The organism is Erythrobacter sp. YT30 (assembly GCF_001542875.1).
GTDB lineage: Bacteria > Pseudomonadota > Alphaproteobacteria > Sphingomonadales > Sphingomonadaceae > Erythrobacter.
The window spans coordinates 458,089-571,193 of record NZ_LMAF01000001.1 but is presented as its reverse complement, the minus strand read 5'-3'; the positions used below and the strand labels follow the sequence as shown (position 1 = coordinate 571,193).

The 113,105-nt window shown below is 56.7% G+C and carries 109 protein-coding genes and 2 tRNA genes (2 of these 111 only partly in view); 57 read left to right on the top strand and 54 right to left on the bottom strand.

Annotation, left to right across the window (positions count from 1 at the left end):
• From AUC45_RS02685 to AUC45_RS02590, 20 genes are all read left to right on the top strand, one after another.
• Nucleotides 1-242: the 3' end of an NADH-quinone oxidoreductase subunit C gene (locus AUC45_RS02685; RefSeq protein WP_067597748.1), read on the top strand. It extends 517 nt beyond the left edge of the window; the window shows 242 of its 759 coding nt (coding positions 518-759); its start codon lies off the left edge, out of view; the stop codon is at nt 240-242.
• Nucleotides 242-1,453 (top strand): NADH-quinone oxidoreductase subunit D, encoded by a 1,212-nt coding sequence (locus AUC45_RS02680; RefSeq protein ID WP_067597745.1) that lies wholly within the window; start codon nt 242-244, stop codon nt 1,451-1,453. Before AUC45_RS02685 ends, AUC45_RS02680 begins: the two co-directional genes overlap by 1 nt.
• Nucleotides 1,450-1,632 carry a hypothetical protein gene (locus AUC45_RS02675; RefSeq protein WP_067597742.1) on the top strand — a complete coding sequence of 61 codons (183 nt, stop codon included), beginning with the start codon at nt 1,450-1,452 and terminating at the stop codon, nt 1,630-1,632. The genes AUC45_RS02680 and AUC45_RS02675 overlap by 4 nt, the downstream gene beginning before the upstream one ends.
• Nucleotides 1,625-2,293 carry an NAD(P)H-dependent oxidoreductase subunit E gene (locus AUC45_RS02670; protein ID WP_067597739.1) on the top strand — a complete coding sequence of 223 codons (669 nt, stop codon included), beginning with the start codon at nt 1,625-1,627 and terminating at the stop codon, nt 2,291-2,293. Before AUC45_RS02675 ends, AUC45_RS02670 begins: the two co-directional genes overlap by 8 nt.
• Nucleotides 2,293-2,493: a hypothetical protein gene (locus tag AUC45_RS02665; protein WP_067597736.1), complete on the top strand. Its 201-nt coding sequence runs from the start codon at nt 2,293-2,295 to the stop codon at nt 2,491-2,493. Before AUC45_RS02670 ends, AUC45_RS02665 begins: the two co-directional genes overlap by 1 nt.
• Complete coding sequence (nuoF, locus tag AUC45_RS02660; RefSeq protein WP_067597733.1) at nt 2,480-3,772, top strand: NADH-quinone oxidoreductase subunit NuoF; 1,293 nt, start codon at nt 2,480-2,482, stop codon at nt 3,770-3,772. The genes AUC45_RS02665 and nuoF overlap by 14 nt, the downstream gene beginning before the upstream one ends.
• The gene (locus AUC45_RS02655; protein WP_067597730.1) at nt 3,772-4,236 is read left to right on the top strand and encodes a DUF3291 domain-containing protein; all 465 of its coding nucleotides are present in this window, start codon (nt 3,772-3,774) and stop codon (nt 4,234-4,236) included. The genes nuoF and AUC45_RS02655 overlap by 1 nt, the downstream gene beginning before the upstream one ends.
• Nucleotides 4,237-6,252 (top strand): NADH-quinone oxidoreductase subunit NuoG, encoded by a 2,016-nt coding sequence (nuoG, locus tag AUC45_RS02650; protein ID WP_067597727.1) that lies wholly within the window; start codon nt 4,237-4,239, stop codon nt 6,250-6,252. It begins immediately after the preceding gene.
• Nucleotides 6,253-6,400: 148 nt separating this feature from the next.
• Entirely contained in the window at nt 6,401-7,447 is a 1,047-nt protein-coding gene (gene nuoH, locus AUC45_RS02645) for an NADH-quinone oxidoreductase subunit NuoH (RefSeq protein ID WP_067597724.1), read from the top strand.
• On the top strand, nt 7,444-7,821 hold the full coding sequence (locus AUC45_RS02640; protein WP_156423718.1) for a hypothetical protein: 378 nt from the start codon (nt 7,444-7,446) through the stop codon (nt 7,819-7,821). The genes nuoH and AUC45_RS02640 overlap by 4 nt, the downstream gene beginning before the upstream one ends.
• Complete coding sequence (gene nuoI, locus AUC45_RS02635) at nt 7,818-8,306, top strand: NADH-quinone oxidoreductase subunit NuoI (protein WP_067597719.1); 489 nt, start codon at nt 7,818-7,820, stop codon at nt 8,304-8,306. The genes AUC45_RS02640 and nuoI overlap by 4 nt, the downstream gene beginning before the upstream one ends.
• A gap of 141 nt (nt 8,307-8,447) precedes the next feature.
• Nucleotides 8,448-9,074, top strand: coding sequence for an NADH-quinone oxidoreductase subunit J (locus tag AUC45_RS02630; RefSeq protein WP_067597716.1), 627 nt, complete (start codon nt 8,448-8,450; stop codon nt 9,072-9,074).
• 46 nt (nt 9,075-9,120) lie between these two features.
• Nucleotides 9,121-9,426 carry an NADH-quinone oxidoreductase subunit NuoK gene (gene nuoK / locus AUC45_RS02625; protein WP_067597713.1) on the top strand — a complete coding sequence of 102 codons (306 nt, stop codon included), beginning with the start codon at nt 9,121-9,123 and terminating at the stop codon, nt 9,424-9,426.
• A gap of 6 nt (nt 9,427-9,432) precedes the next feature.
• Nucleotides 9,433-11,424, top strand: a complete 1,992-nt coding sequence (nuoL, locus tag AUC45_RS02620) for an NADH-quinone oxidoreductase subunit L (protein ID WP_067597710.1) — start codon at nt 9,433-9,435, stop codon at nt 11,422-11,424.
• Between the two features lie 16 nt (nt 11,425-11,440).
• Complete coding sequence (locus AUC45_RS02615; RefSeq protein WP_067597707.1) at nt 11,441-12,988, top strand: NADH-quinone oxidoreductase subunit M; 1,548 nt, start codon at nt 11,441-11,443, stop codon at nt 12,986-12,988.
• Nucleotides 12,988-14,469 (top strand): NADH-quinone oxidoreductase subunit NuoN, encoded by a 1,482-nt coding sequence (gene nuoN / locus AUC45_RS02610; RefSeq protein WP_067597704.1) that lies wholly within the window; start codon nt 12,988-12,990, stop codon nt 14,467-14,469. Before AUC45_RS02615 ends, nuoN begins: the two co-directional genes overlap by 1 nt.
• Nucleotides 14,466-15,212, top strand: coding sequence for a biotin--[acetyl-CoA-carboxylase] ligase (locus AUC45_RS02605; protein ID WP_082700924.1), 747 nt, complete (start codon nt 14,466-14,468; stop codon nt 15,210-15,212). Before nuoN ends, AUC45_RS02605 begins: the two co-directional genes overlap by 4 nt.
• A gap of 5 nt (nt 15,213-15,217) precedes the next feature.
• A complete protein-coding gene (locus AUC45_RS02600) occupies nt 15,218-15,994 on the top strand; it encodes a type III pantothenate kinase (RefSeq protein WP_067597697.1) in 777 nt (258 codons plus the stop codon).
• A gap of 47 nt (nt 15,995-16,041) precedes the next feature.
• Complete coding sequence (locus AUC45_RS02595; RefSeq protein WP_197409491.1) at nt 16,042-17,700, top strand: ribonuclease J; 1,659 nt, start codon at nt 16,042-16,044, stop codon at nt 17,698-17,700.
• 6 nt (nt 17,701-17,706) lie between these two features.
• On the top strand, nt 17,707-17,997 hold the full coding sequence (locus tag AUC45_RS02590) for a DUF1467 family protein (RefSeq protein ID WP_067597694.1): 291 nt from the start codon (nt 17,707-17,709) through the stop codon (nt 17,995-17,997).
• Between the two features lie 2 nt (nt 17,998-17,999).
• On the opposite strand, the gene AUC45_RS02585 is transcribed toward AUC45_RS02590, so the two are convergent.
• On the bottom strand, nt 18,000-20,642 hold the full coding sequence (locus AUC45_RS02585; protein ID WP_233998506.1) for an ATPase: 2,643 nt from the start codon (nt 20,640-20,642) through the stop codon (nt 18,000-18,002).
• A gap of 28 nt (nt 20,643-20,670) precedes the next feature.
• Between AUC45_RS02585 and AUC45_RS02580 the strand changes: the two genes are divergently transcribed.
• The 3 genes from AUC45_RS02580 (at nt 20,671) to AUC45_RS02570 (ending at nt 23,523) form a co-directional block, all read left to right on the top strand.
• Nucleotides 20,671-20,982 (top strand): hypothetical protein, encoded by a 312-nt coding sequence (locus AUC45_RS02580; RefSeq protein ID WP_067597691.1) that lies wholly within the window; start codon nt 20,671-20,673, stop codon nt 20,980-20,982.
• 142 nt (nt 20,983-21,124) lie between these two features.
• A complete protein-coding gene (locus AUC45_RS02575) occupies nt 21,125-22,117 on the top strand; it encodes a hypothetical protein (RefSeq protein ID WP_067597688.1) in 993 nt (330 codons plus the stop codon).
• 8 nt (nt 22,118-22,125) lie between these two features.
• Nucleotides 22,126-23,523 carry a sensor histidine kinase KdpD gene (locus AUC45_RS02570; RefSeq protein WP_067598961.1) on the top strand — a complete coding sequence of 466 codons (1,398 nt, stop codon included), beginning with the start codon at nt 22,126-22,128 and terminating at the stop codon, nt 23,521-23,523.
• A 46-nt stretch (nt 23,524-23,569) separates the two neighbouring features.
• On the opposite strand, the gene AUC45_RS02565 is transcribed toward AUC45_RS02570, so the two are convergent.
• Both AUC45_RS02565 and gltX read right to left on the bottom strand, forming a co-directional pair.
• Nucleotides 23,570-24,856 carry a citrate synthase gene (locus AUC45_RS02565; protein ID WP_197409490.1) on the bottom strand — a complete coding sequence of 429 codons (1,287 nt, stop codon included), beginning with the start codon at nt 24,854-24,856 and terminating at the stop codon, nt 23,570-23,572.
• Nucleotides 24,857-24,898: 42 nt separating this feature from the next.
• Entirely contained in the window at nt 24,899-26,302 is a 1,404-nt protein-coding gene (gene gltX, locus AUC45_RS02560) for a glutamate--tRNA ligase (RefSeq protein WP_067597683.1), read from the bottom strand.
• A 68-nt stretch (nt 26,303-26,370) separates the two neighbouring features.
• Here gltX and AUC45_RS15940 point away from each other — a divergent pair, with 68 nt between their 5' ends.
• Both AUC45_RS15940 and AUC45_RS02555 read left to right on the top strand, forming a co-directional pair.
• A complete protein-coding gene (locus AUC45_RS15940; RefSeq protein ID WP_233998505.1) occupies nt 26,371-27,006 on the top strand; it encodes a DUF4131 domain-containing protein in 636 nt (211 codons plus the stop codon).
• Nucleotides 27,007-27,021: 15 nt separating this feature from the next.
• Nucleotides 27,022-28,635 carry a ComEC/Rec2 family competence protein gene (locus tag AUC45_RS02555; protein WP_233998504.1) on the top strand — a complete coding sequence of 538 codons (1,614 nt, stop codon included), beginning with the start codon at nt 27,022-27,024 and terminating at the stop codon, nt 28,633-28,635.
• Between the two features lie 125 nt (nt 28,636-28,760).
• Here AUC45_RS02555 and lexA read toward each other — a convergent pair whose 3' ends face one another.
• The 10 genes from lexA to AUC45_RS02505 all read right to left on the bottom strand — a co-directional run bounded on the left by lexA (nt 28,761) and on the right by AUC45_RS02505 (nt 39,110).
• Entirely contained in the window at nt 28,761-29,462 is a 702-nt protein-coding gene (gene lexA / locus AUC45_RS02550; RefSeq protein ID WP_067597680.1) for a transcriptional repressor LexA, read from the bottom strand.
• A gap of 208 nt (nt 29,463-29,670) precedes the next feature.
• Nucleotides 29,671-30,861, bottom strand: a complete 1,191-nt coding sequence (locus AUC45_RS02545; protein WP_067597677.1) for a molybdopterin molybdotransferase MoeA — start codon at nt 30,859-30,861, stop codon at nt 29,671-29,673.
• Nucleotides 30,862-30,866: 5 nt separating this feature from the next.
• The gene (gene moaC, locus AUC45_RS02540; protein ID WP_067597674.1) at nt 30,867-31,343 is read right to left on the bottom strand and encodes a cyclic pyranopterin monophosphate synthase MoaC; all 477 of its coding nucleotides are present in this window, start codon (nt 31,341-31,343) and stop codon (nt 30,867-30,869) included.
• The gene (trpC, locus tag AUC45_RS02535; RefSeq protein WP_197409489.1) at nt 31,340-32,140 is read right to left on the bottom strand and encodes an indole-3-glycerol phosphate synthase TrpC; all 801 of its coding nucleotides are present in this window, start codon (nt 32,138-32,140) and stop codon (nt 31,340-31,342) included. The genes moaC and trpC overlap by 4 nt, the downstream gene beginning before the upstream one ends.
• Nucleotides 32,141-32,173: 33 nt before the next feature.
• Nucleotides 32,174-33,166 (bottom strand): anthranilate phosphoribosyltransferase, encoded by a 993-nt coding sequence (gene trpD, locus AUC45_RS02530; RefSeq protein ID WP_067597671.1) that lies wholly within the window; start codon nt 33,164-33,166, stop codon nt 32,174-32,176.
• Nucleotides 33,163-33,789, bottom strand: coding sequence for an aminodeoxychorismate/anthranilate synthase component II (locus AUC45_RS02525; protein WP_067597667.1), 627 nt, complete (start codon nt 33,787-33,789; stop codon nt 33,163-33,165). Before AUC45_RS02525 ends, trpD begins: the two co-directional genes overlap by 4 nt.
• Nucleotides 33,786-34,748 carry a prolyl aminopeptidase gene (gene pip, locus AUC45_RS02520; RefSeq protein WP_067597664.1) on the bottom strand — a complete coding sequence of 321 codons (963 nt, stop codon included), beginning with the start codon at nt 34,746-34,748 and terminating at the stop codon, nt 33,786-33,788. Before pip ends, AUC45_RS02525 begins: the two co-directional genes overlap by 4 nt.
• Nucleotides 34,745-35,602 (bottom strand): phosphodiester glycosidase family protein, encoded by an 858-nt coding sequence (locus AUC45_RS02515; protein ID WP_067597661.1) that lies wholly within the window; start codon nt 35,600-35,602, stop codon nt 34,745-34,747. Before AUC45_RS02515 ends, pip begins: the two co-directional genes overlap by 4 nt.
• Nucleotides 35,599-37,140: an anthranilate synthase component I gene (trpE, locus tag AUC45_RS02510; protein ID WP_082700923.1), complete on the bottom strand. Its 1,542-nt coding sequence runs from the start codon at nt 37,138-37,140 to the stop codon at nt 35,599-35,601. The genes AUC45_RS02515 and trpE overlap by 4 nt, the downstream gene beginning before the upstream one ends.
• A gap of 35 nt (nt 37,141-37,175) precedes the next feature.
• Nucleotides 37,176-39,110 (bottom strand): SurA N-terminal domain-containing protein, encoded by a 1,935-nt coding sequence (locus AUC45_RS02505; RefSeq protein WP_067597658.1) that lies wholly within the window; start codon nt 39,108-39,110, stop codon nt 37,176-37,178.
• A gap of 214 nt (nt 39,111-39,324) precedes the next feature.
• Here AUC45_RS02505 and tpiA point away from each other — a divergent pair, with 214 nt between their 5' ends.
• The 3 genes from tpiA (at nt 39,325) to AUC45_RS02490 (ending at nt 42,311) form a co-directional block, all read left to right on the top strand.
• The gene (gene tpiA, locus AUC45_RS02500; protein ID WP_067597655.1) at nt 39,325-40,098 is read left to right on the top strand and encodes a triose-phosphate isomerase; all 774 of its coding nucleotides are present in this window, start codon (nt 39,325-39,327) and stop codon (nt 40,096-40,098) included.
• An 82-nt stretch (nt 40,099-40,180) separates the two neighbouring features.
• The gene (gene secG, locus AUC45_RS02495) at nt 40,181-40,579 is read left to right on the top strand and encodes a preprotein translocase subunit SecG (RefSeq protein ID WP_067597652.1); all 399 of its coding nucleotides are present in this window, start codon (nt 40,181-40,183) and stop codon (nt 40,577-40,579) included.
• 94 nt (nt 40,580-40,673) lie between these two features.
• On the top strand, nt 40,674-42,311 hold the full coding sequence (locus tag AUC45_RS02490; protein ID WP_067597649.1) for a CTP synthase: 1,638 nt from the start codon (nt 40,674-40,676) through the stop codon (nt 42,309-42,311).
• 380 nt (nt 42,312-42,691) lie between these two features.
• Here AUC45_RS02490 and AUC45_RS02485 read toward each other — a convergent pair whose 3' ends face one another.
• Nucleotides 42,692-43,165: an Hsp20 family protein gene (locus tag AUC45_RS02485; RefSeq protein WP_067597646.1), complete on the bottom strand. Its 474-nt coding sequence runs from the start codon at nt 43,163-43,165 to the stop codon at nt 42,692-42,694.
• A 201-nt stretch (nt 43,166-43,366) separates the two neighbouring features.
• On the opposite strand from AUC45_RS02485, the gene grxC reads away from it, so the two are divergent.
• The 4 genes from grxC (at nt 43,367) to AUC45_RS02465 (ending at nt 45,078) form a co-directional block, all read left to right on the top strand.
• Nucleotides 43,367-43,630, top strand: coding sequence for a glutaredoxin 3 (gene grxC, locus AUC45_RS02480; RefSeq protein ID WP_067597643.1), 264 nt, complete (start codon nt 43,367-43,369; stop codon nt 43,628-43,630).
• A 29-nt stretch (nt 43,631-43,659) separates the two neighbouring features.
• Nucleotides 43,660-44,454: a carbon-nitrogen hydrolase family protein gene (locus AUC45_RS02475; RefSeq protein WP_233998503.1), complete on the top strand. Its 795-nt coding sequence runs from the start codon at nt 43,660-43,662 to the stop codon at nt 44,452-44,454.
• A gap of 9 nt (nt 44,455-44,463) precedes the next feature.
• Nucleotides 44,464-44,967, top strand: a complete 504-nt coding sequence (locus AUC45_RS02470; protein WP_067597637.1) for a DUF1178 family protein — start codon at nt 44,464-44,466, stop codon at nt 44,965-44,967.
• A 34-nt stretch (nt 44,968-45,001) separates the two neighbouring features.
• Nucleotides 45,002-45,078: transfer RNA gene (locus AUC45_RS02465), tRNA-Arg, on the top strand.
• A gap of 351 nt (nt 45,079-45,429) precedes the next feature.
• On the opposite strand, the gene AUC45_RS02460 is transcribed toward AUC45_RS02465, so the two are convergent.
• Nucleotides 45,430-46,344: a haloalkane dehalogenase gene (locus tag AUC45_RS02460; protein WP_067597632.1), complete on the bottom strand. Its 915-nt coding sequence runs from the start codon at nt 46,342-46,344 to the stop codon at nt 45,430-45,432.
• 59 nt (nt 46,345-46,403) lie between these two features.
• A complete protein-coding gene (locus tag AUC45_RS02455; RefSeq protein WP_067598953.1) occupies nt 46,404-47,267 on the bottom strand; it encodes a mechanosensitive ion channel family protein in 864 nt (287 codons plus the stop codon).
• 219 nt (nt 47,268-47,486) lie between these two features.
• Between AUC45_RS02455 and AUC45_RS02450 the strand changes: the two genes are divergently transcribed.
• From AUC45_RS02450 to AUC45_RS02440, 3 genes are all read left to right on the top strand, one after another.
• Nucleotides 47,487-47,783, top strand: a complete 297-nt coding sequence (locus AUC45_RS02450) for a septum formation initiator family protein (RefSeq protein ID WP_067597629.1) — start codon at nt 47,487-47,489, stop codon at nt 47,781-47,783.
• Nucleotides 47,784-47,947: 164 nt separating this feature from the next.
• Nucleotides 47,948-49,039, top strand: coding sequence for a pyruvate dehydrogenase (acetyl-transferring) E1 component subunit alpha (pdhA, locus tag AUC45_RS02445; protein ID WP_067598950.1), 1,092 nt, complete (start codon nt 47,948-47,950; stop codon nt 49,037-49,039).
• Between the two features lie 3 nt (nt 49,040-49,042).
• Nucleotides 49,043-50,413 (top strand): pyruvate dehydrogenase complex E1 component subunit beta, encoded by a 1,371-nt coding sequence (locus AUC45_RS02440; protein ID WP_067597627.1) that lies wholly within the window; start codon nt 49,043-49,045, stop codon nt 50,411-50,413.
• A gap of 75 nt (nt 50,414-50,488) precedes the next feature.
• On the opposite strand, the gene AUC45_RS02435 is transcribed toward AUC45_RS02440, so the two are convergent.
• The 3 genes from AUC45_RS02435 to AUC45_RS02425 are packed head-to-tail and all read right to left on the bottom strand — an operon-like array spanning nt 50,489 to nt 53,879.
• Nucleotides 50,489-51,211: a TadE/TadG family type IV pilus assembly protein gene (locus AUC45_RS02435; RefSeq protein ID WP_067597624.1), complete on the bottom strand. Its 723-nt coding sequence runs from the start codon at nt 51,209-51,211 to the stop codon at nt 50,489-50,491.
• Nucleotides 51,208-51,801 (bottom strand): TadE/TadG family type IV pilus assembly protein, encoded by a 594-nt coding sequence (locus tag AUC45_RS02430; protein WP_067598947.1) that lies wholly within the window; start codon nt 51,799-51,801, stop codon nt 51,208-51,210. The genes AUC45_RS02435 and AUC45_RS02430 overlap by 4 nt, the downstream gene beginning before the upstream one ends.
• A 17-nt stretch (nt 51,802-51,818) precedes the next feature.
• The gene (locus AUC45_RS02425; protein ID WP_197409488.1) at nt 51,819-53,879 is read right to left on the bottom strand and encodes a TadE/TadG family type IV pilus assembly protein; all 2,061 of its coding nucleotides are present in this window, start codon (nt 53,877-53,879) and stop codon (nt 51,819-51,821) included.
• Nucleotides 53,880-54,094: 215 nt separating this feature from the next.
• Between AUC45_RS02425 and AUC45_RS02420 the strand changes: the two genes are divergently transcribed.
• Nucleotides 54,095-54,757, top strand: a complete 663-nt coding sequence (locus tag AUC45_RS02420) for a hypothetical protein (protein WP_067597618.1) — start codon at nt 54,095-54,097, stop codon at nt 54,755-54,757.
• 58 nt (nt 54,758-54,815) lie between these two features.
• Nucleotides 54,816-55,280 (top strand): EF-hand domain-containing protein, encoded by a 465-nt coding sequence (locus AUC45_RS02415; protein WP_067597615.1) that lies wholly within the window; start codon nt 54,816-54,818, stop codon nt 55,278-55,280.
• Here the strand turns inward: AUC45_RS02415 and trmFO are convergent.
• Both trmFO and gyrA read right to left on the bottom strand, forming a co-directional pair.
• Complete coding sequence (trmFO, locus tag AUC45_RS02410) at nt 55,277-56,647, bottom strand: methylenetetrahydrofolate--tRNA-(uracil(54)-C(5))-methyltransferase (FADH(2)-oxidizing) TrmFO (protein ID WP_067597612.1); 1,371 nt, start codon at nt 56,645-56,647, stop codon at nt 55,277-55,279. The genes AUC45_RS02415 and trmFO overlap by 4 nt on opposite strands.
• Before the next feature lie 45 nt (nt 56,648-56,692).
• Nucleotides 56,693-59,434 carry a DNA gyrase subunit A gene (gene gyrA, locus AUC45_RS02405; RefSeq protein ID WP_067598944.1) on the bottom strand — a complete coding sequence of 914 codons (2,742 nt, stop codon included), beginning with the start codon at nt 59,432-59,434 and terminating at the stop codon, nt 56,693-56,695.
• Nucleotides 59,435-59,766: 332 nt separating this feature from the next.
• On the opposite strand from gyrA, the gene AUC45_RS02400 reads away from it, so the two are divergent.
• On the top strand, nt 59,767-61,122 hold the full coding sequence (locus AUC45_RS02400; protein ID WP_067597610.1) for a hypothetical protein: 1,356 nt from the start codon (nt 59,767-59,769) through the stop codon (nt 61,120-61,122).
• Nucleotides 61,123-61,203: 81 nt separating this feature from the next.
• Here AUC45_RS02400 and AUC45_RS02395 read toward each other — a convergent pair whose 3' ends face one another.
• Entirely contained in the window at nt 61,204-61,932 is a 729-nt protein-coding gene (locus AUC45_RS02395; protein ID WP_067597608.1) for an NYN domain-containing protein, read from the bottom strand.
• 40 nt (nt 61,933-61,972) lie between these two features.
• Entirely contained in the window at nt 61,973-62,614 is a 642-nt protein-coding gene (locus tag AUC45_RS02390; RefSeq protein WP_067597606.1) for a carbonic anhydrase, read from the bottom strand.
• A gap of 143 nt (nt 62,615-62,757) precedes the next feature.
• Here AUC45_RS02390 and lipA point away from each other — a divergent pair, with 143 nt between their 5' ends.
• Nucleotides 62,758-63,720 (top strand): lipoyl synthase, encoded by a 963-nt coding sequence (gene lipA, locus AUC45_RS02385; RefSeq protein ID WP_067598941.1) that lies wholly within the window; start codon nt 62,758-62,760, stop codon nt 63,718-63,720.
• Complete coding sequence (locus AUC45_RS02380) at nt 63,720-64,181, top strand: type II toxin-antitoxin system RatA family toxin (protein ID WP_067597603.1); 462 nt, start codon at nt 63,720-63,722, stop codon at nt 64,179-64,181. The genes lipA and AUC45_RS02380 overlap by 1 nt, the downstream gene beginning before the upstream one ends.
• Here the strand turns inward: AUC45_RS02380 and AUC45_RS02375 are convergent.
• From AUC45_RS02375 to AUC45_RS02365, 3 genes are read right to left on the bottom strand one after another with little or no spacing between them, the layout of a single operon-like run.
• A complete protein-coding gene (locus tag AUC45_RS02375; RefSeq protein ID WP_067597600.1) occupies nt 64,142-64,654 on the bottom strand; it encodes a CinA family protein in 513 nt (170 codons plus the stop codon). The genes AUC45_RS02380 and AUC45_RS02375 overlap by 40 nt on opposite strands.
• An 8-nt stretch (nt 64,655-64,662) precedes the next feature.
• Nucleotides 64,663-65,211: a hypothetical protein gene (locus AUC45_RS02370; protein WP_067597597.1), complete on the bottom strand. Its 549-nt coding sequence runs from the start codon at nt 65,209-65,211 to the stop codon at nt 64,663-64,665.
• 19 nt (nt 65,212-65,230) lie between these two features.
• Nucleotides 65,231-66,397, bottom strand: a complete 1,167-nt coding sequence (locus tag AUC45_RS02365; RefSeq protein ID WP_067597594.1) for a bifunctional 2-C-methyl-D-erythritol 4-phosphate cytidylyltransferase/2-C-methyl-D-erythritol 2,4-cyclodiphosphate synthase — start codon at nt 66,395-66,397, stop codon at nt 65,231-65,233.
• A gap of 78 nt (nt 66,398-66,475) precedes the next feature.
• Between AUC45_RS02365 and dusB the strand changes: the two genes are divergently transcribed.
• The 7 genes from dusB to hflX all read left to right on the top strand — a co-directional run bounded on the left by dusB (nt 66,476) and on the right by hflX (nt 75,904).
• Complete coding sequence (dusB, locus tag AUC45_RS02360) at nt 66,476-67,492, top strand: tRNA dihydrouridine synthase DusB (protein WP_067597591.1); 1,017 nt, start codon at nt 66,476-66,478, stop codon at nt 67,490-67,492.
• Nucleotides 67,492-68,622, top strand: coding sequence for a nitrogen regulation protein NR(II) (locus AUC45_RS02355; protein ID WP_082700921.1), 1,131 nt, complete (start codon nt 67,492-67,494; stop codon nt 68,620-68,622). Before dusB ends, AUC45_RS02355 begins: the two co-directional genes overlap by 1 nt.
• Nucleotides 68,623-68,628: 6 nt before the next feature.
• Entirely contained in the window at nt 68,629-70,077 is a 1,449-nt protein-coding gene (ntrC, locus tag AUC45_RS02350) for a nitrogen regulation protein NR(I) (RefSeq protein WP_067597588.1), read from the top strand.
• Between the two features lie 70 nt (nt 70,078-70,147).
• Nucleotides 70,148-72,406: an ATP-binding protein gene (locus AUC45_RS02345; RefSeq protein WP_067597585.1), complete on the top strand. Its 2,259-nt coding sequence runs from the start codon at nt 70,148-70,150 to the stop codon at nt 72,404-72,406.
• 25 nt (nt 72,407-72,431) lie between these two features.
• Nucleotides 72,432-73,820, top strand: coding sequence for a sigma-54 dependent transcriptional regulator (locus tag AUC45_RS02340; protein WP_067597582.1), 1,389 nt, complete (start codon nt 72,432-72,434; stop codon nt 73,818-73,820).
• A gap of 174 nt (nt 73,821-73,994) precedes the next feature.
• Complete coding sequence (hfq, locus tag AUC45_RS02335; protein ID WP_067597579.1) at nt 73,995-74,576, top strand: RNA chaperone Hfq; 582 nt, start codon at nt 73,995-73,997, stop codon at nt 74,574-74,576.
• A gap of 29 nt (nt 74,577-74,605) precedes the next feature.
• Entirely contained in the window at nt 74,606-75,904 is a 1,299-nt protein-coding gene (hflX, locus tag AUC45_RS02330) for a GTPase HflX (protein ID WP_067598936.1), read from the top strand.
• On the opposite strand, the gene mazG is transcribed toward hflX, so the two are convergent.
• The 10 genes from mazG to AUC45_RS02280 all read right to left on the bottom strand — a co-directional run bounded on the left by mazG (nt 75,901) and on the right by AUC45_RS02280 (nt 85,669).
• Nucleotides 75,901-76,686 carry a nucleoside triphosphate pyrophosphohydrolase gene (gene mazG / locus AUC45_RS02325; protein WP_082700920.1) on the bottom strand — a complete coding sequence of 262 codons (786 nt, stop codon included), beginning with the start codon at nt 76,684-76,686 and terminating at the stop codon, nt 75,901-75,903. The two genes, hflX and mazG, sit on opposite strands and share 4 nt — an antisense overlap.
• A gap of 258 nt (nt 76,687-76,944) precedes the next feature.
• Nucleotides 76,945-77,727, bottom strand: coding sequence for an MBL fold metallo-hydrolase (locus tag AUC45_RS02320; protein ID WP_067597573.1), 783 nt, complete (start codon nt 77,725-77,727; stop codon nt 76,945-76,947).
• The gene (locus AUC45_RS02315; RefSeq protein ID WP_067597570.1) at nt 77,724-78,500 is read right to left on the bottom strand and encodes a TatD family hydrolase; all 777 of its coding nucleotides are present in this window, start codon (nt 78,498-78,500) and stop codon (nt 77,724-77,726) included. The genes AUC45_RS02320 and AUC45_RS02315 overlap by 4 nt, the downstream gene beginning before the upstream one ends.
• Entirely contained in the window at nt 78,500-80,074 is a 1,575-nt protein-coding gene (metG, locus tag AUC45_RS02310; protein WP_067597567.1) for a methionine--tRNA ligase, read from the bottom strand. Before metG ends, AUC45_RS02315 begins: the two co-directional genes overlap by 1 nt.
• Nucleotides 80,067-81,032: a DNA polymerase III subunit delta' gene (locus AUC45_RS02305; protein ID WP_067597565.1), complete on the bottom strand. Its 966-nt coding sequence runs from the start codon at nt 81,030-81,032 to the stop codon at nt 80,067-80,069. Before AUC45_RS02305 ends, metG begins: the two co-directional genes overlap by 8 nt.
• On the bottom strand, nt 81,029-81,682 hold the full coding sequence (gene tmk / locus AUC45_RS02300) for a dTMP kinase (protein WP_067597562.1): 654 nt from the start codon (nt 81,680-81,682) through the stop codon (nt 81,029-81,031). The genes AUC45_RS02305 and tmk overlap by 4 nt, the downstream gene beginning before the upstream one ends.
• On the bottom strand, nt 81,679-82,842 hold the full coding sequence (locus AUC45_RS02295) for a D-alanyl-D-alanine carboxypeptidase family protein (RefSeq protein ID WP_067597559.1): 1,164 nt from the start codon (nt 82,840-82,842) through the stop codon (nt 81,679-81,681). The genes tmk and AUC45_RS02295 overlap by 4 nt, the downstream gene beginning before the upstream one ends.
• Before the next feature lie 67 nt (nt 82,843-82,909).
• Nucleotides 82,910-83,962 (bottom strand): lytic transglycosylase domain-containing protein, encoded by a 1,053-nt coding sequence (locus AUC45_RS02290; RefSeq protein WP_082700919.1) that lies wholly within the window; start codon nt 83,960-83,962, stop codon nt 82,910-82,912.
• Nucleotides 83,963-84,026: 64 nt separating this feature from the next.
• Nucleotides 84,027-84,755, bottom strand: coding sequence for a sulfotransferase family protein (locus AUC45_RS02285; RefSeq protein ID WP_082700918.1), 729 nt, complete (start codon nt 84,753-84,755; stop codon nt 84,027-84,029).
• Nucleotides 84,752-85,669, bottom strand: coding sequence for an aminotransferase class IV (locus tag AUC45_RS02280; protein WP_067597554.1), 918 nt, complete (start codon nt 85,667-85,669; stop codon nt 84,752-84,754). The genes AUC45_RS02285 and AUC45_RS02280 overlap by 4 nt, the downstream gene beginning before the upstream one ends.
• Nucleotides 85,670-85,738: 69 nt before the next feature.
• Between AUC45_RS02280 and AUC45_RS02275 the strand changes: the two genes are divergently transcribed.
• A tRNA-Ser gene (locus tag AUC45_RS02275) sits at nt 85,739-85,828 on the top strand.
• Nucleotides 85,829-85,845: 17 nt separating this feature from the next.
• On the top strand, nt 85,846-86,214 hold the full coding sequence (locus tag AUC45_RS02270; protein ID WP_067597551.1) for a hypothetical protein: 369 nt from the start codon (nt 85,846-85,848) through the stop codon (nt 86,212-86,214).
• On the opposite strand, the gene lpdA is transcribed toward AUC45_RS02270, so the two are convergent.
• Genes lpdA through AUC45_RS02255 form a run of 3 tightly spaced genes read right to left on the bottom strand, consistent with a single transcriptional unit; the run spans nt 86,211 to nt 89,535 of the window.
• Nucleotides 86,211-87,626, bottom strand: coding sequence for a dihydrolipoyl dehydrogenase (gene lpdA, locus AUC45_RS02265; RefSeq protein ID WP_067597548.1), 1,416 nt, complete (start codon nt 87,624-87,626; stop codon nt 86,211-86,213). The genes AUC45_RS02270 and lpdA overlap by 4 nt on opposite strands.
• Nucleotides 87,627-87,673: 47 nt before the next feature.
• Complete coding sequence (locus AUC45_RS02260) at nt 87,674-88,096, bottom strand: hypothetical protein (RefSeq protein ID WP_067597545.1); 423 nt, start codon at nt 88,094-88,096, stop codon at nt 87,674-87,676.
• The gene (locus AUC45_RS02255; protein WP_067597542.1) at nt 88,093-89,535 is read right to left on the bottom strand and encodes a 2-oxo acid dehydrogenase subunit E2; all 1,443 of its coding nucleotides are present in this window, start codon (nt 89,533-89,535) and stop codon (nt 88,093-88,095) included. The genes AUC45_RS02260 and AUC45_RS02255 overlap by 4 nt, the downstream gene beginning before the upstream one ends.
• Nucleotides 89,536-89,654: 119 nt before the next feature.
• Between AUC45_RS02255 and AUC45_RS02250 the strand changes: the two genes are divergently transcribed.
• Complete coding sequence (locus AUC45_RS02250) at nt 89,655-90,107, top strand: universal stress protein (RefSeq protein ID WP_067597539.1); 453 nt, start codon at nt 89,655-89,657, stop codon at nt 90,105-90,107.
• Between the two features lie 43 nt (nt 90,108-90,150).
• Here the strand turns inward: AUC45_RS02250 and AUC45_RS02245 are convergent, their stop codons facing one another.
• The 9 genes from AUC45_RS02245 to radA form a co-directional block, all read right to left on the bottom strand.
• Nucleotides 90,151-90,666, bottom strand: coding sequence for a peroxiredoxin-like family protein (locus AUC45_RS02245; RefSeq protein WP_067597536.1), 516 nt, complete (start codon nt 90,664-90,666; stop codon nt 90,151-90,153).
• Nucleotides 90,667-90,731: 65 nt separating this feature from the next.
• A complete protein-coding gene (gene rnr / locus AUC45_RS02240; protein WP_067597533.1) occupies nt 90,732-93,044 on the bottom strand; it encodes a ribonuclease R in 2,313 nt (770 codons plus the stop codon).
• 57 nt (nt 93,045-93,101) lie between these two features.
• Complete coding sequence (proS, locus tag AUC45_RS02235) at nt 93,102-94,646, bottom strand: proline--tRNA ligase (protein WP_067597530.1); 1,545 nt, start codon at nt 94,644-94,646, stop codon at nt 93,102-93,104.
• A 49-nt stretch (nt 94,647-94,695) separates the two neighbouring features.
• Nucleotides 94,696-95,265 (bottom strand): polyhydroxyalkanoate synthesis repressor PhaR, encoded by a 570-nt coding sequence (gene phaR, locus AUC45_RS02230; protein ID WP_067597527.1) that lies wholly within the window; start codon nt 95,263-95,265, stop codon nt 94,696-94,698.
• 65 nt (nt 95,266-95,330) lie between these two features.
• Nucleotides 95,331-96,371 carry an alanine racemase gene (gene alr, locus AUC45_RS02225; protein ID WP_067597524.1) on the bottom strand — a complete coding sequence of 347 codons (1,041 nt, stop codon included), beginning with the start codon at nt 96,369-96,371 and terminating at the stop codon, nt 95,331-95,333.
• Nucleotides 96,358-98,025 (bottom strand): MFS transporter, encoded by a 1,668-nt coding sequence (locus AUC45_RS02220; RefSeq protein WP_067597521.1) that lies wholly within the window; start codon nt 98,023-98,025, stop codon nt 96,358-96,360. The genes alr and AUC45_RS02220 overlap by 14 nt, the downstream gene beginning before the upstream one ends.
• Nucleotides 98,026-98,079: 54 nt before the next feature.
• Nucleotides 98,080-98,529, bottom strand: a complete 450-nt coding sequence (locus AUC45_RS02215) for an iron-sulfur cluster assembly scaffold protein (protein WP_067597518.1) — start codon at nt 98,527-98,529, stop codon at nt 98,080-98,082.
• A complete protein-coding gene (locus AUC45_RS02210; RefSeq protein ID WP_067597515.1) occupies nt 98,526-99,056 on the bottom strand; it encodes a CvpA family protein in 531 nt (176 codons plus the stop codon). Before AUC45_RS02210 ends, AUC45_RS02215 begins: the two co-directional genes overlap by 4 nt.
• 31 nt (nt 99,057-99,087) lie before the next feature.
• Nucleotides 99,088-100,455, bottom strand: a complete 1,368-nt coding sequence (gene radA / locus AUC45_RS02205) for a DNA repair protein RadA (RefSeq protein WP_067597512.1) — start codon at nt 100,453-100,455, stop codon at nt 99,088-99,090.
• A 71-nt stretch (nt 100,456-100,526) separates the two neighbouring features.
• Between radA and AUC45_RS02200 the strand changes: the two genes are divergently transcribed.
• Nucleotides 100,527-102,845, top strand: coding sequence for a patatin-like protein (locus AUC45_RS02200; RefSeq protein WP_067597509.1), 2,319 nt, complete (start codon nt 100,527-100,529; stop codon nt 102,843-102,845).
• A 13-nt stretch (nt 102,846-102,858) separates the two neighbouring features.
• Here AUC45_RS02200 and AUC45_RS02195 read toward each other — a convergent pair whose 3' ends face one another.
• From AUC45_RS02195 to dnaK, 3 genes are all read right to left on the bottom strand, one after another.
• Nucleotides 102,859-103,752, bottom strand: coding sequence for an MBL fold metallo-hydrolase (locus AUC45_RS02195; RefSeq protein ID WP_067597506.1), 894 nt, complete (start codon nt 103,750-103,752; stop codon nt 102,859-102,861).
• Between the two features lie 65 nt (nt 103,753-103,817).
• A complete protein-coding gene (gene dnaJ, locus AUC45_RS02190) occupies nt 103,818-104,954 on the bottom strand; it encodes a molecular chaperone DnaJ (protein ID WP_067597503.1) in 1,137 nt (378 codons plus the stop codon).
• An 88-nt stretch (nt 104,955-105,042) separates the two neighbouring features.
• Nucleotides 105,043-106,983, bottom strand: coding sequence for a molecular chaperone DnaK (gene dnaK / locus AUC45_RS02185; protein ID WP_067597500.1), 1,941 nt, complete (start codon nt 106,981-106,983; stop codon nt 105,043-105,045).
• Between the two features lie 188 nt (nt 106,984-107,171).
• Here dnaK and AUC45_RS02180 point away from each other — a divergent pair, with 188 nt between their 5' ends.
• The 3 genes from AUC45_RS02180 to AUC45_RS02170 all read left to right on the top strand — a co-directional run bounded on the left by AUC45_RS02180 (nt 107,172) and on the right by AUC45_RS02170 (nt 108,870).
• On the top strand, nt 107,172-107,672 hold the full coding sequence (locus AUC45_RS02180; protein ID WP_233998502.1) for a copper chaperone PCu(A)C: 501 nt from the start codon (nt 107,172-107,174) through the stop codon (nt 107,670-107,672).
• Between the two features lie 68 nt (nt 107,673-107,740).
• Complete coding sequence (locus tag AUC45_RS02175) at nt 107,741-108,199, top strand: vgr related protein (RefSeq protein WP_233998501.1); 459 nt, start codon at nt 107,741-107,743, stop codon at nt 108,197-108,199.
• 29 nt (nt 108,200-108,228) lie between these two features.
• Nucleotides 108,229-108,870, top strand: a complete 642-nt coding sequence (locus AUC45_RS02170) for a sulfotransferase family 2 domain-containing protein (protein ID WP_067597494.1) — start codon at nt 108,229-108,231, stop codon at nt 108,868-108,870.
• A gap of 12 nt (nt 108,871-108,882) precedes the next feature.
• Here AUC45_RS02170 and grpE read toward each other — a convergent pair whose 3' ends face one another.
• Together grpE and hrcA are read right to left on the bottom strand one after the other, a co-directional pair.
• A complete protein-coding gene (gene grpE / locus AUC45_RS02165) occupies nt 108,883-109,464 on the bottom strand; it encodes a nucleotide exchange factor GrpE (RefSeq protein WP_067597491.1) in 582 nt (193 codons plus the stop codon).
• A gap of 31 nt (nt 109,465-109,495) precedes the next feature.
• Nucleotides 109,496-110,551: a heat-inducible transcriptional repressor HrcA gene (gene hrcA, locus AUC45_RS02160; RefSeq protein ID WP_067597488.1), complete on the bottom strand. Its 1,056-nt coding sequence runs from the start codon at nt 110,549-110,551 to the stop codon at nt 109,496-109,498.
• A 107-nt stretch (nt 110,552-110,658) separates the two neighbouring features.
• Between hrcA and rph the strand changes: the two genes are divergently transcribed.
• Both rph and rdgB read left to right on the top strand, forming a co-directional pair.
• On the top strand, nt 110,659-111,372 hold the full coding sequence (gene rph / locus AUC45_RS02155) for a ribonuclease PH (RefSeq protein WP_067597485.1): 714 nt from the start codon (nt 110,659-110,661) through the stop codon (nt 111,370-111,372).
• Entirely contained in the window at nt 111,369-112,007 is a 639-nt protein-coding gene (rdgB, locus tag AUC45_RS02150; RefSeq protein ID WP_067597481.1) for an RdgB/HAM1 family non-canonical purine NTP pyrophosphatase, read from the top strand. The genes rph and rdgB overlap by 4 nt, the downstream gene beginning before the upstream one ends.
• Before the next feature lie 15 nt (nt 112,008-112,022).
• On the opposite strand, the gene AUC45_RS02145 is transcribed toward rdgB, so the two are convergent.
• Nucleotides 112,023-112,679 (bottom strand): CAP domain-containing protein, encoded by a 657-nt coding sequence (locus AUC45_RS02145; RefSeq protein ID WP_197409486.1) that lies wholly within the window; start codon nt 112,677-112,679, stop codon nt 112,023-112,025.
• A 134-nt stretch (nt 112,680-112,813) separates the two neighbouring features.
• Here AUC45_RS02145 and hemW point away from each other — a divergent pair, with 134 nt between their 5' ends.
• Nucleotides 112,814-113,105, top strand: partial view of a radical SAM family heme chaperone HemW gene (gene hemW, locus AUC45_RS02135; RefSeq protein ID WP_067598928.1) — the 5' portion only. It continues 860 nt past the right edge of the window; only the first 292 of its 1,152 coding nucleotides appear in the window; it begins with the start codon at nt 112,814-112,816; the stop codon falls past the right edge of the window.

Sequence of the window (113,105 nt, the reverse complement as noted above, 5' to 3'; positions counted from 1 at the left end):
ACGAGCCGGTTGAACTGGCGCAGGACATGCGGACATTTGATTTTCTCTCGCCGTGGGAAGGCTCTGATTACGTGCTTCCAGGCGATGAAAAAGCGGATGGCCCGCCGCAGGTGGACAAACCCAAGGTCACCGAAAAGCCTGCCGATACCGGCGCTGGCCCGAAGGCTGAGGAAAACGCAGCCGAAGGCACCGATGCCGTGCCGCCAGACATGATCGAAGTTGATATTGAGGAGGACGAATAATGGGCGTCCAAATCGAAGAATCGCCAACCACCGAAGGCGATGTCATCCAGAATTATACGATCAATTTCGGGCCTCAGCACCCCGCCGCGCACGGCGTTTTGCGCATGGTGATGGAGCTTGATGGCGAAGTGATCGAACGCGTCGATCCGCATGTCGGCCTGCTCCACCGTGGCACCGAAAAACTGATCGAAACAAAGACTTACTTGCAGGCTCTGCCATATTTTGATCGCCTGGACTATTGTTCTCCGTTGGCGCAGGAATACTCCTATGTGCTCGCGATTGAGAAGCTGCTGAACATTGAAGTGCCAGAGCGCGCGCAATACCTGCGCGTTCTGTTCGCTGAGCTGACACGCATCTGCAATCACATGCTGAATATCGGCGCGCATGTCATGGATGTTGGCGCGATGACGCCAAACCTTTGGGTGTTCGAAATCCGTGAGGATTGCCTCAATTTCTTCGAACGCGCATCTGGTGCGCGCATGCACTCTGCCTGGTACCGCCCCGGCGGCGTCCACCAGGATGTGCCGGAAAAGCTGCTGGTTGATATCGGTAACTGGATCGATACGCGTCTGCCCGAGCTTTTCGGCGATGCCATGAGTCTTGTGACCGACAACCGCATTTTTAAACAGCGCAATGTCGATATCGCTGTGGTGAGCCGCGATGATGCCGTTGCTTGGGGCTTTTCAGGACCTATGATCCGCGCCGCCGGTATTCCATGGGATCTGCGCAAGTCGCAGCCTTATGACGTCTATGATCGGATGGAGTTCGATATCCCTGTCGGCACCAATTCCGATTGCTATGACCGTTTCATGGTGCGCGTGAACGAAGTTTGCGAGAGCGCCAAGATCATCAAGCAGTGCCTGCGCGATATGCCATCCGGTCCTGTGGCCAGCACAGACGGCAAAGTTTCCCCGCCCAAGCGCGGCGAGATGAAGCAATCGATGGAAAGCCTGATCCACCACTTCAAGCTTTACACCGAAGGCTTCCACGTGCCCGAGGGCGAAGTTTATGTCGCTACCGAAAGCCCCAAAGGCGAATTCGGGGTGTACCTGGTGAGCGATGGCACGAACAAACCATACCGCTGCAAAATCCGCCCAACCGCATTCAGCCACCTTCAAGCGATGGATATGATGAGCAAAGGCCACATGTTGCCTGATGCGACTGCTATCCTCGGTGCGATTGACGTGGTTTTCGGAGAGTGTGACCGGTGAATCGCAAGCCCATCATCCATCTCGGCATGGCCATGTGCGCCATTGCGATTGCTTCACATGTGGCGGGCATTATGGACCTTGGCAGTCTTGTCTGGGGTTTTGTTGCCGTCCTCATTATGCTTAGCGCCGCTCTCACTTTGACTTTGGCGGCAGAAAAAAGGGATCAGTCCAATGGCTGACCGGACACCCGCACCTGACACGCCTGAACTCCGCGCTCGTTGGGGCGATTTTGAGTGGACGCCTGAGAACAAGAAAAAGGCGGATTACCACATCGCCAAATATCCTGACGGCCGGGCGAAGTCGGCGACTATGCCGCTGCTTGATCTTGCACAGCGTCAGGTGGGCGAGGAAACGGACACGCAAGGGTGGCTGCCGCTTCCCGTCATTGAATATGTTGCGAAATACATCGACGTGCCGGTGATCCGCGTTCTCGAAGTCGCGACTTTCTATTTCATGTACAACATGAAGCCTGTCGGCAAATACCACGTTCAGGTCTGCGGCACGACGCCGTGCATGCTGCGCGGCTCTGACGAGATCATCAGTGCTTGCAAAAAGCGCGGAATGGAATTTGGCAAAGTCTCTGAAGACGGCCTTTGGACTCTCACCGAAGTTGAATGCATGGGCAACTGTGCCACCGCGCCAATGGTCCAGATCAATGACGACAATTACGAAGACCTGACGCCGGAACGTCTAGACACCGTGCTCGACGCGCTGGCAAAGGGTGAACAGCCCAAGACCGGCACGCAAGAGCCGGGCAGGCACACGTCGGAGCCCAAGGATGGGGCGACGACGCTCAAGGAAATGGTTGACGCCAATCACGATTACCGGAGTGACTGGTGATGAATGGCGGAATTCTCGCACTGATGATGGGAGGCTTTATTGCCTTCGGCGTCGGCGCGTATCTTGCGGCGACAGGTGAGCGCCCCACCGGCATTGCCGCGATGGGCATGGGATTGCTGTTCCAGGTGCTGACTTTGCGCCAACTGAGAATTGCGAAAGCCCAGTCAAAAGCAAGGGATCAAAACGATGCTCGCGGATAAGGACCGCATCTTTACCAATGTCTATGGTTTTCAGGACTGGGGCCTGAAAGCAGCGCAGGCGCGCGGCGATTGGGATGACACCAAGGCGCTGATCCAGCGCGGCGAAGAAGCCATTATCGAAGAAATCAAGGCATCGGGCCTTCGCGGGCGGGGCGGGGCAGGTTTCCCAACCGGCCTCAAATGGTCCTTCATGCCGAAATCGTCGGCTGACGGTCGGCCAAGCTTCCTCGTTATCAATGCCGACGAATCCGAGCCCGGCTCGTGCAAGGACCGCGAAATCATTCGCCACGATCCGCACAAACTGGTCGAAGGCGCGCTGGTCGCTGGCTTCGCCATGCGCGCTCGCGCGGCCTACATCTACATTCGCGGCGAGTATATCCGCGAGGCTGAAACGCTGCAGGCGGCTATCGACGAAGCCTATGATGCTGGCCTGATCGGTAAGAATGCGAGCGGATCAGGCTACGATTTCGACGTGTTTATGCACCGCGGCGCGGGTGCTTATATCTGCGGTGAAGAAACCGCGATGATTGAAAGCCTCGAAGGCAAAAAGGGCCAACCGCGTCTCAAGCCGCCATTCCCGGCAGGTGCTGGCCTTTATGGCTGCCCAACGACGGTGAACAACGTTGAAAGTATCGCGGTTGTCCCGACGATCCTCAGGCGCGGCGCTTCGTGGTTCTCCAGCTTTGGACGTGAGAACAATCACGGCACTAAGCTTTTCCAGATCAGCGGCCATGTCGAACAACCCTGCGTTGTCGAAGAGGCGATGAGCATTCCCTTCCGCGAGCTGATTGAGAAGCATTGCGGAGGAATTACAGGGGGTTGGGACAACCTTTTGGCCGTTATTCCTGGTGGTTCCTCGGTGCCTCTGGTGCCAGCCGAGCAGATCATGGATGCCCCGATGGACTTTGACGGGCTGAAAGAGCTTGGCTCAGGCCTCGGTACGGCGGCTGTGATAGTCATGGACAAGTCGACCGATATCGTTCGAGCGATTTCGCGCCTCTCCTACTTCTACAAGCACGAAAGCTGCGGTCAGTGCACGCCATGCCGTGAGGGTACCGGGTGGATGTGGCGCATGATGGAGCGTTTGCGCACCGGTGATGCGGCGATTGAAGAAATCGACATGCTGCACGAAGTCACCAAGCAGGTCGAAGGACACACAATCTGCGCGCTTGGCGATGCTGCGGCTTGGCCGATCCAGGGCCTTATCCGCCATTTCCGCCCCGAACTTGAAAAGCGCATTCACGAGCACAACGCGCAATTCGCGGAGGCTGCTGAGTGATGCACATCGCCGAACTCAATATCGGTCGTTTTAAATACCCGACCGACGACCCGCGCATGGCCGGTTTCATGGACAACCTTGATTTGGTGAATGGCATTGCCGAGCGCAGTCCAGGATTCGTCTGGCGGCTCAAAGACGATAGCAACAACGCGACCAATTTCCGCATTGGCGATGACATGGCAGTCAATCTGTCCGTCTGGGAAGACGCTGCGTCGCTGGAGCACTTTGTGTTCAACACGCTCCATGAGAAGTTCTATCGGGGCAAAGACAAATGGTTCGAGGACGCCAATGAAGCGCACCTCGTCTTTTGGTACGTGCCTGAAGGGCACGAGCCGACGCTCGAAGAGGCATGGGATCGCCTTCAGGATTACCAGCAAAACGGCGCCACCGAGCGCGCGTTTGGTTGGGAGAAAATCATGGATGCCAAGCGCATGAGCGCGGTCCGATGTGCGGTAGGAAGTTAGATGCCTAAAGTCACCGTAGACGGCGAAGAAATCGAAGTCCCGGCGGGGGCGACTGTCCTTCAGGCTTGCGAGCTTGCTGGTAAAGAAATCCCGCGTTTTTGTTACCACGAACGCCTAAGTATCGCTGGTAACTGCCGGATGTGCCTTGTCGAAGTGAAGCCGGGGCCGCCAAAGCCTCAGGCAAGCTGTGCGCTTCCTGCTAGCGATGGTCAGGAAATCCGCACCGATACGCCGATGGTCAAAAAGGCACGCGAAGGGGTGATGGAGTTTCTCCTTATCAACCACCCATTGGATTGCCCGATTTGCGATCAGGGCGGCGAGTGCGATCTGCAAGACCAGTCGATGACCTATGGCAAAGGCGTCTCGCGGACCAAGGAACACCGCCGTGCGGTTACAGAGAAGTACATGGGGCCTCTCATCAAGACGGTGATGACGCGCTGCATTCACTGCACGCGCTGCGTGCGCTTCTCTGAAGAAATTGCCGGCGTTGATGAAATCGGCGCGCTGTATCGCGGCGAAGACATGCAGATCACGACCTATCTCGAACAGGCCGCTGCACACGAGCTTTCTGCCAATGTGATTGATCTGTGCCCAGTCGGCGCTTTGACGTCACGGCCCTACGCTTTCGAAGCGCGTCCGTGGGAATTGAAGCGGACGCTCAGCATTGATGTGTCCGATGCGGTTGGCGCCAATATCTCCCTTCATTCGAAGGGCCGCGAAGTCATGCGCGCGCTTCCACGCATCAATGACGATGTGAATGATGAGTGGCTATCAGACAAAGGCCGCTATCAGGTCGATGGCCTCACAAAGCGCCGCCTGGACAAGGTTTTCGTCCGTCGCGACGGTAAGTTGATGCCTGCGGACTGGAACGAGGCGTTCGAGACGATCAAATCGGCGCTCGGCTCCGACACATCGAGCATCGCGGCTGTCGCTGGCGATATGGTCGATTGCGAGACGATGTTTGCCGCGAAAACCCTCCTGAAAGCGAGCGGTTCAAGCCTGCTCGAAGCGCGTCAGACGGGCATGACCTACGACGTGTCGAACACCGCAGCAGTGAATTTCAATTCGACCTTTGCCGGAATTGAAACCGCTGATTGCATTTTGATTGTCGGCTCGCACATCCGCTGGGAAGCGGCGCTGGTGAATGCTCGCCTGCGCAAGGCTGTGAAACAAGGTGCAAAAGTCTTTGTGGTCGGCCCGGAATGGGAGACGACCTATCCAACGACATTCCTTGGCGAAGATCTGAAAGTCCTGAACCGCGTGCCCAAGGAATTGGGCGATGCGATGAAGGCGGCGGAGCGTCCTGCGGTTATCCTCGGCGGCGCGGCATTGGCCAAAGGTGCACTGGGCGTGGCCTTGAAGCTGGTCGACAAGTTCGGCCTCGTGAAAGACGGTTGGAACGGCTTCAACGTCCTTCACATGAGCGCAGCGCGCATGGGATCGCTGATGCTCGATTTCATTGTGCCGGGCGGCATGGCGGAGATTGCGAGCGCGAAGCCGAAAGTGCTTCTGAGCCTCGGCGCGGATGAAATGGACCACGCGCCATTCGCCGACAGCTTGAAAGTTTATATCGGCCACCATGGCGATAAAGGCGCGCACGCTGCAGACGTGATCCTGCCTGCGGCCTCCTACGCCGAGAAGGACGGGACCTACGTCAACACCGAAGGCCGCGTGCAATTCGCGGAAAAAGCGGTGTTTGCGCCCGGAGATGCCCGCGAGGATTGGACAATCCTGCGCGCACTTGCCGATGTGTTGGGCGTGAATGTGGGCTTTGACAGTTTTGGCGAATTGCAAACCGCGATGATCCGCGAAGTGCCTGCTTTGGGCGAAGAGGGTCTGGCGGATTACGGCGCGCTTCCAAAAGCCGACAGATCTGCGAAGGCAGAAGGCGCAATCACGTCCTATCCTATTGCGGACTTTTACCTCACCAATCCGATCGCCCGTGCGAGTTCGGTAATGCAGCAATGCTCGGCTGAATTGCTCCACGCCGATGAGATCAAGGAGGCTGCGGAGTGAGCTATGTCCGAGCTACTGTCTGCCCTAGCGAGCATAGACTGGCACGAAGTCCGAAAGAAGTTGCCAGGCTGGGCTTGGTTTGGCTGCTCTGTTGTGGTGCTGCTGATTATAGTGGCGGTGACATTCTTGATAATTCACGAGATCTGATGTGACCGATTTCTTCCAATCATTTGGCCTGCCTTATGAGGCCGCATGGACTGTCGCGACAATTGCGGGCATCCTCCTCATCGCTCTGCCGCTGATGCTTGCGGTGGCGATGGTCATTTACGTTGACCGAAAGGTTCTTGGCGCGGTTATGCTTCGGCGTGGTCCCAATGTGGTGGGGCCGTTTGGCCTGCTCCAATCCTTTGCAGATGGCCTGAAGGTCTTTTTGCAAGAAACCATCATTCCGAGCGCGGCCAACAAGGGCATTTTCCTCCTTGCGCCGATCATCACATTCACCGTCGCGCTCGCCGCATGGGCGGTGATCCCGTTTGATGCGGGAGTGGTGCTCGCCGATATCAATGTCGGCCTGCTCTACATCCTCGCGATCAGCTCTCTTGGCGTTTACGGCGTCGTGATGAGCGGGTGGGCATCGAACTCCAAATACCCGTTTTTCTCCGCGATGCGGGCCGCCGCGCAAATGATCTCTTACGAGGTCTCCATCGGCTTTATCCTCGTCTGCGTCGTCCTTTGGGCAGGCACGTTCAATATGAGCGGTATTGTCGAGGCTCAACGCGGGCACGGGCTGGGCATCGTCAACGGATTCTTCTTCAACCCGCTGATGTTCCCGATGTTTGTGGTGTTCTTCATCTCGGCTTTGGCAGAGACCGCGCGCGCGCCGTTCGATTTGACTGAGGCGGAATCGGAGCTGGTTGCGGGCTACCAGACCGAATACTCCTCGATGAGCTTCGCGCTGTTCTGGCTAGGCGAATACGCAAACATTCTCTTGATGTGCTCGCTGTGCACTCTGCTGTTTGTCGGCGGGTGGCTGCCGCCTGTTGAATGGGCGCCGCTTTACTATGTGCCGGGGATCGTATGGTTCCTGCTCAAAACCTTCGGCTTCTTCCTCGTCTTCAGCTGGATTTGGGCGACCGTGCCGCGCTATCGCTATGACCAGCTGATGCGGCTTGGCTGGAAGGTCTTCCTTCCGATGAGCCTGCTGTTTGTCGCAGCGATTAGCGGCTATCTGATGGCGACGGGGCATTTCGGATGATTATTGCACCAATCCTCGCCTCGTACTCGCTAGTTCTGAGTTGCAATGGAATGGAATCCTCTGGCTTGCTCCAGCAAGAGCGAGACGTCTCGTTTACGATCTCTGTGAGTGACAAAGGCTTTGTGGGAGCGGGCGGCCCCTTCGAGGGTGCGATTGAACAGAGCAATCGTATTCAGAATGATGGTAGCAGGCTTCTTCTTGCAAATTATCGCGGTCTCCCCGCCTCCCAACTGCAACTGATTTTCAAATCCGATTCATTGGAAGTTACATGGATGGTGGTTGATTATCGTAGCCGGGAAGGAGAAGGCATTATTGAAGCCCAAGGCGATGCGACTTGTTCGACGCAGGAAATAGAAAAGGTCGATCTGGCATGACAACCGCAACACAGCTTCTCAAATCGTTCACCCTCTACGAATTTGTTAAAGCGCACGCGCTGACCTTGAAGTACTTCTTCAAGCCCAAAGTGACGATCAACTATCCATTTGAAAAATCACCGCTCAGCCCGCGTTTTCGCGGGGAGCATGCGCTGCGTCGTTATCCCAATGGCGAAGAGCGCTGCATTGCGTGCAAACTGTGCGAGGCCGTCTGCCCGGCGCAGGCGATCACCATCGAATCCGAACCGCGCGAGGACGGCAGCCGCCGCACCACTCGTTATGACATCGACATGACGAAGTGCATCTATTGCGGTTTCTGCCAAGAGGCGTGCCCGGTGGATGCCATCGTTGAGGGTCCAAACTTCGAATACGCCACCGAAACGCGGGAAGAATTGCTTTACGACAAGGCAAAACTGCTCGCAAACGGTGACAAATGGGAACGGGCCATCGCGGCCAATCTTGAAGCGGACGCTCCCTACCGCTAGGGGCCTCTCGCGAAACACAACAGGGACAAGCGATTCCGGCCAACCAGCGTTCGCTAAAGGGTCGGTTTCGAGGGATTACAAAGGGATCAGATTGCCGCTCAAGATCACTGCTTTTGCAGGGTCATCCGCGGATAACTCACCATGATACAGGCACTCGCCTTCTACCTTTTTGCAGCCATCGTTGTCGCAAGCGCGGTGATGGTCATCCTTTCCCGCAACCCGGTGCACTCTGTGCTGTGGTTGATCCTCGCGTTTTTCAACGCGGCGGGCCTGATGGTGATCGTCGGCGCTGAGTTTATCGCGATGCTGCTGGTGATCGTTTATGTCGGCGCGGTCGCGGTGTTGTTCCTGTTCGTGGTGATGATGCTCGACATCGATTTTGCCGCAATGCGCGCGGGGCTTGTGAAGAATTTCCCGCTGGGCATCGCGATGGCGCTTATTCTGCTCGCTGAACTCGGCCTTGCGCTGGGTGTCTATGGCGCGGGTGGGCTGGAATTGGGCGATGCGGCGGCCAATGATGCAGCGCAGAACCTTGGCGAAAGCAATATCGAGGCCATCGGGCGCCTGCTTTACGGACGCTATATCCTGCTGTTTGAGATTGCCGGGATCATCCTGCTGGTCGCGATGATTGGTGCGATTGTCTTGACTCACCGCGCGCCGAAACCGGGCGCACGCGGACGTCAGGATATTGGCAAGCAGATCAGCCGTCGCCCGGACGAGGCTACAGTCATGAAGCGGCCGACCATCGGCGAGGGGGTTGAGCTGTGACCCTTCGACAAGCTCAGGATGAGCGGATCAGCGGAGTGCTTCGCACATGATTGGCATCGAACACTATCTTGTCGTGGGCGCGATCCTTTTCGTGCTTGGCGTGCTGGGTATCTTCATCAATCGCAAGAACGTGATCGTGATCCTGATGTCGGTTGAGCTCATTCTGTTGAGCGTGAACATCAACCTCGTCGCTTTCAGTGCATTTATGAACGACCTGACAGGGCAGATCTTCGCGATGATGGTGCTGACTGTGGCGGCTGCAGAGGCTGCGATCGGGCTTGCCATCTTGGTCATCTATTATCGCGGCCGCGGCACCATCGCGGTCGATGATGTGAACCAGATGAAGGGATAAGCGCGCATGTCTCCTATCCTCATCATCGTATTTGCGCCGCTGATTGCAGCGATAATCGCAGGGTTCGGCAATCGTGCGCTTGGAAATACGGGCGCCAAAGTAGTCACGACGGGCGCTTTGTTCCTGTCCGCGATCCTTAGCTGGCCAATATTCATCGCGTTCCTGACAGGGGATGCGATTGCCGAAGTCGTCCCAGTGCTGAAATGGGTGCAATCGGGCGAGATGACATTTGATTGGGAGCTGCGCGTTGATGCTCTCACCGCTGTCATGCTGGTGGTGATCAACACCGTTTCCGCACTCGTGCACCTTTATTCCTGGGGGTACATGGAGGAAGACCCGGATCAGCCGCGCTTCTTCGCTTATCTCTCGCTCTTCACCTTCGCGATGTTGATGCTGGTGACGGCGGACAACCTCGTCCAGATGTTCTTTGGCTGGGAAGGCGTGGGCCTCGCCTCCTATCTCCTCATCGGTTTCTGGTTCAAGAAGCCCAGCGCGGGCGCAGCGGCGATCAAGGCTTTCGTCGTCAACCGTGTGGGCGATCTCGGCTTTATGCTCGGTATCTTCGGCACGTATCTGGTGTTCAAGACCACTTCGATCCCGGAAATCCTTGATGCTGCGCCAGCGATGAGCGGGGCGACCATCGGTTTCCTCGGTATGCGGCTTCAGACGATGGATGTGTTGTGCATTCTCCTCTTCATCGGAGCGATGGGCAAATCCGCGCAGCTTGGTCTCCACACATGGCTGCCTGATGCGATGGAGGGGCCAACACCTGTGTCCGCGCTCATCCACGCCGCGACCATGGTTACCGCTGGCGTGTTCATGCTGTGCCGCCTCTCGCCCATGTTTGAGACAGCGCCAACCGCGCTGATGGTTGTGACAGTGACTGGCGGGGCTACCTGCTTCTTTGCCGCGACCATCGGGACAACGCAGTGGGATATCAAGCGCGTGATCGCGTATTCGACCTGCTCGCAGCTCGGCTATATGTTCTTTGCAGCAGGTGTCGGTGCATATGGCGTCGCGATGTTCCACCTGTTCACACACGCGTTCTTCAAGGCACTGCTTTTCCTTGGCGCAGGTTCAGTGATCCACGCGATGCATCACGAGCAGGACATGCGGTATTATGGCGGCCTTAGGAAGCACATCCCCATAACCTTCTGGGCGATGATGGCGGGCACGCTCGCGATTACAGGGCTGGGCGTTTATCACCTCGGAGTTGGCTTTGCTGGTTTCTGGTCGAAAGATGCCATTCTTGAAGTCGCCTTTGCGCGCGGCACAGGGCTTTCGGTCACTGCATTCTGGCTCGGCGTGACTGCGGCGCTGCTTACAAGCTTCTACAGCTGGCGCCTGATGTTCCTCACCTTCTGGGGCAAGCCACGCTGGATTGAGAGCGAGCATATTCAGCATTCGGTTCACAAAACTCCCGAAGAGGCTGGCGAAGACACGACAGGCGGTTATCACCCACACGAAAGTCCGCTTACGATGCTTGTTCCGCTCGGATTGCTGACGGTTGGAGCTGTGCTCGCCGGGCAAGTCTTTGCGCCGAGCTTCCTCGATGATGCTGCCTTCTGGGATGGATCAGTTTTCTACAATGCGAACCTCATCGCTGCGATGCATGCAGTGCCATACTGGGTGAAGTATTCGGCGCTGATCGTGATGATCCTTGGTTTTGCAGGCGCCTACCTTGCCTACATCGCAAAGCCAGACATCCCTGCAAAGTTCGTTGGCACCTTTGGCTGGCTTCACAATTTCGTGTTCCGCAAATGGTACTTCGACGAGCTTTACGATCGCATCTTTGTAAAGCCTGCTTTCTGGTTTGGCCGCCAGTTCTGGAAGCTGGGCGATATCGGTACGATTGATCGCTTTGGCCCCAATGGTATTGCTGCCGTGGTCCAGCGCGGATCGGTCGCCGCGAAGTCGATCCAATCGGGCTATCTCTACACATACGCGCTGATCATGCTTCTGGGCCTGATCGCCGCTGTCACTTACGTGCTGCTCTAGGGGCGAATTAAGAGCAATGGACTTTCCCATCCTCACTGTGATGATGCTTGTGCCGCTGGCAGGCGCGATTGCGTGCCTGTTTGCGGGCGAGGGCTCTCGCCTGATTGCTTTGCTGTCGACACTAGCCACGTTCGCTCTCGGCGTGTTGCTGTGGATTAATTTCGACAATGACGGTGCGCAATGGCAATTTACGGAGCGATATGAACTCGTTGCCGGGTTCAATTACGCGCTCGGCATAGACGGCATAGCGCTGATGCTGATCATGCTCAGCGTTTTCCTGATGCCGATCTGTATCCTTGCAAGCTGGGAAGCGATCCAGAAACGCGTTGGCGAATACATGGCGGCGTTCCTGTTCATGGAAGTGCTGATGATCGGCACTTTTGCAGCCCAGGATATCTTCCTGTTCTACATCATGTTCGAGGCAGGCCTAATCCCGATGTATCTGATTATCGGGGTGTGGGGTGGCGATAACCGCATCTACGCGAGCTACAAATTCTTTCTCTATACGTTGCTCGGCTCGGTGCTCATGCTTGTCGCTATGTTCTGGATGGTGGCAACCGCTGGCACATCGGACATCCCAACGCTGATGCAGTACAATTTCCCCGTAGGCGCTCAGACGTGGCTGTGGCTGGCATTCTTTGCGAGCTTTGCGGTGAAGGTACCGATGTGGCCATTCCACACCTGGCTACCCGATGCTCACGTTCAGGCACCCACGGCGGGTTCAGTAATCCTTGCCGGCGTTTTGCTGAAGCTTGGCGGATACGGCTTTATCCGTTTCAGCCTACCCATGTTCCCGGTCGCAAGCGCTGAGTTTGCTTGGCTCGTTTTCGCGCTGTCGATGGTGGCGGTGGTCTACACCTCGCTCGTCGCTCTGGTGCAGGCGGACATGAAGAAACTGATCGCCTATTCTAGCGTCGCTCACATGGCGATTGTGACGGTCGGCCTGTTCGCCTTCAACGTGCAGGGTCTTGAAGGTGCAATCATTATCATGCTGAGCCACGGTCTTGTCTCGGGCGCGCTCTTCCTATGCGTTGGCGTGATCTACGATCGTCTCCATACACGTGAGATTGATCGGTATGGCGGGCTCTCAATCAACATGCCGTATTACGCGGTGTTCTTCCTACTGTTCACCATGGCAAGCATCGGCCTTCCGGGCACGAGCGGTTTTGTCGGCGAATTCCTGTCGCTGGCAGGTATCTACCAAGTCTCGACCTGGGTTGCGCTGGTTTGCACGACGGGAATTATCCTTGGCGCGGCCTATATGCTCTATCTCTATCGCCGCGTCGCCTTTGGCGCACAGAAGAACGAAGACGCTGCTGCGATGGGTGACATTACGGCGCGCGAATGGGCGATGATGGCGCCAATTGCTGCCGTGGTGATGTGGATGGGTGTTTACCCCGAAAGCTTCCTTGCTCCCATGCGCGAAGACATCAAAGCGCTGGACGCACGCCTCGTCCTTGCCGCTCCTGAAAGCGATAGCCAACTGGTGGTGGGAGCGCCCAAGGAGAGCGCAGCGAACGCGGTGGCCGCTCCCGAAGGCTATGAAGGGGAGGGCGCACACTGATGCTCGACCTTGCAAACTCTTTCGACCTGATCATTCCGGAGCTTATTCTTACGGGGGCCGGACTGCTGCTCCTGCTCGTGGCCGCATGGGGAGGCGATCAGCTATCGCGCCCCATCGCGATCCTTGCAGCAACGGCATTGTTCGGTGCGGGAATTGCGCTCGTCCCTGATTTGCATTTCGGGACGGACGGGCCGCAGACACTCGCCTTTAACGGCCTGCTGCGCGTGGATAGCTTTGCGCTTTTCGCCAAGGCTATGATCTATCTCGCAGCGATCGGCGCGCTTATCATTGCACCGGCATTCTTCGCCAGCCCCGCTGCCGGTGAAGAGCGCGGAATGCGGGCCGAATACCCAATCCTGATCATCTTCGCCTCGGTCGGCATGAGCATCATGGTGTCCGCCAGCGATTTCATGGCGCTCTATCTCGGCCTCGAATTGAATTCACTCGCAGCGTACGTGCTCGCAGCAATCCTCCGCAAGGATGACCGCTCAGCAGAAGCAGGGCTCAAATACTTTGTGCTGGGTGCGCTCGCATCGGGCATCCTTCTTTACGGCATGAGCCTGCTTTACGGTTTCACAGGGGGCACTGATTTCGCGACCGTTCGTGCTGGGCTCGAAGGTGACTTGGCATACGGCCCGCTCTTCGGTCTCATTTTCGTGATGGCTGGCCTCGCGTTCAAAATCGCAGCTGTTCCCTTCCATATGTGGACACCCGACGTTTACGAGGGCGCGCCGACTCCGGTCACCGCGTTCTTTGCCACCGCACCGAAGGTCGCTGCGGTCGCGCTGACGGCGCGCGTGGTATTCGATGTGTTTGGCGGTCAGGTTCTCGCCTGGCAGCAGATCGTGATGTTTGCAGCGCTCGCTTCCATCGTATTCGGCGCGCTTGGCGCTATTGGGCAGGAAAATCTCAAGCGGCTGCTCGCCTATTCTTCGATCAATAATGTCGGATTTATTCTCCTGGGCCTTGCAGTAGCAGATCAGGCGGGTGCAAGCGCGATGCTCATTTACCTCTTCATCTATGTCGCGATGAGCCTTGGCAGCTTTACCGCGCTGTTGATGCTGCGCGGTGATGATGGCGACTTGTTCGAAACATTCGGCGACATCAAAGGCCTTGCAGTGACCCAGCCAGCGCTGGCCTGGTGCCTGCTTCTCTTCATGTTCAGCCTTGCCGGTATCCCGCCGCTGCTCGGCTTTTACAGCAAGTTCGTGGTGTTTCAGGCAACGGTTGAGGCAGGCTTGGTGGTCTTTGCCGCAATTGCCATCGCTGCGAGCGTCATCGGCGCATTCTACTACATCAAATTCGTCAAAGTGATGTTCTTTGATGAGCCGGCCGAGCTTGTGACGGGCAAGAGCGGCATGGCGCATTGGGTTCTGCTCGCGCTGACCGCGCTTATCATCTCGCCGCTTGGCTACTTGCTCACCCCATCGCTCACAGACCTCGCCGATAAAGCGGCGCGCTCGCTGTTCTTCACGATTTGAGCCATTCGCCGTGCATTGAGGTGGTTGAGGAGACCGGCTCAACCAATGCCGATCTCTTGGAGCGGCTAAATGCGGGCGAAATCATCCCTGATGGCTACTGGCTGCGCGCTGAAAGACAAACCGGAGGGCGAGGGCGACTTGGTCGCAAGTGGGAAAGCCCAAAGGGCAATCTGTTTTGCAGCACTGTCGTTAATCTGCGCGAAGGCGATCCCTCTCCATCGACGCTTTCGTTGGTCACCGGCCTCGCGGTTTTCGATGCGATCAGACCTTGCCTGATGAACGACACCCCCATGCTGCTCAAATGGCCTAATGATGTCATGGTCTTTGGAGACAAGATCGCAGGGATACTGCTTGAACGGGCTGCACACAGTGTGATTGTGGGGATCGGTATCAATGTCAGCTACGCGCCTGAATTGCCCGATCGCAAAACGATCTCAATCGCCTATGCCAACGGCAAATTCGCCAATGGACCGGATTCGGTCCTCGATGGGCTCGCCCAAAAGTTTGCTCAGCGTTTGAGCGATTGGCGCGAGAAGCCCCTTAGCGAAACACTTCTCGAATGGACGGTTCGCAGCCACCGCTTCGATGACAGGCTGCGCATCACTGGGTCCGATGGCGAACAGATCCATGCATGGTATCGCGGTATCGACGAACACGGCGCTTTGCGGATACAACCCTTGGGCGCGCGCGAGACGACCGTACACGCAGGCGATGTCACGCTGAAATGGCATGATGAGGAGTAAAGCCCATGCTGCTGGCTGCTGACGTAGGAAACACCAACGTGGTCTTCGCACTTTTCGAAGGACACGAAGTAAAGGCCCGCTGGCGCATCGCGACCGATCCGCGGCGGACGGGTGATGAATACGCAGTTTGGCTCCTGCAATTGCTCTCAATCGAAGGCGTCGCGCGCGAAGATATTACACAGATCATCTTCGCTTCGGTTGTTCCCAGGGCAGATCATAACCTGACAGTGCTCTCTCAGAAATACTTTGGCATCACCCCGCTAAAGGCGGGCGAGGGCAAAGCGGCATGGCAATTCGAAATTGACGTCGATCAACCGAGTTCGCTGGGCGCGGACCGCGCGCTCAATATCCTCGCTGCCCACAACAAATATGGCGGCGACATCATCGCGATTGATTTCGGCACGGCGACCAAATTCGAAGCGATCGATTTCAACGGTGCCTATAAGGGCGGCTCCATTGCTCCGGGGATCAACCTCTCGCTCGATGCTCTGGTGGGTAAAACTGCCAAACTTCCTCGCATCGCGATCCGCACGCCGGAAAGCAAAAGTGTGATTGGCCGCAACACCGAAGATCAGATGCTTATTGGCGTATTCTGGGGGTATGTCGCCATGATGGAGGGCATCGTCGAGCGCATGAAATCGGAAATTGGACGCCCGGCAAAGGTTGTAGCCACGGGAGGGCTCGCCATATTGTTTGATGAAGCGACCGACATCTTCGATCACGTTGATGCCGATCTCACCATTCAAGGGCTGGCCATTCTTGCAGAGCAGGCAAACTCTTAGAATCAAGCGCCTAAATCCAAACCAAAAATCCGAGCGTACTTTCTCACGTGAAAAAGAATTACAGTCCCGAAAACGAATTGCTGTTTCTCGCCCTTGGCGGATCCGGCGAAATCGGCATGAACGTCAACCTCTACGGCTGCGATGGCAAGTGGTTGATGGTCGACCTGGGCATGACTTTTTCGGGCGGCGAATATCCGGGTGTCGATCTTGTCTTTGCCGATCTGGAATTCATCGAGGAGCGCACCAAAGATCTTCTCGGTATTGTCCTCACCCACGCGCACGAAGATCACATCGGAGCAGTTCCATACTTTGCCGGCGAATTGGGTGTACCGCTTTACGCAACGCCATTCACCGCTGATCTGGTAGCCCGCAAACTCGAAGAAGCCGGTCTTTCCGGACAGGTTGAGCTCAACATCATCCCTGATGATCACGGTGAGATTGCGCTTGGGCCATTCACCGTAACCTATATTCCGCTTGCACACTCGATTGCCGAGGGGAACGCGCTGCTGATTGATACGCCCTATGGCCGGGTCTTCCACACTGGCGATTGGAAGCTCGATGAAGAGCCGATCATCGGTGAGCCAACCACCGAAGAGGAATTGACCGAGCTTGGCGACGAAGGCGTACTGGCGCTCGTGTGCGACAGCACCAACGTCTTCAATCCCAACCCGTCGGGCTCTGAAGGGGCTGTACATCGCGGCCTGATGGAAGAGGTAGCCCAACACGAGGGCAAACGCGTCGTGGTGACCACCTTTGCAAGTAACGTCGCGCGGCTTCAGACCTTGGGCGAAGTTGCGCGCGAAACCGGACGGCAAGTGTGCATTGCCGGGCGCTCGCTCGACCGAATTCTCGAAGTCAGCCAAGACAATGGCTATCTCACCGATTTTCCCGATCCGATTGATTTTGACACCGCCATGCGCCTGCCGCGCGGCGAAGTCTTGATCCTGGCAACGGGCGGTCAGGGGGAGCCACGTGCAGCGCTCGCGCGGATGGCAGAGGACAATCACCCGATTGAGCTTACGCGCGGAGATGTGGTGCTGTTTTCCTCGCGGCAGATCCCCGGCAATGAGATTTCGATTGGCAAGATGCAGAATGAACTTGCCAGGCGCGGCATCACTATGGTGACGGACCGGCAAAGCTATATCCACGTCTCAGGCCATCCCGGGCGCCCGGAACTCGAAGCGCTTTATGGCTGGCTGCGTCCCGATGTCCTTGTTCCTGTCCACGGCGAAATGCGGCACATGCAAGAGCAGGCGCGGGTGGGGAAAGCCAATGGCATTGAGCACAATGTGGTCCAGTCCAATGGCGATGTCGTGAAGCTTGCTCCCGGTAAGCCTTCTGTCATAGCGCAGGTCCGCAATGGTCGCCTGGTACTCGACGGTGACATTATTGCGCCTGCTGATGGTGATGCGGTCACAATGCGCCGCCGGATTGCGCATGAAGGGGTGATGACAGTCGTGCTCGTTCGTGGATCAACCCCGGTGATAGATTGTCTTGGCCTCCCGCTTGATGAGGATATGCCCGATTTCATCGCAGAAGCTCAAAGCGACATTCTGGCAGCCTTGCGCAAGCTAAAGGGCAAGGATGCACAAGATCCGGTCGCAGTGCACGAAGCAGCGCGCTTGGCGGCGCGAAGGGCGGCGCGGCGGTGGTCGGGCAAAAACCCACAAGTCCGCGTGCTTATGCCCGGCCTCGCGCAGGCTTGATACGCGATGCAGTGGACATCAATTCTCGCGATCTATTTCCTTATCTGGGTGATGAGCGCCTTTGTGATGCTGCCATTCGGTGTGCGCACAGCTGACGAGACAGGCGAAGCCAAAGTGCCCGGTCAGGCGGATAGCGCGCCGGTCAATTTTCGGCCCGGAAAGATCGTAATTCGCGCAACAGCAATCGCGACGATCCTGACGACGATATTTGTGCTCAATTTCGAATATGGCTGGGTAACGGCGGACGACCTGAATTTCTTTCCAGAGCCGCCTGTAAACCTCTCAAAACCTGACTGATATCAGGTCCGAAGCCGCTCAATTCCCTGCGCCAGCGCCACATAGAGCTTGCCCATATCCGATCCCAGCACGGTGACGCCTAAGGCGTTGCCATCTCGGGTTGAAAGCATGGACCGCAGCATAGCCTCGAAATCGTGGATGTAGCGGTTCACATTTGCATGGAAATCATCGTCTGACTGGTACAATTCCGCGATTTCCTTTGCCTGAGGGTTGTCGATCAAACGAACAGCGCGGCGTGTGAAGATACCGCGATCACCTTTCAGGTAAGAATTCCACTCGGTGTCGGAGACTTCGCTGGATAGGGCCGACGCAATATCGATGGAGCTCGAATTGAGGCTATCGGTGATAAGCGCCATGCGCCGCGAGAAATCGTTGTTCACTTGCTCTTCGGCAAGTTCGCGTGCGCGGCGGATGCGTTGTTCCAGATTGCCGGTAAGCTCGTTCACTTTGGCCAATTGATCACGCAATTGCGCAGTCGCATCTCGGCCTGCGCCCGATGCGAGCGCAGCGGCGGCCTCCATCTGCGCAATCGCGGCGTTGCTTTCTGCCTGAAGCGATTCCGACAGTTTGCCCGCCGCTTTTGAACTGATCTCTTCGGCAAGCGCCTCGATCTTCTCTTTCGTTTCGGTCTCCAATGTGCCGAAGGTGGATCGTGTTGCAGTTTCGAGCGACAAGATGGCTTCACGCAGCCGCTCTTGCGTGGTGCCGGCGAACTCTTCGCTTTCATCTGCCACTTGGGCGAGCCCACCGCGCAGCCCTTGCAATTTGGCAAGTGCCTCATCTGCATGTTCAGAAAGGCGGTTCTGCAGTGCATCAATCGAAGCGTCAGCCTTCTCGATCTCACCGTGCGTGTTGGTGAGATAGGAGCTTAGCTCCTCACCATGTTCTGAGGTCGAAAGCATGATGCCTTTGACCTCGCCCGCGCGTTTTTCGACATCCGACAGTTCGCTAGAAGCGTTCTTGATCGCTTCTGGCAGTTCCTCACGGGTATGATGGACGCCGAGTTCGATGTTTTCGAGCAGTTTGAGCGCCGATTTGTTGAGTTCGTTGAGCGCCTCAGCCGTTTGGCCGAGCGACAATCGTTTTTCGGACAATTGCTTACCAAGATCACCAAGACCTTCTGCAAGGCTGCGACGCGTCACATCGGTCTGCGAGGCGATCTGTTTGATGAGCGAGCCCATTTCGCCAAACTGATCGCTCAGCGCCGCGCTTTGCTCAGAGAATTTCTGCGTCTCTTCAGCCTGCGCTTCGCGCTGTTTCATCATCGCCGTATCAAGATCGGCAAGTCGCGCTGCCATCATCTCGCTGCCACGGGTTTCGCGCTGCTCAAACTGATCCTGACGGCTTTTCATTTCCGCCATAAAGCGAATGTCGCGCTGCGTGAGGAGATCGTCGAATGCGATGGCCTCCTGCTTGAGGCTGTCGAGGCGTGTTTTTGCCGCTTCGATGGCGTTGCGATCCAGCTCATCGACCTGGTCAAACAATTCCGTCATTGAAGTCTGCAGGTTTTCAATCGCCTCTTCCTGACGTTCGCCTGCAAGCTTCTCAGCATCGCGCAATTTGGTGAGAAGTGTATCAGTTTCGCCCTGAAGGCCGGCAAATCGGCCACTAAGCGACGCGTAGGCCTGCGCCTCGGTCTGATCGACTTCGCTGCGGTATTCAGCCGCCTTGTTCTGCAAAAGATCGAAGCGCTCACTGACCGTTTGTTCGAGGCGCGACATCTCGCTGTCAAATTCGCCCAAAGTCTCGTTCACTCTTGAGCTGAGGTCGGCAATTTTGCTGTCGGTCGATGCGCCTGATTCCTCGAGCTTCTTGAATTCGCCGACCAGAGCTTCGGCCTGCTCTTTGGCGGTGCGGCCTGCATTGCCGATCTGGTTGGACACATCGCGTGCAGACGTCGCAATAACTGGCAAATCGTCGCGCAATTGGGACATGTTGATCAGCGCGGTATCGCTGGCTTTCCCAATAGATTGAACCTGTTTGTCGTTCTTCTTGATAAGATCTTGTAAGGTCGCAGCGTGTTCTGAAATGCGCTCACTTGCGACCCGGCCCAGTGATTCCAGATCGCGCGATTGCGAAGCGAGGAATTCCCGCGCCAGGCTCAATTCGCGATTCACCACCGTGAGCCGGTTTTCGAGCTGGGCGCTTTCCTGGCTCAACAAGGATGCAGTGATCGCAAATCGATCGGCTTCCCGGCGCGAATTGCGCATTGCAAGCAGCCATATCACGCACACCAGCAATACGGGCACTGACCAGTCGATAATCCAGTTGACCCATTGCGCAGGTGCGACACTGGCAGCGTTGAGCAGGTCCGATTGCATCGCCCAGCCATAAAGCCCGGTCCATCCAATGATGGTCAAAATCGCAAGGCTGGGCAAAACCCACCCAAATCCCGCTCGTGGAGGTTCGATCTCTTCAAGGAATTCAAGTTCCTGATCCATTTCGGTCAGATCAAGAACATCACCATCGTCATCGACTTCATCACTGGATGACAATTCCAGCTCATCGGCGGTGTCGTGCTCCCCTGTCTCGTTAGCTGAATCAGTTGAAGCGTTATGCTTTGTGCTGCGGCCCACGGCCCGAATGTGAGAACCTTCTGACATGCCTTTTTGATACCACATCACGTTTGTGGATAAACCCTCCATTAACCCTTATTCTTATAGTGTGGCTTTCATGGCGTTTGAGAACGGAGCCTTGGATGCGACTTTGGCAGCAGCGGCGGGAGATGATCCCGCTCTGATGCATGAATTGCGTCTCGCATTCGTGGAAAGCGCTGAAAAACAATTGGATTTGCTGAAGCGATCACGTTGCGATGGAAATTGGCACGTTGCAGCGATGCGCTTGAAAGGCCTTGCGGCGAGCTTTCATTCTGACGAATTGCTGGATGCGGCTGAAAACGCTCTCACTAGCGCGCCCGGTGAGCCGACCGCAATTCGCGATATTGAATCGGTTCTTCAACAGTTTTCATCGCCATCCGCTGGATAAATCGGTTCTCTTTGTCCCGAATTGAACGACTAGCCAGAAGAGATGCCGCTTCCGAGGCGCTCACCCCTTACCGAATTGCTGCTGCCTCAGGCAGGTAAATAGGCTAACACTGGCTTAACTATACCCCTTTAATGACGAGGGAATGGGCAAGACCATCATGGATCGCGCTGCGACATCCACTGCGACGGCGAATGCTGGAAAGCATGTCGAAACGATGCTGCGCGCTGAATTGGCGCGCGGGGATCGTGCGCTGAGCGGGGTTGCGCCGGTTCTGTCGCACATGTTGGCAAGTTCAGGGCACGCGCTGGTGAATGAGGACGTGATTGCGCGGCTCAGAGGTATGTTGACCGATTGCGGGCGCCAATTGTTTGCTGCCGCCAATGCCGCAGCATCATCCGCAGGCCCAGAAGCCGAGCAGGCAGCGATTGATAACCTTGCCGAGGAACTGGCCGGAAACGGTCCTGTCCTCAGCCACTATTATGCGCTCGCAATGGAGGGTCATCTTGCCCATCGATTGGAGCATCGATCATCGCTAGATCCGGTTCTCAGCCCGCTTCTCCAGGAATTGATTGCGAGCGATCAGGACGATACCGCGGATATTGCGATGAGCGCCATGGCAGCGCAATCGCGCTTTATCCAGTCTCAGCGTCGCATGGCATTGCCGGTTACAGAATTGCCGGCGAGGCTATTCCACATGGTGCTGGAAAGCTGGCAAACGTGGGCTGGGGCAAAAGGCATTGTCGATCAGGGCGGCGTGCAGAGCTCCACGATCAAGTTTCGCACCGAATATGACGAGGCATCGACGCGCCTTGGATTGCTCACTCGATTGACGGGAACCATGCGCAAGGGCGCTATCGCTGCATTGGAGCTTGATCATGCAGGGCTGGCGCTGTTTGCGACCGCTCTTGCAACACTGACGCGGCAACCGCGCGATCTCGCAATTCTCGCGTGTCACGAACGCCAGGCCGCTCGTCTGGCTTTGGGGTTGAGAGCGGCGGGTCTCGATCAACAGACGATTGAGCGGCAATTCCTGCTGCTTGAGCCGGTGGAACGTTTGCCGCGGCAAATGGGGGAGATTGCACCAGAACAGGCAGCCGCTCTTTTGGGCCAATCAGCAGCATGGAAAGGGGGCTGAAGCGCGCAATGGACCAGCGCAGTTCCCTTCTTGCCGCTCGCGGCCTGACCGATGATCGTGATCGTCTCCTCACTGCAGATGAAGCTTTGGCTGACCTGCATGAGAGGTGCGGAGGCTCTTTGCCGGGCACCCTCGCGATCCCCGAATTGCTCGATCTGGTGCAGCAGGGTCGAAGTATGGGACTGCGCATTGCGCGAGAATTTTCGTGCTTCGATGGCGAAGAAGAAGTCAGCGGGTTTGCCCGCGTGCGCCCTCTTGATGAAGAAGATGGCGGTGGATGCGAGTTGCTGATCGACAATTGGCAGAGAAGCAGCGAACCTCAGTTCAGCTCGCGGGAACTGGGCGAAAGGATTGACGCCATTGACCGCGCATCTGCTGAAGTAACAGCGCGCTTGGACAGCAGGCAGTATCTCCAATTGCTGAACGCGAATGCCGAAGACACCCAAGATCTGGCGGAGAAAGTCCGCAATGAGCCCGGACAGCTGTGGACGTATTATCTTTCCTTGAGAGGGGTGGCGCATCAGCAGCCTCTCCATTGGCGTTTGCTTGATGGGGCTGTCTGTACATTTGAGGGTTCGGAGCGAACATGGCGCGCGCGGTTGATCCCGATTGGGCCGGGTACGGCTTCTCCGCGAGGATTTGAGCTGCTCCTGGTGGCTGATGAGCCATTAATCCCGACAGAAGATGACGACCGCGACACGCTGCTCGCCGAAGCCCAAACGCGCATGATTGGCCGCACCTTGGCGCCCGTCCTGCGTCAACCCGTTTCAAGCATCATCGCCAACGCGGAATCAATCCGCGCCAAGCTCGCAGGACCCTTGCGAGCCGAATACAGCGAATACGCTGGCAATATCGCGGCTGCAGGTCAGCACCTTTCGGGAATGCTTGATGATCTTGCCGACCTTGAAGTGGTCGAAGCGGCTAATTTCAGCACACTTGAAGAGCGCGTTGACCTCGGCGATGCAGCCCGCAGAGCTGCGGGCATTCTTGGTGTGCGCGCACAGGCAAAAGCCATCAAGCTCGACTTGCCTCCCGAGGATGAACGCTGTCCGGCAACAGCCGAATTCCGCCGTGTTCTTCAGATCCTGATCAATTTGATTGGCAATGCGATCGCCTATTCGCCTGAGCAGAGCACCGTCACCATTGGTGTGGGGGAAGGGGCGGAACCTGGCACGGTCGCCTTGATCGTTGAGGATCAGGGTCCGGGCATCAGCACCGAACAGGCTGAGCGAATCTTCGATAAATTTGAAAGACTTGGCCGCAGCAGTGATGGCGGCTCAGGCCTTGGCCTCTATATCTCGCAGAGGCTCGCCAATGCGATGAAGGGCAAACTCGACCTCGCCGATCCGAGCGAGGCGGGCGGAAACGGCGCGCGCTTCCGCCTCACATTACCTCGATACGAATGACGGTTTTTGTGAATGTGGCGGCGCTGAAGAGCGCCGCCCAATCGCGTTACCTGCTGGCAACCGGCACGTAATCGCGCTGCGTTGGCCCTGTGTAGAGCTGGCGCGGACGACCGATAACCTGGCCTGGATCTGAAATCATCTCGTTCCACTGCGCAACCCAGCCCACGGTGCGGGCAAGAGCGAAGAGCGCAGTGAACATCGTGGTTGGGAAGCCGACCGAAGACAGGATGATACCGGAATAGAAATCGACGTTCGGGAAGAGCTTCTTCTCCTTGAAGTAATCGTCATTCAGCGCGATTTCTTCGAGTTGTAGGGCCACTTCGAATACCGGATCGGTGGTTTTGAGCGCTTCAAACACTTCGCGAAGCGTCTTCTGCATCACCGTCGCGCGCGGATCGTAGTTTTTGTACACGCGGTGACCAAAGCCCATCAGGCGGAACGGATCGTTCTTGTCCTTCGCGCGCTCGATGTAGTGAGGGATACGATCAGGCGTACCGATCTCTTTCAGCATGTTGAGCGCAGCTTCATTCGCGCCGCCATGGGCAGGGCCCCAGAGGCAGGCGATACCAGCAGCGATGCACGCAAACGGGTTCGCACCCGAAGAGCCGGCGAGACGAACCGTCGATGTCGAAGCGTTCTGCTCGTGATCAGCATGTAGGATGAAGATGCGGTCCATCGCCTTTTCGATGGCCGGGTGGATTTCATATTCTTCTGCCGGAACGCCAAAGGTCATGCGCAGGAAATTGCCCGTGTAGCTCAAGTCATTCTTTGGCTGCATGAAGGGCTGACCAACCGCATATTTGTAGGCCATAGCAGCAATGGTCGGCATTTTTGCGATCAGGCGGTGCGATGAAATCTTGCGGTGTTCAGGATCCGAAATGTCGGTGCTGTCGTGATAGAAAGCAGACAAAGCGCCCACAACACCGCACATAATCGCCATGGGGTGAGCATCGCGGCGAAAACCCTGATAGAATTGGCGCAGTTGATCGTGCAGCATGGTGTGCCGCGTGATGGTATATGTGAAATCGTCAAGCTCGTCCGCGCTCGGCAACTCACCGTTCAGCAAGAGATAGCTGACTTCCATAAAGCTGGAATGCTCAGCAAGCTGCCCGATGGGATAGCCACGGTGCAACAAAATGCCTTCATTGCCGTCAATGTATGTCAGCGCGCTTTCGCAGCTGGCTGTCGATTTGTAGCCTGGATCGAAAGTGAAAGCGCCGGTTGCGCCGTACAGCTTGCGAATGTCGACCACATCGGGCCCAGTGCTGCCTTCGAGTACGGGAAATTCGTGGGACTGTCCGCCCAGTTCGAGTTTCGCCATTTTGTCTGCCACACCGTGTCTCCTGTCCAATATTTTGCCGCCCGGAGGCGCCGCTCAAGACGCCTCAGCGTCAAGCCGTGCCAGCGATTCATCCCGTCCCAAGAGGACCAGAACGTCGAAAATTCCAGGCGAAGTTGTCGTTCCGGTCAAAGCAGCGCGCATGGGTTGCGCAAGCTTGCCGAGACCCAATTCCAATTCATCCGCCAAGGCCTTCGTACTGGCTTCGAGAGCTTCGATTGTCCAGTCATTTTCGCTGCGCAATCTTGCGTAAACTTGGCTGAGACGTGCACGCGCCTCATCATCGAGCATCTTGGCGGCTTTTTCAGTCATGGAAAGGGGGGCTGCGGCAAACAAAAACCCTGCACCATCAGCAATTTCATCGAGGTTCTTCGCACGCATTTTGAGCGCAGGCATGGCACGCTCCAAGAGGGCGGTATCCGACGAATTGCCTATGCGATCAGCGACAAGTTGCGCGAGCCTCGCGTCATCTGCCTCACGGATGTAGTGCCCGTTCAGGTTTTCGAGCTTTTTGATGTCAAAACGCGAAGGGCTCTTACCGACGCCCGCCAGGGTAAAGAGCTTGATTGCCTCTTCGCGCGTGATTTCCTCTTTGTCTCCGTGGCCCCAACCGAGCCGCAGCAGGTAATTGAACAAGGCCTCGGGCAAGATCCCGAATTCGTCGCGATAGGCATCCACGCCCAGCGCTCCGTGCCTTTTCGAAAGCTTCGCCCCATCCGACCCATGGATCAGCGGTATGTGGGCATAGGTCGGCTCGGGCCAGCCACCCTCAATCGCGTCCATTGCCCGGTAGATGGGGAGCTGACGAAACGCATTGTTCAAATGGTCATCGCCGCGAATGACGTGAGTTACACCCATGTCGTGGTCATCAACGACCACTGCGAGCATGTATGTCGGCGTCCCATCAGCGCGCAGAATGATGTAATCGTCAATCTCGGCATTCTTTACAGACACCGAGCCCTGAACTTCGTCCGCAATAGTCGCTTCGCCTTCGATTGGCGTCTTGATCCTTACTGTGAAAGGCGCGCCATTGGGTGCCTCAGCCGGATCGCGATCGCGCCAACGCCCATCATACCGCATTGGCTGCTTGTTCGCGCGCTGCTCTGCTCGCATTTGTTCGAGCTCTTCCGGCGTTGCAAAACACTTGTACGCATGGCCAGCTTCGAGCAGTTTATAAGCGACTTCAGCGTGCCTGTCGGCGCGCTTTGACTGGAAAACCGGCTCTTCGTCATAGTCGAGGCCGAGCCAATCTAGCCCATCAAGGATCGCGTCAATCGCTTCCTGAGTGGAGCGTTTGGCATCTGTGTCCTCAATCCGCAGCAGAGCCTTGCCGCCGTGATGGCGGGCATAAAGCCAGTTGAAAAGCGCCGTCCTCGCCCCGCCGATGTGTAGAAACCCGGTGGGGGAGGGCGCGAACCGAGTGACGATGCCGCTTGCCATAGCTGCGTATTTCCTATTCAGTTGCACGTATCAAAAACTGGCCGAACCCGAGGAGGGGCTTGGGGCCAATGGCCAATACGCCGATTGTTCCTATGGGAGATGATGTTGGCAGCAGCGGTGCTGTTGACAAATCGATCCCGAACGCAGCCGCATACGAAGCTGCCCAAAATGCTCCGCGCCCTTGGCAAAGGGGCGCGGCCTTGTCCAGTATTGCCGGTCTCACCTTTGATCGGATCGAGCAGTTTCTGGCCAATGCCGGCTTTGATCGAGCGCCCTGGATCGCAGTATGCTTTGCCTGCGGCATTTTCGCCTGGTTTGGCCTTTCAAGCCCATGGCAATGGACGAGCGCTATTGGGCTTGGCATTTTGCTCTGTCTGGCGGCCATGGCGGCCTGGCGCGGCGATGACACGCGTGAACACTGCCGAACAGCTGCGATTACGATTGGGTTGGTGTTCGCGGCCGGGATTGTGGTCATCTGGGCGCGCTCTGAAATGGTTGGGGCCGAGCCGATTGAACGACCGGCGGTGGAGCGAGTGCAAGGCTATGTCCTGGAGCGGCAAGATCAGCCTGCCGATGATCGCATCCGGCTCACCATGGCAGTGCGTGATGCTGCAACCGGTGAAAGCCGCAAGATCCGCGTGAATGTGCCGTTTGAAGAGGTTTCTCGGATTGACGGGCAAGAAGGCGAGGAGGCCTTGGGTTAGGGCGCGATATTGCGCATGCGTGTTCGCCTGATGCCTCCGGCAAGCCCCATGCTTCCCGGAGCCTACGATTTCGCCCGTGCGGCCTGGTTCAAAGGACTTACTGCGACAGGGAGCCTTATCGGCGAGATCGAAGTTATCGAGCCTGCGCCTGCGAACAGCGGCCTGTCAGTGCTTCAACGCAGCCTTGCCGGTCACGTGCGCGCCAATGTCGATGGAGGCGCGGGGACTATCGCAGCTGCCTTCGCCAGCGGAGATCGCGGCGCGATATCGCAAGCAGACGAAGAGGCCTTGCGCGATGCGGGCCTAACCCACCTTCTCGCAATCAGCGGCCTCCATGTGAGCGCGGTTATTGCTGGCGCATATCTTGTGGTGCTCAAATTGCTGGCGCTTTTCCCGGCACTCGCCTTGAGAGTTCGCCTGCCCGTTCTGGCGGCCGCCGCCGGGGCTTTTGCGGGCATCAGCTACACTCTGCTCACCGGCGCGCAGGTGCCCACAGTACGCGCTTGCGTCGCGGCAATGCTGGTGCTCGGCGCTTTGGCGCTAGGAAGAGATGCCTTGTCGCTGCGAATGGTGGCAGCTGCTGCAATAGTGGTGATGCTGCTCTGGCCCGAGAGCGTGATTGGGCCCAGCTTTCAGATGAGCTTTTCAGCGGTTCTCGCAATCGTGGCGCTTCATTCATCAAGGCCGGTTAAAGCGTTTTTGGCCCCGCGTGAGGAGAAATGGTGGCATCGCCTTGGCAGGAACACCGCCATGCTATTTCTAACCGGCCTCGTCATTGAAATTGCGCTGATGCCGATTGTGATGTTCCACTTTCACCGGGCAGGGCTTTATGGCGCGCTTGCCAATGTGATCGCGATCCCGCTTGTGACTTTCATCGCGATGCCGCTGATTGCGCTTGGACTTGCTCTGGACCTTTTCGGTCTTGTCGCGCCGGTTTGGTGGCTGGTAGAGCTGTCGCTTGAGGGCTTGCTTGGTCTTGCGCATTTCACATCGGCACAGCCGGGTGCGGTCAAACTGATGCCGCAGATGAGCGGTCTTACCATTGCTCTGTTCGTCGCCGGCGGGTTGTGGCTCGCTTTATGGTCTGGCCGCGCAAGGCTGCTTGCGCTTGCCCCGATTGGTCTTGCTACTTTTCTGCTGATTGCGACACCCATTCCCGACGTTCTTATTGGGCGAGAAGGGCGGCATGTGGGGATCACTGTCACTCAGCCGGATGGATCGCGCAGTCTGCTATCCTTGAGAGACAGCAGATCGTCCTACTCGCGCGACAATCTGCTCGAACTGGCGAGCGTGACGAGTGATCCGATCCCGTTGAGTGAATGGCCAGGAGCCCAGTGCTCGACCGAGTTCTGCCTCATTGATATCAAGCGCGGGGACAGGGATTGGACGCTTCTACTTGCTCGCAATCGAAATCTCATTGAGGAGCGCGCGCTCGCGGCAGCCTGCGACCGGGCTGATATTGTGGTGGCGGATCGTTTCCTCCCGCGCTCCTGCCAGCCAAGATGGCTCAGAGCGGATCGGCGTTTTCTCTCCAAGAGTGGCGGGTTAGCGCTCGATCTGGAGGCCGAGACAATCGCCAGCGTCGCATCGCGGCAAGGCGATCACGGATGGTGGAAGGGCTGGGATTAAACCGGGCGCCTAAACGAAAACGGGGCGGAAATGACCACCATGGTCAAAACCGCCCCGCATCTGTTGGCCAAAGATGAAAGGGGCAATAGCGATCGAGGAAAATCCTCGAGGACCCTGCAGCCCGGTCAGTGATAGCGCCTGAGGAGCCCTGCAAGTTTGCCCTGAACCTGCACTTCACCAGCAGGATAGACCTGCGGATCATAGGCGGAGTTTGCTGGGTCTAACCGGACATTGCCGTGATCTTTGTGAAGGTATTTGAGCGTCGCTTCCTCTCCGTGGACCAGTGCCACAACGATCTCACCGTCTCGCGCCGTGTCCGTGCGGCGGATAAGCGCGAAATCACCATCGAAAATGCCCGCTTCGACCATGGAATCGCCAGAAACCTCGAGTGCGTAATGCTCTCCAGGCCCGAGCAGAGCTGCGGGGACGGGCAGGGCGCTTTGCCCTTCAAGTGCTTCAATCGGTGCGCCAGCTGCGATCCGGCCGTGCAGCGGAATGCTGATAACGTCGTCATTCGCTGGTTCTGCCTGCGTCTTGGGCACTGCAGCCGCGCGCGCCGCCTCCAAATCAACGACGCTGCCGCTATTGGCTGCTCGCGGTGCAGGCGTTGCATCTTCTGGCTGCTTGATCACTTCCAGAGCGCGCGCCCTGTTGGGCAGGCGGCGGATGAAGCCGCGTTCTTCCAGAGCGGAAATCAGGCGGTGGACACCCGATTTACTCTTGAGATCGAGCGCCTCTTTCATCTCTTCGAAACTTGGTGAAATGCCGGTCTCTTCAAGCCGCTCCTGAATGAAGCGGATCAATTCGTGCTGTTTTGCCGTTAGCATCGGCCAAACTCCCTTTAGCGCACCGGGTCTATCGCGATCACGGGGTGCCGCGCGGTGCCAAAACTGTCGCATTCAAAGAGGCACAACGCCGCCAAAGGCGAGTGCGGTTGGAATGCTGTTCATCCACCGAAACAGTGAACGAATGCGGAACAAGTAGGCAACTTTGAAAATGAAGTCAACAGCGTGGGAGGGATGAAAGCTGTGCGATTCAGCCGTTTCGGAGGTTATACACAGGCACCACATCACCAATCGCTGCTTCTGCGCTGTCAGATGGCCGGTTAATCAGGCAATTCGCCTGAGCAAGCGCGAGCAGAGCGCTGGAATCCTGTGAGGATGCAGGAGCAACCTCATTGTCGCTTGAGATACCCCGCAAAAACTCCTGGCGAGGGCCAGTTGCGGGCAAGGTTGCGCTGGCAATTCTGGATTCCGTTTTAGGCAGAGGATCGCGATCGCCCATCGCCGCACGGATCAAGGGCAGCGCGAACAGGAACGCAGTGACGAAGCTTGAGACGGGATTGCCGGGAAGGCCTAAAATGATTTGCGTTCCCCAATCGCGATCTCGCGTTGCGACCATCAGGGGCTTTCCGGGTTTGATCGCGACTTTCCAGAAATCGATCTCAGCGCCCCAATCGCGCAAGGCTTGTTGCACAAGATCATGATCCCCAACCGACGCGCCGCCTGTCGTGATGAGAATCTCGACATCGTTTGCGCGGGCTAAAGCCTTGGCCAAAGCCTCCAAATCATCGGCAACAGGCCCTAGTCTGTGCGGCGTGCATCCCAAGGGGCGCACCATGGCTTCGATCATTGCGCCGTTGCTTGCCGGGATTTGATCGGGCCCGCACGCGGCAGGATCGCTTGCCAGCTCATCTCCGCTGTCGAGAATGGCGATATTTGGCGCTTTGTGGACGGGAAGTGTCCCATGGCCAGCCGAGATCGCGAGTGCCAATGGCGCCGGTCCCAGTCTCGTGCCCGCACTCAGGACCGTGTCGCCTTCCGCAAAGTCAAATCCGCGTTTGCGCACATGCCGGTCTGGTGGTGGCAGCTCTTCACCTTCGGCCGAGGCGATGGTTTCGCCGGAAATTGCCGCGTTCTCCTGGATCAGCACTCTGTCGGAACCCTGAGGCATATGCGCTCCGGTGGAAATCCGAGTGCATTGCCCATGCTCGAGGTATCCATCAAAGGGCTCGCCAGCGCGGCTTTCGCCCACACGCTGCCATGGTCCTTCACCGCAAATCGCATACCCATCCATCGCGGATAGATCTGCCGGAGGCTGTGTCCGGCGCGCCTTTGCATCTTCTGCTAGGTAGAAACCGAGCGCTGCCTCCGTGTCCAGCCATTCAATCGGACCGGGCTTGACCAATGTCAGCAACCGTTCTTGCGCTTCCTCAAGGTTGAGCATGGTGCTCACACGGTATCCGCGTGCCAGGTGCCGCTTTTCCCGCCGCGCTTTTCGATGAGGCGAACCTCGCTAATCACCATGCCTTTATCGATGGCCTTTGCCATGTCGTAAATGGTGAGAAGTGCAGTGGAGACTGCAACCATGGCCTCCATTTCCACACCGGTTTTGCCTGTAACCGACGCGGTAGCGGTTGCGCGGATGGCGCTGTCTTCGAAAGCAAATTCAATCGAAACGGCCTCAAGACCAAGCGGATGACACAGTGGGATAAGATCGCCTGTTCGCTTGGCAGCCATGATCCCCGCAATGCGCGCCGTGCCGAGCACATCGCCCTTGGGAGCATCGCCCGCCTTGATGGCTTCAATCGCCGCTGCTGACATAGTAATAAGGCCCGATGCGATTGCGACGCGCTCAGTTGCAGCTTTACCGCCGACATCGACCATGTGCGCTGCGCCGTCTTCTCCCAGATGCGTGAGCTCGCTCATGCCGGGGCATGCACTCCGAGCAGATCGCGAGTTGCACCAGCCACATCATCAGCGCGCATCAGGCTTTCGCCGACAAGGAATGTGCGTACGCCTGCCTTGCTCAGACGCTGCAAATCAGCGTTAGTGTTGATCCCGCTTTCGCCCACCACCAGCGCATCATCCGGCATCAGTTTGACCAGACGCTCGGTGGTTTCAAGCGAGGTAGTGAAGGTCTTCAAATCGCGATTATTTACACCGATCAGCCGCGATTGAAGCGATGCAAGGGCGCGCTCAACCTCGGTTTCGTCATGCACTTCAACCAGAACGTCCATTTTGTGCTCGCGCGCAGCCGCTTCGATTTCCTGCATCTGGCCATCGTCAAGAGCAGCAACGATGATCAGAACGGCATCAGCGCCCATGGCTCGCGCTTCGAGGCACTGCCACGGATCGACCATAAAGTCCTTGCGCAAGACGGGCAGATCGCAAGCCGCGCGCGCTTCTATCAAATAGTCTTCATGCCCTTGAAAATAGGGCGCGTCTGTCAGCACCGAAAGGCAGGTGGCTCCACCAGCCGCATAATCGCGCGCATGGTCTGCGGGGCGAAAGTCTGCTCGGATCAAACCTTTGGAAGGTGATGCTTTCTTGATTTCTGCAATCAGGCCAAATCCCGAAGTGCTAGCGCTGCGTAACGCGCTCTCAAACCCGCGAGGAGCGCCTTGGGCAGCAGCAGCGCTTTCGAGATCGCTTTTGGTGCGCGATGCCTTGCGGCTTGCAACTTCGTCGTGTTTCGCGGCGCAGATTTCTTCGAGCTTATTCATCACGCCCACCCTTATAGGGCGCGCTTGCAAGGTTCAACGCGCCATTGCAATCCAGTTTTCGAGCAATTGGGCCGCGCGCCCTGAGTCCAGCGCTTCGGCTGCCATGGCAGCGAGGTCGGGCCAGACCTCGCCCTTGCCTGCAACCATCAAGGCCCCCGCAGCGTTGAAAAGCACCGCGTCGCGATAGGGATCGGGCGCGCCTTGGAGGAGCGCTTTCAATGCGGCTGCGTTGTGAGCCGCATCTCCTCCGCGAATGGCTTCAATGGGGGCTTGGGATAGGTTCGCGACAAATGGGTGCAAGCGACGCATCTCAAAGGAATTGCCCTTGACCCATGCAGCTTCGCTTCCACCGGCTAGGCTCAATTCATCGAGGCCTTCATCGCCCGATACAATGAGTGATCGGCCGGTGCCCAGCTTTGCCATGGCGCCTGCGTAAATCGGGACATAGGCGGGGCGCGCTATGCCAATTAGCTGCGAAGTCACGCCCGCAGGATTGGAAAGCGGACCCATCAGATTGAAGATGGTTCGCTTGCCGATCTTGAGCCGAATTGGCTGAATGCGGCCCATCGCGGGATGGTGGTTCTTTGCAAAGAGGAAGCAGATACCGATTTCCGCCAGCGTCTTCTCAGCGGTCTTGCCCGCCGCATCCATATCGAGGCCCAGTGCTTCCAAAGTGTCGGCCGCGCCCGCTTTGGAAGATGCAGCGCGATTGCCGTGCTTGGCAACAGGCACACCGCATGCTGCGACAACCAGGCTTACCGCGGTCGAAACATTCAGCGTATGATGGCCATCGCCGCCCGTGCCACACACATCAATGGCATTATCCGGAGCTTCAATCGGGATCAGCCGCGCTCGCAATGCCCGCGCCGCACCGGCGATTTCGTTTGAGGTCTCACCGCGATCCGATAGCGCAATGAGGAATTTCTCGATCTCATCCTCGCTTGGTGCCCCGTCCAGCAGCGCGCCAAATGCGGTTTCCGCTTCGGTTTCCGTGAGCGGTTTGGTGATATCGGGAAGTGCGCTCATGCTGGTTCACTTTCAGGCAGGCGCGCATCGACACCGCACATTTTCAGGAAATTGGCGAGCAGGGCGTGGCCGTGCTCGGTTGCGATGCTTTCGGGGTGAAATTGCACGCCGTGAATGGGAAGCTCTTCATGCCGAAAACCCATAATGCTGGCGTGATCGCCGCCGGGCGTTTCCGCATGGGCGTTCGCGATCAGGCTATCGGGAAAGTCCACCACTTCGAGGCTGTGATAACGCGTGGCCGTGAAAGGCGAGGGGATATCGGCAAACACTCCGGTCCCATCATGGGTCACGGGCGAGGTTTTGCCGTGCATCAACCCGCCGCGCACGACTTTGCCGCCGAAATGCTGACCGATAGCCTGGTGGCCAAGGCAGACGCCCAGAAGCGGGGCCTTCGCCTCTGCGCAGGCAGCCACCAAATCAAGGCTGATCCCGGCTTCGTTGGGTGTGCAGGGGCCGGGAGAGATCAAATAACCTTTCGCTCCGCGCGCCATCGCTTCTGCTGCGGTGAGTGCGTCATTGCGAACAACTTCAACTTCTGCGCCCAATTCCATCAGGTAGTGGACGAGGTTGAAAGTGAAGCTGTCGTAATTGTCGATCACGAGAATGTCGGGAGAAGTTGTCATGCACTGCCTCCCGCAAAATGATCGGTCGCGCGCAGCAATCCATCGACGATGCCGGGTTCGCTTGCTGCATGGCCCGCATCATCAACGATCCACAAATCGCCTTTGGGCCATGCTTTCTTGAGCGCCCATGCAGCACCGGGCGGGGTGCAGATATCATGACGGCCCTGCACGATGATCCCCGGAATATCGGCAATCGCGCCCGCATCGTTCAGCAATTGGCTTTCCTCGAGGAAGAAATCCTCAAGGAAGTACCGGGCACAGATCCGTGCAAACGGCACCGCTTTTGATGGATCGGCAAAGTCTTCAAGCAGCGATGGGTTGGGCAGCAAGGTCGCAACATGGCCTTCCCACAGGGACCATTCCTTGGCCGCAGCAAGCTTTGTCGCCTCATCATCGCTGGTCAGGCGGGCGTAGTACGCCTTCACTAGATCGCCGCGTTCCTCTTCTGGGATGAGGCCGGTGAACTGGTCCCATTGTTCAGCCATGATCTCGCTCGCGCCATAGCTGTAGAGCCAGGTCTTTTCGCGTTTCCGGGCGAGGAACACACCGCGCAGGATTAATTCGGCCACGCGTTCCGGATGCTTCTGTGCATAGGCGAGAGCCAGCGTTGAACCCCAGCTCCCACCGAACACCTGCCATTTCTCGAAACCGCAATGCATACGAAGCCGTTCCATGTCGGCGACGGTGCGCCAGGTATCGTTGTGCTCGATCTCGGCAAAGGGAAGTGATTTGCCGCAGCCCCGTTGGTCAAACAGCACCACGTCATAACGCGCAGGATCCCATTGACGACGGTGTGATGGCGCCATCCCGCCGCCGGGGCCGCCGTGGAGGAAGACAGCAGGCTTCGCGCCTGGTGTGCCAACGCGCTCGATATAAAGCGAGTGCCCTTCACCGACATCGAGCATGCCGGTCTCATACGGTTCGATCTCGGGATAGAGTGCGCGGCGTTCCTCAGTCATTTCTTCATCACCACCAAGAGAGGACCAGCGCGCTTGCGATCGAGCCTGCCTGTCGCAGGATCCCAAAGAGCCGATACATTGGAATCGAGCAGCAAAGCGTTGGGCGTTCCCAGTCGATCCTTAAAGAAGCGCGCAATTTTGCCGAAGCTTACAGGACCTTCAGAGATAACAAAATGAGCGCTGCCATCCGCGCCAAGGCCAACGCCATTGCGAACGGCTTGAGATGGGCCGTCAGGTTGGATTTCAGGGTGAAGCTGCCCCTCGATTACGAGCATTGGGCCGGATTGCATGCCAAATTTTGGCCGGTCAGAGACATTGCGCAGGAAGCTATCGGCCGTGCGCATCCGCCATTGGCCATCGGTGCCGTAGAACACACCATTGGGCTTCAAAAAGAAGTTTGCATTGCCTTCTTCGCGATTGAGCAGTTTCAAGCGCTCGCCATTCTCGACAAAATACCCAATCGCACGCAGATCATCGCCATAAGCGCCGCCATTCATGGCGAAGGCGACCTTTGTTCTGTCAGCGGTCGCCGCATAGGCAGAGAGCGATCCGTAGGGTTGGCCGCCATTCGGCGATAGGGCCGTGGTGATCCGATGCTTGGCCGGATCGGCGACACAGTGTGTGAACTCTGCGCCCTCAAATTCGGCTTTTTTACAGGCTGAGGCGACGGCTTCAGGCGCTTCGCTTGTTTCGGACCTGTTCGCGTCGTTCGCGGCGACGATTTCAGCTTCGCTCTCCGGCTCGCTACCATCGAGAGAGGTGCGCACGACCGGCTCACCTTTAGGCTTTGCTTCGCAGGCTGTCAGCGCCAAAAATGCAATGCCTGTTATCAAAATCCATGCTGAGCGGATCATTGGCCAAATCCTACATTGTTGGAAACGCGCACTGCCTCGCGCGCTGCTGCAATCAAAGCGCCCGCTTTCGCGCGGCATTCGGCAAGTTCGTAATCGGGATCGCTGTCGGCGACGATGCCTGCGCCAGCCTGAACGTGCATTACGTCATCCTTGATGACAGCCGTGCGCAGGACGATGCACGAATCCACTGAACCATCCGGAGCGAAGTACCCCACTCCGCCCGCATAAGCTCCGCGCGTTTCCGGTTCCAGTTCCGCAATGATCTCGCACGCACGGATTTTCGGAGCGCCTGAGACAGTGCCAGCAGGAAATCCGGCGAACAGCGCGTCGAGCGCATCGCGCCCTTTCGCAAGCTGACCCACCACATTGCTGACGATGTGCATGACATGGCTGTAGCGTTCGATGGTGAAGCTGCCCGTGACTTTGACGCTTCCGCGCTCTGCCACGCGGCCCGTGTCATTACGCCCCAGATCAAGCAGCATCAGGTGCTCAGCCAGCTCCTTGGGATCGGCGAGCAGGCTTTCTTCATTGGCAGCGTCTTCCTGCGGAGTGCTGCCGCGCGGCCGTGTCCCTGCAATCGGGCGGATGGTCACTTCGTTATCGCGCACCCGAACCAGGATTTCAGGGCTGGAGCCGACAATCGCAAATCCGGGCAGATCAAGGAAATATAGGAATGGTGAAGGGTTCACCCGCCGCAAAGCGCGGTAAAGCGCCAGCGGAGGCAGTTCGAACGGGCAGGTGAAGCGCTGGGCGAGCACCACTTGAAAGATATCGCCTGCAAGGATGTAGTCCTTGGCGCGCTTTACCATCGCCTTGTAGTCATCCTCGGCCATAACAGGCGCGAGATCAGGCTCTTCATCGATGGTGGGCACGTTTTCCTGCGAGCGATCTCGCGGTTGGGCAAGCGCTGCAAGTGTCGCATCAATCCGCTCGCCAGCCCGCTCAATGGCGCTGTCGGGATCATTTTGCTGTGTCTCATCCGCCCAGATCGGCGCGATGCAGAAGAGTTCATCGCTCAACCCGTCGAACACCAGTAGGACGGTAGGTCGCACGAATAGCATGTCTGGCAGGTCAAGTTCGCTCGGCTCGGCACGCGGAAGAGTTTCAACCAGACCAATCGTCTCATACCCAAAATACCCGACAAGGCAGGCAAGCGCCTTGGGCAGGGCATCCGGGACGTCGATGCGGCAGGAGGTTGCGAGATCACGCAGTTCATCGAGCGCATTTCGGCCGGTGTCAGGGGGGCATGGCTGAAATGCTCCGCGATCTGTGCGCCAGTGCCGGTTAATCTCGGCCTGTGTTCCTTGCGCTCTAAAAACGAGATCCGGGTTTAGGCCGATCAGGCTGTATCGCCCGCGCACCTCGCCGCCCTCGACAGATTCGAGAAGAAAATCCCCGCGTCCGGGTTCGATAAGGCGCAATGCAGCGCTGACAGGCGTATCGCAATCGGCAATGACACGGCGCCACACGAGCGCAGGCCTGCCTTTGCCCAACGCCGCGCGCGCCATTTCCGCATTGTCAGGAGCCGCGTATCCCATCGCCTCTTCGTTCGTTCAGATCAGAAAGGCGCGCTTCAGTTCTCGCCCGTCAATTGCCTCTTAACCGCATCGATTGCCGTTTCATTGCGTTCAACGCCGATTTCAGCGCGGATCGCCGTCTGCAATTGCGTGGTGTATTCCGAACCCAAGGCCTGCGCGAATTGCTGCTGAGTTTGGGCGAGCAGCGGATCGTCATCCTCTGGAAGCGTGGTCACAATCTCATCGAGATCGACCACAAACCAGCCTGCATCGCGCGCACCTTCAAACAGTTTGGTTGAACCCTCGGCCATGCTGAACATCAAGATCAGCGGTGGCGGGATGTTCTGACCTTGCTGAGAAAGCAATTCCGCGCGTGCCAAATCGATCCTGTCGACTGGCGGCAGGCGATTGCTCTCTGCTGACATAGCTTCGCCCAAAGGCGTGTCGGAGCGCACTTGTTCAAGGATACGGTCAGCTGCAGCGCGCGCTTCCTTGCTGCCTTCAGCAAATCTCCACGCCCGCGCTACTTCATCGCGGATATCGGCGATTGGCGGTGCGGCGCTTTCGGTGATTTCCTGCACTTCGTAGACGATGAACTGCACACCTGGGATCAGCTGATCGAGCGCAGGCTCGCTTTCGTCCATCTGGAATGCGCTGTCGAGCAGAGGCCGCAAGGCTGGGCTGACACCGGGGCCGGGCTGGCCGAAGATGCGCCCGTCGGCAAGGATTGGCGGTGTCGTCTGAAGCTCCAAGTCGTATGCCTCGGCAACCTCAGTCAGAGACGTGCCGCTATCGACTTCCTCTTCGATGTTTGCCGACATATCGGCGAGCGCTGCGGCGGACTTCTCCGTGCGGAGCTGCTCGGCGATTTCGCCGCGCGCTTGTTCAAGCGAACGGGCAGGGATTGTTTCGACGTTATCAACCCGCGCGACATACCAACCCAGCGTGCTCTGCGCAGGTTCGGCCATGCCGCCACGCGGCGCTTCGAAGATCTTCTCAGCCGCAGCAAAGCTCGTGGCAGAAGCCATTTCCTCACGATTGCGCAACTCGCCAGAGGATACGTTGAAACCCGCCTCGCGGGCCGCCGTTTCGAGCGATACTCCGCCGCGGATCCGTTCAACGATGGCATTGGCAGCTTCTTGCGTCGGAACGACGAATGAACTCACCGCGCGGCGTTCGCTTGCTTCGAATTGCGCCTTGTTCGCTTCGTAACGAGCCGCGATTTCGGCGTCGCTCGGAGCGGCCGTTTCTCCGATGGAATCCGCACCAAAGGAGGCATAGCGCAGCACGCGCCGCTCAGGACGGATAAAGCGCGTGCGGTTGTCGCTGTAGAACGCGCTCAGTTGTTCTTGCGTCGGATCGCCTTCAGGCATGAACAGTTCGCTGGGGATAAGCCCAATCTGTCCGCGCCGCCTTTCACGTACGAGAGCAGCATATTGCTTGGCAGCTTTCTTTGGCAGGATGGGAGAGGCGAGGGCAGGCACCAGTAATTGCTGGGCGAGCAGACCATCAGACAGGTCACGCCGCAGGATCGCATCGGTCAAACCTTCGCGTTGAAGCGCGGCCTGATACGTCTCGTTATCGAATTCACCGGTTAAATTCAGGAAAGCGGGAATCTGCAAAATCTCGCTGTTCACAAGGTTTTCCCCGGCGCGAAGGCCGTATTTCTCCGCAAATCCACCCACGGCATAGCGATCGATCAGCTGTTTCAGCACTTCATCGAAGCCGCCTTGATCGACGAAAACCGGCATCGTCAAAGTAGGATCTTGCTGGCGCACCTGATTGAGCGCTGAATTGGCCGTGCTTGCAAGCTCGCTTGTCGAAATCGCATCATCGCCTACCAGTGCAGCGCGCTCTCCCCCTGAGATTCCGCCAAATGTGCTGCCAGTAATGTCACTCGCGGCAAAGGCCAGCGCGACGAGCAACAGAAAGGCGATAAAGATCGGCAGCCCGATTTTGGACTGAAAGAAATTGCGGAAAAAAGAAATCATGGTGTCAGTCTGGTCTCGTCCGGTGGGCGTGGATGCATCTGGCCACCGAGGAACGGCGGCGCTATCAGTAGTGCGCCTTATCCGCCCTGCGACCTGTCGGCAACAGGTGGGAACAGGTTTTGACGCGATCAATTCGCTCGGCTAGCGGACAGGGCAAGTCATCCCTAGATGACAGGCAGATTCGAATACATTCATTGATTGGCAGGTTACTTGAATGACCCAGCGTCCCTACATCGTTGGCAATTGGAAAATGCACGGCACCCGCGCAATGCTTGCAGAGGCACGCGCGATCGACCGGGCAGCGCAGCGGCACATGCGTGTCGAGGTGGCGATTGCGCCCCCTTTCACTCTCATCCACCCGATCCACCGCGAGGCTGAATTGATCGCTGTGGGCGCTCAGAACTGCCACGAAGCCGATGGCGGAGCGCATACTGGCGAGATTTCGGCAGGTATGCTGGCTGATGCCGGGGCCAAGTTTGTGATCCTGGGCCACAGTGAACGGCGTCAGGGCCAGAAAGAAAGCAACGCTCTTGTCCGGGCAAAGGCGGATGCAGCGATCGAAGCTGGCCTGCGCGTGATTATGTGCTGCGGCGAAGACGAAGCCACCCGCGATGCGGGCGGAGCAGTTGATTTCGTCAAGAAGCAACTCACCGCATCGCTTCCCAAATCGGTGGAAGACCTTGAAGATACAGCCGAACGGCTGACTGTTGCTTATGAACCTATTTGGGCGATTGGCACCGGGAAAACGGCAAGCCTTGCCGACATTGCCGAAATGCACGCAGCGATCCGCGCTTTGCTCGTCGAATTGTATGGCGAGGAGAAGGGCAGCGACATCCGCATTCTCTACGGCGGTTCAGTAAAGCCTGAAAACGCTCGCGATATCCTTGGCACGGCCGAAGTTGGCGGCGCGCTGGTCGGCGGGGCAAGCCTTACCGCTGACAGTTTTATGGGCATCGCCCTTGCGGCAGGTGAGACGGTCGATAGCTGACCTCAAACATCGCTAAATCTTGCTTGGCAGCGCCGAGCTCACTATGTGCGCTGTTGAAACACATAATTGGAACACTCCGTAAATGTCCGTCTTTATCTTCCTCACTGTCGTTCAGGCTCTCGTTGCAGCCGCGCTTGTTGGCGTTGTGTTGATGCAGCGCAGCGAGGGCGGCGGCCTTGGCATTGGCGGCAATCCCAATGGCGCACTCGGCGCTCGCGGTGCGGCTGACTTTCTGACGCGCTCGACAAAATGGCTCGCAGTCGCTTTTGTCGCGCTTTCGATTGCCCTTGCCGCTGTCGCCGTGAAAGAGACGAGCAGCAGCACGGTTGAGACCACTCTTGATCGCGGGGCGGCCAGTTCTGCTCCTTCCACGGATGATCTTCTGGGCGGCGCATCCACGGATGAGAACGCTGATCCGCTCGCCGAAGGTGATGATGCTCCGGCTGAGGATGCACCCGAAGCCGATCCTCTCGCCGAATAGTCAGTCAATAATCATGATGCCTGTGGATGGCGGGGAATGCCCCTGCTTAATTCGCTTGCCTCGACTCCTTTTGGACGCTTAAGGCTTGGCTCCCATGGCGCGGTACATTTTCATAACCGGCGGCGTGGTCTCCTCGCTCGGCAAAGGCTTGATGGCAGCTTCTCTCGCGGCGCTTTTGCAGGCGCGCGGGTACAAGGTGCGCATCCGGAAATTCGACCCTTATCTGAATGTCGATCCGGGTACGATGAGCCCGTATCAACACGGCGAAGTCTATGTCACTGATGACGGCGCAGAGACGGATCTCGACCTTGGCCATTACGAGCGCTTTACAGGCGTTTCCGCTCGGCAAAGCGACAACATCACGAGCGGCCGGGTCTACCGCGATATCATCGCAAAAGAGCGCCGCGGCGATTACCTTGGCGCAACGGTGCAAGTCATCCCGCATGTTACCGACGCGATCAAAGCGTTTGCGCTCGATGATCAGGACGATCACGATTTCATTCTGTGCGAGATTGGTGGGACGGTGGGCGACATCGAATCCCTCCCATTCATGGAAGCGATCCGGCAGCTGCGAAACGAGCTGGAGCCGCTCCAAACGCTGAGCGTCCACGTGACGCTGGTGCCGTACATCGCTGCTGCTGGAGAGCTCAAAACCAAACCAACCCAGCACTCTGTTCGGGAACTTGCCAGCCTCGGAATCAAACCTGATGTGCTGCTGTGCCGTGCGGAGCATCCCATTCCCGATGGCGAGCGGCAGAAAATCGCCAATTTCTGCAATGTGCGCAAGGAATCGGTGATCCCGGCGCTTGATGCGCCGTCAATCTATTCTGTGCCTCTGCAATACCACAAAGAAGGCCTTGATGCGGAAGTTTTGCGCGGGTTTGGCATCACCGATGCGCCTGAGCCCGATCTGTCCGCATGGCTCGATGTGACGGACCGCTATTTCAATCCCGAAGGCGAAGTCACTATCGGCGTCGTCGGCAAATATGTCGGGCTTCAGGACGCGTATAAAAGCCTCAACGAAGCGCTCGTCCATGGCGGCCTTGCCAACCGGGTTAAGGTCAAAATCAAATGGATTGATGCCGAAGTCTTCGAAGGGGAAGACGAAAGCGAGATCATCGCGGCGCTTGAACCGATGCACGGCATTCTGGTGCCCGGTGGTTTTGGTGAGCGCGGATCTGAAGGAAAGATCGCGAGCGTCCGATTTGCCCGCAAGCGCAAGGTTCCCTTCTTTGGCATTTGTCTGGGCATGCAGATGGCCTGCATCGAGAGTGCGCGCGCAGCGGGCTTTAAAGCTGCCTCTTCCACCGAATTTGGCGAAACCAAAGAGCCGGTGGTCGGCATTATCTCTGAATGGATGAGCGAGGAAGGCCTGCAGCAGCGCCAGGAAGGCGGCGATTTGGGCGGCACAATGCGCCTTGGCGCGTATGAAGCGAAACTGGCAGGAAACAGCCACACTTCGCAAATCTATGGCGGTGCCGAAGTGATTTCAGAACGCCACCGCCACCGTTACGAGGTGAACAGCGCCTATATTGATCCCCTCGAAAAACAGGGGCTCGTATTTTCGGGGATGTCGCCTGACGGCTTGCTGCCCGAAATCGTTGAGCGGCCTGATCATCCCTGGTTTGTTGGCGTGCAATTCCACCCTGAGCTCAAATCGAAACCTTTTGATCCGCACCCGCTATTTGCAGGCTTCATCACAGCAGCGCTTGAACAGTCTCGCTTGATGTAAGGTGGGGTTCGCCTGAACGGGTTGCCATAAATGCAATCTGGTGTCGCTTCTTTACAAGATACCAGTACTAATCGCGCGCAAAGTTTCTTAAGCGAAAAGCCCAGAGCCACTTGATTACCCCTTGTTAGGGGCGCAGGCTTACCAAAAGGACACCGGTTTCAGGCATGCCGTAGCTGAGTTTTCGGCCTTGGCTTTGCCAACACAAGCTCCAACCGTCTTTGACCATCTTCTGCGACCCGGATGGTCACTGACGCAAAGAGGCGGCTTAAGGTCGCGGGGGCGGATTTCAACGATCCGCCCCTAATCAGATTATTCAATCCGAACGCGATTTTTCGTTTATTTTGAGACGCTTTGGTTCGATCCCGAACTGTTACGACCGCTTATGCGGCGTCTGCGTCTTTCTCTTCAGTCGGAACGGCAGTCAGCGTAGCTGCGCCATTCACAGAGATTTTCTTCGGCTTCATCGCCTCGGGCACCTCACGCACGAGATCGATCACCAGAAGGCCATCGGCAAGGTCGGCGTTTTCCACGCGGACGTAATCCGCAAGCTCAAACCGACGCTCAAAACCGCGATTCGCGATACCGACATGGAGCAATTCAGATCCATCTTCGGCTTCTTCGCGCTTCTTGCCCTGGACGGTCAGCAGGTTTTGCTGCGCAGTGATATCGATATCCTGCGGGCGGAAACCGGCGACGGCCAAAGTTATGCGGTAATTGTCTTCGCCTTGGCGAGCGATGTTGAAAGGAGGATAGTTATCGCCGGAATTGGTGCGAGCCTGGCTTTCGAGGAGATCGAACAGGCGATCAAATCCAACAGTGCTGCGGCGATAGGGGGTAAAATCTAGACGTGACATAGTGTGCAAATCCTCTTGTTTGAGCAATTTGAGTTTTCAATCAGCAAGCCTGCCTCATGCAGCGCCTGCCATTTGCCGGATTTCACATCCCGTAACTGGCGAAGTGTTCCGACACGATCTAGTTAGGGAACGCAAAATGACTTTCAAGGATTGTAAAACTGAGTTTGAAAAGCTCGGTTTGAAAGATGGGGATCTCACGCGATGGCTGCACCGAATATCGATATCTACACCAAGTTTGCCTGCCCGTTTTGCGTGCGGGCAAAACAGTTGTTGAGCGCCAAAGGGGCCTCTTTCAACGAGTACGATATTACGGCCGGTGGCGAAAAGCGTGATGAGATGCTGGCCCGCGCGCCTGATGCACGCACTGTCCCCCAAATCTTCATCGGCGATCGCCATGTTGGCGGATCGGATGATCTTGCAGCGCTTGAACATGCAGGCGAGCTAGACGCTCTGCTGGCAGGGTAGGCCAATTGCCGAAGATTGCTGTTCTCCAAATGACTTCGGGAGTTGATCCTGAAGCCAACTTTGCGATGATTGAGGACGCCGCCGCCCAAGCGGGCGCAGCCGGCGCAGAAATGCTGTTCACACCGGAAATGTCGCTGCTGCTCGACAAAAACCGCAAACGCGCGCGGAATTGGATCGAAAGCGATAAGCCTGAACGCATGCGTGAATGGCTGATGCGATTGGCCCAAGATAGCGGGACAGATCTCGTTATTGGATCAATGCCAGTCACGGCAGCCAGTGGGAAATGGGCGAACCGGGCGTTCTATTTCGACACGATGGGGCGTGAGCGCGCCACCTACGACAAGATTCATATGTTCGATGTGGAATTGTCTACCGGCGAGACGTGGCGAGAGAGCAACGCGTATCAACCTGGCGAAGAGGTGGTTACAATTGATGAAACCCCGCTGGGGCGGCTTGGTCTCACAATTTGCTACGATATCCGCTTTCCGGCTTTGTTCGAGGCTCTTGGGCGCCGAGGCTGCGATGCCATTTCCATCCCCGCAGCTTTTACCAAGCCCACAGGCGAAGCGCATTGGCATATCATGCTGCGCGCAAGAGCGATCGAGGCGAGCGCATTCGTAATCGCCGCCGCGCAGGTTGGCAGCCATGAGGATGGCCGCGAAACCTACGGTCATAGCCTCGTCGTTGATCCATGGGGTGAAGTGCTGCTCGATATGGGCGGGGATGGGCCCGGATTGGCCTTCTGCGACATCGATCTTGGCCGCATTGAAGAAGTCCGCCGGCAGCTGCCGAGCCTTGCCAATAAGCGCGATATCCCCAAATAGGTGGGTGATATGATTGTCTACGATCTTCAATGTGAACACAGCCACCGCTTCGAAGGGTGGTTTGGGTCTTCTTCCGACTTTGAGGCCCAGCTTGAGCGCGGCCTCGTTTCGTGTCCCGAATGCGGCAGCGATACCGTAATAAAAGCACCCATGGCGCCTGCCGTGCCTGCAAAAGGCAACAGCCGAGATGTCACAGCACCCTCAAACCCGGCGCCCGCTGGGCAAGCCATCGCACATCCCGAGCCGGTTCAGGTGGTTTCCAACGAGCCGATCCCGGCGGAAATGGAAAAGGCGCTGAAGGCGCTTGCGAAAGCGCAGGAAAAAGCGCTTAAAAACAGCACTTGGGTGGGCGACAAATTCGCCGAAAAGTCGCGCGAAATGCACTATGGCGAAAGCGAGCAAACGCCTATCCACGGCAAAGCCAGCCTTGAAGAGGCAAAATCGCTGATCGATGAGGGCGTGGCGGTTGCTCCCCTGCCATTCCCGGTCGCACCGCCAGACGAACTTAATTGATTGAATAATCCGTCCTGCTATTGGGGCTGACTGTGTCCCCGTAGCTCAGGTGGATAGAGCGTCGGATTCCTAATCCGAAGGCCACAGGTTCGAATCCTGTCGGGGACACCAAGCGCGAGGCGGTGGATCAATGCCGTCGGGACACCAGCAACAAAAAAAGGCGCTCGGCATATCCGTAGCGATCCCCGGGGGTAGGATCGGTCGGAAAAGCCGGAGCGCCTCTTTGTTTTCACTGCTCTTCTGTCGGATTTAATGTCAGGACCGCGAGAGCTGGTGATACGAAGGAAGACAATCGGAAAAACCGGGAATGACCAAAACCTTGAAGAAGATCATTCGGTTGCACCTTAGCGCCTTCGAGATTTGTTCTAAGCGACTATGCCTAACAAAAGGTTAAGATCGGTAAATCCTTATGCAGGAACGCTTAAGCGCAGGCCCGCAGGTGGCTGGTACCGCGGCCAGCGCTCAACTGAGAAAACCAGCTTTGTGCGCCGTTTCGATCACGCCTTGTGACAAAGCTTCTGGCTGGTCCTCCTGACAGAAATGGCCGCAAGTCGAAAGCATGGCATGCGGCATATCCTTTGCGCCTGCGATCCGTTCGATAAGGGGCTTTGATAGGCCTCCTGTGACGGGATCATCTTCGCCGAACAGGGTTAGGAACGGCTTGTCGAAGGCAGAAAGGCCTTCCCATGCGGCCTTGTTCTGTTCGATGCCGTCCATTCCATCTTCAACCGGCACAAGCTGCGGGAAAGCGCGCGCGCCGGCTTTGCTCGGTTCATCGGTGAAGGGGGCATCATACGCTGCGACCTCGGCAGCGGTCCGCTCTGTCGCGGTGGCTCTTTGCAGCAATTCGCCGATCTTGAACTCAGGCGAGCTCTTCGCGAACTCGCGCCACGCGATGAATGCTGGTGAAGGTGTGCCACCGGTTGGAAGGAAGGTGTTGCTCGCGACAACGAAGGCAAACCGATCGGGCGCTTCGCCCACCAGCCTCAAGCCAAGCAGACCGCCCCAATCCTGACAGAACAATCCGGCCACATCCGGCACAATCGCATCACGCCATTGGCCAAGCCAGCTGATATGCCGATCATAGCTGTAAAAGCCGATATCATCAGGCTTGTCGCTTTTGCCAAAGCCGATGAGGTCGGGCGCAAGGCAACGAAAGCCTGCGTCCACCAAGATCGGGATCATCTTACGGTAGAGAAAGCTCCAGCTGGGCTCGCCATGGAAGAGAAGCAGCGGGGGCGCGTCCTTTGGCCCTTCATCGACATAATGCATGCGGCCCGAATACCCATCGGCAAGATCGATATCGCACCAGTTCTCGGCAAATGGGTAGTCTGGAATATCATTGAACCGCGAAAGGTCCGCTTTAAGAATTTGCATTGTCGTTTCTCCCGTCTCCGCAATCGAGGGGGGGAGAAACGAGAATGCTGAGCCTTCGATCAGGCTGCTTCGCCAACTTTCTCCCCAAGCGGCACGGTCTCTTTGAACGTGTGCGTGATGTAGGGGAAGGGGATTTCGATCTCAGCCTTGTCGAGAGCGCGCTTGATCGCCCGGATCACTTCATCGCGATTGAGCACAGCATCTGCTCCTGAGGAGGCCGCCCACCAGCGCACGTCGAAATCGACAGAGCTTGCGCCAAAACCGTCAGCCAGGACCTGAATAGGCTTTTCCTGGTTCACAAGCTCGCAGCTTTCGACAGCGGCCTGGATCACGCGAGCCGCATGATCGATATCCGTGTCATAGGACACTCCCACGGCCACATTGAAACGGCGCAGCGGTTCGTCGGTCCAGATGTCGACCGAGTTTTTGAAAATCGATGCATTGGGAATGATCGTCAGTTCACCCGAAAATGCACGGACATGCGTTTCACGCAGAGTGATGTGCTCAACCTTGCCGATCGTATCATCGACTTCGATGGTGTCCCCGATCCGCATCTTGTCCCGCAGCATGATGAGCACGCCTGCAAAGAAGTTCTCGAAGATATCCTGAAACGCAAATCCGATTGCGACCGTGCCCACGCCAAGTCCCGCGATCAGGCTGCCTGCGGACATACCCGGGAATACAACAACCGCAGCAATCATCACGCCCGTCAGCCAGACGCCAAGCCGAACCATGGTGTTCATCAAGGTGCTGAGCGATGGGCGAAGATCGGTCTGGTTAATCAGCCGCGAAGTCAGATTGCTGGCAAATTTGGAAATGACCCAGGTGATCAGAAGCACGACCGCCGCAATGCCAATCGATGGCAGCGACTGCACGGCACCTTCGGCCATGGATTGAACTTGGTTCTCGAGCACTTGAATCATAAAAATTTTTATTCCTTTTGTTTTGTTACTCAATGAGAGGAGCGCCCAAATGTTCCGAAAATTGTGCGATGCAGCATGCTCATTGGGCGCGGTTTCGTCGCGCAGATTCAACAATATGAGGGTGACTACGCATTTTTTGGCGACGAACGCTTCTTTACCCTTGCAGTCCAACCGCAAACGTGATTCTGTTGTTTCGACGGGAAGGGTAGAATTCAGCACATGCGACAGCCACCGCTGGAACAGTTGAAGCAAGGCGCCGCTCTGGTGCTTTTGCTGGCGCTTGCCGGCTTTGCGATTGCTGGACCGACCGGTCTTCTCGCCTGGAATGAGAATTCGCAAACTCTGCAGCAGCGCGAGGCGCAAATTGCAGCACTCGAAGAGAAGCGCGATGCTCTTAGAAATCGCGTCGACCTGCTCGATCCCCGTGCGGCTGATCCCGACTTGGCGAGCGAACTTGTCAGGCGTGATCTGGGCGTCATGCACGAAGATGAAGTGGTGATCACTCTGCCAGAGTGACGGCGCAGTCAGCCCACAAAACCTCTATCCAACCCATATGGTTACAGGCGCTCTTGCCTGTGCCAATTTCCGTTGCGTCATTCATCTCATCGCGATTATAGACCGCCCTCGAGATTGAGGCGCGATCTCCTCCCCAAATGCGCGCCAAACGAAAGGGATCTTCCTTGGCCAAAAAGCCTTCCAAATCGACATCGCCCGATCAAGCTGCGCCTGCAATCGCTCCATCTGATGATCCGGGTTTCGTGCTGCATTCGCTGCAGAACGAGTTTGAAGAGAACAAACGATTTGCCGCAAGCGAAGAGCAGATGCTCACATTCTATGAGCAGATGCTGCTGATCCGCCGGTTTGAGGAAAAGGCTGGTCAGCTTTACGGCCTCGGCCTGATTGGCGGCTTTTGCCACCTTTACATCGGGCAAGAAGCGGTCGCGATTGGGCTTCAATCGGCTTTGGATGGCGATAAGGACAGCGTTATCACGGGATACCGCGATCACGGGCATATGCTTGCCTATGGCATTGATCCCAATGTCATCATGGCTGAGCTGACAGGCCGCGAAGCTGGAATTTCGAAAGGCAAAGGCGGCTCGATGCATATGTTCTCGACAGAGGACAAATTCTACGGCGGCCACGGCATTGTCGGCGCACAGGTCGCGCTGGGGGGCGGGCTCGCGCTTGCGCATCAATACAACGAAGATGGCGGGCTGTGTCTAGCATACTTCGGCGATGGCGCCGCGAACCAAGGCCAGGTTTACGAGACATTCAACATGGCTGCGCTGTGGAACCTGCCGATCGTATTCGTGGTCGAAGACAACCAATACGCCATGGGCACATCGACGAAACGTTCATCGGCTGAAACACGCTTCTACCGCCGCGGTACCTCCTTCCGCATTCCGGGTATGGAAGTAAACGGCATGGACGTACTCGAAGTGCGGGCCGCCGCTGAAGTCGCTTTCAAGCATGTGCGCGAGGGCAAGGGCCCTGTCCTCATGGAGCTCAACACGTATCGCTATCGCGGGCACTCCATGTCGGATCCTGCAAAATACCGTACTCGCGATGAAGTGCAGGAACAGCGCGATCATCACGATCCGATCGAGCGGCTCAAAAAAGAGCTGATGGACGCAGGTAAGGACGAAGCGGACTTGAAAGCCATCGACAAGGCGATCCGTGCACGTGTGGCTGAAGCGGCAGACTTTGCCGAAAGCTCGCCTGAACCGGAGCCGTCCGAACTCTACACCGATGTTCTCGTGGAGGAGTACTGATCCATGGGTATCGAACTGAAAATGCCGGCGCTTTCTCCGACAATGGAAGAGGGCACACTTGCCAAATGGCTGAAGTCTGAAGGCGATTCTATCGAGCCTGGCGATATCATCGCCGAGATTGAGACCGACAAGGCCACGATGGAATTTGAAGCCATCGACGAAGGCATTCTGGGCAAGATCATGGTTGAAGAGGGCACGGAGAATGTGGCTGTCGGCACTGTCATCGCAATGCTCGAAGGGGAAGGGCAGGAGGAAGCATCGCCTTCGCCGTCTCCGTCGCCTTCGGCGTCAGAACCTGCGCCTGTGCCATCTCCAAGCCCATCGCCTGCACCATCAGCGGAAAAACCAGCGGCTCAACCTGCGGCAGACCGGACCATTCCCGACGGTACATCGTTCACGTCCACCCCGGTGCGCGAAGCCCTGCGCGACGCCATGGCCGAAGAGATGCGCGCCGATCGCCGAGTGTTCGTCATGGGTGAGGAAGTTGCCGAGTATCAAGGCGCTTACAAAGTGACGCAGGGCCTACTCGACGAGTTCGGTCCCAAACGCGTGATCGATACGCCGATCACCGAATATGGCTTTGCCGGGATTGGTACGGGTGCCGCCATGGGCGGTTTGCGGCCGATCGTCGAATTCATGACGTTCAACTTTGCCATGCAAGCCATCGATCACATCATCAATTCGGCTGCAAAGACGAACTACATGTCGGGCGGTCAGATGCGCTGCCCTGTGGTGTTCCGCGGACCCAACGGCGCGGCGAGCCGTGTGGCGGCGCAGCATTCGCAGAATTATGGCCCGTGGTATGCAAGCGTGCCGGGTCTGGTCGTGATTGCCCCATACGACAGCGCCGATGCCAAAGGTCTATTGAAAGCCGCAATCCGATCTGAAGATCCCGTGGTCTTCCTTGAGAATGAGCTTGTCTATGGCCGCAGCTTCGATGTGCCTGACATTGACGATTACGTGCTTCCAATCGGCAAGGCTCGCACCATGCGTGAAGGCAGCGATGTTACCATCGTGAGCTACTCGATTGGCGTGGGCATGGCATTGGAAGCAGCGGAGACGCTTGCGGGTGAGGGCATTGATGCTGAAGTCATCGATCTGCGTACCCTGCGTCCGCTCGACAAACAGGCGGTGCTCACCAGTCTTGCCAAGACAAACCGATTGGTCGTGGCCGAAGAAGGGTGGCCAACGTGCTCGATCGCCAGCGAGATCATTGCTCTGTGTATGGAGGAAGGTTTCGACGATCTCGACGCGCCGGTCCTGCGTGTGTGCAACGAAGATGTGCCGCTGCCTTATGCAGCCAATCTGGAGAAGCTCGCTCTGATCGATGCCGAGCGCATTGTGAGCGCAGCGAAGAAAGTGTGCTACGCCTAAGCGCAGAGAAAGCCATAGCAAAAGGGCGCGAACAGGTTTCTGTCCGCGCCCTTTTTTTGTGCCGAAATGCCTAGATCAGGTTGCCGAGAACGTCGAGCAATCAGCAACAGGCTCAGGCGGGTTGGAGTTGTAAAGCCCGGTAAGATCGCGGTTGTCACGCACGTTGAATGCGGCGGTGTAATTGATCTCGCGACCGTCAAGAAAATCGAATGGTGTCAAAGACTCGTAGGTGTACGAAATCTCGACGAACATGACGGCAGTGCCGCGCGCAGCGGTCAATTCCGATCCGGTCTCGCCCATGCCGGGGAAAGTATCGTCGGTCGAACCGTCGCCTTCAACGCCGTAGGATGAGGTGAAGTTTTTCGCACCGCGGCAGCGCTGCCACGCGATAAACTGGTTGCTTTCGTCCTCATCGGCATTGTCGGGATCGGGATCGTATTCCTGAAGGCTGGAGAGGATGATGCGTCCCCTGCCCATCAGATCAAATCGGCCGCCCAGTTTTTCAGCGCCGATGAACACGTCATTGATGTCGTCTTCAAACACCTGCCGAGCCTGGAGCACATTCTGCTCACCAACACGCGATGCACTGTCAGCGACCTGCATCGCGACCTGACTGATCTTCATGTGCGTGACGACATAGTTTGCTGTCTCCGTTCCCAGCATGCCAATGCCAAGAACAATAGGCAGCGAGATTGCAAATTCGACCATCGCAAGGCCGGATTGATCCTTGCGCAACTCATTTGCACAGCCCGCACCTGCAGGCAGGCGATGACGCAGTTTTTTCAGCATTGCTGTCATGGACAATTCTCTACAAAGTCGCGTTGCTTTTGTTCGTCGTAAGGCTGGTTCCGCAGCACCGTCGAAGCGGTGAGCGTCACGTCTTCAGGCAGCCCGATCAGGCCTGCCATCGGGAAGAGGCGAGGGTAGGTGACCGTGGCCGTGTAAAGCACAGCGTCGCGTGCGCCGCCGATACCTTCTTCACCGCGGTTTGGATCCCACTGGCCGTTGTCGTTTGCATCAATGAAGGGCTCTCCGTTGTTGCATTCGCCATCGTTGTTGCTGTCGGTGTATTCTTCTGGTTCACCGATGTCTTCAAAGTCGAAGTGCGAAAGCTTGCCGAGCTGCACCGTCGCGCTTGCCGGGACAACCGATTGCACCTGGCTGATCACGCTCGCATCAATGGTGGATTCGCGGCTGCCCGCCGATTCCAAAGTCAGATCGCGACCGGCCTTTTGCATCGCGCCGTTCACCAATGAAGAGGTGTATTGCGTGTGCGCCATGTCAAAGATGCCCATGATGAGGACGCAGAGGATGGGAGCAACAAGACCGAATTCGGTCAGAGTTGCCCCACGCTCATCGCGCAGCATCTTGAACAATGCTTTTGCCATGCTGCTGCCCACCACAATCATGAAGTGAGCCTCAGCGCTGCGATCTTCTGTGCGATTTCCTGGAATGCGTTGTTCAGTGCCGTCGCATTCGAGGCCGAATAGGCACGCCCCGGTGAAGCACAGTCGATCAGGTTTTGCGTCAGCGTCGTGCCGAAAGCGACAACCCAAACCGAGATGTTTTCATTCTTCGCCGCCGTACAAGCCGCCTGGAAGCGGGCTGCGTGGCGAGATGAGGCCCGGCCGCTATTGCCGTTGCCGGTCACACGGCGATCCCACCATTCGATACCGTAGGTGCCGTACACTTCGACGTTTGGCGCAAGCACACCATCGGTCATGAAGACGATGTGGCGGGCAATGGCATCGCCATTGGGCGCGGTTTCGTTGTCGGGTGCAAAGATACCCTGCGGCGAGATGAAGCGAGCGCCCCAGATCATGCCGATATCATGGTATGTGTTGCTGCGACCGCGAAGGCTGTTGACGTAGCTTTCCAGATCGCCGCGACTGATATCAGTCAGGCGGAATGCGGCAGCTGGACAGCTGTAACCCGGGCGGTTTTCCTCGCCGGTCTGATACAGCCAATTCGTGGTGTTGTTGCTGCCATTCTCCCGCTTCCATACGGCGTTATTGAGAACTGGCTTCCACTTCAGAGCATCTGTCGTCGGAATGAGATTGATATCGAGGTCATACGCTCCAGCAGGAACCGGAGAGAATGTCTCATTGCTCACCGTTTGCGATTCCTCGACACAGCCATCCCAGGTGAGCGTCCTCATCGCACCTTTGTCGCCGACAGGCATGTCGATCTGGTTGTCATCGTAAAGAGTAGCAAGATTGACCTGCGACCAGCTTGGTTTTTCAGTCAGGTTCGCATCACCATCACGATTGTTATCTGGCGGAGCGGCCAGGTCGACCGGACGATAAACATAGCGATCAAATTCAACGACTGTTGTGAAAGTCGGATCGCCATTACGCTTTTCGATCAGATCCCAAAGCGCGGCGCCTTTGCCTTCGTAAACGTTGTATCCGATCTCACACCGGCGCTTTTTGCCACCGCCATTCTTTTTGAATTTGTAGTAGCCTTCGTAAATCAGAATGTTTTCGTTGTCGTCGTCATAGCGCGTCGTGCGCGTGTTGCCATCGATCCACTGGTTTACGTAACCAAAGGGCCCTAGTTCATCGATGTACTCTAGCTTCTTCGCCGGCTTGCGCTTCTTGCAGTTGTTGTTGCCGATGTTCTTGATTGTTTCGATAACATCCTTGCGTTCAAAGTCGCCTTTGCTTTCTTGTTCCACACGGATGAATTCAGCGGCATGGAATTCCCAATCACCGCTATCTTCATCTTCCACCTCTTCGACGGTGAATTCGGCGACGCGTGACTGGAAGGTGTGCGTATCAGCCATGAACTGACGCGGAATTGACCCGCCGACATTCACGTTTGATGCATAGGGAACCACGCCATATCGCACCTGAGCGCTGTCTGACGTTGCGCCGTCGACTGTGTCGTAAAAGCCCAAAACCGAGGTGCGCAGTGCTTTGATCTTCGCGTTGCTCTGCTCGGTGTTGTTGCACGAACCGCCATTGGGGTTGTCAGGATTGCAGTTCATCGAACCGGTCACGTCGAGCACGAACATGATGTCCGTGTTCGAAATGTTGATTTCAGCCGTGCAGCTCACAGAAACGTCGAAATCGTTGTAACCGAAAACACCCATGAGGCTGGTCGGAAGATCAGCCGAAGCAGTGCCCGTCACCTTGCCATCGTTGTCCGCGGTGTAGGTGCGCGTCAGGCCCGTCACACCAAACGTTCCATCAGGATAGTTCTGGTCGAAGAAATTCTCACCAACTGCCTTGTGCTCGTCAGTGAAGGTGTCGTTCTCCATCGCGCGCCGCGTCGCAAGGGCGCCCGCATCGCAGGCGGCCTGCATCCGCGAAGCCGTCATGTAGTAGCGCGAGGAATCAACCGCGCCGCCAACCATGCCGATAAGCGGGATCAGTGAGGCCGCTGATATAACAATTGTGTTCGCTGACGTGTCATTGAGCAATGACCGCAAAAACGTGCTGCGCTGTGTTGGTTGCGTGCCCATAGGGAACGATTCCTTCTGCATTGGCCCAAACCCGAGCCGGGACGGAAAAATACTTATATCCGTTTGGCATAACGCTACCGGGTAACTGGATTGCGAACGGCAATGGTTAAGAAAGCGTAAATCCTCCGCAAAGCCGAAGACGCCGCCTCTCAAGCTCGCGAGTAATGCACAAAGCTTGACAAACCCTTGCCAGGCTGAGCACCGCGCAAGGCCGCATGACCGATCAGATTTCAGAAACTCTGCCTGACGAAGCGTTGCTCGCCTTGGCGCACACCAAGGCGGAATTGCGCGACGCGTTAAGGATGTTTTTCGAACTCGATCAGCGACTTTCCCGGCTAGTGAGCGCGACTACTGAACCAATGTTGGGCCAGATGCGCCTTGCCTGGTGGCGCGAAATGCTGGGAAAGGAAATGGAGCAATGGCCGCAAGGCGATCAGGTTCTAGACGGTGTGCGTCGTTTTTGGGGGGAGAGGGCTTCGCTATTGCTGCCGCTGTTGGATGCGTGGGAACACTTGCTGGCCGAACCTCCCTTGGGCGCATCTGACGCTCTTTCCTTCGTTGAGGGACGGCGCGATGCGCTTCTCGCAGTTTTTAAGGTCGAACCCGAAAACGCTCATTTCAATGCATTTTCTGACGCGGCCTGGCACTGGGCGCTGGCTGACCTTGCTTCCAAGGTCTCCGAAGAGGAAGAGCGCACGCTGTTGGTCGGGCTTTCGAATGAAAGCGGGCGGAAAGGCGCGCGGCTCACGGCTGATGCGCGCGGGCTTGCGGTCTTGGGCGCTCTTGGTCGTAGGGCGCTGAAGCGGGGAGGTCGGCCATTGATGGAGGGGCGCGGCGCTTCTCTCGTTGCGATGCGGGCCGCAATAACAAGACTGTAATTCGTCGCGATCCAGCCGGAGCGCTAGTTTCCCTGTTGGTATTTGAGGGGAATGCGCCATTCGTCAGGCTGTCTTGGGATTATTTGCAGGCCTGGTCCTTGCCGGAGTGGGTACTTTCTGGTGGCAGGGCCGCGCGCAGGTCGAACAGAATGCGCCGCCTCCGCCGGAACCTGAGGAAGCGGCACCTCTGCCCGAAGAACTGCCAGAAGGCGATCCAGGAGATATGATTGGGCCTGCTCCACCGGAAGCGAGCGAATTGACCCGCGAAGAGCGCCGCTTCTTCCGCTATGATCGCAACCGCGATCGCGAAATCACCCGAAACGAGATGCTCTCGACACGCTCCGATGCGTTTCGAAAGCTGGATGTCGATGGCAATAATCTGCTGACATTTGAGGAATGGGTGGTCACCACCTCAGACCGATTTGCGGAAGCTGATACCAATGGAAACGGCAAGCTGACACCCGCCGAGTTCGCAACCACCGCGCCCAAGCGAAAGCCGAAAAAGCCTTCCTGCAAATGCTAGGCTGGCACTGCCTCGCGTGATTGCGCGATCCATTCGGCCAAATCTGCTTTTGCCCTGTCTGTATAGGCTTGTTTGCGCTGCTTTTTCTTCACTTCATGCAGAGGTGGGAAAAGACCGAAATTGACATTCATGGGTTGGAATGTCTCTGCCTCGGCATCGCCTGTGATATGGCTGAGCAATGCACCCATGGCAGTCGTGGGGGGAAGGGAGCGCCATTCGCGGCCCGCAAGTTCTTCCGCTGCCATCATGCCCGCAACAAGCCCAATGGCTGCGCTTTCGACATAGCCCTCGCATCCGGTCACCTGACCCGCAAAGCGGATATGCGGCGCGGCCTGCAATCGCAGTTGGCGATCAAGGACTTGGGGCGAGTTTAGGAATGTGTTGCGATGGAGTCCGCCAAGCCGGGCAAACTCGGCATTTTCTAAGCCCGGAATTGTGCGGAACAGCTCGATCTGAGCGCCATATTTGAGCTTCGTCTGGAAGCCGACCATGTTCCACAGCGTGCCATGCTTATTATCCTGGCGCAGCTGCACCACGGCATAGGGCCAGCGCCCCTGAGGATGCTCTTCGGTTGTGTCGTACGGATTGTCGAGGCCAACGCCCTTCATCGGACCATAGCGCAGCGTTTCCACTCCGCGTGACGCCATGACTTCAATGGGCATGCAACCATCGAAATAGGGCGTGTCTTTCTCCCACTCCTTGAATTCGGTCTTCTCGCCATCGATAAGGCCTTGATGAAAAGCGAGATATTGCTCCTTTGTCATCGGGCAATTGATGTAATCGCCGTCTTCGTTTGAAGCTTCGGTTGTCTTGTTCCAGCGTGACTGGATCCAGCATTTGGACATGTCAATGCTGTCGCGGTGAACGATGGGGGCGATGGCATCGAAGAAAGCCAAGCGCTCCTCGCCCGTCGCGCTGACAATGCTCTGGGCAAGGCTGGCCGCGGTGAGTGGGCCGGTCGCGACAATGGTAAGCCCTTCGGTCGGCAGGGCATCGACGCGCTCGCGCACGATTTCGATGTTGGGATGGCTTTCAAGCGCCTTTTGCACCTCGGCGGAGAACACGTCCCGGTCTACTGCCATTGCGCTACCAGCGGGTACGCGGGCGATTTCGCCAGCGCGCATCACAATGCTGTCGAGCGCGCGCATTTCGTGGTGGAGGAGGCCCACCGCATTGCTCTCATCATTGTCCGAGCGGAATGAGTTGGAGCACACGAGCTCTGCCAAGCCATAGGTCTGGTGTGCGGGTGTCATTTCTCCACTCCCGCGCATTTCGGACAGGCGCACGCGAACGCCGCGCTGCGCCAATTGCCATGCAGCCTCGGACCCGGCGAGCCCGCCACCGATTATGTGAACATCATGTGCCATAGGGCGAGCTATCTAGGGCGGCAGGCCTGCGCCTGCAATCACTGGTTATTCCGGTGTAGGTTCGTCCGGTGTGTCGTCGGGAGCAGCGGCGCCATCAGCAGCCTCGGCAGTTCCTTCGCCTTGCGCGCCTTCACCTTTTGGTTCAGCAGCTTCCTCATCCTCAGGCTCTTCGATCTTCACCGCGCTCACGATCTGCTCGTCCTTGCCGACTGTGAACAAGCGCACACCAGCGGTCGCTCGGCCCATCACGCGCAGGCTCTCAAGCCCGATGCGGATAAGCTTTGCCTGATCGGTGACGAGCATCAATTGCTCACCCGATTCCACAGGGAAGCTAGCGACAACCGGGCCGTTGCGGGCGATGTTGTCGATATTGGTGATCCCCATACCGCCACGTCCAGCGCGGCGGTATTCGTAGGCGCTGGAAACCTTGCCATAGCCATTGGCGCATACGGTGAGAATGAATTGCTCCTCTTCGGCCATGCGAGCGTGGTCTTCGGAAAGGGCAGGCGCATCATCGTCCGCTTTCCATGGCGCAACCCGCAAGTAAGCATCGCGTTCATCGGGTGTGGCAGAGCCGCCTGCAAGGATAGAAAGCGAGACAACTTCGTCGCCTTTCTCCTTGAATTTCATACCCCTTACACCGGTTGAGGTGCGCGAGGTGAATTCGCGGACGTCTTCGCCGTTAAAGCGGATGGCTTTGCCCATCTTGGTAGCGAGCAACACATCGTCGCCTTCGCCAAGCAGCGCGACGCCGATGAGCTTGTCCTTGCTGTCCTCGTCGAACTTCATGGCGAATTTGCCGTTGGACGGGATATTGGTGAACGCGTCCATCGAGTTGCGCCTGACATTGCCCTGCGCCGTTGCAAACACGACGGAGAGATCGCCCCATTCGGCTTCGTCCTCAGGCAGAGGCAGCACGGTGCGGATTGTTTCGCCATCATCAAGCGATGGCAGCATATTCACAATCGGCCGCCCACGTGTTGCCGGGCCACCTTCTGGCAGTTTCCAGACCTTGAGACGGTAAACCTTGCCAGCCGTAGAGAAGAACAGCACCGGCGTGTGCGTCGATGTGACGAACATTTCGGAGATTGCGTCTTCATCTTTGGTGGACATGCCCGCGCGGCCTTTTCCGCCGCGATGCTGCGCGCGGAAGGTCGAAAGCGGGGTGCGCTTGATGTAGCCATCGAGCGTAACCGTCACGACCATCTCGTCGCGCTCAATCAGGTCCTCATCTTCAAGACCATCCCAGGCAGGCGCGATTTCAGAAACGCGGGGCGTTGCGTAAGTGGCTTTGATCTCTTCAAGCTCTTCGCGCATCACGGCATAGAGCTTCACCCGGTCAGCAAGGATCGAGAGCAATTCCTCAATCTTGGCTGCAAGCTCTTTCAATTCATCGCCAATTTCGTCGCGGCCGAGCGCGGTCAGGCGGTGCAGACGCAGTTCGAGGATGGCTTTCACCTGGCGCTCTGAAAGCTTGTAAGTGCCGCCCGCTTCATCGGCGGAAGGCTCAATCGCTTCAACCAGCCGGATGTATTGCGCGATATCGCCAATCGGCCATTCTTTGGCGAGCAAGGTTGCGCGCGCTTCTGCGGGGTTGGCGGCTCCCCGGATCATAGCCACGACTTCATCGAGGTTCGAGACCGCCACGACGAGGCCGAGCAACAAGTGGGCCCGCTCACGCGCTTTGTTCAGTTCAAACTTCGTTCGGCGAGTGATGACTTCTTCACGGAACTGGATGAAGCTTTGAATGATGTCGCGAAGGGTGAGCGTTTCAGGTCGCCCGCCGCGAATGGCCAGCATGTTGGCCGGGAAGCTCGATTGTGCGGGCGTGTAGCGCCACATCTGGTTGAGCACGACTTCGGGAGAGGCATCACGCTTCAGATCGACGACGACGCGAACGCCCTCGCGAGAGCTCTCATCGCGAATATCGGAAATGCCCTCAATCCGCTTGTCTTTCGCGGCTTCGGCAATCTTCTCGACCAGACCTGATTTGCCGACCTGGAAAGGAATGGAGGTGAGAACGATCGACTGACGATCGCCGCGCTTTTCCTCGATCTCATGTCGGCATCGCATCAGGATTGATCCGCGGCCTGTTGTGTAGGCCGCCTTCGCACCGCTCGCACCAAGGATCAGAGGAGCAGTAGGAAAATCAGGCCCCGGAATATATTCGATCAATTCCTCAGAAGAGATCGCCGGGTTATCCATGAATGCAAAGCACCCATCGATCACTTCGCCAAGGTTATGCGGCGGCACGTTGGTCGCCATGCCGACAGCAATACCGCCAGCGCCGTTGACCAGCAGATTGGGGAAGCGTGCCGGGAGAACTGTCGGCTCTTGCAGTGAGCCGTCATAGTTATCCGCAAAATCAACCGTATCCTTATCGAGATCATCAAGCAGGCTGTTCGCAACCCGCGCCAGACGCGCTTCGGTATAACGCATGGAGGCCGGCGGATCGGGGTCCATCGAGCCGAAGTTCCCCTGGCCATCGACCAGAGGCACTCGCAAAGACCAATCCTGCGTCATCCGCGCCAGAGCATCGTAAATCGCGCTGTCGCCGTGCGGGTGATAGTTGCCCATCACATCGCCGACGATCTTCGCACTTTTGCGATAAGGACGCCCGGCGACAAAGCCGCCTTCCTGGCTGGCGTAAAGAATGCGCCGGTGCACCGGCTTTAACCCATCGCGCACATCGGGAAGAGCGCGGCTCACGATCACGCTCATCGCGTAATCGAGGTAGCTCGTTTTCATTTCATCGACGATGTCGACGCGTTCAAAATCTCCCGGCATTGCGGGGATGGGTGGATCGATTGTGTCGCTGTCGCTCAAAAGGAATCTACTCTAGTCAAAGGACAAATTTCGTGAGCTTCTTTCTTAGTCCTTCGAGGCCGATTTTACCACCAAAGCGGGGTGTTTTTGGGCGGCGTTTTCCACATTTGCCCTGCGCCAAGTTTTACAAGGTGTAACAAGCTTCATCGCCCACCATTCAAAGGCCGTTCAGCCCGGTTTACCTAGGAAGAATTGCAAATATCGAAATGCGCGTCCAAAGACGATAGCAGCACATTGAAAGCCCCGCCGCGAAACGAGCGGGCATAACTAACCATTTAAGGAGGACACCCCGAATGACCATCTCGACTGTGCGCAAGCCGTTTTCAGGTCTGGCACTGGCAATTGCCCTTGCTTCAGGCTCGGCAATTGTTGCGACCGCGCTGATGCCCGCAGAGGCGCATGCGCAGCGCAAGAAGGACAAAAAGAAGAAAGACAGCAAGCCTGAGTATACGAAGGAATTCGTTGAAGCTTACGGCCCCGTTGACGAAGCTCTCAAGGCTGAAGGCGCTGATCCTGTTGCTCTCAAGCCGCAGATCATGGCTCTCGTTCCGCTCGCTGCAACTCCTGATGACAAGAATGCGCTTGGCGGCATGATGTTCAACGCTGCTGTTGGTGCGCAAGATCAGGCAATGCAATTGCAGGGCATGGAATTGATGCTCGAAAGCGGAAAAGTTGAAGCTGAGCGTCTGGGACGTTTCAACTTCATCGCTTATCAGCTCGCCAACGCGCAGAATGATTTCACAAAAGCGCGCACTTACCTGCAGCGCGCGATTGATCTGAACTACACATCTGAAAGCGTGACCGCCGCTGATCTTCAGATCCTGCAGGCTGAAAACTTCTTCTCGGCCGATCAGCATACCGAAGGTCTTGCTTTCCTTGATGACGCGATCAAGGCACGCAAAAGCTCAGGCGCCGAAGTTCCTGACCGTTGGTATCGCCGCGGCATTCAGATCGCTTACAACAACGAGATCAAGCCGCAGGTTTACGACTTTGTGCTCGGCTGGATCGAAGATTATCCGAGCCCAGAAAACTGGAAGGACGCGGTCAACCTCACGCGCAACCTCAATCAGTTTGAGAACCCAGAATTGCTCGACATCTTCCGTTTGAGCCGGAAGGTTGGTGCGCTGACGGATGCGCCCGATTACGACTATTACGTCGAAGCGGCTGATGCTCGCCGTCTGCCCAAAGAGGTGAAGGACGTGATCGAAGCTGGCTTTGCGGCTGGCGATGTCTCGCGTGACAATTCCTACCTCAGCGAGTCGCTCGAAGTCGCCAATGGACGCATCGCGAGCGACCGGGCTGATCTGCCTGCTCTCGAATCCGATGCACGCAGTGCCAGTGCGCAATTGCGGACCGTGACCGCGGCTGCAAGCGCGTTCCTGAGCTATGGCGAATATGGCAAGGCGATTGAGTTCTACACCAAAGCGCTCGGCATGCCGGGTGTTGAAACGGGTGAAGCTCTGACACGGCTTGGCATTGCGCAGGCTGGTGCCGGTGATTTCGCCGCTGCCCGCGAGACCTTCGCAAAGGTTGATGGGAAGCGCGCACCGATTGCAAAGCTCTGGATGGCCTACACCGAAGCACAAAGCCCTGCCGCCGCCGCAGAAGCGCCAAGCGAGGCAGCAACGGATGAAATGACAGGCGGCTGAACTCATATCCGCTGAGAAAAAGGAAAGGCGCTGCGGGTATAGGCTCGCAGCGCCTTTTTCATTGAGCGATCCGTCGTTCGCTTAGCGGAGGCGTCTGACGTAGATCTGGTTGCCCGCGCGACGGTCGAGTGAGAAATTGTCCAGCGTTTCAAACAGTTCGCTCAGTGACTTGAAGCCATAATTGCGCACGTCGAAGCTGGAACGGTTGCCCGCGATCTGGCCAACTTGCTGGAGCCGGGCATAGCCTTTCTCATCGCGTTTCGCTTCGGAATAGGCACCCGTGATCAATTCCATCAGATCATCGTCAACCGCACCCTTGGGCGATGATTTTGCATCTTTCGGCTTCGTGCCGCGATCCTCGGCGTAATTGCTGATGAGCTTCTTGATATCGATAAAGCGCGTGCACACCGCCTGATACGCCTGCGGTGTCTTCTTCTCGCCGAAGCCATAGACCAGCAGCCCATCCTGCCTCAGCCGCGTCACAAGCGGGGTAAAATCGCTGTCCGATGTCATCAAGCCGAAGCCATCGACCTTGCCCTGATAGAGGAGATCCATCGCATCAATTGTCATCGCCATATCTGTGGCGTTCTTGCCCTTTGATACGTCGAATTGTTGCTGGGGGCGGATGCCGAACTTGTTAGTGATCGTATCCCAGCGCGACAGGTTGTTCTTTGCGAAATTGCCATAGGCGCGCCGGATATTGACTTGCCCCAGCTCCGCCATGACGGTGAGCACAGGGTCAATCCCGTCGGGCGTCGTGTTGTCTGCATCGATGAGCAGGGCGATATTTTTAAGGTGGGTTTCTGACATGGCCCGTCACATGGGAGCAAAGGCGGGAGAGGGCAAGCTGCTAATCCTCCGGAAGGAACTCGCCGGTTTCCTCGTCGAGTGAGTAAAGCACGCCTTCCTTGATCGAGAAATGCGCCCCTCGCAGCTTGATTGTGCCAGCATCTTCCTTGGCCTTGATCCACGGGAAAGTGCGAAGGTTTGCAAGGCTTTGCCGGATCGCGGCAAATTCCATAGCCAGTTCAGCTTTGCGCCCCTCTGTCCCATGCTTTCGCGCAACGGGTTCGCGGGCATCGTCGAGCAGCTTGATCCATCCGGCGACAAACCCTCCATCGCCCGGCTCATGATCGGCAAGGCTTTGATCGAGAGCCGCCTTGCACCCGCCGCACCGACCGTGCCCCATGACAAGGATCTGCGCGACTTCCAAAACCTGCACCGCGTATTCGACGGCTGCTGACACCCCGTGTTTGCCCGGCGTCGTCTCATAAGGCGGGACGAGCGCCGCGACATTGCGCACGACGAATATCTCGCCCGGATCGACATCGAAGATCTGAGCGGGATCAACGCGGCTGTCCGAGCATCCGATCACCAGCAGTTTGGGATGCTGACCTTCAGCGATCGATTCATCGAATCGCTCTTTCTGGCGCGGATAGGTTTCCTCGCGAAACCGACGATAACCTTTCAGCAATTCCGCAAATTCTGGCATTCGATTGATCCCTCCCGCATTTCGCTAAGCATAGGCTGGGGCAGGGGGGCAAGACCGGTAATGCGCTTCTCGCACTGAAACTTGCCGATTTTGCGAGTTTGACAGCGCTTGCGACCTGCGCGCGCACTGCCTAAATGGTCGCCATGAACGATCTCGCAAACACGCCCAAACCCGGCAATGAAACTGGCGAAGAACGGCCCAAGCGTCAGCGCAAGCCGGATTGGATCCGTGTTCGCGCTCCGGTGAGCGAGGGATATAACGAGACGCGCCGGTTAATGCGCGAGCTCAATCTCAACACGGTGTGCGAAGAAGCAGCATGCCCCAATATCGGTGAATGCTGGACGCAAAAGCATGCGACCGTGATGATCCTGGGCGATGTCTGCACGCGTGCCTGCGCGTTCTGCAATGTGAAAACCGGAATGCCGCGCGCGGTTGATCCGATGGAGCCTGAGAATACGGCGATTGCAGCCGCCAAAATGGGCCTCAAACACATCGTCATCACCAGCGTTGACCGCGATGATCTGCCCGATGGCGGTGCCTCTCAATTTGTCAAAGTGATCGAAGCGCTGCGCCGCAACACGCCCGACACGACGATCGAAATTCTCACTCCCGATTTCCGCGGCAAGATGCGCCCCGCTGTCGAAGCGATCTGCGAGGCAGGACCCGACGTCTACAATCACAACCTTGAAACAGTACCCCGGCTTTACCCCACCATCCGCCCCGGCGCGCGTTATTACGCGTCGCTGCGTCTGCTGGAGGAAGTGAAGTCACACAATCCTCTGATTTTCACCAAATCAGGAATAATGCTTGGCCTTGGGGAAGAGCGTTTGGAAGTTCATCAGGTAATGGACGATATGCGCAGCGCCGAAGTCGATTTCATCACCTTGGGCCAATATCTCCAACCGACGCCGAAACATGCAAAGGTTGAAGAGTTCGTGACGCCTAAGGCCTTTGACGCTTTTGGTTCGATTGCCCGCGCCAAAGGGTTCCTGCAGGTCGCGTCCAGCCCGCTCACCCGTTCAAGCTATCACGCTGGTGATGATTTTGCCGTGATGCGCGCCGCTCGCGAAGAAAAGCTGCGCAAAAAGGACCGGCTGAGCGTCTGATGCCATCAATCCACGAAACTCGCGCTCTACCTTACAGCGCTGAACAGATGTTCGATCTGGTCGCCGATGTGGGGCGTTACGGGCAGTTTCTGCCCTGGGTTGTGGCAACGCGGGTTCGGTCGAATTCCGAAACCGAAATGGTTGCGGACATGGTTGTCGGCTTTAAAGGCATCCGTGAGAGCTTTTCCTCGCGCGTTTCCAAAACCCGACCCAACGAAATTGCGGTTCATTATGTCGATGGGCCTTTGAGCGATCTCGACAATGTGTGGAAGTTTCGCGAGCTTGGCCCCAACGATTGCGAAATCGATTTCTGCGTCGACTTCACGTTCAAAAGCCGGATTTTTGAACGTCTAGCGGGCCAGTATATCGACCGCGCTTTCCGCAAAATGGTCGCGGCATTCGAACAGCGCGCGTTTGAGCTTTACGGCAACAACAATTCGAGCGCGCAAATCGTCGCCTGATGCCGAATGCGGGCACGGCCATCTGGGCCATCGCCGCCGTCAAAATGCTTCAGTTCACCTTCGGGTTCGCCATCCTGATTGCGAAAGGCGCGTGCGAACACGACCGTCCCCACTGGCTTTAGCTGGGTCCCGCCACCGGGACCGGCCACTCCGCTGATTGCAACGGCTACATCGGCCTTGGATCGCTCCAAAGCACCTGTTGCCATGGCCCAGACGCACGCGATGGAAACTGCGCCGAATGTTTCGATAATGTCCTGACTGACACCGAGCGATTCCATCTTGGCTTCGTTCGAATAAGTCACGAAACCGCGATCAAGCACGGCGGATGATCCCGCGATTTCAGTGATTGCGCCAGCGACGAGGCCGCCCGTGCAGCTTTCCGCGGTGGCGACCATCCGGCCTGCCTCACGGTTTTCAGCAACGACGCGAGCAGCCAGTTCTGCAATATCAGCGGGCAGGATAGAATTGGACATTGTGCGTTTCAGTTGCTGCAAATCTGTGGGTCTTTGACGCCCGACATTTCCAGAATGAAGGTTACGAGCATGGAGGTGTTTTCAACCGGCAGAGGGGCCAGCAAGCCCAAACCGCGCTCAATATCACCACAGGTATCCGTTTTGATTTCGGAAGCGATCATCTGCTGGATAATTCCGTCAAAGAACGGGCGCACTTGTTCTTCTGGCATTTGATCAATGAGACCGACAATGTCGGCTTCGTTGCCATTGCCTTCCTCGCCCTCTTTCTCTGCTCTCTTGGCCATAAATTGTTTGCCGAGCTTGTAAGCGCCGGGCCAGGCGGCATCCTGTTTTGCGCGAAAGCGATCAGCGAACGCGTCGCCATCTGATTTCATAAAGCCGTCCGCTTGATACTGCGCATCACACGTTTGCATCGCGGCATCGAACGCAAGCGGAACGACATAGGTCACCATGTCGGTCACATCTGCGGGTGCCACACAGCTTTGTTGGGCTTGTGCTGCTTGCGCGGTGCCCAGTGCTGCGAGCGCAAGAGCTGGAGCGATGAGGGTTCGTTTCATGTTCGTGTCTCCTTAAGGCTCAGCCGCGTTGAAGCGATACAATCGCTTGCGCTGCGATACCTTCGCCGCGGCCGGTAAAGCCGAGCTTTTCAGTGGTGGTTGCTTTTATACTGATAGCGTCTTCTTGAAGGCCCGTAATCCGAGCTACCTCGGCGCGCATGGCAGGCCGGTGAGGGCCGATCTTGGGCGCTTCGCAGATAATGGTGAGGTCGATATTTCCGATTACGTACCCGGCCTCTCGCGCGAGTTTCACTGCGTGTTCAAGGAATTGGGCAGAACGCGCGCCTTTCCATTGCGGATCGCTTGGCGGGAAATGCGTGCCGATATCGCCATCGCCAATTCCGCCCAACACGGCATCGGTGATCGAGTGGAGCGCCACGTCGGCATCGGAATGTCCAGCCAGCCCGTGTGTGTGATCGAGCTTGATCCCGCACAGCCACAACTCTTCACCCTCGGCGAGCTTGTGCACGTCGTAGCCCTGGCCAACGCGGAAGGCGGGAAGGGCGGGGAGAGTGGTTTGATCCATCAAATCTTCTGCAAAAGTGATCTTCTTCAGTCGCTCATCACCCTGGACAAGCGCAACTGAACCATTGCTTGCCATCAACACCTGCGCATCATCGCCAGCATTGGGCGCTCCCTGCCAATCGCGGTGCGCGGCGAGAATTTCGGCAAATCGGAAGGCTTGTGGGGTCTGAACACGGCGCAATGCCTCTCGCTCAGCCTTGCCTGCCATTGTGTCATTATCGCTTGCAACAGCGAGACTATCGACCACGGGCAAGGTTGGAATGGCTCCGGGATGGTTCTCCAGTGCCTCGACCAATCGCCTTACGACTTCGATAGGCAGATCAGGCCGAGCGGCATCGTGAATGAGAACCCGCTCTGGTGATGAAGAGGCCAACGCTTCAAGTCCGCCAAGCACCGATCCCTGTCTGGTGATATCGCCCTGAGTATACGTGATGTTGGGAAGACCGGCTAAGGCATGTTCAGCAAAACTCTGTGCGTCTTCAGCGACAACGACAACCAGAGGGCTGGCCCCAGCTTCGAGCAAGGTTTCAACCGAGTGCCTGATCAATGGCTTGCCGCGAAATTCGCGGAATTGCTTGGGGGTTTCGCCTCCAACCCGCAACCCTTTGCCGGCGGCCACGACAATTGCAGCGAATGAAGGGAGGGGCGTGTCAGCAGGCATGTGGGTAGCGCGCTTAGGGTCTGGACGGGATTTGCGCAATCCACTAAGGCGCTGCTTAATATTTAGGCAATTCCTCTCATGACCACTATTCCTACACCGCCGGCGCTAAAGCCGATCCAGGTTGGCCCTGTGACCATCAACGATCCCGTCATCCTCGCCCCGATGACAGGCGTTACTGACATGCCTTTCCGCACGCTCGTTCGCCGGTTCGGATCTGGTCTTAACGTCACAGAAATGATCGCCAGCGAAGCCGCGATCCGCGAAACGCGCCAATCTGTTCAGAAGGCAGAGTGGGACAAAACCGAAGAGCCCGTCTCCATGCAACTCGTCGGCTGCGACCCGGAAAGCATGGCCGAGGCAGCCAAGCTGCAAGAGGGCAATGGCGCGGCGATCATCGACATCAACTTCGGCTGCCCGGTGCGCAAGGTGGTTGGCCAGTTTGCAGGCTCGGCTCTGATGCGCGAAGTGCCGCTTGCAACCAAGCTTATCGAGGCGACAGTCAATGCCGTGAATGTGCCGGTCACTGTCAAAATGCGCATGGGCTGGGACCACCAAAGCCTAAACGCGCCCGAAATGGCCCGTATTGCCGAAGATCTTGGCGTCAAGATGATTACCGTCCACGGCCGCACGCGAAACCAGATGTATAAAGGCAGCGCGGATTGGAGCTTTGTCCGCAAGGTCAAAGAGGCAGTATCGATCCCGGTGATTGTGAATGGCGATATCTGCACGATTGACGACGCAGCAGAAGCGCTTGAGCAATCCGGCGCAGACGGCCTGATGATCGGACGCGGCGCCTACGGTAAACCCTGGCTGCTTGGTCAGGTAATGCATTGGTGGCGCACGGGTGAGAGCATCGCGACACCGAGTTTCGATGCGCAATACGCGACGCTGATAGAGCATTACGAACGCATGCTCGACCATTACGGCCGCAATGTCGGGACCAAGATCGCGCGCAAGCATTTGGGCTGGTACACCAAGGGAATGCATGGTTCGGCGGAATTTCGCAACAAAGCCAATTTCATCGATGATCCCGATGTGGTTCTGGGCGAAATCGCGCGCTTTTATGAGCCTTTCCTCAAGCGCCGGGCGGCGTGATGGGCGCAGCAGGATCGGGTGCAGTGGAGGACGAAACGTCCTCGAAAGCCGAAATTGCGGCGAGTAATCCGGATCCGGGCGATCAAATTGCCGGGCTGATATTCGCGGTTATTCTAGTCGACGCCGAAGGGCGCATTGCTGAGGCCAACCAATCCGCAGAAAACATGCTCGGCAAAAGCGAACGGCGTTTGATTGGCGAGCCGATAGTGAAAGTACTCGGTATTTCTGATGCCCGGGTTCTTAATCGCCTCGAAGACACCGAAGCGGCACTTGTCGCGCGCGATTTAGCAATCGTCGTTTATGGGAAAGAGGTCAGCGTAAATCTCACTGTATCACCGCTTCCAAACCACAAGGGTTGGCGCGTCGTGGCAATGTCCGAATTGGGACATGAGGATACGGCGTATGAGGACAACACTGACACGTCCATTGCTGCTCCCTCCATCCTTGCGCATGAGATCAAAAACCCTCTTGCGGCAATCAGAGGAGCTGGGCAGCTGGTTGCTCGCAAACTTGCGCACAAAGACAAACCCCTCGCCCGGATGATCACGGATGAAGTGGATCGGATTGCTCGCCTCATTGACCGGATGCAGCAATTGGGTAGTTCGCAATCAGACCCGCCGGCACCCTGCAACCTCCACGAAGCGGTGCGCTCTGCTCTTGCCATTACGAAGGCATCGGGAAGTGTCCCTGTCGAAATCTCGGAAGAGTTCGATCCATCATTGCCGCCCGTATTCGCGAACCGCGATGCATTGGAGCAGGTGCTTATCAATCTGATTTCGAACGCGCGTGATGCTGCCATTGCCAATCACCACGATGGCGATCCCGCGCGTGTGATTGTGCAAACAAGATTTGTAAGTGGGCTTGCTTTTAGTGCGATGCGATTAGGCAGGGCTGTGCGGCTGCCGATAGAAATTACGGTAAGCGACAACGGCGCCGGAATTGATCCTTCAATGCGTGATCACGTATTTGAGCCATTCGTTTCGTCAAAACAATCGGGGCAGGGGCTGGGACTTGCTCTCGTGCGCAAACTGGTGCGCGATATGAATGGGAGCATAAGCCATGAACGCGACGCGCGTGCAGGTCTAACCCATTTCCGGCTTCACCTGCCGCAAGCACCGCGCAAAGGGTAAAGCGCAATGATTGATCCTAAGGCAAAACCTTCAAGCGTGCTTCTTGTCGAGGACGATAACGCGATTGCGACTGTAATCATCGCGGCACTTGAGGATGAAGGGTTTGGTATCCAGCATTGCACGCGCATTTCAGAGCGTGATGCAGCTTTGTCATCAGTGCGCTTTGACGTGATGCTTACCGATGTGATGCTGGACGACGGGGATGGGCTTGCAAGCCTTGATACCGTTCACCGGGCTGCGCCTGATATGCCAGTGATAGTGCTATCGGCGCAAAACACTCTCGATACCGCGGTGCGTGCGAGTGAGCGCGAGGCGTACGAGTATTTCCCCAAGCCTTTCGATCTCGATCAGCTGGTGCAGACGGTTTGTCAGGCAGTCGGAAAACGCGGCGCAGCTCCCACTGTTCCGACAGAGCTTGGCGCGGAGGGAGACGGCTTGCCCCTCGTCGGGCGCAGTCAGGCGATGCAGACTGTCTACCGCATGATCACGCGGGTTTTGCGCAATGATCTCACCGTCCTCATCACTGGGGAAAGCGGTACGGGAAAAGAGCTGGTCGCAGAAGCGATTCATCAATTGGGCGACAGGCGCACTGGACCCTTCGTCGCGGTAAATACGGCTGCGATCCCTGCTGATCTCGTCGAGAGCGAGCTCTTCGGGCATGAGAAAGGCGCTTTTACCGGCGCCATCGCGCAGGCGATAGGAAAGTTTGAGCAGGCCAATGGTGGAACTCTGTTCCTCGACGAAATTGGCGATATGCCCGCTGATGCTCAAACGCGGCTTCTGCGTGCTCTGCAATCGGGCCGGATCAGGCGAGTGGGCGGACGTCAGGAGATCGCGGTTGATGTGCGCATCATTGCAGCCACCAATCGCGATCTAGCGCCAATGATAGCGTCCGGCGATTTTCGCGAAGACCTTTTCTACCGGCTCAATGTCGTCCCGATTGAGTTACCTCCGCTTCGCGACCGGCGCGAGGACATCCCGGAGCTCGCCCAACATTTCTTGCAAAAAGCGGCTGAAGAAGGATTGCCGAGAAGACTGCTCTCAGCAGAGGCGTTGCAGCAATTGGAAAACCGCAATTGGCGCGGAAACGTTCGCGAGCTTCGCAATGTCATCTTTCGGCTTGCCCTGATGGCGCGCGAGGAAACGATCGACGTTGCAAGTGTTGACGAAATCATCGGCGATGAAGCAGCGATTGGAGCTGGGGTAGCTCAAAAAGGCGAGAACGGTTTTGCGAGCGTGCTGGCGGATTGGCTTGAGAGTGAAACACCATCGCACGGGACGGTTTATCACAGCGCCTTGGCAGCATTTGAAAGACCACTGATCGAGTACGCGCTGGGCCAGACAAGCGGCAATCAGCTTCGTGCCGCTCAGTTGCTTGGCATCAATCGAAATACGTTGCGCAAACGCATCGTTGAACTTGATATTGTGCCTGATCGCTTCGCAAGACCGCTTTAGCGTGGTTTTTTGGCCTCAATTGCGTTTTCCACTTGCATGAAAGACACACCGGCGTTGTAACTGCGCCACGATGGATGCCGCGCCTGTGAACGCTGACAGTCTACCTATTCGCCGAACACCGCGTTGGTGGCGGCGTTTCGTCATTGCTTCGCGCAAGGCCAATTTCTTTGTCTGGCTTGAGATCGCATCCTTGATCGCATTGGTGGTGGCTGTCACCGCGACGTATCTCACATATTCGCGTGAACCTGATGCAGGGGAGTTGCTGCCAACACTGCAGGCCTCCTTGCTTTTAATCGCCACTCTTGTTCCGGCGATGGCAATCTTGGTCTTTGCCGGAAGACGGCTCGCAATGAGGCGGGCCGCAGGCAGCACGGCGCGCTTGCATGTGCGGCTAGTGTTCTTCTTTTCCATAGTTGCTGCGGTGCCGACTTTGCTTGTCGCCGGTTTTGCTGCGTTCCTGTTCCAGTCGGGTGTGGATTTCTGGTTCTCGGATGATTCCCGCGGATTGATGGAAAACGCAAACGAGCTTGCGCAAAGCTATTACGATGCGAACCAAGCTGATGTGCAAGATGAAACGATCGCTATGGCCAGCGATTTGCGGTTCTTCTTTTTCGAGCGCGGAGGACAATTGTCTGACGACAATTTCCCGGATTTCTACGCCTATCAGGCACAGCCACGGGAAATCACGGAAAGCGCAATTCTACAGAGGCTTCCCGACGGTAGCCTACGCACTGCAGCGATCATGAACCTGATGGATGACAATCGTTGGCTCGAGTTTAGCCAGAAAGCTCTGCCCAAGCTGGATGAAGGCCAATTCGTTGCTGTCGAGGGCAGTCCTGAAAGGATAGCTGCTCTCGCGCCGATTGATGCTGAGAGCGGCATATATCTTTATAATGCGCGCACGACCGAGGCGAGCCTGTTCAATTCCTGGGAACGGGCGCAAGCAATTTCATCATCTTATGAGTCGCTCACGGCTGACGCGCGAACTCTGCAGTTGCGGTTCAATATTGCGCTTTTCGCGGTCAGTCTGTTGCTTGTCGGATTAGCGGTTTGGTTTGCGCTTCGCTTTGCTGATCGACAAGTCGAGCCGCTTACTGATCTTGTCGGAGCGGCACGGAAAGTGGGGCAGGGTAATTTCGCTCTACGGGTTGAGGGGCGAACGGGAGCTGATGAAATTGGCCTGCTCAATCGCGCATTCAATCGGATGACAGCGCAGCTTGAAAAACAGACTGACGCGCTAGTCAGCGCTAATCGTCAGATCGATGATCGCCGCGCTTTCATGGAGGCTGTGCTCGAATCCGTTTCTGCCGGCGTGATCTCGGTTGATGGGGAAAGCCGTGTCATGCTGATGAATTCATCGGCGCAATCGCTGCTTTCAGATGAGAGCCTTTGCGAAGCGCAGCCCGATGAATTGGTCGGTCGACCTCTCAGCGAGCTTTCGCCTGAAATCTGCCAGATGCTCAACGAGGGCAAAGAGCGGCAAATCGTCAGCCACGCCCGCGGGAATGAGCTTTTGACTTTGGCTGTAAAAGCAGCACCAAGTTCAAGCGGTTATGTGATTACCTTTGAAGACATCACCCGCCAGCTTCTCGATCAAAGGCAGGCTGCGTGGTCTGACGTCGCCAGGCGTATCGCGCACGAAATCAAGAACCCGCTCACACCGATCCAGCTCGCCACCGAAAGGCTCAAACGCCGCTACCGCAAGCAGATCGAGCAGGACGAAGAGCTGTTTGATGAGCTCACCAGCACAATTGTTCGGCAAGTGGGTGACTTGCGCAAGATGGTCGATGAATTCTCATCCTTCGCGCGACTACCCAAGCCGGTTTTCCGACCAGAAGATCCCGTCGATCTCGTGAGACAAGCGGTGTTCCTACAGGAAGTCGCGCATTCAGACATCTCATTCGAAGTGGCCGTCAATCTAGCTGATCGCTCGAACATTCGCTGTGACCGACATCAGCTTGGCCAGGCGATGACAAATGTTCTGAAAAATGCGGTCGAGGCCGTGGAAGCCAAACGGCTTGAAGCAGGTGAGGGATTTGAGGGCACAATCAGCGTGGCCATCGCCAATTCCGGCGAAACGGATAGCGAGTTTTTGACCGTGTCGGTCTCAGACAACGGGATCGGCCTGCCCACGGATCGTGACCGGATTACCGAACCTTATGTCACGACTCGCGAGAAAGGCACCGGGCTTGGCCTCGCGATTGTGAACAAGATCGTCGACGAACATGGCGGCGATATGAGCTTTGCCACCGGCACGAGTGGCGGAACCATCGTGACACTGCGCTTTGCGCGCGACCCCGAACTTGCGCAGGCAGAGGCAGTCCTTTGAACAATAGTGAAACACGGAGCCATTGATGGCACTTGATATTCTGATTGTAGATGATGAACGTGACATTCGCGAGCTCGTCTCCGGCGTGCTCGGAGATGAAGGCTATGAATGCCGGACCGCTGCAGAAAGCAATGGCGCATTGGCTGCAATTGACGAGCGTCGGCCAAGTCTGGTCCTGCTAGATGTGTGGCTGCACGGCAGCGAGATGGATGGGCTGGAATTGCTCGATGCTATCAAGGTGCGCGAGCCCGATCTGCCAGTCATCATCTTTTCTGGTCACGGCAATATAGACACGGCTGTTTCCGCGATTGGACGCGGTGCGATGGATTTCATCGAAAAGCCATTTGAGGCGGAACACCTGCTGCTTCTCGTCGAACGCGCGACAGAAACTGAACGATTGCGTCGTGAAAACTCACGCCTCCGCGAAGGCGTGATTGATGGTGCTGAATTTACTGGGAATTCCTCAGCTATTAACGCTGTGCGCGCGACTCTGAAACGCGTTGCGAACACAGGCAGCCGGGTGATGATTTCAGGGCCCGCGGGCGCAGGAAAGGAAGTTGCTGCGAGGCTGCTCCATGCGTGGAGTGCGCGAGCTGACAAGGCTTTTGTTACGGTCAATTCGGCACGCATTACGCCTGAACGCTTCGAGCATGAGCTATTCGGCGAGGAAGCTGACGGCAAGCAGGTGCGTCCCGGTCTTTTGGAAATGGCTGACGGCGGTACGCTATATCTTGATGAAGTAGCTGACATGCCGCTTTCCACGCAGGCGCGCATCCTGCGTGTGCTGACTGAACAGAGTTTTGTGAGGGTAGGGGGCACCCGCCAGATCGGCGTGGATGTACGCGTCGTCTCCTCCACATCGCGTGATCTCACGCACGAAATGGAAGAAAAACGCTTTCGCGAAGATCTCTTCTATCGTCTAAATGTCGTTCCGGTCGCCATTCCCAGCCTCAGCCAACGACGCGATGACATTCCGTCGCTGGCTGAGCACTTCTTTACCCGGTATTCGACCAATCAGGGCATCTCACCGCCGGAAATTTCTGAAGAAGCCATGGCCGCGCTTCAGGCCTACGACTGGCCCGGCAATGTGCGCCAGCTGCGCAATGTCGTGGAGCGGACCATTATCATGACTCCTCGTGAACGTTTGACAGTGGTCGAAACCGATATGCTTCCAGCGGAAATAACCGGGGGACGCCTCGCGGCATCCGGGCAAGGCCTTTCAGCGATGATGGGCGTGCCTTTGCGCGAGGCGCGCGAGAGTTTTGAGCGCGAATACCTAACCATCCAGATCCGGCGGTTCTCTGGCAATATCTCAAAAACCGCGACTTTTATCGGAATGGAGCGCTCTGCCTTGCATCGCAAATTGAAGTTGCTGGGTATGGCGGACAGGCGCGAAAGCGCTCGCAAAGAGTAATTTGCCCGCTAATAAGCTGTAAAAACGCGCCAATCATGCTCGAATTCAATTCAAGGATTGCCCCGAGCAATTGTAAACGCCATTATAAGAGAGGGAGCTAGAAGCACTTGGACGCTTCAATCACCTGATTTGCGGACCGTAACGGCGGCCGCCAATAATATAGGAGCACAAATCATGTCGAGTGGGCGAACTCTCTCTCCGCGCCCGAGACCAGCAAGCGAGATTGCCGATCCGAGCCGGAACACAAGCGGTTCAGGACGCGGCAAAGTTGCTGGAAACTTGCAGGACGCTTTTTTGAACCTGCTGCGCAAGAACAAGATTCCAGTGACGATGTTCCTCGTCAAAGGTGTAAAGTTGCAGGGGATTGTCACTTGGTTTGACAATTTCTCTATCTTGCTGCGCCGCGATGGCCAATCGCAGCTTGTTTACAAGCACGCGATATCGACGATTATGCCGGGTAGCCCGGTCGATGCCGAACAATTCGAAAATCGAGGCGGAAATTCAAAACAGCGCCTGCTGCAGGATGTATTCCTGAGCCGGGTGAGCGAATCTGACGTGCAAGTCACGATGTTCCTTGTGAACGGAGTGATGTTGCAGGGCCGCATTGCTGCTTACGACCTTTTCTGCATGCTGCTTGAACGCGATGGCGCTGTGCAATTGGCGTACAAACACGCTGTGTCGACCATTCAGCCAGCAAGCCCTGTTGATCTCACCGATGACGAAAATCCTGAGATTGGCGAGTTGGACGAAGGCTAAAGCCGCTTTTGAGTTTCGATGATGACCTGATGGATGAGGTGACCCGCGGTGCGCGGGCCCTTGTCCTGTGCCCGGATATCCGAAGCGTTTCGTATGACCTCACTGCAAACGAGCGGCTTGAGGAGGCCAAGGGGCTTGCGCTTGCGATCGGCGTGGTGATTGCTCATTCGGAAATCTTCACTATTCGCCAAATGCAGCCCAACACGCTCTTTGGATCGGGTCAGGTTGAGCGCATCAAGACGGATTGCGAACTGCACGACGCCGAACTGGTAATTGTGGACGGCGCATTGACACCAATCCAGCAGCGCAATCTAGAAGAAAAGTTCAAGCGCAAAGTCATTGATCGAACAGGATTAATTCTAGAGATTTTCGGCGAGCGTGCAGCCACAGCTGAAGGCCGGCTGCAGGTTGAGCTAGCACATCTCGATTATCAGCAAAGCCGGCTTGTGCGCAGCTGGACACACTTGGAACGTCAGCGCGGTGGCTTTGGCTTCCTAGGTGGTCCAGGTGAAACCCAAATTGAGGCTGACCGGCGAATGATCCGTCAGCGGATGGGCCGTTTGCGGCGTGAATTGGAACAGGTGCGAAAGACGCGCGCACTCCACAGGGAGCGACGGGGAAGGGCGCCCTGGCCGGTGATAGCGCTGGTCGGTTATACCAATGCTGGCAAATCTACGCTTTTCAATCGTTTGACCGGCTCTAACGTCATGGCCGAGGACATGTTGTTCGCCACGCTCGACCCAACGATGCGCGCGATCAGCTTGCTAGGCGTGGAAAAGGCAATCCTTTCAGACACGGTTGGTTTTATCTCCGACCTGCCGACACAATTGGTCGCCGCATTCCGCGCGACACTGGAAGAAGTCACTGGCGCAGACATCATTTGCCACGTGCGCGACATGGCCGGAGAGGCCCATGCGGCTCAAAAAAAACAGGTGCTGGAAGTCTTGAGTGATCTCGATGTCGTCGACAGCGAGACGGGGCAAAGCGACATCCCTATTCTGGAAGTCTGGAACAAGGCCGATTTGCTTGATAAAGATCGCCTCGCCGAATTGCAGGATGCAGCCGATAGCACCGACGCTGTTTTGATTTCCGCATCCACAGGCGCAGGAATAGATGCTTTTGCTGACCGGGTCGCTGAGATGCTCACGGCAGCAGCGCGAGAGATTACTGTTACCATCCCCGTGAGCGATGGCAGGAGGATTGCTTGGCTACATGCACACGGTGATGTGCGCAGCGAGCGCGATGCAGGGGAAGGGGAGAAAGGGCCGGAACGTGAGTTGACCGTGCGGCTCAACCCAAAAGAATTGGGGCAGTTTGAGGCGCTCTAAGAGGTTTTTGGGCCCTTCTCGGCAACCTTTACAGCCTGCCAAAGCTCTTCCTGCTCATCCAGATCTAAGTCAGCAAAACGGCCATTGCCAAGTTCTTCCATATGCCGAAATCGGCGTTCGAACTTTGAATTTGCGGCGCGCAGGGCTTCCTCTGCCTCAATCCCATGCGCACGGATGAAATTGACGACAGCAAACAGCAAATCGCCAGCCTCTTCCGTTTTGTCGGATTGTGAGGTCGCAGCCTTAAGCTCTTCTACCTCTTCGCTGATCTTTGCCTCCGAGCCGGTCGGGTCAGGCCAATCAAATCCGGTTCGGGCCGCGCGTTTTTGCAACTTTTGCGCGCGCATCAGCGCAGGCAAAGCAATGGCCACACCGTCCAACGCACTTTCCAATCCTTTTTGCGTGCGTTCAGCCGCTTTAAGAGCTTCCCACCTGGTTTGCTCCATCGTCCCGGTTTCAGAACCAAAGATATGTGGGTGACGCGCTTCCATCTTCTCTGAAATGCTTGTCGCAACATCATCAAAGGTAAAGGCAGACTGTTCCTCCGCCATGCGCGCGTGGAAGACAACTTGGAGCAGGAGATCGCCGAGTTCGTCTTTCAACTCATTCAGGTCGTCGCGCTCAATGGCATCAGCGACCTCATATGCTTCTTCAATTGTGTATGGCGCGATCGTCTCGAAAGTCTGCGCGGTGTCCCATTCGCATCCCGTCTGCGGATCGCGTAGGCGGGCCATTATGGCCAGTAAGCGGTCGATAGGTCGCTGGCTTTTGGAGAGGGTCACAACAGCAGGTTCCTCAGAAGGGATAGCAGATCAGTAAGGTTGATAATATATATTATGTTAAGTTATTGGATCCGGTGAGTAAGCGTTATAGCCCTAACCCAAGCAGTCTTACGATTAGAAAGCCGCCCGTAAATATGCATGCCCAGATCAAAATCATCTGAAGGGTCTTTCCCCAGCTTAAACGGAAGGACGCGAAAGCGCTGCCGGCTAACAAAAGCCAGCCAAGCATTGCGATGATCGATACGATTGCCAGATCATTCACGCGTCCATCTCCAGTCCATCATATCCGACGATCACATGATCGGGAGTTTCGGCCTCCAATGTGCCGTAATCCATACTTTTGTCCAAGTGACTGAGTACAAGTCGCTTTGCTTTGCAGCGTGCTGCCAAGTCCATGGCCAGTTCAAGATTGGCGTGCGTAGGATGCGGTTTTCGGCGCAGACAATCGCTCACGAGAATGTCGACGCTATCGAAGCAATCGAGCATGTCTTCGGTGATGGCACTGTAGTCTGTCGCATAGGCGATTGATTTGCCATCAGCTTCGAACCGGAAGCCGGTGGTTTCTCCGGGACCATGCGGCATCTGGCAATGCTCAACGCCAAATCCAGCAACGATCTTCAATCGATCCAGGGTATCGAGTGACGCAATAGTTGGATAACCATCCTGACCGGCAAAGACATAACCGAAGCGCTGGCGAAGTCTTCTTGCAGTTTCGGTCGCCGCATAGCCCGGAATTGGTCCGCCGCGTCCGTATCTCAGCACGCGCAGATCATCGATGCCATGGCAGTGATCTGCGTGATCGTGAGTCCAAAATACGCAGTCTATCCTATTGATTTTGTTTGCAAGAAGCTGCGCTCGGCAATCGGATGATGTATCGACTAGCACGCGTGAGCCCTCATCGCTTTCAACGAGGATGGAGACACGCGTGCGTCGATTACGCGGCTCGTTCGGGTCGCAATCGCCCCAATCGCCTGTGCCGTCTTCGCCTCCGACCCTGGGTACGCCTGTTGACGTGCCCGAGCCCAGCATAATGAACTTCACAGCGCCGCCTTGCTGAACAGATTGGTAAAATTGCGTGTGGTCACGTCGGCGATCTGCTCCGGAGTTGTCTCGCGCAGACCGGCAACAAATCGCGCCGTGTCAGCTACAAATGCTGGTTCGCATGGGCGCCCGCGATGCGGCACCGGGGCGAGAAATGGGCTGTCTGTTTCGACCAGCAATCTCTCCTCAGGAACACTCTTCGCAACCTCTTGCAGTTCCTTGGCATTCTTGAATGTTACAATGCCAGAAAGAGAGATGGTTAGCCCAAGATCGAGCACTTTGCGCCCAAAGTCAGTCGAAGCCGTGAAGCAGTGAATGAGAGCAGGGAAGGCCCCCTTCCCCATTTCTTCTTCAAGGATCTGGAATGTGTCGTCTTCCGCATCGCGCGTGTGAATGATGAGCGGCAGGCCCGTTTCGCGCGCCACACCTATGTGCATCCGGAAGAGGTTCGCCTGAGTCTTGCGATCGGAATTGTCGTAGTAATAATCAAGACCCGTCTCGCCGATTGCGATGACACGCTTGTTCTCGGTCGCCTCGAGCAGGACACTGCGCCCCAGATCAGCATGACCGTCCGCCTCGTGGGGGTGGATGCCTACGCTGGCATACACATCCGGCTCGCGGTTTGCTGTGGCGACGACCTGATCCCATTCGGCCTGCTTGGTAGAGATATTGAGGAATGCCCCAACCCCGGCATCGCGAGCACGCGACAACACGCCGCTCTGATCCTCGACCAAACCCTTATACTCAAGGTGGCAGTGGCTATCGACAAGCATCAAGCGTCCTCGTTCGCCGGCAATTCGAGGCGCGGGAAAAGCGGTGTGGGTTTGTCGAGACGGAAATTGCTTTCGGCGAGCGGCGAATACCAATGGCTACGAATACCATCATATGTGCGCAATTTGGGGTTAATTCCCATAGCTTCAAGCAGCTTGTCAGCGCTGGCAGGGATAACAGGAGAAATCGCGACACCTAGCTGCGCAATGCAAATATAGAGCGTCGCAAGGACTGTCTGCATACGCTCGGGATCGGTTTTGCGCAGCGCCCAAGGCGCTTCGGCATCTATATAGGAATTGCAGGCAAACACGGCCTTTAGCCACGCTTCGACACCCTGTTGCAGAGCAAGGTTCTCGAAATGCTGCGGAATTTCTCGGGTGATCGCCTGGTCAACAGCCTCGAATAGCGAGTTATCGCTATCTGTATGTCCAAAAATCTGAGGCAGCGATCCATCCAGGTTCTTGGCAATAAAGCCAAGCGTTCGTTGAGCCAGATTACCAAACGCGTTGCCCAATTCGCCGTTTGCGCGCTCAACAATCGCTTCGGGCGAATAGCTGCCATCTTTGCCGAAAGCGACTTCGCGCATGAGGAAGTACCGCAAAGCGTCCACGCCGAATTGATCGGCCAAATCCTGGGGATCGACCACATTGCCAGCGCTTTTGCTCATCTTCTCCCCACCGCGAGCGAGAAGGAAACCGTGGCCGAACACCTTCTTGGGCAGCGGCAAATCAGCGCTCATCAGAAATGCCGGCCAATAGATCGTATGAAAGCGGACGATATCCTTGCCGATCAGATGAAGATCAGCGGGCCAAAACTTGGCGTAATTCTCGGTCTCGTCAGGAAATCCTAGACCCGTGAGGTAATTCGTCAGCGCATCAACCCAAACGTACATCACGTGGTTGTCGCTGCCAGGGACCTTCACGCCCCAGTCAAAGCTTGTGCGGCTGACGGAGAGATCTTTGAGCCCCTGTTCGACGAAAGCGATCATCTCATTGCGGCGACTGGCGGGCTCCAGAAACCCGTCGCTTCGCAGCAAATCCAAAAGTGGCTTTTCGTATTTGGAAAGTCGGAAGAACCAGCTTTCTTCAACTGTCCATTCGACCGGCGTTTGCTGCGGGGAGAGCTTCTCCCCGCCCTCGCCTTCGATGAGTTCACTCTCATCATAATACGCTTCGTCGCGGACCGAATACCACCCTTCATAGCGGTCCAAATAAAGATCCCCCGCTGCCGCCATCCGTTCCCAGATTGATTGGCTTGCGCGGTGATGATCTTCTTCGACCGTACGGATAAAGCGATCATGGCTGATATTGAGCGCGGCGCACATTTCCTGGAAATAGCCCGCCATCTCATCCGCTAAATCGCGCGGAGTGCGGCCCTGCTCTTCTGCTTTGCGTGCCATTTTGAGGCCATGTTCGTCAGTGCCGGTTTGGAAGCGTACGTCGCGACCTTGCAAGCGCTGGAAGCGAGCAATCACGTCCGCTGCAATCGCCTCGTAAGCATGGCCAATGTGCGGGCGGCCATTTGGATAACTGATCGCTGTTGTGATGTAATAAGGGGTATTTTGGGTGTCAGCCATGGGCGTGCTCGCTAGCTGGGGCGGCCGCGCTAAGCAAGGTGCCGATTTCCATTGTCAAAAGGCCGGTATCGTAATTGTAGCTGGGTGCTTCGGCGGCGAGTTTGACGAGTGCTGTGTGCGTTTCGATGAGCTTGGCGCGGTGAGAAGCTGATTGTGTGCTGCGAGCCTTGTGGGCGGTGATCGCTTGAGCAAGCTCCAAAGTCGCTGAAATCCTGTCCCTATCAGCGCGCGGGCAGATGGCTCTCGAAAGATCTGCTCGGACTGTCAGCATAGGATCGCCTTTGGTGATAAGCCCGTCAATCAGCATCGCGAGCTTGCCCAGATCCTGTTCCACAAATCGCAAGGCTGCGCCGTAAGAACCTTCGGCAGCGGCAATTGCGGCGTCGATCGAACCAGTGTCCCCTGCCCCACTTTCTTCCAGCATACCCCGCAAATTGCTTTCGCTGATGATCGGGAAGCGCACTATGCGGCAACGCGATCTGATGGTGGGAAGCAAGCGTGATGGGCGATGGGTGACTAGCAGGAAGAAGGTGCCTTGCGGGGGTTCCTCTAGGCTTTTGAGCAGAGCATTCGAGGCGTTGCGCTCCATATCATCGGCCGGATTGATGATGATGGCGCGTCGCGTGCCCAAAGTAGGCCTTGTCGTAAGCCGGCGCTGCATTTGGCGGACCTGATCCACCCTGATGGAGCGCGCGCGTTCAAACGGTTTGCCGTCGGCTTGGGCTCGCGCTTCTTTATCATTCTTCGCGCCATAAGTGAGCACGACGATATCCGGGTGATCACCTACAGGTTGAGGGATGCCGGACTCCGCGACCAACTCGCGCGCCGCTGCCAGCGCAAAGTCCATTTTGCCAAGGCCGCTTTTCCCGGCGAGGATCCATCCATGATGCATCCGCGCTCCCGATAGCGCTTGCCGCCATTCGCGCCATGCAGCCGAATGATTGGGCCAATCGGTCATTTTGGTGCTCTTTCAAGCAGCGGCGCGAGCGCGTCCATCACCGCTGCATGGACGGTTTCAGGATCGCTGCCAGCGTCAATGATGGCAAACCCTTGCGGATCTGCCCTCGCCTGATCAAGAAATGCCTGAGCGACCGCCGCATGGTATCTAGCGCTCCGCCCGCCAATGGCATCGCTCGTATTACCGTCGCGCTCGGCGAGGCGTTTGTCGGCTTCGGTCGCGTCAAGGGTCAAAAGGATCGTCAGATCGGGCCGCAGCCCGCCGCTGCCAAAGGCATGCAGGGCCTGAATGGCGTCATCGCCAAGGCCCCCTGCTCCGCCTTGATAGGCTCTACTGGAATCGACAAAGCGATCCGAAATGACCCACGAGCCTGCACGTGTCAGGGGCTCAATACGCCGCGCGACGTGATCGGCACGAGCAGCGGCGAATAGCAGAGCCTCTGCTTGTGCGCCCCACCCCTCCCCCGGTGGATTGAGCAACAATTCTCTGATTGCTTCAGCTCCGGGTGTTCCCCCCGGCTCTCGGGTAAGATCGCTCGCTATTCCGCGCTCTTTCAAAGCAGCAACCAGCAATTTAGCCTGAGTGGATTTTCCCGCTCCTTCACCTCCTTCAAAGGCGATGAAGCGACCCTTGGGCGTGTCACCGCTCATGAAAACCAGCCCAAGATACCATTATAGATACGGGCGAAAAATCCGGCCTTCTGCACATCAGATCCGGCAAGCAGCGGCACGCGGGCGATATCCATTCCGGGCACGGATATTTCCATCATCGCGACCTTCTGCCCCTCGCTGATAGGCGCGCGAAGAGGACCATCGTAAATGATCCTGACTTCGGGCTGCGGCCGAGCGGCTTTGCCAGACTGTGCAGGTATGTTCACAAACACAGGCCGATCTGTGACGAGATTGAGGCTTGAATGCGATCCATTTTGAACTCGCGCCTCAGCAACGATTTCACCGATCCCAAAAACACGCTGGCAATCGAATGCGGCAAAACCCCATTCCATGTATTTTCGCGCCATTTGCGCCCTAGATCCATTGCTTCGCGCTCCTGCAATCACAAGCACCAGTCTTTGGCCATTGCGCTTGGCTGTGCCCAAAAACCCAAAGCCCGCCTCATTGGTGAATCCAGTCTTGATACCGTCAGCCCCTTCAATGCGTCCGATCAGAGGGTCATAATTCGACTGAGTGATGCCGTTATATGTAAATCCGGGTTTGCCCATATACGCGCCAAATTTTGCAGGATGCCTCGTTACCAGCGCGCGTGCGAGCTTCACCAGATCACTTGCTGTGGTGAAAGTCGCTCCGCCATCGGGCCAACCATTGGGCGTTCCAAAGTGACTGTCGGTCATCTCCAACTCGTGGGCCTTGGCTGTCATCGCTTCGGTCCATGCCTCAACCGATCCCGAGTGCTCAGTTGCCAGAATGATTGAGGCATCATTGGCAGAGACATTGGCGATGGCTGTCAGCATGTCGGCAAGTCGTAGCCGATCGCCGCCTTCGACAAACATTGTGGAACCCTTCCCGCTCCATTCCTTGGCAATTTCGGGGGATACGGTCATGATTTGTGCTGGATCAAGCCTTCCCTCTTCGATCAATTCGAAGGCGAGAAACATCGTCATCACTTTGGTGATTGATGCTGGCACAAACCGTGTTTTCGCATTGCGTTCGTGGAGAACTTGGCCACTCGAAATATCGACCAGCATAGCGATCGGTGCACCTTCGGCAGGCGGAATGCCGTCGGCTATCGCATCGCGCGCATAAGCAGGCAGGGCGAGGCTGGCAGCGATTGCCACGATCCACAGCTTTAGCATAGTCCGAAACCCAAACACTTTTGGGCCATAGCGGCGCGCTTGCCGCTTTGCGAGAGCACTTGCGGTCTTAGTTCACGATTGCATCAGCCAAAAGACCGACGCTCATCGCGTAATAGTTGGAGCAATTATATTCGAGGATGACGCGATAATTGCCTGTCAGCAGCCATGCAGGCTTACCAGGTCCATCAGGCTGAAACAGCGAAACCAGTGTATTATCCGGCAGATAACGCAGCGGGGCCACACCCAATTCTCGCCATTCAGCGACCGTTTTCCATTGGCTGTGGCGCTCGTGAACGCGGGGGCAGACGGCAGCTTTCAACTTGGTCTTGTAAGCATCAACGTTAAAGCCATTAGGCACGCTGGCGCGCACTCCCCATGGCTGACCGGTGCGCCAACCAGCATCGCGGAAATAGTTGGCAATTGAAGCGAACGTGTCCGCGCGATTGTTAAAAATGTTGGCGCGCCCGTCACCGTCGCCATCTGCGGCAAGCCGCAAATATACAGAAGGCAAGAATTGAGGATTGCCAAACGCACCCGCATAACTGCCGATCAACTGATCGCGAGAATACCCCTTTTCCGCGACCTTCATCAACGCGACCCATTCGCCCGCGAACAATTCGCGGCGGCGCCCTTCCCATGCAAGTGTTGCAAGACTGCGGGATAGGTCGAAATTGCCACGGATTCGCCCATAGCTCGTCTCATGGCCGAAGATTGCGACGATGATTTCTGCCGGAACGCCGTAATCGGCTTCGACTCGGCTTAAGGTGCTGCGATTGTTACGATAAACGCTCTGGCCACCTGCTATGCGAGTCGAGTTCACGTGAGTGCGGATATAGGGCGCTAGATCAGGATACCCACGCCGGGTCGGTGTTCCCGGTTGCCCTTGATCCAGGCGGATGACACGGGCGTTGGGCGTTAAACCTGACGTCATGCGAGCCAGCGTGTTCTCGCTCACCCCTTCTGCCCGAGCGCGCGCTTTGAGCAGCTGCATGTAGGCGTCAAATTCAATACCATCGCGCGCCTGAACTTGAGCATTGGCGGGCTGTGGCGTCGTGAATTGCGCGATTCCAAGAACCGCGGCGAAAAGAAATGCGAACGAAAAACGGGATTTGGTGAGCATTCAGGCACTCTTTCCGAAGCGATATGTATGGCAGCTTAGCGAAGCGACTATCGCGACGCCGATATCACGCCGCAATCGCATATTGTGCCATAAAGTCATAGTCATCCCGGCAGGCATCAACGGTTTTCTGGTATTCGCCATCCAGCTTCGGCAAACCGCCTCTAGGCGGGCCGAATCCAGTTGAAGCGTTGACCTTATCGTACCAATGCGCGGCCCATACGCCGTCTTCCGGATGCGGGCCCTTTTCCCACTGCAGCATAGCTGAATCCCAAGCAATGCCGAGAGAGCCGCACAGCTTCTCAAGTACGCCCGCTGGATTAGCGAGGATGGCATCGGAATCGATCACGGGCGGCGCCTTGCCAGTCCGCTCGGCCTCAGATTCGAAGTATTCACGCACTTGCGCAAAGCCCAGCATTTCAGGGGCCCGAAGCTCATTCTTTGCCTTGTAGCTTGCGACGACGCGTTCCGGCGCGCGAATAAGAAAGGCATGCGTGTGATCAGGCATCTGCTCAATGCCGACATCGCCTATCATGTGGTGCGGCATATGCTTTTGATACCAGATAGGCTTGCTGCCGGGTGCGCTGCCAGATTGTGTCGCGAGCACACTCTTCCAATCGCAATCCATGCTCTCAGTAGTCTCGGCAGCCAGCGGGTGCGGCTCACCGCTCGCTTTCAGGAATGCGCCGTAGAATGGTTCATCACTCACCGCGCAATCCGTCCTCGCGCCGAAGCTGCGCATCATCGCGGTCGAGATATTTCGCGGACCGGACCACATCGCAATTCTCACGGTCACGCGGCAACATCCCGGTCCATCAACTCGCGATAAAGACCCTGAAGCCGCTCCACCATCGGTCCGCGCTCTGACGTGAGTTTGCGCCCGTCCACTTCGGTCACTGGAACGACCCCCGCAAAAGTACCCGTCACAAACGCTTCATCCGCACCATAGACATCTGTGAGAGAGAAGTTCTTTTCGAAGACTGGGATCCCGGCTTCGCGGCAGACCTGAATGACATTGGATCGGGTTATTCCTCCAAGGCAATAATCGCCGCTTGAAGTCCAGACTTCTCTCTTCCTGGCAATAAAGAAGTGCGTCGAATTGCAAGTAGCGACAAAGCCATGCGGGTCCAGCATCAGCGCCTCATCCGCCCCCGCCTGCGTCGCCTGAATACATGCGGTGATGCAATTCAATTTGGAGTGCGAATTGAGTTTCTGATCCTGCACCGCTGGATCACCTCTGCGAACATGGACGGTAAACAACCGGATGCCGGTCTCGATCGTGGAAGGCAGGGGCGCCTTGTATTCGGGCACAATCACGATTGTCGCGGGGCTGATCACAACGCGAGGATCCTGATATGGGGTTGATCGAATTCCGCGCGTTACCATCAACCTGATGTGCACGCCTTCCGCATTGCGCATGTCGTTGCCATCAATCGTCGCATCGATGCGCCCAACCAATTCTTCCCGAGTGAGGCCAATATCCATCGCGATGGCTTTGGCCCCTTCATAAAGGCGGTCCATATGCGCATTAAGAAATGCGATATGCCCGCGATGGAGGCGTAATCCCTCCCAGACGCCATCCCCAAGCATGAAGCCGCTGTCGAATACAGAAACAGTTGCCTCCGCGCGCGGTACCAATGTCCCGTTCACACTGATCAAAATGCTTTCATTGCGGGCGTCTGGTGCGAAATCGTGTGTGCCTTTTGCCATTTTTTGAGCCTAACGCCTCATCCGATAGTGACAAGCGCTGCGCACACGGCTAGCGAGCCGATTGACTGCGGACAGTTGGCAGAGTGGTTGAATGCACCGGTCTTGAAAACCGGCAAGGGTGCAAGCCCTTCCAGGGTTCGAATCCCTGACTGTCCGCCACTTTTTCAAGGACCAACATGGGCAAGAAGGTCATTCTGATGGGGCTGCATCCCGATGTGGTCGACTGGGACAAATGGCCAGATCTCTCACCGGAAAAGCTGATCGAAGGCACGAAGGCGACGAAGAAAGCGCTTGAGGCCGAAGGGTTTGACCTCACTATCGGCTTTATCAAGACAGGCGATGAGGGCGCGGCTGAGGCCAAAGAAATGCTCATCGAAAGCAGCTACGATGTTGTCTTGATCGGCGCTGGTGTTCGCAAGGATGATGATCAGTTCATTCTCTTCGAGAAACTTTTGAACCTCATCCATGAGCATGCGCCCAGCGCACGAATCGCTTTCAATTCGACCCCAAGTGACACCATTGAGGCGGTCAAACGCTGGATCTAGTAATGCAGCGCCCGGCCATACGCATCGAGCACACTTTCATGCATCATTTCAGATAGCGTGGGGTGCGGGAAAACCGTCTGCATCAGTTCTTCTTCGGTTGTCTCAAGTGTCTTTCCGACAGTGTATCCCTGGATGAGCTCGGTGACTTCAGCGCCAACCATGTGCGCGCCCAGTAATTCGCCAGTCGCTGCATCAAAGACGGTTTTGATAAAGCCTTCCGCCTCTCCCAGGGCGATTGCCTTACCGTTCCCGATGAACGGGAAATTGCCCACTTTCACTTCGTAACCCGCCTCTTTTGCAGCCGCTTCCGTCATCCCGACGCTAGCGACTTGCGGATGACAGTACGTACAGCCAGGTATCGCGTTTCGATCCAGCGGATGCGGGTGGACATCATTGTTGCCGAGTTCTTGAGCGATGGCTTCTGCACAGGTTACGCCCTCATGGCTCGCTTTATGCGCAAGCCACGGTCCGGGGGTGCAATCGCCAATGGCCCACAGGCCTTTGGTCTTCGTTCGGCCATAGGGATCGATCTGGATGAAGCCGCGATCCATCTCGGCAAGCGTATCGATACCGATGTTCTCGGTGTTCGGCTGAATGCCAATGGCAGTGATGACATGGCTGAATTCAGTCGTTTCGACCTTGCCTTTGGCATCCTTGATCGTGGCTTTGACGCCCGACCTGCCCACGTCGAGGCCTTCGACACCAGCGCCAGTCATGATTGTAATGCCCTGCTTCTTCAGGCTTTTTTCAAGGAAGGTCGAGACGTCTACATCCTCGACAGGGACAATCCGATCGAGCATCTCTACGACTGTAACGTCAACGCCCATATCGTTGTAAAAGCTCGCAAACTCGATCCCGATAGCGCCCGAACCAATCACAAGAAGCTTGCTCGGCATTTCAGGCGGGACCATTGCATGGCGATAGGTCCACACGCGCTTTCCATCGGCAGGCGCAAACGGTAGATCGCGTGCGCGCGCACCCGTTGCGACAACAACGTGTTTGGCGGAAAGCTTTTCCGTACCTTTGTCCGAAGTCACCTCAAGAGAGGTCGCGCCCGTCAGCTTGCCCTCACCCATATGTACGGTGATTTTGTTCTTCTTCATCAGGTGCCCGACACCCTGATTCAGCTGTTTGGCAACCCCGCGGGAGCGCTTTACGATCGCATCAAGATCCGCCTCAATGCTGCCCGCTACTTTCAATCCATAATTGGCCGCGTGATCCATGTAATGCTTGATCTCAGCCGAACGCAGCATGGCCTTTGTCGGAATACAGCCCCAGTTGAGGCAGATACCGCCCAAGTTCTCGCGCTCTACGATTGCCGTTTTAAGGCCCAGTTGCGCGCAGCGGATCGCTGCAACATATCCACCAGGCCCAGAGCCGAGCACGACTACATCATATTGATTATCTGACATTTTCTAAATCCTTGGGGAGGGAAATCAAAGACATTCGGCGCTGCGTTTCAGCCTGCCAAATGTTCGACAAAATACTTGTGCACCCAGCCATATCGGCACGGGCCGCGATAGGCACCTTTGTAAGCTGAAGGCGTTCCGGTCCCGCAATCCACCAGATCATCGCCCGGTTTTTGATAGACGACGCCGTACCAATCCTCGTGCGCATCACACAGCGAAAGCCTTGTGCCGTTAAGCAGTCGATCGCGCTCTTTGGAGGCCGTACCAGGCGCAATGCGGACGCTTAGAAAACCATCTCCACCCCTCGTAAGGCCGTGGACTTGGCCAACGCTCGCACACGCATCATAGTTCGGCCCGTCATGGCCGACCATGATTAGGCGCTCTCCCGTCTCGATGTCCGCAGTAGCCGTCGCGGTCACAGGCAAAACGAGCAGGCTGACTACGGCAAGGAAGGAGGCAAACGCGCGCGTCAAACGACCAGCCCCATCGGGTTTTCGCAAAGTTGCTTGATCGCCTCCATCAATTGCGCACCGTCTGCGCCATCAATTGCGCGGTGATCGAAGCTGCCCGATGCGTGGAGGACTGTCGCTGGTTTAATCTCGCCATCCACAACGTAGGGCTGCTGCTGCCCTGCCCCAACCGCGAGGATCATGCCCTGCGGTGGATTGATGACTGCATCGAATTGCTTGATCCCAAACATACCGAGGTTCGAGAGGCTGGCTGTACCGCCCTGATATTCGTGAGGCAGAAGTTTCCCATCGCGCGCTTTACCCGCAAGCGTCTTCATTTCGGATGAGATGGTGGAGAGACTCTTCGTGTCAGCCTCGGTAATTACAGGCGTTATCAGGCCCGAAGGTGCTGCGACTGCTACTGATATATCGGCGCGCTTATACCGCCGCATCGTATCGCTGTGGAAGCTCACATTACATTGCGGAACACGGATCAGCGCCTTTGCGAGCGCCTTGATCAGCAAATCGTTGACCGACAGTTTGACGCCATCGGGTTCAAGCGATGTGTTGAGCTGTTTGCGAAGTTCAAGCAGCGGATCGAGCCGGATATCTATGGTGAGATAATAATGCGGTACGGTCTGCTTGCTCTCTGTCAGGCGGCGCGCGATGACCTTGCGAACGCCTGATACCTTTTCTTCTTCGAATGGAGCACCGTGATCCGGTGTTTGCACTGCAGGTGTTGGCGCTGGCGCACTGGCGGCGGGCGCGGGTGCAGGCGCACTGGCAGGATCAAAGCTTTCGACATCGGCCTTCACAATGCGACCATTGGGGCCTGAGCCCGTGACCGCGGACAAATCGATCCCTTTTTGTGAGGCAATCCGCTTAGCCAAAGGCGATGCGATAATGCGGCCGTCGCCGCTACCGCCAGATGATTGAGTCTGTGCGGGCGTTGGAGCTGGTGCAGGCGTTGGCGAGGAAGAGCCTCCACCCGACGAGATAGCGCTCTCCACGTCGCCCTTGGTGATTTTGCCTTTGGGGCCGGTGCCGGTCACTTGGGCAAGATCGATGCCATTTGCCTCGGCGAGTTTGCGCGCTGTGGGCGATGCCGCCGGGCCGTCTTTTGCCGCAGCTGGAGCCGGCGTTGGCGCTGGCGCTGGATCAGCGGTGGGTGCAGGCGAAGGAGCGGGATTGGCAGCCGATGCAGCCGCGTCCACATCTTCTCCGTCTTCAGCGAGCATGGCGATCACTTCGCCCACTTTCACACTCTCTGTGCCCTCTTCGACCAGTACTGAGGCAAGGACACCTTCATCGACAGCTTCAAACTCCATCGTTGCCTTGTCGGTTTCAATCTCGGCCATGATATCGCCGGATTGGATCGTATCGCCGACTTTCACCAGCCATTTGGCCAGCGTCCCTTCCTCCATAGTCGGAGACAGGGCAGGCATTTTGAGTTCGATGGGCATGAGCGTGCTAGAATCCTTACGTCCTGGGGAGAAAACCCGTTTTACGAATTCAGACGGCTTGGGCAAGCATTCGCTGGTTTTGCATTTGATTAGTTTGCTGCTAATTCACCGATACGGTTATGCGGACATTCCTGGTCGTCATCGATGAAAGCGAAGAAGCGCGTTCGGCATTGCGTTTTGCAGCGCGCCGCGCGGTCAGCGTTGAAGGGGCAGTGCAGATCCTTGCCGTGGTGCGTCAGGAAAACTTCAACGCATTTGGCGGCGTACAGGCGACAATCGAACAGGAAGCGAAAGATCGCGCCGAAATGCTCGCGCACGGTGTCGCAGGCAATCTTTTGGCAGAAAGCGGGATCATGCCCGCGATAGAAGTCAAATCAGGCAACGGGCAGAAGATCGTAACCGAGTTCCTGAACAATCACAGCGAGGTTGCTGCGCTCGTTTTGGGGGCAGCTAAGGGTAACAATCCGGGACCGCTGGTGACGTATTTCTCAGCCCATGCAGGAAACCTGCCCTGCCCGCTCTATATCATCCCGCACAATTACGACGAGAAAGACAGCGACCACTTAGCGTGATGTAACTGGCATCTGTTGCGCAAGTGGCCGCCCTGTAAGCTGATCAGGTCATAAGCCCGCGAACCGGGTAATCGTGCTCCAGGATATAGTCGATGCCTTGCAGCAATTGGTCAAAAGGCGGGCGCGTGAAAGGCGCATTTTGAACGCTTGCGAAGTAGAGCGTGCCATCCGGCCGGACAAGGAACATGCCGGGTTCAGAGAATACATCTGGTTCGTCGCTATCGTCGCGCGCTGAGGAAATGTAGAGGCCCCATTCCCGGGCGGTCTCTTCGCTCATCCCATATGCGAGCGGCACATCGCCGGTATGCCATTTTTCGTGGATTTGCATCGCGCGTTCTTTTGAATCCATTGACACTGCAACCACGTTGACGCCTCGCTCGGTAAACTTGTCGAGCTTTTCAGAAAGGTCTTTCAGCTGGCTTCGGCAGACAGGGCAATGCAGGCCGCGATAAAACACAACGAGTGTAAAATTGTCGGGATGCTGCTTGGCAAGATCGTAGCGCGCGCCAATGGTAAGCGGCAGATCCAAGGCGGGGACTTTACTGTCTGGTTTGATCATGAGGTATCTCCTTTACCTTTTAGTATATTCGAACCCTCGATCCGTTCCGATACTCCTTGGCAGAGCTATTTTCGCTTTCTTCCTTGATGGCGAATGTTTTTCGGGCGCCCGCGCTTTCCAATTGCGTACTTGCCAGCTTTCCTGGGGCCGCCACGCCCGTTTGGCTTGGAGCCACCTCTTGAGGCGCGTTCGGGTCTTTTGCCGCGCGGCTCGATTGTCTGCGCATCAGCATCCTCGAGCACGAATTTGAGAGCACCTGTCAAAGCATTGGCCTCTGCCAGTTTAAGCTTCAGTCTGTCACCTGCAGCATATCGGGTGCCGGTATCCTCGCCGATAAGTGCTTGAGCTGCTTCGTCATGGCGGAAATATTCGCGGCCCAAGGTCGAAATGGGGACAAGGCCATCACCACCCAAACCATCGATAGTAGCGAAGAAGCCGAAGCCTTGAACGCCGGTAATCCTTGTATCGAAGACCTCGCCCACCCGGTTGGACAGCCATGCAGCGACATAGCGATCGGTGGTGTCACGCTCGGCTTCCATCGCGCGGCGCTCAGTCTGGCTGATTGCGTCGGAGATTTCCTGAAGACTGGCGCGATCCTTATCCGAGAGGCCGGTCTTAGGCGGCATCCCGTTTGAGGGCTCGGGTTGCTCAAGCTTATACGCATCAACCAGTGCGCGATGGACGAGCAAATCAGCATAGCGCCGAATGGGCGATGTAAAATGCGCATATGATCCAAGCGCCAGTCCAAAATGCCCCGAATTGGCCGGCCCATAATAGGCCTGCATCTGGCTACGCAGCACCGCTTCCATAACTTGCGCTTTTTCGGATTCGTCGGTCACATCCTTCAGCATCCGATTGAACAGGCTGGGCGTCACAACTTGGCCAAGAGCCAGCTTCTTATCCATCGTCGCGAGATAATCGCGCAGCGCAATCAGCTTCTCGCGCGCCGGTGTTTCGTGGACGCGGTAAACGACCGGGGACGATTTCGCCTCAAGTGCCTTTGCCGCTGCGACGTTGGCAGCGATCATGAAATCTTCGACAACGCGGTGAGCATCGAGCCGCTCTCGCACCGCTATTTCTGCGATCCGGCCCTCGTCATCGAGCTGCACGCGACGTTCAGGCAAGTCGAGATCAAGCGGCTCGCGTTTAGCTCGCGCGTGGGCGAGCGCAGCCCATGCTTCCCATAAATGCTGCAAATGCACTGGCGCATCGCCTTTATCGATCGCGGCCTGCGCATCCTCGTACGCGATGTTGTGGTGAATGCGCACAAGAGCACGCGTGAAACGGAAATGCGTGACTTTCCCTTCACCGCTGATTTTCAGGTGACACGCCATCGCCGCACGCGTTTCGTCTTCGCGCAGCGAGCACATATCGGCTGACAGCAATTCGGGAAGCATCGGCACAACCCTGTCCGGGAAATAGACTGAATTGCCGCGCTTTCTGGCCTCCTTGTCGAGAGCAGAGCCTGGACGGACGTAAAAACTGACATCGGCAATTGCGACGAGGGCGTTGAAGCCGCCTTCTCCGTCAGGCTCGGCCCAGATCGCATCGTCGTGATCCCGGGCATCGGCGGGGTCGATCGCGACAATGGGGAGGTGCCGAAGGTCTTCGCGCTTTTCCTCGCTGAGAGTGAGTTCGGCTGCCTGTCCGGCTTCCTCAATCACCTTTTCAGGAAAGACATGCGGGATGCCGTGTTTTGCGATGGCAATCAGGCTGAAACTTTTGGGGGCAAGCGGATCCCCGATCACCTCGATTACATTGACGCCGGATCGCTCAGAACGACCTGCGCGTTCTGCCAGAACCAATTGTCCTTCTTCTGCTTCGCCGAGATCGCTGATGCGCGCCGATTGGCGGACGCGTTTGTCGACGGGTGCGAGCCATGCCTTATTCGAGGCGTCGATTTCGACGACGCCTAAAAGGCCCTCAGTTCGCGCGGGCAGTTTTTTGATTGGGTAGGCGGACCAATTGCCGTCTGTTTCTTCGGTGCGGGCAAGGACCCTGTCGCCTACTTTCAATGCCGGTGTGCGCTTTGCGCCGCGGTCTTTGGCTTCTTTGATGGTGAGCCGCGGTGGCTTGCCGGGCGCTTCCGGGTCCCAATTGTCTGGTTGCGCGACGGGTTCACCATCCTCGATTTCGACAACGCGCAGCACCGTGACTTTGGGAATGCCGCCCATGCGGTGATATGCCGATTTGCGCCCATCGATCAGACCTTCTTCGGCCATGTCTTTTAGCAACCGCTTGAGGGCGATTTTCTCCTGGCCTTTGAGGCCAAAAGCCTTTGCGATTTCGCGCTTACCAGCAGCGCTGTCAGAAGTCTGGATGAACTCGAGAACCTGCTGACGCGTAGGCAGACCCTGTATGTGCTTCTTTTTCTTCATTGCTCGCGCCTTAGCCGTACTGCCTCAGCTTGTCGAAGCGAGAACGAATTTGAAGCCTCAATAAGCCCTTGCGATCAGTATCCGTTCGACTGCCGGTTCGCCTGTGAAGATGCATGCACCGTCAGCAGCTCCCGCATCGCGAGGAACATTGCGGAACGTGAGCTTTAGCGACTTGAGTTGCTCAACCACTTTTTCAAGCGCTTCGCCTGTGGGCCGTGACCATTGGACTTCGAGCCATCCCGGATACTTTGAACCTCCCTGATAGAAAGCCTCAACCTCGCCCCATTCCTTGATACCGCGTGTGATGTTCGCATCGCGGCGGCTCGCAGCTTCGGCGAAAAGTGATGCTTGAATGTCTTCGAGCAATGACGCGGCTTGAGATGCAAACTTTTCGCGCGCGATGAATTGCATGTTTGGCTTGCCGCTATCAGCATTCCACAAGGCATCGCGGCGCAGCATAGCGACTTTGCCGCCTTCCATATCTCGCGGACCAACTTCCAGGATTATCGGCGCCCCTTTTCGCACCCAATCCCAGCGCTTGGCAGATGCTTTGCCCGGCGTCTTGTCGAGCAGGACGCGGACGGGCTCACCCATTGCTGATTGCGAAGCAAGTGAGGCGCGCACTTCCTCGCAATAGGAAAGCACCGCTTCATCTTCCGGCTTATCGCGCAGCATTGGGAGAATCACGATTTGATGCGGCGCAATGCGGGGTGGAACGCGCAGGCCATCATCATCGCCGTGCGTCATGATGACCCCTCCGATCATGCGAGTGGAAACGCCCCAACTGGTCGTATGCGCAAACTGCTGTGTGCCTTCTCGGTCCTGATATTGGATACCGGCTGCCTCAGCAAAATTGGTGCCGAGATAATGCGATGTGCCCGCCTGAAGAGCTTTGCCATCCTGCATCATGGCCTCGATCGACCAGGTTTCCACCGCACCTGGAAAACGCTCATTTTCGGGCTTTTCACCGGCGATCACAGGGAGAGCGAGGTCTTCCTCCGCGCAGGCGCGATACATCTCAAGCGCGCGTTCGGTCTCCGATTTTGCATCGCCGGGTGTGGCATGGGCCGTGTGCCCTTCCTGCCAGAGAAACTCGCTCGTGCGCAGAAACATTCGCGTGCGCATTTCCCAACGCACCACATTGCCCCATTGGTTGAGCAGAAGAGGCAAATCGCGCCAGCTCTGCACCCAGCGCGCCATCGCATCACCGATGATTGTTTCGGAAGTCGGGCGCACAACCAGAGGCTCTTCCAGCTTCGCTTCGGGATCAGGGATAAGCCCCCCTTCCCCATCCGCGATCAAACGGTGGTGCGTGACGACAGCCATTTCCTTGGCAAAGCCTTCGACATGGTCAGCTTCACGCTCAAAATTGGCGAGCGGGATGAAGATCGGGAAATAGGTGTTTTGAACGCCCGCCGCCTTTATCCGATCATCAAGCAGGCGTTGGATACGCTCCCAGATACCGTAGCCCCATGGCTTGATCACCATGCAGCCGCGGACACCCGATTCCTCGGCCATATCGGCCGCTGAGATTACTTCCTGATACCATTTGGCGAAATCGTCTTCGCGTTTGACGGTTAGCGCGTGGCGGATTTGGGACACGGAAATTCCTGCTCAATCGATGGTCTTGAAAAGCGCGCGACGCGTGGCGTTATTTGCCAAGTTCGTCCAGCTTCTTTTGCATCGCCGCCATCTGTTCGCGAAGCGCGTCAAGTTCAGCAGATGAGTTGTCGGTCTTCTGCTGTTCGCGTTTCGAAGCAGCTGCCGCGCCAGGGATAAAGGTTTCCGCCGCAGCGCGCATCATCGCCATGTTGGTTTCATGGATCGCGGCAATGGGATTGGCAGTCATGCCTTTTTCAAATGCTTCGCGGATCTTGCCCTGATTGGCGCGAAAGTTTTCCATGCTGGCTTCGAGATAGGATGGCATGAGCCCCTGCATGGAATTGCCATACATCCCAATCAACTGACGCAAAAAGCTCACCGGTAGCATTTGCTCTCCGCTTGCCTCTTCATCCATAATGATCTGGGTGAGGATCGAATGCGTGATATCCTCGCTGGATTTTGCATCGAGCACTTTAAATTCGACATTGTCGCGGACCATTTTGGCAAGGTCATCCAACGTAATGTAGCTTGATGAACTGGTATTGTAGAGCCGCCGGTTCGCATACTTTTTGATGATGATGCCATCATACCCATCGGCGGTGTCAGTTTTCTTGGCCATAAAGGTTCCCTGCTCTCAATTATGTTGCACTTAGCATCTGCACAATGTGCAGTGCAACATATTGCTCAGGACTTGCGCAAACGCGTACCAATCGTGGTCAACAATTCGTATTGCGAAAGCCCGCTTTGCTGCGCAGCATTTTTGAGATTGAAGGGCACGCTCAGCCAATCGCCCTCGCGAAGTTCGGGCGCGTCGACCAGATCGACGACGATCATATCCATCGACACCTTGCCGAGAATGGGGAGTCGTTTCTCGCCGTGCAGCAAATGGCTTCCCGGGCCGCGCGATCGCATGAACCCGTCAGCATAGCCGAGCGAAACGGTGGCAACGCGCATATCCTTCTCGGCGCGAAACTGGGCGTTGTAACCGACGGTATCACCGGCTGTAATCGTCCGGGTTTGCAGGATGGCGGCCTCGACGTGTGCGACCTGCCTGATTGAGCCATCAAGCTCAGGTCGCGGAACGCCGCCGTAGAGCGCCAGGCCCGGGCGAGTTAGGTCGAAAGCGTATGCTGATCCAAGCGCAATCCCGGCGCTGTTCGCAAGGCTTGCGCGCGCATGGGGAACAGTGTTGCGCACCTCCTCGAATGCAGCCAATTGCTGTGCATTCTTGTCGCTGTCTTCATCCGCGCAGGCGAGGTGCGACAGCAGGGTATCGATTTCGAGAGCTTGGACCGCCGAATTGCCAATTTCAGCTGGAGCGACGCCAAGGCGGTTGATCCCGGTGTCCACCATCAGGTGGCACATGCCGCCACCAGCTGCAGACCATGCGCTGGCTTGGTCTAGCGAATTGATCACTGGTGCTGCGCCGATACCCTGAGCATAGGCGATTTCGCCTGCATTGATCACGCCGTGCAGCACTGCAATTTGCTGCGCTGGCACATGCTTGGCGACCGCTTCAACTTCGCTGCAGTGTGCGACAAAAAACGCTTCGCATCCGGCGTCCCGAAGTGCAGGCACACAGGTCTCAACGCCAAGCCCATAGCAATCCGCTTTTACGGCAGCGCCAGCAGCAGCTTCTCCCGACAATGCGTCAAGGTTGCGCCAATTGTCCGCCAGCGCTGCAGTATCAACTTTTAGACGGAGTGTCGGGTCAGGCGGGTTCATCTTCGAAATCTTTAGGCGGTCCACTTGGAAGACCCCACCAAGCCACCAGCACACCAAAAGCAACGACTGCCCACGTGTACCACAGACCAGAATAGATATCACCTGTGCTCGCGACGATCACCCCGGCAATAAGCGGAAGAAATCCGCCGAGATACCCTGCGCCAATGTGATACGGAATCGACATTGAGGAGTATCGGATTTTGGGCGGAAACATTTCGGACAACAGCGCCGCGACGGATCCGTATGTCAGTGCGGACAAGAATCCCAAGCCCAAGAGAACGGCCACAATGCCAAGGAAATTTGCAGTGTCCGGCTGCTGCTTGGTGAAATCAAATCCATAGGCGCTGAGCGCTTCTCTAAGACCTGAGACGCGAGCCTTATTGGCATCTTCGCCTTCGCTCAGCCAATCGGGATCAATCGCAATTTGATCGCCGCCGACTGTCAGCGCGAGAGCTTCACCCTCATTCAACGTGTAAGTCACACCCGATGCGGTCAGCGTTTCAAGAACTTTGCCGCACGCGGTCTGTTCGCGGTCGAAAAGCTCCGCAAATGGATCGGTGACACATTCAGGCCCGCTCACAGCAACCGGATTGGCTTCCGCAGCCTTGGCCAGCGATGGATTGGCTAGACTGCCCAGCCCCCAGAACGCGGGGAACAACAGCACCAGTGTTGCAATGGCCCCGATCATGATGGGCAGTTTTCGGCCCACTTTGTCCGACCATTTGCCCACGATGACATAGAACACCATGGAAATCGCGCCTGCAACTAGCAAGAGCAGCTCAACCGCTCCGTCATCAACATGCATCGGCCCGCGCAAGAAGTTCATTCCTGAGAAGAACGCGGTGTACCAGATGGTCGTCAGGATGCCGGTTACTCCGAAGAGCGCAACGAAAATGCGCTTCTTGTTGCCCGGATAGGTGAAGCTCTCGACGAAAGGGTTGCCCGATGTTTCCCCCGCTGCCTTCATCGCCTGGAATACCGGGCTTTCCGAAAGCATCAGTCGCATCCACAAGGAGATGGCGAGCAGAAGAATTGAAAGCAGGAATGGCACCCGCCAGCCCCATTCAACGAAATCATCCGCCGGGATCAAGAACCGGCAGCCGATAATCACGAGTATCGAAAGGACGAAACCGCCGGCAACGCTGGCCTGAATATAGCTTGTGTAATATCCGCGCTTATCCGGCGGCGCGTGTTCAGCGACATAGATGGCCGCCCCACCATACTCTCCCCCAAGGGCAAGGCCCTGAATGACGCGCAGCAAGATCACGATAATGGGCGCTGCCACACCAATCGTAGCAACCGTGGGGATCAAACCGACGCCAGCAGTGGCAATCCCCATCAAGGTCACGGTGACAAGAAACGTGTATTTGCGGCCCAACCTGTCGCCCAGAAAACCAAAAAGGATCGCTCCGATCGGCCGAAATGCGAAGCCGACGGCGAACGTAGACCAGACAAGAAGCAGCGCCAGTGTATCGTTTTCGACATCGTAGAAGGCGTCTTTCAAGATGTAGGCCAGCGTTCCGTAGATAAAGAAATCGTACCATTCGAACACGGTGCCAGCGCTAGATGCACCTACGACAAGCCTGATCTCGCTGGCGCTGGGTTCGCGATCCGCAAGCGCGCCTGCTTCACTGGTTATTGGTGTCGTTGACATGGATTCCCCATTCCCATTGATCCGGACGGTTGTAGCGTGATTTGGCCTGCAGCCCTAGCTTGGCCGAGAATGAGAAGAAAGCGCATCATTGATAGCTATCCATGGAATGAGGAGCGCGCCGTGGCGGCCGGAATGCGGGAGCGCTGGTTCAAGCGCATCGAAACTGGGCCAGTCCGGAAGCGGTCCCTGGTTTTGCAACCATGCCTCAATCTGGCGAGTTGTCGCGGCAATGTCTTGCGCGCTTCGTCCTCGTGCTCCTTCTGCGAGAATGGCCGCCGAGCCTTGACCTATCGCGCAGGCTTTAACCGCCATACCGGTGCGGGTAATCGCGCCATCAGAGCGAGTTTCGACGCTAACACTGATTGCGCTCCCACAGGTTTTTGAGCGAGCCTCGCCTACAAATGGCGCGTTCTCATCAAAGGGAAATCCGTAAAGGCTTGCCGCAAGGCCCAAAAGGCGCGGCGTATAGAGTTTCGAACTGTCGCTCGCTGCTCTTGTGTTCACTCTTCTGTCGCGCTTTCTTCAGCCTCTCCGCGCAAGGCAGCGCGGCGTTCGTCGATCATGGCGACCAATTGCCGCGAAAACGCATCAGCGGCCTGATAGGTACGCGCTTCGGTGATCCATGTCGGGCGTCCTTGATAGCCCCAAACCGTATCAAAGCCGAGCACCAGAACGGAGAACGCAAATACTGTGATCAGCGCGCCCTTGACGGCGCCAAAGCCAAATCCAAGAACGCGGTCAATCGGTCCTAGGATCGAATTGCGCGATGCCTCACCCGCATTGTTCGCAATAACTTTCATCGCAGCATACGGAATGAGCAGCAAAAGCGCGAAAGCCAGGAGCGATGTTGCTGGCTGCACGTCGTAGAGCTCATCAAGCTGCTCGGTCAGCGGAGTGTGCAGATAATAGATCGAAAACGCGGCCAAAACCCATGAGGCCAGCGAAAGCACTTCTTGCACCAATCCGCGCATAAAGCCGCCGATCGCCGCAACACCAACAATGATCAGAACAAGAGCGTCAAAGCCCGCCATAGCTCACCCGTTTCAATCCCATAGGACCGGGTTATGCTGTGCGCATCACGCGGTCAACGAGGTTCGCCAATTGACCAACAGGGTTATAATTGAGTGAAGATGGCTGTACTTTGCTGTCTTTTGGCCCGAAGCCCAAGGCAAAGCCAAGCTTGGCCGCTTCTCGCACTCGCAGATCGGAATGGGAAACGGGGCGCACCTCGCCTGCGAGTGACACTTCGCCAAACCAGACTGATTTGTCGGGCAGCGGCTTGTCTGCGAGCGCCGACACGAGAGCGGCGGCCACGGCGAGATCGGCTGCCGGATCGGAGAGCCGATATCCGCCCGCAATATTGAGATAAACCTCGGCCGAGGAAAAATTGAGCCCGCAGCGCGATTCCAGCACGGCAAGAAGCATTGCCAGCCTGCCATTGTCCCATCCCACAACTGCACGGCGCGGTGTTGCGCCCGATTGAAGCCGTACAATTAGCGCCTGAATCTCCACCAGCACCGGCCGCGTTCCTTCAAGCGCTGGGAAAACGGAGCTTCCTGCCAATGGTTGATCGCGGCCAGAGAGGAACAGCATTGAAGGGTTAGAAACTTCCTCCAGCCCCTCGCTCGCCATTGAGAACACACCGATTTCATCCACTGCACCGAAACGGTTCTTTAGCGCACGCAAAATGCGGTATTGGTGTGAGCGCTCGCCTTCAAAACTCATCACCACATCGACCATGTGTTCAAGCACGCGGGGCCCGGCGATATTGCCATCCTTGGTCACATGCCCAACCAGCACGAGCGCGGTTCCATGCTCTTTTGCAAAACGGATCAATTCGAGAGCACACCCGCGCACCTGGCTGACAGTGCCCGGTGCACCTTCGATAGTGTCGGAGTGCATGGTTTGGATTGAATCAATGACAAGCAAAGCAGGTGGCTCGCCTGATCCCAGAGTGGTGAGGATATCGCGCACCGACGTTTCGGATGCGAGCCTGATCGGCGCATCGGCAACCCCCAGTCGTGTTGCGCGAAGACGCACCTGGCCCGCTGCTTCTTCGCCGCTTACGTAGACGACATCATTTCCGCCTCTCGCAATGGTAGCCGCTGTCTGAAGCAGCAGGGTTGATTTTCCGATGCCCGGATCACCGCCCATAAGAACGGCAGAACCGGGCACCAGCCCTCCTCCCAGCGCTCTATCAAACTCGGCAAGCCCGGTGGATTTGCGAACGGGCAATTCAGTCGGTTTGTTGAGAGGCACAAACTCAATGCCGCGTCCCCCGCGAGACAAATCATGCTTTTGCGAGAAGACCGTTGCAGGAGCATCTTCGGTGAGAGTGTTCCATTCCCCGCATTCCCCGCATTGCCCCTGCCAGCGCGGAGTTACCGAGCCACAATTTGCGCAAACATATCGCTTTTTCGCCTTAGCCATGCACAGCCCCTAGCGAGAACAGAGTGTGAACGCAATTGCATCACAGGCGGCTTTCCCCTTACAGGTTGGTAATGCGGCAGAAGGAACTCAGGCTTGCTCTGGTGTGCTATGGCGGGGTGAGCCTGGCCGTTTACATGCACGGCATCACAAAAGAGGTGTGGCACCTCGCGCGAGCAAGCCGGGCTTATCATGAAAATGGCAATGGCGAGCTGGACGGCGTTGCTGGTGTCTACTGCGAGCTGTTTCAGACGATCGAAGCACAAAATGAGCTGAAGCTGCGCGTCCTGCCTGATATCCTTACCGGCGCAAGTGCGGGCGGGATCAATGCAGTCTTCCTTGCGCATGCCCTTCATTCGGGCTTTTCGCTCGAGCCGCTGACCGATTTGTGGCTCGTCAATGCAGATGTTAGCGAGCTGACAGATCCCGAAGCGGAGCCCATGTGGCGCTATGCCAAAATCTGGGCGCAGCCGATTGCGGACTGGTTCTTAAAGCGCCCCGGCAATGTGGTCAGCGAAACAGTCTCGCCCGAAACCCGCGCGGAGGTTCGACACAAGGTGTCACGCCTTGTGCGCGGCCGCTGGTTCAGCCCACCATTTTCGGGCGATAGGTTTTCATCCATGCTGTTCGAAGCGTTTGAAAGCATGGCGGCTGCACCTGCTGAAACACCGCTGCTGCCTCCCGGCCACCCCGTCGATCTGTTCGTCACAGCCACCGATTTTCGCGGACACACAGAATTGCTGCGATTGAATTCGCCCGACGTTGTTGAAGAAACCGAACATCGCATGCCAATCGCCTTCCAGAAGAGGGTCGGAAAACAAGCAGGCACTGCGCTCGCTGATCCTCTCGAATTGGTTTTGGCAGCGCGCGCAACGGCAAGTTTTCCCGGAGCTTTTCCGCCGCTTAGGCTTGCCGAGATTGATCGGCTTGCAGGAGAAAACGCAGAGGGATGGGAAACGCGCGAGGCTTTCCTCAACCGGGTAATGCCGGTGCATTCGCGCGAAGGGACGCTCGATGAGGTGGCTCTCATTGACGGCGCTGTTCTGGTGAATGCGCCATTTGGAGCGGCGCTGGAGGCGCTCGACAGCAGACCATCACAGCGCGAAGTGGACCGACGCTTTGTCTATATCGACCCCCGCCCGGATCGCAGCCCGGCGGCAGGCACCAGCCCAACAGATCCGATCGGCTTTTTCGGCGCCATTTTTGGCTCGCTTTCCACAATCCCACGAGAGCAGCCGATTCGGGACGATCTGGAAAGAATTGAACAAAAGTCGCGTCACGCTGCGCGGCTGACGGGCATTGTGAAGGGCCTCCGCCCAGAAATTGATCGCGTTGTTGAAAGGCTGTTTGGCCGTACGTTCTTCCTCAATCACCCCACCTCAAAACGCCTCGCCAATTGGCGAGCAAAGGCACATCAGGCGGCCGTCGATAGAGCCGGATACGCTTTCAGTGCATACGCTCAGATAAAGTTCACTGGTATTATCGAGCATATGGCGGAGATCGCTTTCAAGGCAGCGCCCGAACTGAATTTGCCCGACTGCGACCGGGTCAGCCAGGCAATCCGCACCGAATTGCAGCACCGCGGACTGGAAGACCTGTTTGATACAGCAGGTGGCGCGAGCGAGGCTGCAATCACCTTTTTCCGCAATCATGATACGCGGTTTCGCATTCGCCGCCTGCAATTGCTCGCTCGTCGCCTTGCGCGCGACTGGGAGACCGACCCGGAAATCCCGGACTACGCGCTCGATCTGGCGCGCAGCCATATTTACGAAGCGCTCCAACTATATCAAATTGCGGAAGCCAACATGGTTGCGAGCAGAGACGTGCAAATAGCGGCGTCAAATTCGCTTACAGATCCAGGCGCGCTTATTGACTGTCTGGCGGAGCAAGTCGCGCTCGAGGAAGTCGATCCTGCCGTTGAGAGAATTTTGACCACGGCTCTTGAAGAGATGCCGCGCAATTTGAAGCGGCGCATGCTCCTTACCTATCTAGGCTTCCCATTCTACGATGTTGCGACATTGCCATTGCTTCAGAGCGATCGCTTAGTTGAATACAATCCTGTCAAAGTCGATCGCATATCACCCGATGACGCGCGCTCGATCCGCGAAGGGGGCACGCAAGACACATTGCGAGGGATTGAGTTCTATAATTTCGGCGCGTTCTTCAGCCGCGCCTATCGCGAAAACGATTACCTGTGGGGCAGGTTGCACGGGGCCGAACGGATGATCGACCTGGTGTGCTCAACCGTCGAAGACACCGTAGACGAAGCGGTTATCCGCAACGCCAAGCGCGATGCTTTCCTCGCGATCCTTGATGAAGAAGCGCAGGCCGGTAGATGTCAAAAAGGGCTTCTCGACACGCTCAAGGCCGAGGTTCTCGCCAAGTTCAGCTGACTGAGTGCTTGCGCTAGCGTTCTGCGCTGTTCCAGATCGCGGTGACGAACGCGTCTGCATCGATAAATCCGCCCTCGCCCCTGTCAAAATCGGACAAGACCTGTTCTGACAGGATTTCCTCCAGCGTTGCGCCTTCATCAGCCATCGCATCCACTCGCGATACAGCCTCGCCGATCATCGCTCGATACGCGATCAACTCCGCCTTGTCAGACATGGGCCCATGACCGGGAATGACTGCCGTTTCATCGTCAATCATTCCGATCACCAGATCGAGTGATTGCATGGCATTGTAGACGCTGCCTCCGGATTTGACGTCGATGAAGGGATAGCCGGGTATCTTGAAATAGAGATCACCCATGTGAACCACGTTCTTTTCTTCCCAGATCACGACGCTGTCGCCATCGGTATGCCCACCACCCAGGAACATCAGGTTCATCGTGTCCCCATTGAGATGCATACGCAGCCCCTGCCCATAGGTAACGATCGGCAGAGCTTCTTTTGGTGCAGGAGGGGTCACATTGCCCGCGGCCTCACCCCCGCTCGCCATACGAACACGCACGTTGTCATGCGCGAAGATGGTCGCTCCGGTTTTGCCGAAGTGTTCGTTGCCGCCCGTGTGATCGAAATGCCAATGCGTGTTGATCACGTATTTGACAGGCGTTGCACCGAGCTCGGCAATTGCAGCTTCAATCTTGCCAGACAGCGGAGCGAATTGATCATCGATGATGACGGTCGCATCTTCGCCATGGCTAACCCCGATGTTTCCGCCCGCGCCAAACAGAACGGCCACACCCGGTGCCACTTCCTCTGAGGTGACTTCTACGTCGTCGAGATTTCGTTGAGCGATGGCTGCACAGGGCAGCGTTATGACGGTGGTGGCAAGCGCGAGGGCTGCAATCCTAAGCATAAGTCTCTCTCCCGTTGAAGAGAATGCTTAAGCTTGGGCGTCAGCGGTGTCGAGCAAAAGCGAGTTTACGTCCCGAACGCGTCTTTCAATTTTGAGAAGAAGCCTTTGCTTTCGGGGCATTCATCACCGGTTTCGGTTTCGCGGAACTGCTCGAGAATTTCTTTTTGCTTGCGGCTGAGTTTCGTCGGTGTCTCAACCGCGATCTCCACCACCAGATCGCCGCGACCGCGTCCTTGAAGGACTGGCATGCCGGCCCCGCGAACACGCAATTGCTTGCCCGATTGAATGCCGACCGGAATTTCGATCTTGTTAGTGCTACCGTCCATATCCGGGAATTCAACGGTTCCGCCCAGAGCTGCAGTTGTGAAGCTAACAGGAATGCGAGCGGCCAAAGTGGTGCCTTCGCGTTCGAACAGATTGTGCTGAGCCACGTGGATGAAAATATAAAGATCACCCGGAGGCGCACCGCGAGCGCCCGCCTCGCCTTTGTTCGCAAGACGGATGCGCGTGCCCGTGTCGACGCCCGGTGGAATCTCCACTTCTAACGCCTGCGGCCGATCGACACGCCCTTCCCCGCGGCACACCGCACACGGGTTTTCAATGACAACGCCGCGCCCGCTACAGGTTGGACAGGATCGTTCTACGACGAACAGGCCTTGTTTTGCGCGAACGGTGCCGCGTCCATGACACAAATTGCATGTGCGCTCGCCAGTGCCAGGCGTTGCGCCCGATCCATCGCAAGTGTCACAGCTTTGCGAAACCTCGATCTCGATCTCGGTCGATTTGCCGTGGAAGGCTTCTTCGAGCGTGATCTGCATGTCATAGCGCAAATCCGCACCGCGTCGGTTTTGCTGACGTGCCGCGCCGCCTCCGCCAAATGCGCCTCCGAAAATCGTTTCGAAGATGTCGCCGATATCGGCAAAGTCGCCAGCACCGGGGCCTCGGCCACCGCCGCCGCCATTCATGCCTTGCTGGAAAGCCTCATGGCCAAAGCGATCATAGGCTGCGCGCTTTTGCGGATCTTTGAGACAATCGTATGCCTCGTTGATCTGCTTGAATTTAGCTTCGGCTGACGTGTCATCCGGGTTTTTGTCCGGATGATACTTCATCGCCAGTTTACGATAAGCACCCTTGATCGCTGGCCCATCGGCATCGCGGGCCACACCAAGCGTATCGTAATAATCTGAAGCGGTCTGAGCCATCGGCACCTATCCCATGAAGCGAGCGGGAGCCGGATCGCGGGCGCTTGGCGCGCCGCGATCCCCTCCCGTCAGGCTTGTCATAAGGGGATCAGCCCTTGTTGTCTTCGTCTACTTCGGAGAATTCCGCATCAACGACATCGTCGTCTTCTGCTGCTTCCGGAGCCGCTTCTTCAGTTGCACCTGATGCGTCCGCTTCGGCGCTGGCTGATGCCTGCTCTTTCTCGTAAATCTGCTTGCCCATCTCCATAGCCGCTTGCGTCAGGGCCTGAGCCTTGGCGTTGATCTCTTCGGCATCGTCGCCTTCGAGAGCGGTCTTGGTTTCGGCAAGAGCGGTTTCAACCGAAGACTTGGTTTCAGCGTCGATCGCATCGCCATGTTCTTCAAGCTGCTTTTCAGTTGCGTGGACAAGGCTGTCGGCCTGATTGCGCGCTTCGGCGCTTTCGCGGCGTTTCTTGTCTTCTTCGGCGAATTTCTCAGCGTCCTGAACCATCTGATCGATGTCAGAATCGGAAAGACCGCCCGATGCCTGGATCTTGATCGTCTGTTCTTTGCCGGTGCCTTTGTCCTTGGCAGAGACGCTGACGATACCGTTCGCATCGATATCGAAGGTAACTTCAATCTGCGGGACACCGCGTGGTGCTGGCGGAATGCCGAGCAGGTCGAAGTTGCCAAGCAGCTTGTTATCAGCTGCCATTTCGCGCTCACCTTGGAAGACCTTGATCGTCACAGCGTTCTGATTGTCTTCAGCAGTCGAATAGGTCTGCGTCTTCTTCGTTGGGATCGTCGTGTTGCGATCGATCATGCGGGTAAAGACACCGCCAAGCGTTTCGATCCCGAGTGACAATGGCGTCACGTCGAGGAGCAGGACGTCCTTAACATCTCCCTGCAGAACGCCGGCCTGAATGGCAGCACCCATCGCAACGACTTCGTCAGGGTTCACGCCCGTGTGCGGTTTCGCGCCGAAGAAGTTTTCAACCACTTCGCGAACCTTGGGCATGCGCGTCATGCCGCCGACAAGGATGACCTCATCAACCTGATCTTTCGAAATGCCAGCATCCGTGAGAGCTTTCTTGCAAGGCTCAAGCGTGCGGTTGATCAGATCACTCACCAGCTTTTCAAGGTCTGAACGGCTGATCGTTTCAACCAAGTGCAGCGGCGTCGACGAACCACCTTCCATGCGAGCGGTAATGAACGGCAGGTTCACTTCCGTCGTGGCCGAGCTGGAAAGCTCAATCTTCGCCTTTTCGGCTGCTTCCTTAAGACGCTGAAGAGCCAGCTTGTCGGTCTTCAGATCCATGTTTTCCTTCTTTTTGAAGGCTTCGGCGAGGTGCTCAACAATCGCATTGTCGAAATCTTCACCGCCAAGGAAGGTGTCGCCATTGGTCGACTTCACTTCGAACACGCCATCGCCGATCTCGAGGATCGAAACGTCGAACGTGCCGCCGCCAAGGTCATATACGGCGATGGTTTTGCCGTCATCCTTGTCCATGCCGTATGCGAGAGCAGCTGCGGTTGGCTCATTGATGATGCGCAGAACTTCAAGACCTGCGATCTGACCTGCGTCCTTGGTTGCCTGACGCTGGGCATCGTTGAAGTACGCTGGAACAGTGATAACCGCCTGTTCAACCGTTTCACCGAGATAGCTTTCCGCCGTCTCTTTCATTTTTTGCAAGATGAAAGCGGAAATCTGGCTGGGCGAATACTCTTCTCCGCCTGCCTTTACCCATGCATCGCCATTCTTGCCTTTGACGATGTCATAAGGGACGATCTCCATGTCCTTCTTGGTCAGCGGATCATCGAACCGGCGACCTATTAGACGCTTGATCGCAAACAAAGTGTTATCAGGGTTAGTCACAGCCTGACGCTTTGCAGGCTGGCCGATCAGGCGCTCTTCATCCTTGGTGAACGCCACAATCGAAGGCGTCGTGCGCGCGCCTTCGGAATTTTCGATGACTTTGGGTTTGCCCCCGTCCATGACAGCAACACAGCTGTTGGTGGTGCCGAGGTCGATACCGATTACTTTTGCCATTCTTTCCCCATCCATTACAGATATTTAGGTGTCGATTGACAACAGATTGACTTTGCCACCTGCTGGTGATCAAAGCTTGCAAACTGCGCAAGCGACGAAAAACATGAGCGGGATATAGGTGCGCTTTCTCTTGGCACAAGAGATTGGCACCTCTAGTTCTATGCCGGGACACAAACAGAGGGTTTTCTGTGTTGAATACAACGGGATTTGGAAAGATAAAACTGGTTTACGGCGCGCTAGCAGCTGGCATGGCAATGGCACTTGCAGCCTGCGAAAGCGAGGCGCCGGTTGAAGCTGCACCGGAAGGTGTTGTGCCGGGCATCGAGATTGAAAATGCCCGGCTGATGCTGCCTCCCGTTTCGGGCAATCCCGCGGCTGTATATTTCGACCTTACCTATACTGGCGATCGGGGACTATCGATCAGCGGAGCCGAAGTTGAAGGTGCGGAGAAAACCGAAGTTCACGACACGATGGAATATGAATTCAAGATGCAAATGGGCGAGACTGGCCCTGTCGCAATGCGCCAAGGCGAAACGGTTTCATTCGAACCGGGCGGGAAGCACATAATGGCGTTTGGCCTCGATGAAAGCATCACGCCGGGCAGCACGGTTGAGGTGGCGATCAGAGTCTCGGGCGGCGACAAGCATAAATTCCAGGCCGAGGTTAAAGCCGCCGGGGATGAACGCTGAGCGCATCACTATCTGCCAACCAAACTGATGCCGCTCGGCCCGCTTTACCTGTAGGGTCAGAGCGGCATTTGACATCAGGCGAGGTTGCGCTGGCGCGTTCTATATTCGGCAATGCAATTGATTATGCGCCCGTCAAAATGAGACGGCGCAAATGGTTTCCCTTTCAGCCCCGCAAAGTGACCATGGCCCCGCAAGGCCACATGCATTTTCATCCAAAAGGCAACGCCTACAGCGATGACTTTGCCTCAGAGAATTTGATGCGGCAGGGGTTCTTCATCCATGAAATGACCCACATCTGGCAGGCGCAAAACCGCGGGAAATGGTATCTCGTTCTGCACCGTCATCCATTCTGTCGATATGATTACACGTTAAAGCCCGGCCAGCCTTTCACGGCTTACGGAATTGAGCAACAAGCAGAAATCGTAAAACACGCTTTTTGGCTTCGTAGTGGCGCTCAAGTTGCAGGTGTTGCCGACAAGGCCGCTTATGATGTGTTGGTGCGCTTTCCTGGGGCGGCGGCAGGTTAAACGCGGGGTCAATAAACGGAATTGTCCAGATGACTGTCGTTCTCAAAAACAAGAAGCTTTTCTATGCCGCGATCCCGAAGGTCGCTTGCACATCGATCAAGCGGATGCTGTTCGAGGTTGAGAACGGATTTGCGTTCAATCCCTTCACCGCAAATGGCGAAGCCTGGCATGTCCACCGCTTCTATCCATCTCTATTACGTACAGAATTCCCCGAGCACCAGATTGCCGATTATCGCCGCCTTTTAATGGTGCGCGATCCGATTAAGAGGTTCTTGTCAGCTTACAGCAACCGAGTTGTTTTCCATGAGGACATCTCTCCCAAAGCCATTCAAAAGCTTGGACGATTTTCAAGGCTCACGCCCTCCCCCGATCTGGGGGAGTTTATTGACCGGTTTGAGAAGTATCTCGCAATCCCGATCATCAAATCGCATTGCAGGCCAATGGTCGATTTCGCAGGCGCTGATCCAGCCTACTACAGCGCGGTATACGGCATTCATCAGATGGATGCGTTCTTGGAAGACGTCTCAACCGTGGTTGGCGACACAGTCGAGGCCGGCCGCTTCCAAACAGGCGGACCAAAGCTTTCACCCGGCGAGCTGACAGCAAAGCAGATTGCGAAGCTCGAAAAATTCTACACAGCTGACTACGAAGCGTTCTCGCGGTATTTTTGAAACCGCTGCCGCTTAATCGGGCTTCTTCGCCACACCTACCATGGCTGGACGCAGAAGACGGTCCTTGATTGTCCAGCCTGCCTGCATCTCCTGGATAACGGTGCCTGGCTCGTGTTCGTCGGTGGGCACTTCCATCATGGCCTGATGATGGTTTGGATCAAGCGGCAGGCCCATTGCGGGGACGCGCTCAATGCCGTGGCCTTTGAAGACCTTTTCAAGCTCGCGCTGGGTCGCTTCGATACCGGTCACCAGCCCTTTCATCTTCTCGTCTTCGCGCAGAGTGTCAGGAATGGAATCGACAGCACGAGCAAGGTTATCCGCCACGCTCAAGATATCGCGGGCAAAGCTGGTTGCTGCATAGTTGCGCGCATCCGAAATGTCTTTTTCCATGCGGCGGCGCACATTCTGCGTTTCGGCGCGGGCATACAGCACATCCTGCTTAGCCGCTGCCAAATCTTCGCGCAGGCTGGCGAGCGCGTCATCAACGCTTTCTTCTTCCCCTGCTTCCTCGTCTCCATTGTCGAGAAACTGCTCAGGCACGTCCTGAATCTCATCAGGAACGGGCTCACATGAAGGTTTGTCGGTTTGTTCCATAAAGCCTTGGCGATCCGGTTAAAACATCGTGTTATTTGATCAATCGGCCAAGTGCTCTGGCCGTTAAATCTACCATGGGCACGACGCGTGCATAATTCAAGCGAGTGGGGCCGATGACGCCCAATACACCCACAACTCTCTCTTCGCTGTCATAGTAAGGAGAAGCAATTACGGAAGAACCCGAAAGACCAAAAAGCCTATTTTCACTTCCAATGTAAATTTGTGTAGCGCGCGCGCCGCGTGCGCTTTCCAAAAGACTTGCGACCGACTGCTTGTTTTCCAGATCATCAAGCAGCAGTCGGACACGTTCGATATCCTCAACTGCCGCTTCGTCCAATAGGTTCGCCGCACCGCGCACAATGAGGACTGGGCGTTCATTCGCATCGGTGCTCCAAACGGCAAGACCGCGTTCGACAAGATCGCGGCTCGCCGCATCAAGCTGGCTCTCACCTGCGCTGATTTCGGCCCGCATAGACTTGGATGCCTCGGCAAGCGTGCGCCCTGCCAGGCGCGCGGTGACGTAATTGCTCGCCTGCTCCAGAGCCGATGGCGGCAGCGTTGGGTCGATTTCCACGACCCTGTTCTCCACACCGCCACTCTCGCCAACAAGAACGGCAAGCGCGGTGCTTTCGTTCAGCGGCACGAGGCTAAACTGAGTGAGCTTTTCTTCGCGCGAGGGGACAAGGACCATGCCGGCCGCGCCCGATAGATCGGAAAGGACAGCGCTTGCCTGCTCCAAAGCCTTTTCAACCGGACCCGCCGCATCGAGCCGCGCCTCAATCTGTCCGCGTAAATCATCGGTAGGCTCTGCAACTCGCATCATCCCATCAACAAAAATGCGAAGACCTGCATCGGTCGGCTGACGCCCTGCGCTTGTATGAGGGGCCTCCAAAAGGCCGAGGCTTTCAAGATCGGCCAGGACGGACCGGATTGATGCCGGCGACAGATTGAGCGCGCCATCGGCTGCCAAAGTCTTTGACCCAACTGGCAGTCCGCTGTCGATATATCCCTCAACCACACGGCGAAAGATTTCGCGCGCTCGTTCTGTTAGTTCGGTGATGGGAGGAAGATCGGACGGCTTGGTCATGCGGTCAATTTAGTGTGTCTTGCCAATTCGCAAAGCCTTGCGGGTCGCATTGTTCCCAGCCAAACCGCGCCCAAGACACGAATCATAAAAGATATGGAGTTTGCTTGATGAGACCCTCTGGCCGTGCGCCTGATGAAATGCGCGCCATCACGATTGAAACCGGCTTTACCAAACATGCCGAAGGGTCCTGCCTAGTCAGTTTTGGCGATACACGCGTTCTGTGCACGGCGAGTGTTGAAGAACGGATCCCGCCATGGCTTCGCGGCAAGGGCGAAGGCTGGGTTACAGGCGAATATTCGATGCTCCCCCGCTCGACACACACGCGATCATCGCGCGAAGCGGCTCGCGGCAAGCAATCAGGCCGGACGCAGGAAATTCAGCGGCTTATCGGGCGGTCCCTACGCGCTGTAGTGGATCTGGAAAAGCTCGGCGAACGGCAGATCACTTTGGACTGTGATGTTATCCAGGCTGATGGCGGCACACGGACGGCATCGATTTCCGGCGCATGGGTAGCGTTGCGCCTTGCAGTGAATGGTTTGATGACCGCAGGCGATCTAAAAGAAGATCCCATCACGGCACAGGTCGCGGCGATTTCGTGCGGCATCTATAAGGGCACACCGGTGCTGGATCTCGATTACCCAGAAGACAGCGATGCCGATGCGGATGCGAATTTCGTGTTGATCTCGGGCGGACAGATTGCAGAAGTGCAAGCGACAGCAGAGGGCGCAACATACGATGAGGAAGGTCTGCTTCGTTTGCTAAGACTTGCCAACATGGGCTGCGATGCAATTTTCAAGGCGCAGTTGGACGCGGTGAAGTGACGGGTAACGCAACACGTCGATTGGGCGGAGGTTCGCTCGTCATTGCGACGCATAATGCGGGCAAGCTCAAAGAGATTTCCGCGCTGCTCGATCCATACGGGATGAAGTGCCTTTCCGCAGGAGCGCTTGGCCTGCCCGAACCTGCCGAGACTGGCACCACATTCGTAGAGAACGCTCTGATCAAAGCGCGTGCTGCGGCAGAAGCATCTCAGATGCCCGCATTGGCGGATGATAGCGGCCTTTCCGTCGACGCCCTTGGCGGGCGTCCCGGCGTCTACACTGCCGATTGGGCAGAGCGGCAATGGTTCGAAGGGGATCCAGGCCGCGATTGGTATATGGCGATGGGAAAGGTTGAAGGAATGCTGCAAGAGCTTGGCCCGGACACCGATCGATCAGCCGCCTTTCATTGTGTGCTCGCGATTGCCTGGCCTGATGGCGAACATGCTGTTTACGAGGGCAAATGCCCCGGCTCACTCACATGGCCGCCACGTGGAACCTTGGGATTTGGCTATGATCCGGTTTTCGCGCCTAATGGACGGACCGAGACATTCGCCGAGATCGACCCTTCAGAAAAGCACGCGATCAGCCACCGCGCTGATGCCTTTGCAAAGTTAGTTGCCGATCAGTTCGGCTAAACCAATTGCGCAACGCTAATATGCGTACTGGCCCTGCACGTTGCCCGGCGGAGCATAGCGGCAAACTAGATAATCGCGCCCAGAACCGGTTGCGACGCCGCAGCCAAGTCGGGTCGTATCGCGCCAGATGATCTGGGTGTAATGCCCTACGTCGGCCCAATTTCCGGTATTGCTCACATTGGGAAAAGTGCCGTGGACGTAGAATCGTTTTTCATCGATCCACCCTGCTGCCATATACGCATAGTCGAATGCGCCCGCAGTGCCCGCCCATAGGTTCTCGCCCTGTCCCGGACGATCATTGCGATTGCTATGCTGGAACTGGCCCGTGCGCGCCAATTGTTCAGCATAGGCAAGCGCCTGATTATTGAGATCCTGATCTAGCACCAAGGCTGGCGTTCCCACCTCTGCGCGCGCATCGTTGTGCGCTGCAAGCACGATCGCGAGCATTTCATCCTGGCGGCTAGATGACGTGCCTTGGGTGGGCGTCGGAGTTGGCGTGGGCGAAGGAGACGGGCTCGGAGATGGTGACGGGCTCGGCGAAGGAGTGGGCCCCGGCCCCGCCACTGCAGTATTCGCAGAAGAGGCACCGTCCCCACCCCCGCATGCCATCAGAGCTGGCGCCAATGCCAGTGCCAACGCGCTTTTCACGCTTGTGCTCAATGCTACTTTCATCCGACCCATCTTCATTATTATGATTGCCGGACGCTAAGCGGATTAGGTTACTGCAACTTTAGCAAATGGCTGTGCACGCTCGTATTGCTTTGAGAGGTGGCCATTTCCAGACGAAGCGAGGTATGGTGCGCGATATGGCCCGCGCGCTCTACATTCATTGGCCTTTTTGCGAGAAGAAGTGCCCCTATTGCGACTTCAATTCGCATGTCCGCGAAAGCGTGGACCTCGCTGCATGGGAAGCTGCTTTGCTTGCCGATATGCGCGCTGAAGCTGAAGTGGCTGGCGGTGAAACGCTCACTTCAGTGTTCTTCGGCGGCGGCACGCCATCGCTAATGCCGCCTTCACTGGTCGAAACCTTGCTTGGCGAAGCGGAGCGGCTTTGGGGCTTTACAGACGGTATCGAGATCACACTGGAGGCCAATCCAT

What these genes read in the sequence shown, in the direction of transcription:
- AUC45_RS02475 (WP_233998503.1), top strand. Translation starts at nt 43,660, where the DNA reads ATGACTTCGGGAGTTGATCCTGAAGCCAACTTTGCGATGATTGAGGAC.
- metG (WP_067597567.1), bottom strand. Translation starts at nt 80,074, where the DNA reads ATGGCTGACACCCAAAATACCCCTTATTACATCACAACAGCGATCAGT.
- phaR (WP_067597527.1), bottom strand. Translation starts at nt 95,265, where the DNA reads ATGGCCAAGAAAACTGACACCGCCGATGGGTATGATGGCATCATCATC.
- nuoG (WP_067597727.1), top strand. Translation starts at nt 4,237, where the DNA reads ATGCCTAAAGTCACCGTAGACGGCGAAGAAATCGAAGTCCCGGCGGGG.
- AUC45_RS02295 (WP_067597559.1), bottom strand. Translation starts at nt 82,842, where the DNA reads ATGCTAAAGCTGTGGATCGTGGCAATCGCTGCCAGCCTCGCCCTGCCT.
- gltX (WP_067597683.1), bottom strand. Translation starts at nt 26,302, where the DNA reads ATGGCAAGCGGCATCGTCACTCGGTTCGCGCCCTCCCCCACCGGGTTT.
- rph (WP_067597485.1), top strand. Translation starts at nt 110,659, where the DNA reads ATGAGACCCTCTGGCCGTGCGCCTGATGAAATGCGCGCCATCACGATT.
- AUC45_RS15940 (WP_233998505.1), top strand. Translation starts at nt 26,371, where the DNA reads ATGGCCAATACGCCGATTGTTCCTATGGGAGATGATGTTGGCAGCAGC.
- AUC45_RS02400 (WP_067597610.1), top strand. Translation starts at nt 59,767, where the DNA reads ATGACCATCTCGACTGTGCGCAAGCCGTTTTCAGGTCTGGCACTGGCA.
- AUC45_RS02195 (WP_067597506.1), bottom strand. Translation starts at nt 103,752, where the DNA reads ATGCTTAGGATTGCAGCCCTCGCGCTTGCCACCACCGTCATAACGCTG.
- pip (WP_067597664.1), bottom strand. Translation starts at nt 34,748, where the DNA reads ATGACTGAGGAACGCCGCGCACTCTATCCCGAGATCGAACCGTATGAG.
- AUC45_RS02640 (WP_156423718.1), top strand. Translation starts at nt 7,444, where the DNA reads ATGATTATTGCACCAATCCTCGCCTCGTACTCGCTAGTTCTGAGTTGC.
- AUC45_RS02555 (WP_233998504.1), top strand. Translation starts at nt 27,022, where the DNA reads ATGCGTGTTCGCCTGATGCCTCCGGCAAGCCCCATGCTTCCCGGAGCC.
- AUC45_RS02615 (WP_067597707.1), top strand. Translation starts at nt 11,441, where the DNA reads ATGGACTTTCCCATCCTCACTGTGATGATGCTTGTGCCGCTGGCAGGC.
- AUC45_RS02305 (WP_067597565.1), bottom strand. Translation starts at nt 81,032, where the DNA reads ATGACCGATTGGCCCAATCATTCGGCTGCATGGCGCGAATGGCGGCAA.
- tmk (WP_067597562.1), bottom strand. Translation starts at nt 81,682, where the DNA reads ATGAGCGGTGACACGCCCAAGGGTCGCTTCATCGCCTTTGAAGGAGGT.
- AUC45_RS02585 (WP_233998506.1), bottom strand. Translation starts at nt 20,642, where the DNA reads ATGGAGGGTTTATCCACAAACGTGATGTGGTATCAAAAAGGCATGTCA.
- AUC45_RS02370 (WP_067597597.1), bottom strand. Translation starts at nt 65,211, where the DNA reads ATGAAACGAACCCTCATCGCTCCAGCTCTTGCGCTCGCAGCACTGGGC.
- trpC (WP_197409489.1), bottom strand. Translation starts at nt 32,140, where the DNA reads ATGAATAAGCTCGAAGAAATCTGCGCCGCGAAACACGACGAAGTTGCA.
- tpiA (WP_067597655.1), top strand. Translation starts at nt 39,325, where the DNA reads ATGACCCAGCGTCCCTACATCGTTGGCAATTGGAAAATGCACGGCACC.
- AUC45_RS02575 (WP_067597688.1), top strand. Translation starts at nt 21,125, where the DNA reads ATGGGCAAGACCATCATGGATCGCGCTGCGACATCCACTGCGACGGCG.
- nuoF (WP_067597733.1), top strand. Translation starts at nt 2,480, where the DNA reads ATGCTCGCGGATAAGGACCGCATCTTTACCAATGTCTATGGTTTTCAG.
- AUC45_RS02145 (WP_197409486.1), bottom strand. Translation starts at nt 112,679, where the DNA reads ATGAAAGTAGCATTGAGCACAAGCGTGAAAAGCGCGTTGGCACTGGCA.
- nuoL (WP_067597710.1), top strand. Translation starts at nt 9,433, where the DNA reads ATGTCTCCTATCCTCATCATCGTATTTGCGCCGCTGATTGCAGCGATA.
- secG (WP_067597652.1), top strand. Translation starts at nt 40,181, where the DNA reads ATGTCCGTCTTTATCTTCCTCACTGTCGTTCAGGCTCTCGTTGCAGCC.
- lexA (WP_067597680.1), bottom strand. Translation starts at nt 29,462, where the DNA reads ATGCTAACGGCAAAACAGCACGAATTGATCCGCTTCATTCAGGAGCGG.
- AUC45_RS02570 (WP_067598961.1), top strand. Translation starts at nt 22,126, where the DNA reads ATGGACCAGCGCAGTTCCCTTCTTGCCGCTCGCGGCCTGACCGATGAT.
- AUC45_RS02485 (WP_067597646.1), bottom strand. Translation starts at nt 43,165, where the DNA reads ATGTCACGTCTAGATTTTACCCCCTATCGCCGCAGCACTGTTGGATTT.
- AUC45_RS02395 (WP_067597608.1), bottom strand. Translation starts at nt 61,932, where the DNA reads ATGTCAGAAACCCACCTTAAAAATATCGCCCTGCTCATCGATGCAGAC.
- AUC45_RS02220 (WP_067597521.1), bottom strand. Translation starts at nt 98,025, where the DNA reads ATGTCAACGACACCAATAACCAGTGAAGCAGGCGCGCTTGCGGATCGC.
- AUC45_RS02315 (WP_067597570.1), bottom strand. Translation starts at nt 78,500, where the DNA reads ATGCTTGTCGATAGCCACTGCCACCTTGAGTATAAGGGTTTGGTCGAG.
- AUC45_RS02525 (WP_067597667.1), bottom strand. Translation starts at nt 33,789, where the DNA reads ATGACAACTTCTCCCGACATTCTCGTGATCGACAATTACGACAGCTTC.
- gyrA (WP_067598944.1), bottom strand. Translation starts at nt 59,434, where the DNA reads ATGCCGGGAGATTTTGAACGCGTCGACATCGTCGATGAAATGAAAACG.
- AUC45_RS02490 (WP_067597649.1), top strand. Translation starts at nt 40,674, where the DNA reads ATGGCGCGGTACATTTTCATAACCGGCGGCGTGGTCTCCTCGCTCGGC.
- grxC (WP_067597643.1), top strand. Translation starts at nt 43,367, where the DNA reads ATGGCTGCACCGAATATCGATATCTACACCAAGTTTGCCTGCCCGTTT.
- AUC45_RS02365 (WP_067597594.1), bottom strand. Translation starts at nt 66,397, where the DNA reads ATGCCTGCTGACACGCCCCTCCCTTCATTCGCTGCAATTGTCGTGGCC.
- nuoI (WP_067597719.1), top strand. Translation starts at nt 7,818, where the DNA reads ATGACAACCGCAACACAGCTTCTCAAATCGTTCACCCTCTACGAATTT.
- AUC45_RS02470 (WP_067597637.1), top strand. Translation starts at nt 44,464, where the DNA reads ATGATTGTCTACGATCTTCAATGTGAACACAGCCACCGCTTCGAAGGG.
- AUC45_RS02270 (WP_067597551.1), top strand. Translation starts at nt 85,846, where the DNA reads ATGGGCAAGAAGGTCATTCTGATGGGGCTGCATCCCGATGTGGTCGAC.
- rnr (WP_067597533.1), bottom strand. Translation starts at nt 93,044, where the DNA reads ATGAAGAAAAAGAAGCACATACAGGGTCTGCCTACGCGTCAGCAGGTT.
- AUC45_RS02345 (WP_067597585.1), top strand. Translation starts at nt 70,148, where the DNA reads ATGGATGCCGCGCCTGTGAACGCTGACAGTCTACCTATTCGCCGAACA.
- moaC (WP_067597674.1), bottom strand. Translation starts at nt 31,343, where the DNA reads ATGAGCGAGCTCACGCATCTGGGAGAAGACGGCGCAGCGCACATGGTC.
- AUC45_RS02590 (WP_067597694.1), top strand. Translation starts at nt 17,707, where the DNA reads ATGCAGTGGACATCAATTCTCGCGATCTATTTCCTTATCTGGGTGATG.
- AUC45_RS02580 (WP_067597691.1), top strand. Translation starts at nt 20,671, where the DNA reads ATGGCGTTTGAGAACGGAGCCTTGGATGCGACTTTGGCAGCAGCGGCG.
- hfq (WP_067597579.1), top strand. Translation starts at nt 73,995, where the DNA reads ATGTCGAGTGGGCGAACTCTCTCTCCGCGCCCGAGACCAGCAAGCGAG.
- hflX (WP_067598936.1), top strand. Translation starts at nt 74,606, where the DNA reads ATGGATGAGGTGACCCGCGGTGCGCGGGCCCTTGTCCTGTGCCCGGAT.
- AUC45_RS02440 (WP_067597627.1), top strand. Translation starts at nt 49,043, where the DNA reads ATGGGTATCGAACTGAAAATGCCGGCGCTTTCTCCGACAATGGAAGAG.
- AUC45_RS02655 (WP_067597730.1), top strand. Translation starts at nt 3,772, where the DNA reads ATGCACATCGCCGAACTCAATATCGGTCGTTTTAAATACCCGACCGAC.
- AUC45_RS02430 (WP_067598947.1), bottom strand. Translation starts at nt 51,801, where the DNA reads ATGGCAAAAGCATTGTTCAAGATGCTGCGCGATGAGCGTGGGGCAACT.
- AUC45_RS02200 (WP_067597509.1), top strand. Translation starts at nt 100,527, where the DNA reads ATGCGGCAGAAGGAACTCAGGCTTGCTCTGGTGTGCTATGGCGGGGTG.
- lpdA (WP_067597548.1), bottom strand. Translation starts at nt 87,626, where the DNA reads ATGTCAGATAATCAATATGATGTAGTCGTGCTCGGCTCTGGGCCTGGT.
- dusB (WP_067597591.1), top strand. Translation starts at nt 66,476, where the DNA reads ATGACCACTATTCCTACACCGCCGGCGCTAAAGCCGATCCAGGTTGGC.
- AUC45_RS02340 (WP_067597582.1), top strand. Translation starts at nt 72,432, where the DNA reads ATGGCACTTGATATTCTGATTGTAGATGATGAACGTGACATTCGCGAG.
- radA (WP_067597512.1), bottom strand. Translation starts at nt 100,455, where the DNA reads ATGGCTAAGGCGAAAAAGCGATATGTTTGCGCAAATTGTGGCTCGGTA.
- alr (WP_067597524.1), bottom strand. Translation starts at nt 96,371, where the DNA reads ATGAACCCGCCTGACCCGACACTCCGTCTAAAAGTTGATACTGCAGCG.
- AUC45_RS02245 (WP_067597536.1), bottom strand. Translation starts at nt 90,666, where the DNA reads ATGATCAAACCAGACAGTAAAGTCCCCGCCTTGGATCTGCCGCTTACC.
- AUC45_RS02515 (WP_067597661.1), bottom strand. Translation starts at nt 35,602, where the DNA reads ATGATCCGCTCAGCATGGATTTTGATAACAGGCATTGCATTTTTGGCG.
- AUC45_RS02600 (WP_067597697.1), top strand. Translation starts at nt 15,218, where the DNA reads ATGCTGCTGGCTGCTGACGTAGGAAACACCAACGTGGTCTTCGCACTT.
- AUC45_RS02505 (WP_067597658.1), bottom strand. Translation starts at nt 39,110, where the DNA reads ATGATTTCTTTTTTCCGCAATTTCTTTCAGTCCAAAATCGGGCTGCCG.
- AUC45_RS02380 (WP_067597603.1), top strand. Translation starts at nt 63,720, where the DNA reads ATGCCATCAATCCACGAAACTCGCGCTCTACCTTACAGCGCTGAACAG.
- AUC45_RS02665 (WP_067597736.1), top strand. Translation starts at nt 2,293, where the DNA reads ATGAATGGCGGAATTCTCGCACTGATGATGGGAGGCTTTATTGCCTTC.
- nuoK (WP_067597713.1), top strand. Translation starts at nt 9,121, where the DNA reads ATGATTGGCATCGAACACTATCTTGTCGTGGGCGCGATCCTTTTCGTG.
- dnaK (WP_067597500.1), bottom strand. Translation starts at nt 106,983, where the DNA reads ATGGCAAAAGTAATCGGTATCGACCTCGGCACCACCAACAGCTGTGTT.
- AUC45_RS02460 (WP_067597632.1), bottom strand. Translation starts at nt 46,344, where the DNA reads ATGCAAATTCTTAAAGCGGACCTTTCGCGGTTCAATGATATTCCAGAC.
- dnaJ (WP_067597503.1), bottom strand. Translation starts at nt 104,954, where the DNA reads ATGGCTCAGACCGCTTCAGATTATTACGATACGCTTGGTGTGGCCCGC.
- AUC45_RS02210 (WP_067597515.1), bottom strand. Translation starts at nt 99,056, where the DNA reads ATGGCGGGCTTTGACGCTCTTGTTCTGATCATTGTTGGTGTTGCGGCG.
- AUC45_RS02670 (WP_067597739.1), top strand. Translation starts at nt 1,625, where the DNA reads ATGGCTGACCGGACACCCGCACCTGACACGCCTGAACTCCGCGCTCGT.
- AUC45_RS02680 (WP_067597745.1), top strand. Translation starts at nt 242, where the DNA reads ATGGGCGTCCAAATCGAAGAATCGCCAACCACCGAAGGCGATGTCATC.
- AUC45_RS02355 (WP_082700921.1), top strand. Translation starts at nt 67,492, where the DNA reads ATGGGCGCAGCAGGATCGGGTGCAGTGGAGGACGAAACGTCCTCGAAA.
- AUC45_RS02630 (WP_067597716.1), top strand. Translation starts at nt 8,448, where the DNA reads ATGATACAGGCACTCGCCTTCTACCTTTTTGCAGCCATCGTTGTCGCA.
- grpE (WP_067597491.1), bottom strand. Translation starts at nt 109,464, where the DNA reads ATGGAACAAACCGACAAACCTTCATGTGAGCCCGTTCCTGATGAGATT.
- trmFO (WP_067597612.1), bottom strand. Translation starts at nt 56,647, where the DNA reads ATGGCACATGATGTTCACATAATCGGTGGCGGGCTCGCCGGGTCCGAG.
- AUC45_RS02425 (WP_197409488.1), bottom strand. Translation starts at nt 53,879, where the DNA reads ATGGGCACGCAACCAACACAGCGCAGCACGTTTTTGCGGTCATTGCTC.
- AUC45_RS02375 (WP_067597600.1), bottom strand. Translation starts at nt 64,654, where the DNA reads ATGTCCAATTCTATCCTGCCCGCTGATATTGCAGAACTGGCTGCTCGC.
- AUC45_RS02455 (WP_067598953.1), bottom strand. Translation starts at nt 47,267, where the DNA reads ATGATTCAAGTGCTCGAGAACCAAGTTCAATCCATGGCCGAAGGTGCC.
- AUC45_RS02390 (WP_067597606.1), bottom strand. Translation starts at nt 62,614, where the DNA reads ATGCCAGAATTTGCGGAATTGCTGAAAGGTTATCGTCGGTTTCGCGAG.
- AUC45_RS02290 (WP_082700919.1), bottom strand. Translation starts at nt 83,962, where the DNA reads ATGCTCACCAAATCCCGTTTTTCGTTCGCATTTCTTTTCGCCGCGGTT.
- AUC45_RS02250 (WP_067597539.1), top strand. Translation starts at nt 89,655, where the DNA reads ATGCGGACATTCCTGGTCGTCATCGATGAAAGCGAAGAAGCGCGTTCG.
- trpE (WP_082700923.1), bottom strand. Translation starts at nt 37,140, where the DNA reads ATGGGATACGCGGCTCCTGACAATGCGGAAATGGCGCGCGCGGCGTTG.
- AUC45_RS02545 (WP_067597677.1), bottom strand. Translation starts at nt 30,861, where the DNA reads ATGCTCAACCTTGAGGAAGCGCAAGAACGGTTGCTGACATTGGTCAAG.
- trpD (WP_067597671.1), bottom strand. Translation starts at nt 33,166, where the DNA reads ATGAGCGCACTTCCCGATATCACCAAACCGCTCACGGAAACCGAAGCG.
- lipA (WP_067598941.1), top strand. Translation starts at nt 62,758, where the DNA reads ATGAACGATCTCGCAAACACGCCCAAACCCGGCAATGAAACTGGCGAA.
- AUC45_RS02255 (WP_067597542.1), bottom strand. Translation starts at nt 89,535, where the DNA reads ATGCCCATCGAACTCAAAATGCCTGCCCTGTCTCCGACTATGGAGGAA.
- AUC45_RS02435 (WP_067597624.1), bottom strand. Translation starts at nt 51,211, where the DNA reads ATGACAGCAATGCTGAAAAAACTGCGTCATCGCCTGCCTGCAGGTGCG.
- hrcA (WP_067597488.1), bottom strand. Translation starts at nt 110,551, where the DNA reads ATGACCAAGCCGTCCGATCTTCCTCCCATCACCGAACTAACAGAACGA.
- AUC45_RS02450 (WP_067597629.1), top strand. Translation starts at nt 47,487, where the DNA reads ATGCGACAGCCACCGCTGGAACAGTTGAAGCAAGGCGCCGCTCTGGTG.
- AUC45_RS02420 (WP_067597618.1), top strand. Translation starts at nt 54,095, where the DNA reads ATGACCGATCAGATTTCAGAAACTCTGCCTGACGAAGCGTTGCTCGCC.
- AUC45_RS02280 (WP_067597554.1), bottom strand. Translation starts at nt 85,669, where the DNA reads ATGGCAAAAGGCACACACGATTTCGCACCAGACGCCCGCAATGAAAGC.
- nuoN (WP_067597704.1), top strand. Translation starts at nt 12,988, where the DNA reads ATGCTCGACCTTGCAAACTCTTTCGACCTGATCATTCCGGAGCTTATT.
- ntrC (WP_067597588.1), top strand. Translation starts at nt 68,629, where the DNA reads ATGATTGATCCTAAGGCAAAACCTTCAAGCGTGCTTCTTGTCGAGGAC.
- AUC45_RS02170 (WP_067597494.1), top strand. Translation starts at nt 108,229, where the DNA reads ATGACTGTCGTTCTCAAAAACAAGAAGCTTTTCTATGCCGCGATCCCG.